Annotated in this window: 106 protein-coding genes and 2 riboswitches (1 of these 108 only partly in view); of the genes, 57 read left to right on the top strand and 49 right to left on the bottom strand. The window is 66.0% G+C overall.

The features are described 5' to 3' along the window. Positions 1-596, top strand: partial view of an acetyl-CoA C-acetyltransferase gene (locus ACFOHJ_RS07340; protein ID WP_378219834.1) — the final stretch only. 613 nt of this gene lie to the left of the window's left edge; the window shows 596 of its 1,209 coding nt (coding positions 614-1,209); its start codon lies beyond the left edge, outside the window; it ends in the stop codon at positions 594-596. A 196-nt stretch (positions 597-792) separates the two neighbouring features. After that, on the top strand, positions 793-3,012 hold the full coding sequence (locus tag ACFOHJ_RS07335) for a 3-hydroxyacyl-CoA dehydrogenase NAD-binding domain-containing protein (protein ID WP_378219833.1): 2,220 nt from the start codon (positions 793-795) through the stop codon (positions 3,010-3,012). A 169-nt stretch (positions 3,013-3,181) separates the two neighbouring features. Here ACFOHJ_RS07335 and ACFOHJ_RS07330 read toward each other — a convergent pair whose 3' ends face one another. From ACFOHJ_RS07330 to dnaK, 6 genes are all read right to left on the bottom strand, one after another. Beyond that, positions 3,182-3,469, bottom strand: coding sequence for a DUF1330 domain-containing protein (locus tag ACFOHJ_RS07330; RefSeq protein WP_378219832.1), 288 nt, complete (start codon positions 3,467-3,469; stop codon positions 3,182-3,184). 26 nt (positions 3,470-3,495) lie between these two features. Beyond that, the gene (gene pyrF, locus ACFOHJ_RS07325; RefSeq protein WP_378219831.1) at positions 3,496-4,197 is read right to left on the bottom strand and encodes an orotidine-5'-phosphate decarboxylase; all 702 of its coding nucleotides are present in this window, start codon (positions 4,195-4,197) and stop codon (positions 3,496-3,498) included. Beyond that, positions 4,194-4,781: an NADPH-dependent FMN reductase gene (locus ACFOHJ_RS07320; protein WP_378219830.1), complete on the bottom strand. Its 588-nt coding sequence runs from the start codon at positions 4,779-4,781 to the stop codon at positions 4,194-4,196. The genes pyrF and ACFOHJ_RS07320 overlap by 4 nt, the downstream gene beginning before the upstream one ends. A 55-nt stretch (positions 4,782-4,836) precedes the next feature. After that, entirely contained in the window at positions 4,837-5,442 is a 606-nt protein-coding gene (gene pmtA, locus ACFOHJ_RS07315) for a phospholipid N-methyltransferase PmtA (RefSeq protein WP_378219829.1), read from the bottom strand. Positions 5,443-5,544: 102 nt separating this feature from the next. After that, the gene (gene dnaJ, locus ACFOHJ_RS07310) at positions 5,545-6,675 is read right to left on the bottom strand and encodes a molecular chaperone DnaJ (protein ID WP_378219828.1); all 1,131 of its coding nucleotides are present in this window, start codon (positions 6,673-6,675) and stop codon (positions 5,545-5,547) included. A 193-nt stretch (positions 6,676-6,868) separates the two neighbouring features. Then, complete coding sequence (gene dnaK, locus ACFOHJ_RS07305; protein WP_378219827.1) at positions 6,869-8,785, bottom strand: molecular chaperone DnaK; 1,917 nt, start codon at positions 8,783-8,785, stop codon at positions 6,869-6,871. Positions 8,786-9,128: 343 nt separating this feature from the next. Here dnaK and ACFOHJ_RS07300 point away from each other — a divergent pair, with 343 nt between their 5' ends. The 5 genes from ACFOHJ_RS07300 to ACFOHJ_RS07280 all read left to right on the top strand — a co-directional run bounded on the left by ACFOHJ_RS07300 (position 9,129) and on the right by ACFOHJ_RS07280 (position 12,114). Further along, complete coding sequence (locus ACFOHJ_RS07300; RefSeq protein ID WP_378219826.1) at positions 9,129-10,469, top strand: hypothetical protein; 1,341 nt, start codon at positions 9,129-9,131, stop codon at positions 10,467-10,469. 17 nt (positions 10,470-10,486) lie between these two features. Beyond that, a complete protein-coding gene (locus ACFOHJ_RS07295) occupies positions 10,487-11,032 on the top strand; it encodes a DUF2249 domain-containing protein (protein WP_378219825.1) in 546 nt (181 codons plus the stop codon). Beyond that, complete coding sequence (locus ACFOHJ_RS07290; protein WP_378219934.1) at positions 11,032-11,355, top strand: metal-sulfur cluster assembly factor; 324 nt, start codon at positions 11,032-11,034, stop codon at positions 11,353-11,355. The genes ACFOHJ_RS07295 and ACFOHJ_RS07290 overlap by 1 nt, the downstream gene beginning before the upstream one ends. Positions 11,356-11,362: 7 nt before the next feature. Further along, entirely contained in the window at positions 11,363-11,824 is a 462-nt protein-coding gene (locus ACFOHJ_RS07285) for a group III truncated hemoglobin (protein ID WP_378219824.1), read from the top strand. A 125-nt stretch (positions 11,825-11,949) separates the two neighbouring features. After that, positions 11,950-12,114, top strand: coding sequence for a DUF3309 family protein (locus ACFOHJ_RS07280; protein WP_378219823.1), 165 nt, complete (start codon positions 11,950-11,952; stop codon positions 12,112-12,114). Positions 12,115-12,407: 293 nt separating this feature from the next. On the opposite strand, the gene ACFOHJ_RS07275 is transcribed toward ACFOHJ_RS07280, so the two are convergent. The 3 genes from ACFOHJ_RS07275 to ACFOHJ_RS07265 are packed head-to-tail and all read right to left on the bottom strand — an operon-like array spanning position 12,408 to position 14,896. Then, positions 12,408-13,811, bottom strand: coding sequence for a phospholipase D family protein (locus tag ACFOHJ_RS07275; protein WP_378219822.1), 1,404 nt, complete (start codon positions 13,809-13,811; stop codon positions 12,408-12,410). A gap of 58 nt (positions 13,812-13,869) precedes the next feature. Continuing rightward, positions 13,870-14,691, bottom strand: a complete 822-nt coding sequence (locus tag ACFOHJ_RS07270; protein WP_378219821.1) for an endonuclease/exonuclease/phosphatase family protein — start codon at positions 14,689-14,691, stop codon at positions 13,870-13,872. Positions 14,692-14,749: 58 nt separating this feature from the next. Further along, a complete protein-coding gene (locus ACFOHJ_RS07265; protein ID WP_378219820.1) occupies positions 14,750-14,896 on the bottom strand; it encodes a hypothetical protein in 147 nt (48 codons plus the stop codon). On the opposite strand from ACFOHJ_RS07265, the gene ACFOHJ_RS07260 reads away from it, so the two are divergent. After that, a complete protein-coding gene (locus ACFOHJ_RS07260; protein ID WP_378219819.1) occupies positions 14,895-17,231 on the top strand; it encodes a cation:proton antiporter domain-containing protein in 2,337 nt (778 codons plus the stop codon). The genes ACFOHJ_RS07265 and ACFOHJ_RS07260 overlap by 2 nt on opposite strands. Before the next feature lie 25 nt (positions 17,232-17,256). Here the strand turns inward: ACFOHJ_RS07260 and hemA are convergent, their stop codons facing one another. After that, entirely contained in the window at positions 17,257-18,534 is a 1,278-nt protein-coding gene (gene hemA / locus ACFOHJ_RS07255) for a 5-aminolevulinate synthase (protein WP_378219818.1), read from the bottom strand. A gap of 310 nt (positions 18,535-18,844) precedes the next feature. Here hemA and ACFOHJ_RS07250 point away from each other — a divergent pair, with 310 nt between their 5' ends. After that, positions 18,845-20,095, top strand: a complete 1,251-nt coding sequence (locus ACFOHJ_RS07250; protein ID WP_378219817.1) for a D-amino acid dehydrogenase — start codon at positions 18,845-18,847, stop codon at positions 20,093-20,095. A gap of 2 nt (positions 20,096-20,097) precedes the next feature. Here ACFOHJ_RS07250 and ACFOHJ_RS07245 read toward each other — a convergent pair whose 3' ends face one another. After that, on the bottom strand, positions 20,098-21,084 hold the full coding sequence (locus ACFOHJ_RS07245; protein WP_378219816.1) for a Gfo/Idh/MocA family protein: 987 nt from the start codon (positions 21,082-21,084) through the stop codon (positions 20,098-20,100). A gap of 122 nt (positions 21,085-21,206) precedes the next feature. Here ACFOHJ_RS07245 and ACFOHJ_RS07240 point away from each other — a divergent pair, with 122 nt between their 5' ends. After that, positions 21,207-22,208 carry an aldo/keto reductase gene (locus tag ACFOHJ_RS07240; protein ID WP_378219815.1) on the top strand — a complete coding sequence of 334 codons (1,002 nt, stop codon included), beginning with the start codon at positions 21,207-21,209 and terminating at the stop codon, positions 22,206-22,208. Positions 22,209-22,224: 16 nt separating this feature from the next. Here ACFOHJ_RS07240 and pheT read toward each other — a convergent pair whose 3' ends face one another. The 8 genes from pheT to infC all read right to left on the bottom strand — a co-directional run bounded on the left by pheT (position 22,225) and on the right by infC (position 28,523). Then, a complete protein-coding gene (gene pheT, locus ACFOHJ_RS07235) occupies positions 22,225-24,630 on the bottom strand; it encodes a phenylalanine--tRNA ligase subunit beta (RefSeq protein ID WP_378219814.1) in 2,406 nt (801 codons plus the stop codon). Positions 24,631-24,712: 82 nt separating this feature from the next. After that, the gene (locus ACFOHJ_RS07230; RefSeq protein ID WP_378219813.1) at positions 24,713-24,988 is read right to left on the bottom strand and encodes a DUF2442 domain-containing protein; all 276 of its coding nucleotides are present in this window, start codon (positions 24,986-24,988) and stop codon (positions 24,713-24,715) included. Continuing rightward, positions 24,969-25,205 (bottom strand): DUF4160 domain-containing protein, encoded by a 237-nt coding sequence (locus tag ACFOHJ_RS07225; RefSeq protein ID WP_378219812.1) that lies wholly within the window; start codon positions 25,203-25,205, stop codon positions 24,969-24,971. Before ACFOHJ_RS07225 ends, ACFOHJ_RS07230 begins: the two co-directional genes overlap by 20 nt. 1 nt (position 25,206) lies before the next feature. Continuing rightward, positions 25,207-26,304, bottom strand: a complete 1,098-nt coding sequence (gene pheS, locus ACFOHJ_RS07220) for a phenylalanine--tRNA ligase subunit alpha (RefSeq protein ID WP_378219811.1) — start codon at positions 26,302-26,304, stop codon at positions 25,207-25,209. Between the two features lie 125 nt (positions 26,305-26,429). Next, a complete protein-coding gene (rplT, locus tag ACFOHJ_RS07215) occupies positions 26,430-26,828 on the bottom strand; it encodes a 50S ribosomal protein L20 (RefSeq protein WP_378219810.1) in 399 nt (132 codons plus the stop codon). Positions 26,829-26,861: 33 nt separating this feature from the next. Next, complete coding sequence (gene rpmI, locus ACFOHJ_RS07210) at positions 26,862-27,071, bottom strand: 50S ribosomal protein L35 (RefSeq protein ID WP_378219809.1); 210 nt, start codon at positions 27,069-27,071, stop codon at positions 26,862-26,864. A gap of 180 nt (positions 27,072-27,251) precedes the next feature. Further along, positions 27,252-27,878 carry a methyltransferase family protein gene (locus tag ACFOHJ_RS07205; protein ID WP_378219808.1) on the bottom strand — a complete coding sequence of 209 codons (627 nt, stop codon included), beginning with the start codon at positions 27,876-27,878 and terminating at the stop codon, positions 27,252-27,254. Between the two features lie 108 nt (positions 27,879-27,986). Next, on the bottom strand, positions 27,987-28,523 hold the full coding sequence (infC, locus tag ACFOHJ_RS07200) for a translation initiation factor IF-3 (protein ID WP_378219933.1): 537 nt from the start codon (positions 28,521-28,523) through the stop codon (positions 27,987-27,989). A 208-nt stretch (positions 28,524-28,731) separates the two neighbouring features. Here infC and ACFOHJ_RS07195 point away from each other — a divergent pair, with 208 nt between their 5' ends. The 4 genes from ACFOHJ_RS07195 (at position 28,732) to ACFOHJ_RS07180 (ending at position 32,060) form a co-directional block, all read left to right on the top strand. After that, positions 28,732-29,502, top strand: a complete 771-nt coding sequence (locus ACFOHJ_RS07195; RefSeq protein ID WP_378219807.1) for an alpha/beta hydrolase — start codon at positions 28,732-28,734, stop codon at positions 29,500-29,502. After that, positions 29,503-30,645 carry a benzoate/H(+) symporter BenE family transporter gene (locus tag ACFOHJ_RS07190; protein WP_378219806.1) on the top strand — a complete coding sequence of 381 codons (1,143 nt, stop codon included), beginning with the start codon at positions 29,503-29,505 and terminating at the stop codon, positions 30,643-30,645. 116 nt (positions 30,646-30,761) lie between these two features. Next, positions 30,762-31,205, top strand: a complete 444-nt coding sequence (locus tag ACFOHJ_RS07185) for a DUF2852 domain-containing protein (protein WP_378219805.1) — start codon at positions 30,762-30,764, stop codon at positions 31,203-31,205. 96 nt (positions 31,206-31,301) lie between these two features. Continuing rightward, positions 31,302-32,060 carry a M48 family metallopeptidase gene (locus ACFOHJ_RS07180; RefSeq protein WP_378219804.1) on the top strand — a complete coding sequence of 253 codons (759 nt, stop codon included), beginning with the start codon at positions 31,302-31,304 and terminating at the stop codon, positions 32,058-32,060. Between the two features lie 71 nt (positions 32,061-32,131). Here ACFOHJ_RS07180 and ACFOHJ_RS07175 read toward each other — a convergent pair whose 3' ends face one another. Continuing rightward, positions 32,132-32,899, bottom strand: a complete 768-nt coding sequence (locus tag ACFOHJ_RS07175) for an ABC transporter substrate-binding protein (RefSeq protein ID WP_378219803.1) — start codon at positions 32,897-32,899, stop codon at positions 32,132-32,134. A 94-nt stretch (positions 32,900-32,993) separates the two neighbouring features. Continuing rightward, the gene (locus ACFOHJ_RS07170; RefSeq protein ID WP_378219802.1) at positions 32,994-34,088 is read right to left on the bottom strand and encodes a 2'-deoxycytidine 5'-triphosphate deaminase; all 1,095 of its coding nucleotides are present in this window, start codon (positions 34,086-34,088) and stop codon (positions 32,994-32,996) included. 75 nt (positions 34,089-34,163) lie between these two features. Then, a riboswitch (SAM riboswitch) is annotated at positions 34,164-34,241 on the top strand. 54 nt (positions 34,242-34,295) lie between these two features. On the opposite strand from ACFOHJ_RS07170, the gene ACFOHJ_RS07165 reads away from it, so the two are divergent. Both ACFOHJ_RS07165 and apaG read left to right on the top strand, forming a co-directional pair. Beyond that, positions 34,296-35,489, top strand: coding sequence for an O-succinylhomoserine sulfhydrylase (locus ACFOHJ_RS07165; RefSeq protein WP_378219801.1), 1,194 nt, complete (start codon positions 34,296-34,298; stop codon positions 35,487-35,489). A 19-nt stretch (positions 35,490-35,508) separates the two neighbouring features. Next, positions 35,509-35,916 carry a Co2+/Mg2+ efflux protein ApaG gene (apaG, locus tag ACFOHJ_RS07160; protein ID WP_378219800.1) on the top strand — a complete coding sequence of 136 codons (408 nt, stop codon included), beginning with the start codon at positions 35,509-35,511 and terminating at the stop codon, positions 35,914-35,916. A 91-nt stretch (positions 35,917-36,007) separates the two neighbouring features. Here apaG and ACFOHJ_RS07155 read toward each other — a convergent pair whose 3' ends face one another. The 3 genes from ACFOHJ_RS07155 to ACFOHJ_RS07145 form a co-directional block, all read right to left on the bottom strand. Then, positions 36,008-37,003, bottom strand: coding sequence for an Hsp33 family molecular chaperone (locus ACFOHJ_RS07155; protein WP_378219799.1), 996 nt, complete (start codon positions 37,001-37,003; stop codon positions 36,008-36,010). A gap of 105 nt (positions 37,004-37,108) precedes the next feature. After that, positions 37,109-38,020 carry an ornithine carbamoyltransferase gene (argF, locus tag ACFOHJ_RS07150; RefSeq protein ID WP_378219798.1) on the bottom strand — a complete coding sequence of 304 codons (912 nt, stop codon included), beginning with the start codon at positions 38,018-38,020 and terminating at the stop codon, positions 37,109-37,111. A gap of 20 nt (positions 38,021-38,040) precedes the next feature. After that, complete coding sequence (locus ACFOHJ_RS07145) at positions 38,041-39,237, bottom strand: aspartate aminotransferase family protein (RefSeq protein ID WP_378219797.1); 1,197 nt, start codon at positions 39,235-39,237, stop codon at positions 38,041-38,043. A gap of 349 nt (positions 39,238-39,586) precedes the next feature. On the opposite strand from ACFOHJ_RS07145, the gene ACFOHJ_RS07140 reads away from it, so the two are divergent. After that, on the top strand, positions 39,587-40,111 hold the full coding sequence (locus ACFOHJ_RS07140; RefSeq protein WP_378219796.1) for a GcrA family cell cycle regulator: 525 nt from the start codon (positions 39,587-39,589) through the stop codon (positions 40,109-40,111). A 15-nt stretch (positions 40,112-40,126) separates the two neighbouring features. Here the strand turns inward: ACFOHJ_RS07140 and phoU are convergent, their stop codons facing one another. Next, positions 40,127-40,852, bottom strand: a complete 726-nt coding sequence (phoU, locus tag ACFOHJ_RS07135; protein WP_378219795.1) for a phosphate signaling complex protein PhoU — start codon at positions 40,850-40,852, stop codon at positions 40,127-40,129. Positions 40,853-40,949: 97 nt separating this feature from the next. Then, positions 40,950-42,089: an ATP-binding protein gene (locus ACFOHJ_RS07130; RefSeq protein WP_378219794.1), complete on the bottom strand. Its 1,140-nt coding sequence runs from the start codon at positions 42,087-42,089 to the stop codon at positions 40,950-40,952. A 119-nt stretch (positions 42,090-42,208) separates the two neighbouring features. Here ACFOHJ_RS07130 and ppk2 point away from each other — a divergent pair, with 119 nt between their 5' ends. Continuing rightward, positions 42,209-43,105 (top strand): polyphosphate kinase 2, encoded by an 897-nt coding sequence (gene ppk2 / locus ACFOHJ_RS07125; RefSeq protein ID WP_378219793.1) that lies wholly within the window; start codon positions 42,209-42,211, stop codon positions 43,103-43,105. Here ppk2 and ACFOHJ_RS07120 read toward each other — a convergent pair. After that, the gene (locus ACFOHJ_RS07120; RefSeq protein WP_378219792.1) at positions 43,071-45,065 is read right to left on the bottom strand and encodes a glycosyltransferase; all 1,995 of its coding nucleotides are present in this window, start codon (positions 45,063-45,065) and stop codon (positions 43,071-43,073) included. The two genes, ppk2 and ACFOHJ_RS07120, sit on opposite strands and share 35 nt — an antisense overlap. Positions 45,066-45,361: 296 nt before the next feature. Here ACFOHJ_RS07120 and ACFOHJ_RS07115 point away from each other — a divergent pair, with 296 nt between their 5' ends. Together ACFOHJ_RS07115 and ACFOHJ_RS07110 are read left to right on the top strand one after the other, a co-directional pair. After that, the gene (locus ACFOHJ_RS07115) at positions 45,362-46,231 is read left to right on the top strand and encodes a transporter substrate-binding domain-containing protein (protein ID WP_378219791.1); all 870 of its coding nucleotides are present in this window, start codon (positions 45,362-45,364) and stop codon (positions 46,229-46,231) included. Between the two features lie 127 nt (positions 46,232-46,358). Further along, positions 46,359-48,011, top strand: a complete 1,653-nt coding sequence (locus ACFOHJ_RS07110) for a lysine--tRNA ligase (RefSeq protein WP_378219790.1) — start codon at positions 46,359-46,361, stop codon at positions 48,009-48,011. Here the strand turns inward: ACFOHJ_RS07110 and ACFOHJ_RS07105 are convergent. The 4 genes from ACFOHJ_RS07105 to pgi form a co-directional block, all read right to left on the bottom strand. Beyond that, positions 47,974-48,840 (bottom strand): thermonuclease family protein, encoded by an 867-nt coding sequence (locus tag ACFOHJ_RS07105; protein ID WP_378219789.1) that lies wholly within the window; start codon positions 48,838-48,840, stop codon positions 47,974-47,976. The two genes, ACFOHJ_RS07110 and ACFOHJ_RS07105, sit on opposite strands and share 38 nt — an antisense overlap. Before the next feature lie 9 nt (positions 48,841-48,849). Further along, positions 48,850-49,494, bottom strand: a complete 645-nt coding sequence (locus tag ACFOHJ_RS07100; RefSeq protein ID WP_378219788.1) for a S24 family peptidase — start codon at positions 49,492-49,494, stop codon at positions 48,850-48,852. A 97-nt stretch (positions 49,495-49,591) separates the two neighbouring features. Beyond that, positions 49,592-50,302: an HAD family hydrolase gene (locus ACFOHJ_RS07095; protein WP_378219787.1), complete on the bottom strand. Its 711-nt coding sequence runs from the start codon at positions 50,300-50,302 to the stop codon at positions 49,592-49,594. 6 nt (positions 50,303-50,308) lie between these two features. Further along, a complete protein-coding gene (gene pgi, locus ACFOHJ_RS07090) occupies positions 50,309-51,889 on the bottom strand; it encodes a glucose-6-phosphate isomerase (RefSeq protein WP_378219932.1) in 1,581 nt (526 codons plus the stop codon). A gap of 303 nt (positions 51,890-52,192) precedes the next feature. On the opposite strand from pgi, the gene pdxR reads away from it, so the two are divergent. Next, positions 52,193-53,686, top strand: coding sequence for a MocR-like pyridoxine biosynthesis transcription factor PdxR (gene pdxR, locus ACFOHJ_RS07085; protein WP_378219786.1), 1,494 nt, complete (start codon positions 52,193-52,195; stop codon positions 53,684-53,686). Positions 53,687-53,840: 154 nt separating this feature from the next. Then, positions 53,841-55,418 (top strand): trimethylamine methyltransferase family protein, encoded by a 1,578-nt coding sequence (locus ACFOHJ_RS07080; protein WP_378219785.1) that lies wholly within the window; start codon positions 53,841-53,843, stop codon positions 55,416-55,418. Between the two features lie 28 nt (positions 55,419-55,446). Here the strand turns inward: ACFOHJ_RS07080 and ACFOHJ_RS07075 are convergent, their stop codons facing one another. After that, positions 55,447-56,046 (bottom strand): acyloxyacyl hydrolase, encoded by a 600-nt coding sequence (locus ACFOHJ_RS07075; protein ID WP_378219784.1) that lies wholly within the window; start codon positions 56,044-56,046, stop codon positions 55,447-55,449. Between the two features lie 184 nt (positions 56,047-56,230). Here ACFOHJ_RS07075 and msrB point away from each other — a divergent pair, with 184 nt between their 5' ends. Further along, positions 56,231-56,737 (top strand): peptide-methionine (R)-S-oxide reductase MsrB, encoded by a 507-nt coding sequence (gene msrB, locus ACFOHJ_RS07070; RefSeq protein WP_378219783.1) that lies wholly within the window; start codon positions 56,231-56,233, stop codon positions 56,735-56,737. Positions 56,738-56,744: 7 nt separating this feature from the next. Here msrB and yihA read toward each other — a convergent pair whose 3' ends face one another. From yihA to rnpA, 3 genes are all read right to left on the bottom strand, one after another. Next, positions 56,745-57,395, bottom strand: coding sequence for a ribosome biogenesis GTP-binding protein YihA/YsxC (gene yihA / locus ACFOHJ_RS07065; RefSeq protein ID WP_378219782.1), 651 nt, complete (start codon positions 57,393-57,395; stop codon positions 56,745-56,747). Between the two features lie 66 nt (positions 57,396-57,461). Further along, positions 57,462-59,285, bottom strand: a complete 1,824-nt coding sequence (yidC, locus tag ACFOHJ_RS07060) for a membrane protein insertase YidC (RefSeq protein ID WP_378219781.1) — start codon at positions 59,283-59,285, stop codon at positions 57,462-57,464. Positions 59,286-59,298: 13 nt separating this feature from the next. After that, positions 59,299-59,589, bottom strand: coding sequence for a ribonuclease P protein component (gene rnpA / locus ACFOHJ_RS07055; RefSeq protein WP_378219931.1), 291 nt, complete (start codon positions 59,587-59,589; stop codon positions 59,299-59,301). Here rnpA and ACFOHJ_RS07050 point away from each other — a divergent pair. Beyond that, on the top strand, positions 59,512-59,676 hold the full coding sequence (locus tag ACFOHJ_RS07050; protein ID WP_378219939.1) for a hypothetical protein: 165 nt from the start codon (positions 59,512-59,514) through the stop codon (positions 59,674-59,676). The two genes, rnpA and ACFOHJ_RS07050, sit on opposite strands and share 78 nt — an antisense overlap. On the opposite strand, the gene rpmH is transcribed toward ACFOHJ_RS07050, so the two are convergent. After that, a complete protein-coding gene (rpmH, locus tag ACFOHJ_RS07045; RefSeq protein ID WP_083867726.1) occupies positions 59,666-59,800 on the bottom strand; it encodes a 50S ribosomal protein L34 in 135 nt (44 codons plus the stop codon). The two genes, ACFOHJ_RS07050 and rpmH, sit on opposite strands and share 11 nt — an antisense overlap. 274 nt (positions 59,801-60,074) lie before the next feature. On the opposite strand from rpmH, the gene ACFOHJ_RS07040 reads away from it, so the two are divergent. Then, entirely contained in the window at positions 60,075-61,559 is a 1,485-nt protein-coding gene (locus tag ACFOHJ_RS07040; protein ID WP_378219780.1) for an ATP-binding protein, read from the top strand. 27 nt (positions 61,560-61,586) lie between these two features. Here ACFOHJ_RS07040 and ACFOHJ_RS07035 read toward each other — a convergent pair whose 3' ends face one another. Next, positions 61,587-62,543, bottom strand: coding sequence for an arginase family protein (locus ACFOHJ_RS07035; protein WP_378219779.1), 957 nt, complete (start codon positions 62,541-62,543; stop codon positions 61,587-61,589). Positions 62,544-62,681: 138 nt separating this feature from the next. Between ACFOHJ_RS07035 and ACFOHJ_RS07030 the strand changes: the two genes are divergently transcribed. The 8 genes from ACFOHJ_RS07030 (at position 62,682) to ACFOHJ_RS06995 (ending at position 71,474) form a co-directional block, all read left to right on the top strand. Further along, on the top strand, positions 62,682-64,040 hold the full coding sequence (locus ACFOHJ_RS07030; protein WP_378219778.1) for a glutamine synthetase family protein: 1,359 nt from the start codon (positions 62,682-62,684) through the stop codon (positions 64,038-64,040). Further along, positions 64,041-65,345 carry an NAD(P)/FAD-dependent oxidoreductase gene (locus tag ACFOHJ_RS07025; protein WP_378219777.1) on the top strand — a complete coding sequence of 435 codons (1,305 nt, stop codon included), beginning with the start codon at positions 64,041-64,043 and terminating at the stop codon, positions 65,343-65,345. A 67-nt stretch (positions 65,346-65,412) separates the two neighbouring features. Then, positions 65,413-65,616, top strand: a riboswitch (cobalamin riboswitch). A 120-nt stretch (positions 65,617-65,736) separates the two neighbouring features. Then, positions 65,737-66,984 (top strand): aromatic ring-hydroxylating oxygenase subunit alpha, encoded by a 1,248-nt coding sequence (locus ACFOHJ_RS07020; RefSeq protein WP_378219776.1) that lies wholly within the window; start codon positions 65,737-65,739, stop codon positions 66,982-66,984. A 10-nt stretch (positions 66,985-66,994) separates the two neighbouring features. Continuing rightward, on the top strand, positions 66,995-68,089 hold the full coding sequence (locus tag ACFOHJ_RS07015) for a 2Fe-2S iron-sulfur cluster-binding protein (protein WP_378219774.1): 1,095 nt from the start codon (positions 66,995-66,997) through the stop codon (positions 68,087-68,089). Continuing rightward, entirely contained in the window at positions 68,086-68,361 is a 276-nt protein-coding gene (locus tag ACFOHJ_RS07010; RefSeq protein WP_378219773.1) for a hypothetical protein, read from the top strand. The genes ACFOHJ_RS07015 and ACFOHJ_RS07010 overlap by 4 nt, the downstream gene beginning before the upstream one ends. An 86-nt stretch (positions 68,362-68,447) precedes the next feature. Then, positions 68,448-69,140, top strand: coding sequence for a fumarylacetoacetate hydrolase family protein (locus ACFOHJ_RS07005; protein ID WP_378219772.1), 693 nt, complete (start codon positions 68,448-68,450; stop codon positions 69,138-69,140). Positions 69,141-69,165: 25 nt separating this feature from the next. Further along, on the top strand, positions 69,166-70,224 hold the full coding sequence (locus tag ACFOHJ_RS07000; RefSeq protein ID WP_378219771.1) for a tellurite resistance/C4-dicarboxylate transporter family protein: 1,059 nt from the start codon (positions 69,166-69,168) through the stop codon (positions 70,222-70,224). A 242-nt stretch (positions 70,225-70,466) separates the two neighbouring features. After that, positions 70,467-71,474, top strand: coding sequence for an acyltransferase family protein (locus ACFOHJ_RS06995; protein ID WP_378219770.1), 1,008 nt, complete (start codon positions 70,467-70,469; stop codon positions 71,472-71,474). 188 nt (positions 71,475-71,662) lie between these two features. Here the strand turns inward: ACFOHJ_RS06995 and ACFOHJ_RS06990 are convergent, their stop codons facing one another. Next, a complete protein-coding gene (locus ACFOHJ_RS06990; protein WP_378219769.1) occupies positions 71,663-72,574 on the bottom strand; it encodes a LysR substrate-binding domain-containing protein in 912 nt (303 codons plus the stop codon). 178 nt (positions 72,575-72,752) lie between these two features. Between ACFOHJ_RS06990 and ACFOHJ_RS06985 the strand changes: the two genes are divergently transcribed. The 9 genes from ACFOHJ_RS06985 to ACFOHJ_RS06945 all read left to right on the top strand — a co-directional run bounded on the left by ACFOHJ_RS06985 (position 72,753) and on the right by ACFOHJ_RS06945 (position 84,611). After that, positions 72,753-73,964 carry a mandelate racemase/muconate lactonizing enzyme family protein gene (locus tag ACFOHJ_RS06985; protein ID WP_378219768.1) on the top strand — a complete coding sequence of 404 codons (1,212 nt, stop codon included), beginning with the start codon at positions 72,753-72,755 and terminating at the stop codon, positions 73,962-73,964. A 166-nt stretch (positions 73,965-74,130) separates the two neighbouring features. Then, complete coding sequence (locus ACFOHJ_RS06980) at positions 74,131-75,768, top strand: GMC family oxidoreductase (RefSeq protein WP_378219767.1); 1,638 nt, start codon at positions 74,131-74,133, stop codon at positions 75,766-75,768. 15 nt (positions 75,769-75,783) lie between these two features. Continuing rightward, a complete protein-coding gene (locus tag ACFOHJ_RS06975) occupies positions 75,784-76,890 on the top strand; it encodes a mandelate racemase/muconate lactonizing enzyme family protein (protein WP_378219766.1) in 1,107 nt (368 codons plus the stop codon). After that, positions 76,887-78,377 (top strand): aldehyde dehydrogenase family protein, encoded by a 1,491-nt coding sequence (locus ACFOHJ_RS06970; protein ID WP_378219765.1) that lies wholly within the window; start codon positions 76,887-76,889, stop codon positions 78,375-78,377. Before ACFOHJ_RS06975 ends, ACFOHJ_RS06970 begins: the two co-directional genes overlap by 4 nt. Positions 78,378-78,448: 71 nt before the next feature. Continuing rightward, the gene (locus ACFOHJ_RS06965) at positions 78,449-80,035 is read left to right on the top strand and encodes an ABC transporter substrate-binding protein (RefSeq protein ID WP_378219764.1); all 1,587 of its coding nucleotides are present in this window, start codon (positions 78,449-78,451) and stop codon (positions 80,033-80,035) included. Between the two features lie 214 nt (positions 80,036-80,249). Continuing rightward, positions 80,250-81,206, top strand: coding sequence for an ABC transporter permease (locus ACFOHJ_RS06960; protein WP_378219763.1), 957 nt, complete (start codon positions 80,250-80,252; stop codon positions 81,204-81,206). A gap of 10 nt (positions 81,207-81,216) precedes the next feature. Further along, the gene (locus ACFOHJ_RS06955; RefSeq protein WP_378219762.1) at positions 81,217-82,035 is read left to right on the top strand and encodes an ABC transporter permease; all 819 of its coding nucleotides are present in this window, start codon (positions 81,217-81,219) and stop codon (positions 82,033-82,035) included. 10 nt (positions 82,036-82,045) lie between these two features. Next, positions 82,046-83,680 carry an ABC transporter ATP-binding protein gene (locus tag ACFOHJ_RS06950; protein ID WP_378219761.1) on the top strand — a complete coding sequence of 545 codons (1,635 nt, stop codon included), beginning with the start codon at positions 82,046-82,048 and terminating at the stop codon, positions 83,678-83,680. 16 nt (positions 83,681-83,696) lie between these two features. Continuing rightward, on the top strand, positions 83,697-84,611 hold the full coding sequence (locus tag ACFOHJ_RS06945) for an NAD(P)-dependent oxidoreductase (protein ID WP_378219760.1): 915 nt from the start codon (positions 83,697-83,699) through the stop codon (positions 84,609-84,611). Between the two features lie 110 nt (positions 84,612-84,721). Here the strand turns inward: ACFOHJ_RS06945 and ACFOHJ_RS06940 are convergent, their stop codons facing one another. Then, a complete protein-coding gene (locus tag ACFOHJ_RS06940; RefSeq protein WP_378219759.1) occupies positions 84,722-84,946 on the bottom strand; it encodes a hypothetical protein in 225 nt (74 codons plus the stop codon). 232 nt (positions 84,947-85,178) lie between these two features. On the opposite strand from ACFOHJ_RS06940, the gene ACFOHJ_RS06935 reads away from it, so the two are divergent. Next, complete coding sequence (locus tag ACFOHJ_RS06935) at positions 85,179-86,384, top strand: GGDEF domain-containing protein (protein ID WP_378219758.1); 1,206 nt, start codon at positions 85,179-85,181, stop codon at positions 86,382-86,384. A 26-nt stretch (positions 86,385-86,410) separates the two neighbouring features. Here ACFOHJ_RS06935 and ACFOHJ_RS06930 read toward each other — a convergent pair whose 3' ends face one another. Both ACFOHJ_RS06930 and ACFOHJ_RS06925 read right to left on the bottom strand, forming a co-directional pair. Then, a complete protein-coding gene (locus ACFOHJ_RS06930; protein ID WP_378219757.1) occupies positions 86,411-86,707 on the bottom strand; it encodes a hypothetical protein in 297 nt (98 codons plus the stop codon). 100 nt (positions 86,708-86,807) lie between these two features. Then, positions 86,808-88,319: an NAD-dependent succinate-semialdehyde dehydrogenase gene (locus tag ACFOHJ_RS06925; protein WP_378219756.1), complete on the bottom strand. Its 1,512-nt coding sequence runs from the start codon at positions 88,317-88,319 to the stop codon at positions 86,808-86,810. A gap of 205 nt (positions 88,320-88,524) precedes the next feature. Between ACFOHJ_RS06925 and ACFOHJ_RS06920 the strand changes: the two genes are divergently transcribed. Next, positions 88,525-90,084 carry a VOC family protein gene (locus ACFOHJ_RS06920; RefSeq protein WP_378219755.1) on the top strand — a complete coding sequence of 520 codons (1,560 nt, stop codon included), beginning with the start codon at positions 88,525-88,527 and terminating at the stop codon, positions 90,082-90,084. Next, positions 90,077-90,403 carry a GNAT family N-acetyltransferase gene (locus tag ACFOHJ_RS06915; protein WP_378219754.1) on the top strand — a complete coding sequence of 109 codons (327 nt, stop codon included), beginning with the start codon at positions 90,077-90,079 and terminating at the stop codon, positions 90,401-90,403. The genes ACFOHJ_RS06920 and ACFOHJ_RS06915 overlap by 8 nt, the downstream gene beginning before the upstream one ends. 20 nt (positions 90,404-90,423) lie before the next feature. On the opposite strand, the gene ACFOHJ_RS06910 is transcribed toward ACFOHJ_RS06915, so the two are convergent. Together ACFOHJ_RS06910 and ACFOHJ_RS06905 are read right to left on the bottom strand one after the other, a co-directional pair. Next, a complete protein-coding gene (locus ACFOHJ_RS06910; protein WP_378219753.1) occupies positions 90,424-91,140 on the bottom strand; it encodes an LrgB family protein in 717 nt (238 codons plus the stop codon). A gap of 4 nt (positions 91,141-91,144) precedes the next feature. Next, positions 91,145-91,504, bottom strand: coding sequence for a CidA/LrgA family protein (locus ACFOHJ_RS06905; protein ID WP_378219752.1), 360 nt, complete (start codon positions 91,502-91,504; stop codon positions 91,145-91,147). Between the two features lie 270 nt (positions 91,505-91,774). Between ACFOHJ_RS06905 and ACFOHJ_RS06900 the strand changes: the two genes are divergently transcribed. The 4 genes from ACFOHJ_RS06900 to ACFOHJ_RS06885 all read left to right on the top strand — a co-directional run bounded on the left by ACFOHJ_RS06900 (position 91,775) and on the right by ACFOHJ_RS06885 (position 96,602). Beyond that, a complete protein-coding gene (locus ACFOHJ_RS06900) occupies positions 91,775-92,428 on the top strand; it encodes an outer membrane protein (protein WP_378219751.1) in 654 nt (217 codons plus the stop codon). A gap of 481 nt (positions 92,429-92,909) precedes the next feature. Beyond that, the gene (gene tcuA / locus ACFOHJ_RS06895; protein WP_378219750.1) at positions 92,910-94,394 is read left to right on the top strand and encodes an FAD-dependent tricarballylate dehydrogenase TcuA; all 1,485 of its coding nucleotides are present in this window, start codon (positions 92,910-92,912) and stop codon (positions 94,392-94,394) included. Positions 94,395-94,659: 265 nt separating this feature from the next. Next, on the top strand, positions 94,660-95,661 hold the full coding sequence (locus ACFOHJ_RS06890) for a succinylglutamate desuccinylase/aspartoacylase family protein (protein ID WP_378219749.1): 1,002 nt from the start codon (positions 94,660-94,662) through the stop codon (positions 95,659-95,661). A gap of 2 nt (positions 95,662-95,663) precedes the next feature. Then, on the top strand, positions 95,664-96,602 hold the full coding sequence (locus ACFOHJ_RS06885; RefSeq protein ID WP_378219748.1) for a threonine ammonia-lyase: 939 nt from the start codon (positions 95,664-95,666) through the stop codon (positions 96,600-96,602). Positions 96,603-96,654: 52 nt separating this feature from the next. On the opposite strand, the gene ACFOHJ_RS06880 is transcribed toward ACFOHJ_RS06885, so the two are convergent. Next, a complete protein-coding gene (locus ACFOHJ_RS06880; RefSeq protein ID WP_378219747.1) occupies positions 96,655-98,256 on the bottom strand; it encodes a hypothetical protein in 1,602 nt (533 codons plus the stop codon). A 115-nt stretch (positions 98,257-98,371) separates the two neighbouring features. Between ACFOHJ_RS06880 and ACFOHJ_RS06875 the strand changes: the two genes are divergently transcribed. Together ACFOHJ_RS06875 and ACFOHJ_RS06870 are read left to right on the top strand one after the other, a co-directional pair. Continuing rightward, positions 98,372-99,472, top strand: coding sequence for a Gfo/Idh/MocA family protein (locus ACFOHJ_RS06875; protein WP_378219746.1), 1,101 nt, complete (start codon positions 98,372-98,374; stop codon positions 99,470-99,472). A 19-nt stretch (positions 99,473-99,491) separates the two neighbouring features. Continuing rightward, positions 99,492-99,833: an L-rhamnose mutarotase gene (locus tag ACFOHJ_RS06870; protein ID WP_378219745.1), complete on the top strand. Its 342-nt coding sequence runs from the start codon at positions 99,492-99,494 to the stop codon at positions 99,831-99,833. 11 nt (positions 99,834-99,844) lie between these two features. Here the strand turns inward: ACFOHJ_RS06870 and ACFOHJ_RS06865 are convergent, their stop codons facing one another. Then, the gene (locus tag ACFOHJ_RS06865) at positions 99,845-100,732 is read right to left on the bottom strand and encodes an IclR family transcriptional regulator (protein ID WP_378219744.1); all 888 of its coding nucleotides are present in this window, start codon (positions 100,730-100,732) and stop codon (positions 99,845-99,847) included. Between the two features lie 164 nt (positions 100,733-100,896). On the opposite strand from ACFOHJ_RS06865, the gene hxlB reads away from it, so the two are divergent. Continuing rightward, a complete protein-coding gene (gene hxlB / locus ACFOHJ_RS06860) occupies positions 100,897-101,451 on the top strand; it encodes a 6-phospho-3-hexuloisomerase (protein ID WP_378219743.1) in 555 nt (184 codons plus the stop codon). A gap of 3 nt (positions 101,452-101,454) precedes the next feature. Here hxlB and ACFOHJ_RS06855 read toward each other — a convergent pair whose 3' ends face one another. From ACFOHJ_RS06855 to ACFOHJ_RS06845, 3 genes are all read right to left on the bottom strand, one after another. After that, the gene (locus tag ACFOHJ_RS06855) at positions 101,455-102,369 is read right to left on the bottom strand and encodes a carbohydrate ABC transporter permease (RefSeq protein ID WP_378219742.1); all 915 of its coding nucleotides are present in this window, start codon (positions 102,367-102,369) and stop codon (positions 101,455-101,457) included. Continuing rightward, a complete protein-coding gene (locus ACFOHJ_RS06850) occupies positions 102,366-103,469 on the bottom strand; it encodes a carbohydrate ABC transporter permease (RefSeq protein WP_378219741.1) in 1,104 nt (367 codons plus the stop codon). The genes ACFOHJ_RS06855 and ACFOHJ_RS06850 overlap by 4 nt, the downstream gene beginning before the upstream one ends. Positions 103,470-103,587: 118 nt before the next feature. Continuing rightward, a complete protein-coding gene (locus tag ACFOHJ_RS06845; RefSeq protein ID WP_378219740.1) occupies positions 103,588-105,246 on the bottom strand; it encodes an extracellular solute-binding protein in 1,659 nt (552 codons plus the stop codon). 176 nt (positions 105,247-105,422) lie between these two features. Here ACFOHJ_RS06845 and ACFOHJ_RS06840 point away from each other — a divergent pair, with 176 nt between their 5' ends. From ACFOHJ_RS06840 to ACFOHJ_RS06825, 4 genes are read left to right on the top strand one after another with little or no spacing between them, the layout of a single operon-like run. Then, positions 105,423-106,475 carry an ABC transporter ATP-binding protein gene (locus ACFOHJ_RS06840; protein ID WP_378219739.1) on the top strand — a complete coding sequence of 351 codons (1,053 nt, stop codon included), beginning with the start codon at positions 105,423-105,425 and terminating at the stop codon, positions 106,473-106,475. A 24-nt stretch (positions 106,476-106,499) separates the two neighbouring features. Beyond that, the gene (locus ACFOHJ_RS06835; RefSeq protein ID WP_378219738.1) at positions 106,500-106,955 is read left to right on the top strand and encodes an RbsD/FucU family protein; all 456 of its coding nucleotides are present in this window, start codon (positions 106,500-106,502) and stop codon (positions 106,953-106,955) included. 4 nt (positions 106,956-106,959) lie between these two features. After that, positions 106,960-107,889, top strand: coding sequence for a ribokinase (gene rbsK / locus ACFOHJ_RS06830; protein WP_378219737.1), 930 nt, complete (start codon positions 106,960-106,962; stop codon positions 107,887-107,889). A gap of 5 nt (positions 107,890-107,894) precedes the next feature. Next, a complete protein-coding gene (locus tag ACFOHJ_RS06825) occupies positions 107,895-108,920 on the top strand; it encodes an aldo/keto reductase (RefSeq protein WP_378219736.1) in 1,026 nt (341 codons plus the stop codon). A gap of 78 nt (positions 108,921-108,998) precedes the next feature. Here the strand turns inward: ACFOHJ_RS06825 and ACFOHJ_RS06820 are convergent, their stop codons facing one another. Further along, complete coding sequence (locus ACFOHJ_RS06820; protein ID WP_378219735.1) at positions 108,999-109,835, bottom strand: amidohydrolase family protein; 837 nt, start codon at positions 109,833-109,835, stop codon at positions 108,999-109,001. A 437-nt stretch (positions 109,836-110,272) separates the two neighbouring features. Between ACFOHJ_RS06820 and ACFOHJ_RS06815 the strand changes: the two genes are divergently transcribed. Next, a complete protein-coding gene (locus tag ACFOHJ_RS06815; protein ID WP_378219734.1) occupies positions 110,273-111,007 on the top strand; it encodes an SDR family oxidoreductase in 735 nt (244 codons plus the stop codon). Positions 111,008-111,093 lie beyond the last annotated feature (86 nt).

The raw sequence follows: 111,093 nt of genomic DNA, 5'->3' as shown, positions 1-111,093 counted from the left end.
ACGAGCACATGCGCCCCGGCACCGACATGCAGGCGCTGGCGGCCCTCAACCCGTCCTTCGTCATGCCCGGCGAGATGGGCGGTTTCGACGCGGTGGCGGTGCAGAAGCACCCGGAGATCGAGGCGGTGAACCACGTTCATCACGCCGGCAATTCCTCCGGCATCGTCGATGGCGCGGCCGCCGTGCTGCTCGGCTCGAAGAAGGCCGGCAAGATGCTTGGCGTGAAGCCGCGCGCGCGCGTAAAGGCCTTCGCCAATATCGGCTCGGAGCCGGTGCTGATGCTGACCGGCCCGGTCGACGTGACGGAAAAGCTCCTGAAGCGCGCCAGGATGAAGCTGTCCGACATCGACCTGTTCGAGCTGAACGAGGCGTTCGCCGCCGTCGTGCTGCGTTATATGCAGGCGTTCGACATTTCGCATGACAGGATCAACGTCAATGGCGGCGCCATCGCCATGGGCCATCCGCTCGGCGCGACCGGGGCGATGATCTTCGGCACGGTGCTGGACGAACTGGAGCGGCGCGACCTCAACACCGCGCTGGTGACCTTGTGCATCGGCGCCGGCATGGGCACCGCGACGATCATCGAGCGGGTGTAGCGCCCTTCTTCCTTCTCCCCGTTCACGGGGAGAAGGTGGCCCGAAGGGCCGGATGAGGGGCAGAGCCGGCGTTCCAAGGTTCGCGCCGCCCCTCACCTGCCTGCCGGCATCCTCTCCCCGTTTACGGGGAGAGGAACGCAGTTTCCCCGTCGCGCCCACACGCTGACGTTACCGAATTTCAAGGAGGAGAACTCCAATGGCTGACTACAAGAACTTCACCCTGGAAACCGACGCCGACGGCATCGCGCTGGTCGTCTGGGACATGCCCGACCGGTCGATGAACGTGTTCACCGAGGAGGTGATGCGCGAGCTGGATGCCATCGTCGACCGCGTGGCGGCTGAGGCGGCGATCAAGGGAGCCGTCATCGCCTCCGGCAAGGACACCTTCTCCGGCGGCGCCGATATCGCGATGCTGCAGAAGATGCTGAAAACCTTTGCCGTCGAAAAGGCCGCCGGCGTCGAAAAGGCGACGCAGAAGCTGTTCGAGACGGCCGGTTTCATGAGCGGCCTGTTCCGCAAGCTGGAAACCTGCGGCAAGCCTTGGGTCTCGGCCATCAACGGCACCTGTTTGGGCGGGGCCTTCGAACTGTCGCTTGCCTGCCACGCCCGCGTCGCCGCCGACAGCGATGCCGTGAAGATGGCGCTGCCGGAAGTGAAGATCGGCATTTTCCCGGGCGCCGGCGGCACCCAGCGCGTGCCGCGCCTGACCGACCAGCAGCAGGCGCTGCAGATGCTGACTTCCGGCCAGACGCTGACGCCGAAGAAGGCCAAGGCGATGGGGCTGGTCACCGAGATCGCCGCGCCGGACGCCCTGGTCGAGGCGGCCAAGGCGCTGATAAGGGGGGGCCTCAAGCCGGTCCAGCCCTGGGACGAAAAGGGCTTCAAGCTGCCGGGCGGGCCGGTTTATTCGATGGCGGGCGCCAATCTGTGGCCGCCGGCCATCGCCATCCTGCGCCGCGAGACTTATGGCAACTATCCGGCAGCGGCCGCGATCCTGAAATGCGTCTATGAGGGGCTGCTGGTGCCGTTCGACACCGCGCTCCGGATCGAGCTGCGCTATTTCACCGAGATCATGCAGAGCCGCGAGGCGGCCGCCATGATCCGCTCGTTGTTCATTTCGCTGCAGGAACTGAACAAGGGCGCGCGCCGGCCGGAGGGCGTACCGGAAACGGAGTTCAGGAAGATCGGCGTGCTCGGCGCCGGCTTCATGGGGGCGGGCATCGCCTATGTCACGGCCAGGGCCGGCATCCCGGTCGTGCTGCTCGACCGCGACGTGCCATCGGCCGAGAAGGGCAAGGCGCATTCCGCCGAACTGATGGACGGCCAGATCAGGAAGGGCCGGGCCACCCCGCAGGACAAGGAAAGACTGCTGTCGCTGATCACGCCGACCGACGCCTATGCCGACCTCGACGGCTGCGATCTCGTCATCGAGGCCGTGTTCGAGGATTCGGCGGTCAAGAAGGCAGCGACCGAACAGGCGGAGGCCATTCTGAAAGCTTCCGCTGTCCTTGCCTCCAACACCTCGGCGATTCCCATCACGGCGCTGGCGAAGAATTCGGCGCGGCCGAAGAATTTCATCGGCATCCACTTCTTCTCGCCGGTCGACAAGATGATGCTGGTCGAGATCATCCTGGGCAGGAAGACCGGCGACAAGGCGCTGGCGACGGCCATCGACTATGCGCGCGCCATCCGCAAGACGCCGGTGGTCGTCAACGACACGCGCGGCTTCTACGTCAATCGCTGCGTGCTGCGCTACATGTCGGAAGCCTACAAGATGCTGATCGAGGGCGTGCCGGCGCCGATGATCGAGAACGCCGCGCGCGCCGCCGGCATGCCGGTCGGGCCGCTGGCGCTGACCGACGAGACGGCCGTCGATCTTGCGCAGAAGATCATGCACCAGACGGTGCGCGACCTGGGCGAAAAGGCGGTCGACCCGGAACAGATGGAACTGATCGACACGCTGGTCGACAAGTTCGACCGCAAGGGCCGCAAGAACGGCAAGGGTTTTTACGACTATCCGGCCAAGCCCGCGAAAAAATCGCTTTGGCCGGGGTTGAAGGAGCTTTATCCGCAAAAGAAGCCGGAAGACGTCGACTTCGAGGAACTGAAGCAGCGCCTTCTGGCGGTGATCGCGCTGGAGGCGGCGCGGGTGATGGAAGAAAAGATCGTCACCGATCCGCGCGAGGCGGATGTCGGCTCCATCCTCGCCTTCGGCTTCGCGCCCTATACCGGCGGCACGCTGTCCTACATCGACGGCATCGGCGCGAAGCCGTTCGTGGCCTTGGCCAGGCGGTTGCAGAAGAAATACGGCGCCGAGTTCAAGCCGCCGAAGCTGCTTCTCGACATGGCCGAAAAGGGCGAGACGTTCTACGAACGCTTCGATCCTTATAGGAAGATGGAGAAGAAGGCCGCGTAGGGAGCGAACGTCAGTACCCCCACCCCCTCCCCTCCCCACAAGGGGAGGGGAGGTCGAAGAGCACGCCGTCAAGTCTCCCTCCCCCTTGTGGGGAGGGGCGGGGGTGGGGGTAGGAAACCCACGGCGACAGCGGATATTTCTTGATTGACGGCCCGTAGAGGACGGTCGCTCAGGGCCCTTCGACCAGTACGATCTCGCCGTCGGCGACGCTTTGGCGGATTTTCTTGGCGGCCTGATATTCGGGGGAGTTGTAGCAGTCCCTGGCGGCGGCGAGCGACTCGAACTCGATGACCACGTTGCGGGCGCGGCCGGGGCCTTCGACGATGTCATGGGCGCCACCGCGCGCCAAAAATTTCGCGCCGAAACGCTCGAAGGCCGGCTTGGCGGTTGCGACATAATCCTTGTAACGCTCCGGATCGCGGATATCGACCCGGGCGATCCAGTATCCCTTGGGCATTCTTTCTTCCTCCGTGACGGCGCCCGTCAGGCGGCGCCCATCTCGGCCAGAATAGCCCTCGCCGCCCCCTGCCTGTCAACCGCGCCGACGATGGGGCGGCCGACGACGAGGTGGCTGGAGCCGTTGCGGATGGCGTCCGCGGGCGTGACCACTCGCTTCTGGTCCCCATGGTCGGCTCCGGCCGGGCGGATGCCGGGCGTGACCACCGCCATGTCCGGCCCGACGATCTCGCGCACCGCCTTCGCTTCCGCGGCCGAACAGACGATGCCGCCCATGCCGGCCTCCCGCGCCTGCCTGGCGCGCCTAGCGACCAGCGTTTGCGGGTCGTCCGCGTAGCCGGCTTCGGCGAGGTCGGCGGCGTCCATGGAGGTCAGCACGGTGACGCCGAGCAGGCAGAGCCCGCTGCCCCGCGCCGCTTCCACCGCCGCCCGCATCGCCTTCGGATAGGCATGCAGGGTCAGCATCGTCATGCCCATGCGCGCGACGTTCTCGACGCCCTTGGCGACGGTGTTGTCGATGTCGAGCAGCTTCATGTCGAGGAAGACTTTCTTGCCCTCCGCCGCCAGGTCGCGGGCGAACTCCAGGCCGCCGGCGAACACGAGCTGGTAGCCGACCTTGTAGAAGGAAACGCTGTCGCCGAGTTCCCGTACCGCCTTTTGCGCCTCCGCGACGGTGGGCACGTCGAGGCCGACGATCAGCCGGTCGCGCAGGGCGTCATGGGTGGTCATGGTTCGATCCTCGTGGACAGCAGCCGGGCGCGTTCGATCAGGGCGGCGGCGACGGTTTCCATCGACCGGCGCAGGCTCTCGTCCTTCAGTTCGCCCATCTCGGTGAACGCTTCCGAGCCGCTCGGCACCGAGCATTCCGGCGTAATGACGTCCATCCGGCAGCGCACCAGCACCGTGCGCAGATGGGCGATGCAACGGATGCCGGCGAAGCGGCCGGCGGAGGACGAACACAGCGCCACCGGCTTGCCGGTCATGGGCTGGAACGGGTGCCCACCGTCCTGCCGAACGCGGCTCACCCAGTCGATGGCGTTCTTGAGCAGCGGCGGGATGGAGCCGTTATATTCGGGCGTGGCGATGAGAAGCCCGTCATGCGCGGCGAACTGGCGCGCCAGCTTCAGGGCGTTTTCCGGAATGCCGCTTTCCTTTTCCAGGTCCTGGTCGAGGATCGGCATCGGGTAGTCGGCCAGCGAAAGGCGCGTCACTTCCGCGCCCTGCAGGGCCAGTTCCCGCTGCGCGGCGTCGGCGGTCCGGCCGCTATAGGCGCCGGTGCGGATCGAACCGGCAAAGACGAGTATGCGTGGCATGAGATCGGCTGTGCTCCCTTGTCGAGGCGCAGCTATAGGCCATGTACCCGGCAAATCAATGCGCGGGTCGCCGATAAATCCACAGATGCGCCGGCGGGATGTTGCGCATGATGAAATCGAAGTGCTTGACCGTGTAGTCGCCCTTGCCGGCCGGGATCGGCGAAAGCGGGCCGTAGGTGATCTGCATCACCGGGCGCCCGGCCGGAATGCGGCCCAGCAAATCCTCCAGATAGGCGACGCGGCGCTTGATCGGGAAATTGAGCAGCGGCACGGCCGAGACGACGCAGTCGAAGACCATGTCGCGCTTGTCGCCGAGCGTCTCGGTGAGGTTGAAGGCGTCGCCCTCGATCACGTTCACCTCCGGATAGAGCCGGTGCAGATGGCGCACGAAATTGGGCGAGTATTCGATGGAATAGAGGTTCTGCGGCGCGATGCCTCGGGCAAGGATCGCCTTGGTGATGACGCCGGTTCCAGGCCCCGTTTCCAGAACCGGCAGGCCGGACGACGGATCGACGATGGACGCCATGCGCCGCGAGGTGATGGAACTGGTGGGGGCGATGGCGCCGACGGCTTTCGGCTTGTCCATCCAGCCCTTGAAGAACTTCAGTTCCTCATCGAACTTCTGGGTAAGGGCCTTGCGCAGTTGCGAACCACGTATCATGCAGAGTCTCCCTGATCCCCCGCACGCTACGTATCAGCTACGCGTCGGACCGCAAGACAGAATCGCACGAAAATGTCGCTGGCAAAACAGTTTTTGCCGTTTTCAGTTTTCGCCGAAAGATTCGAAGAAGTCCTTCATCCGCGAGAAAAAGCCGCTCGATTGCGGTGAATTCTCCTTGGAGGAAAGCTGCTCGAACTCCTCCAGCAATTCGCGCTGGCGCCGCGACAGGTTCTGCGGCGTCTCGACGGCGGTCTGGATGTAAAGGTCGCCGACATTGGGCTGGCGCAGCACCGGCATGCCCTTGCCCTTGAGGCGGAACTGGCGGCCGTTCTGGGTGCCTTCGGGCACCTTTACGCGGGTTTGCGTGCCGTCCAGCGTCGTCACCTCGAACTGGCCGCCGAGCGCGGCCGTGGTCATGGAGATCGGTACCTTGCAATAGAGGTCGGCGCCGTCGCGCTGGAAGAACTCGTGCGGCTTCACCGCGAGGAAGATGTAGAGGTCGCCGGCCGGGCCGCCGCGCTGGCCGGCCTCGCCCTCGCCGGCAAGGCGGATGCGGGTGCCGTCCTCGATGCCGGCCGGGATGTTGACCGACAGCGACCGTTCCTCGACGACGCGGCCCTGGCCGGCGCATTTCGGACACGGGTCCTTGATGGTCTGGCCGCGGCCCTGGCACTGCGGGCAGGTACGCTCGATGGAGAAGAAGCCCTGGCTCGCGCGCACCTTGCCGTGGCCGTTGCACATCGAGCAGGTGACCGGCTGGGTGCCGGGCTTGGCGCCGCTGCCCGAGCATTCGGTGCAGGCGATGGAGGCGGGCACGCGGATTTGCGCCGTCTTGCCGGTAAAGGCTTCCTCCAGCGAGATTTCCATGTTGTAGCGCAGGTCGGCACCGCGCTCGCGCCCGCCCGAGGAGCGGCGCCTGCCGCCCATCATGTCGCCGAAGATGTCCTCGAAGATGTCGGCGAAGCCGCCGGCCCCGAAGCCGTGGCCGCCGCCACCGTTCATGCCGCCGTTTTCGAACGCGGCGTGGCCGAAGCGGTCATAGGCGGCGCGCTTCTGCGGGTCCTTGAGGCACTCATAGGCCTCGTTGATTTCCTTGAACTTGTGCTCGCAGGCCTGGTCGCCTGGGTTGCGATCCGGGTGGAACTGCATGGCCAGCTTGCGGAAAGCGCTCTTGAGCTGTTTTTCGTCGGCCGAGCGCTCAACGCCAAGGGTCTCGTAGAAATCCGCCTTCATCTTGTCCCAATGCCCGGTGTGACCAGGTCTTCAGTCCCCTCGGCTGCCTTCGTGACAACGACGGCAGCAATGAGAAGATTTAGGTGTTTCCCGAACCGGATACCAGTGCAGGCATCGGGTTCATTGCGATTTTTGCGTGGCCACCTGTAAAAAAGCCCGGCCGAGACCGGGCTTTTCAGGAGTGCCGTAAGGTTCAGGCCGACTTCTTCTTGTCGTCGTCATCGTCGATTTCTTCGAAATCGGCATCGACGACATCGCCATCCTTGGCCGCGTCCGCCTTGGCGTCGGCTTCGGCCGCTTCCTTCTGGCTGGCCTCGTACATGGCCTGGCCGAGCTTCATCGAGACTTCTGCCAGCGTCTGGCTCTTGGCCTCGATCGCAGCCACGTCGTCGCCTTCGGCAGCCGTCTTCAGGGCGGCAATCGCTTCCTCGATGGCCTTGCGGTCATCCTCGGAAACCTTCTCGCCATATTCCTTCAGCGACTTCTCGGACGAGTGCGCCAGCGCTTCTGCCTGGTTGCGGGCCTCGACCAGCGCCTTGCGCTGCTTGTCGGCCTCGGCATTGGCCTCGGCGTCCTTCACCATCTTCTCGATGTCGGCGTCGGAAAGGCCGCCGGAAGCCTGGATGCGGATCTGGTGCTCCTTGCCGGTGCCCTTGTCCTTGGCCGAGACGTTGACGATGCCGTTGGCGTCGATGTCGAAGGTGACCTCGATCTGAGGCACGCCGCGCGGGGCCGGCGGAATGCCGACGAGGTCGAACTGGCCGAGCGCCTTGTTGTCGGCGGCCATTTCGCGTTCGCCCTGGAAGACACGGATGGTCACGGCCGACTGGCTGTCTTCGGCGGTGGAGAACACCTGGCTCTTCTTGGTCGGGATCGTCGTGTTGCGCTCGATCAGGCGGGTGAACACGCCGCCCAGTGTCTCGATGCCGAGCGACAGCGGCGTCACGTCGAGGAGCAGCACGTCCTTGACGTCGCCCTGCAGCACGCCGGCCTGGATGGCGGCGCCCATGGCGACGACCTCATCCGGGTTGACGCCCTTGTGCGGGTCCTTGCCGAAGAACTGCTTCACCACTTCCTGGACCTTGGGCATGCGGGTCATGCCGCCGACCAAAACCACCTCGTCGATCTCGCCCGCCTTCAGGCCGGCATCCTTCAGCGCCGCCTTGCACGGCTCGATGGTGCGCTGGACGAGGTCTTCGACCAGGCTTTCGAACTTGGCGCGGGTAAGCTTCATCGTCAGGTGCTTCGGCCCGGTGGCGTCAGCGGTGATGAAGGGCAGGTTGATTTCGGTCTGCGCGGAGGACGACAGCTCGATCTTGGCCTTTTCGGCCGCCTCCTTGAGGCGCTGCAGGGCGAGCTTGTCGTTCTTGAGGTCGATGCCCTGTTCCTTCTTGAACTCGGCCGCCAGGTATTCGACCAGCCGCATGTCGAAGTCCTCGCCGCCGAGGAAGGTGTCGCCGTTGGTCGACTTCACCTCGAACACGCCGTCGCCGATCTCCAGGACCGAGATATCGAAGGTGCCGCCGCCGAGGTCATAGACGGCGATGGTCTTGCCGTCCTTCTTGTCGAGGCCGTAGGCGAGCGCGGCGGCCGTCGGCTCGTTGATGATGCGCAGCACCTCGAGACCGGCGATCTTGCCGGCGTCCTTGGTGGCCTGGCGCTGGGCGTCGTTGAAATAGGCCGGAACGGTGATGACCGCCTTCTCGACCGTCTCGCCGAGATAGGCTTCCGCCGTTTCCTTCATCTTCTGCAGGATCATCGCCGAAATCTGGGAGGGCGACTGCTTCTTGCCGCCGGCTTCCACCCAGGCGTCGCCATTGTCGCCCTTGACGATCTTGTAGGGGACCAGGTCCTTGTCCTTGGACGTCACCGGGTCGTCGAAGCGGCGGCCAATCAGGCGCTTGACCGCAAAAATGGTGTTTTCAGGATTGGTCACCGCCTGGCGCTTGGCAGGCTGGCCGACCAGACGCTCGCCGTCGCTGGTGATGGCGACGATCGAAGGGGTCGTGCGCGCGCCTTCCGCGTTCTCAATGACCTTGGGCTCCTTGCCGTCCATGATGGCGATGCAGGAGTTGGTCGTGCCGAGGTCGATGCCGATTACTTTTGCCATATCTGTTCTCTCCACTAAGCAGGCCTTCCGGACCCATAAGGCGTTCCGTGGAAGACCCCTGTTCACAAGAAAATTTCCGTTCCGGCAACCGGATCCGTTTCCGGTGCTGAACGGCTTGCGGCGTATATAAGAACAGGCTTCGCGGGGCGCAAGCATTCTGCGCGAGACATTCACCGCCGGCTGTTTTGCCGAAAGGACGCCGCCAGTTTGCGCTTTCGCAAACACGGCCCGGCCAACCATGGCTAGGGTCGGGTCCTGAAACGGACTTGAAGGGCATGATCGGCATGTGCGGCCCGCAGCAATCACCGGAAATCCAGCAGGGTCGGCAGCGGGGCCAGCGGCCATGATGGGGGCAGCGCTTTCCCGCTGGACGATGGCTTATTTCGCCGCAGCGCTCCTGTTCCTGGTTGCGGCGCAGGGGCTGATGGTCGCCGGCTACGGCTTCCCCGCCGATCCCGTCGAGGCGCCCGAAAGCCTGCTCCTCGTCCATATGGTCACCATCGGCTGGCTCAGCCTGCTGATGTGCGGGGCCTTGTTCCAGTTCGTGCCGGTGCTGGTGGCGCGCCCGCTCCTCGGCGCGCGGCTGGTGCTGCCGGCGCTGATCGTGCTGCTGGCGGGCCTTGTCTGCCTGCTGTGCGGCTTCCTGCAACTGGCCGGCGTCATCGATCCGCCCCTGTCGCCGCTCGGGCCTGCCGGCGTGCTGCTGCCGACGGGTTTCGCGCTGGTGGTCGGCGTCTTGGGGGCGACGCTGTGGGCCGGGCGGCCCCTGCCGCTGCCGGCGCGCTTCGTCACCGCCGGGCTCGCCTCGCTGGTGGTGGCGGCCCTGCTCGGCGCGCTGTTTGCCCTGCAACTCTCCGGTTTCGCCACCTTCGGCATCGATTGGCGCGGGGCGGCGCTGCCGACCCATGTGAGCGCCGGCTTCGGCGGCTGGCTGACGCTGACGGCGGTCGGCGTCAGCTACCGGCTGCTGCCGATGTTCATGCTTTCGCCGGACAAGGCGCGCCTTTCCGGCCATGCCGTGCTGTGGTGCGGCGTGGCGGCGATGGTGCTGATGGTGATCGTGGCGCCGTTCGAGGCCGCGTTCGGCGGGCCGGGCGTGGCAGCACCCCTGGCCGGGCTGGCGGTGGTCGCCGCTATTGTCTTTTACGGCGCCGACCTCGTTTTTTTCTACCGCAACCGCAAGCGGCGCAAGATCGAGCTCAACAGCCGCTCGGCCATCGGCGCGTTTGCCGGGCTCTATCTGTCGGCGCTGCTGATCGCGATCCTGGCGCTGACGGGCAGCCTGGCCGGGCAGGCGCCGGCGGCCCTCTACCTGGTGGCCTTCGGCTGGTTGAGCGGGCTCGGCCTGTCGCAGCTCTACAAGATCGTGCCTTTCCTGACCTGGCTGGAATGCTACGGTCCGGTCATGGGCAAGACGCCGACGCCGCGCGTTCAGGACCTCGTCAGCGAGCGGCGCGACGGCGTCTGGTTCCTGCTTTACTTCGCCGGCGTGCTGGCCGGCACCGGTGCCTTGCTGGCGGGCCAGACCGGCCTGTTCCGGCTGGCGGCGGCGGCGACCCTTGCCGCGACGCTGGCGCTGGTGGTCGAACTGGTGCTGGCGCGGCGCCTGTTCAATGTCCAGGGCAGCCTGCGCTTGCCCGCCGGCACGACGCAGCCGCGGCTGTTCCTGCCCGCGCCACGATAATCGACTGGGAGTTTCCGATGAGCGTTCCGCATTACGACCTCGATGTCCGGCCCATCCTGCGATCAGGCGGCGAGCCGTTCAGCGTCATCATGGAGGCGGTCGGCAAGCTGGCGCCGGGGCAGGGCCTGCGGCTTCTGGCGACCTTCAAGCCGGTACCGCTGTTTCATGCGCTGGGCGCGCGAGGCTTCGAATCCTCGGCCCGCGAGATCGGCGGGGGCGACTGGGAAGTGATCTTCGCGCCGACGGGCGCGGCGGCCCAGCCGCCCGTAAATTCAGCCGCCGGCCAGCAAGGGGGCGGCCGGCCGGGGACAGGGTCCGCGTGGCCCGAGCCGGTCAGCGAGATGGACAACCGCGACCTCGAACCGCCGGAGCCGATGGTGCGTACGCTGGAGGGCGTGGAGGCGCTGGCGCCCGGGCAGACGATCGCGGTGCTGTTGCCGCGCGAGCCGGTGTTCCTGTTCGAGGAGTTGCGTTCGCGCGGCCATGTCTGGCGCGGCGGCTTCGAGCCGGAGGGCCATTACCGCGCCGTCATCCGCCGCGGCGGCGGGGAGCCGGCCTCATGATCGAGGAAGAGCGGAAGGCGCTGTTCGTCGCCGGCATCCGCCAGGCGCTGCGACTGGTCATCGACCCGGAACTCGGCGAGAATATCGTCGATTTGGGGCTGGTCTATGCGATAGAGGTTGAAGACGGCGTCGTTCGTATCGAAATGACGACGACGACGCGCGGCTGTCCGGCCACCAGCTATCTCAAGGAAGCCGCGGAGCAGGCGGCGTGGGCGCTGCCGGGCATCCACTATGTCGAGGTCAAGCTGACCTACGAGCCGCCATGGACGCCCGAACTGATGAACGAGGAAGCCAAGGCCCATCTCGGGTTTGCAGGAGCATGAGGCGGCGATGAACGACACACCCCGGACCAGCACCATCGTCATCGACGGCGTGCCCCTGCCGGACAGGCTCGACGAGGACCTGGTCCATGCCGTGGTCCACGGCTTCTATGACAAGATCCGCGCCGACGAGCTGCTTGGCCCCATTTTCTACAGCGTCATTCCGCCCGAGGCGTGGCCGCGCCATCTGGCCAAGATGTGCGATTTCTGGTCGTCGCTGCTGCTCAGGACCGGGCGCTACGACGGCCGGCCGATGCCGGCGCACCTGGCCATACCGGGGATCGGCGAAGAGCATTTCCGCCGCTGGCTGACGCTGTTTCGCGCCACCGTCAACGACCTTTGCCCGCCCGAGATCGCCTCGCTGTTCATGGACCGGGCATTGCGCATCGCCCACAGCTTCCGCATGGCCATCGCCTTCAGCCGCGGCGAAAGCACGATGGATATCGAGCCGATCTACGAACATACCCTTTAGTCGCATCCGCCCGGGCGGATGCGGGCTTTCCGGGCTTGCGAGCGGCGCAGGGAACGGGATTGCCGATTGCGGCGTTTCCCTAGCCAATGGCGCCGAGCGTGGCGCGGCAATCGAAGGAGGCTCCGATGGGCTTAGGCACCATTCTCATCATCATTCTGATCCTGGCGCTGCTGGGCGGCTTCAGCGGCATCGGCGGCGGCCCGTTCTACGGCACCGGCTATTATGGCGGCGGCGGGCTCGGCCTCCTCCTCATCATCGTCCTTATCCTCGTCGTCCTCGGGAGGTTGTAACCAGTAGCACGTTTCCCGAAAATTGTTCCGGTTTCGGACATTCCCTATAGGAAGCGACTGGCCTTACTCGCTGGCGTCATTCCGGGCCGCGCAGCGGACCCGGAATCCAGTGCGCCGGCCTTATTTGTTTAGCCTCGGATCGGCAGCGTCTCTCTCTGGGTTCCGGGTTCCGCTGCGCGGCCCCGGAATGACGGACTGCGTGCGAACAGCGCCTGTCTCCTACCGTTACGCACCCGAAGCCGGGCATTTCCACTTATACCCCGCTCCAAACCCTGACGGTCCAGACGTCCTGGCTAGAGTTGGGATTCGATCGGCAGGTGGCGCACCAGCAGGGCAAGCGCACGGCGTGACAGGCTGGCTTCCGGCTCGCGCGTGTACTGCAGCATCTGCCCCTGGTCGATCCCCGTCCACACCAGCCTGCCGTCACGCAGGGTGACGGCATAGCTCGTCTGCGGCAGGATTTCATGGTCGAAGCGGCGGCGCAGTTCGGCCACCAGCGCCTCGTCGTGGAACAGCACGCCCATCTCGGCGTTCAGCGACACCGAGCGCGGATCGAAGTTGAACGAGCCGACGAAGCCGGTCTTGCCGTCCACGGTGAACGCCTTGGTGTGCAGGCTGGCGCCCTTGGAACCGAACACGGAAATCTTGGCCTGGTGACTGAACGGCTGCAACTCGAACAGCCGGATGCCGGCCTTGAGCAGGCGCTTGCGGTAATTCGCATAGGCGCCGTGAACGGTGGCGACGTCGGTGGCGGCCAGCGAATTGGTCAGCGCCGTCACCTCGGTGCCTCGTGCGACGAGGCCGGACAGGATCGCGGTGCCCTTCCGGCCCGGGATGAAGTAGGGCGAGGCGATTTCAAGTTCCTTGCGCGCCGTCTGGATCAAGGGAAGCAGTTCCCGCATCAGCCAGCTTCTGGTTTTCTCGCCGCGCACCTTTTCCGGCGGATCGGAAATGACGCGCGCCGTATCGGTCCAGTGGAAGCCGTCGCCGGTGGCGATGCAGCGCGCGATCGCATGCAGGTCGCCGATGCCGTGCAAAAGCTGCGCGTCGGCGGTGGTGTCGATGCGGGTGACGAAGCCCGCCTTGGCGGCCGGCCTCTTTTTCGAGTGCAGCGCATCGATGCTCCACGCCGCGCTCGACTGCCAGAACGACTCGAAGATGCGCGCGGTCTGTTCGACCGCCGGGCCGACCAGCAGCAGGTCGAGGTCGCGGAAATTGGTCTCGGCGGCGTCGAAATAGGCATCGCCGATGTTGCGGCCGCCGACGATGGCGAGCGTGCCGTCGGCGATCCAGGCCTTGTTGTGCATGCGCCGCGTCATGGCGAACAGCCGGAACACCATTTCGGCGGCCCGAAGCAGGCTGCCGTTTCGCATGCCGCTCGGGTTGAACAGTTTCAGCTCGATGTTGGGGTGGGCGTTGAGTGCCAGATAGGCGGCGTCGCTGCCGCGCGGGTTGATGTCGTCGAGCAGGATGCGCACGCGCACGCCGCGTTCGGCGGCCCGCACCACTTCCTGCATCAGCACGCGCCCGGTGTGGTCGTCGTGCCAAAGATAGTACATGAGGTCGAGGCTGCGAACCGCGCCCCGGGCCGCGAGCACGCGCGCGGCGAAGGCATCGTAATTGTCCGCGATCAGCAGCAGGCCGCTGTTGCCGGCCGCGATCTTGTCCTGGGCAAATTGCGAAACCGCTATGTCCATCCGCTTCCACTCGCCATGCGGTGCCGGGAGGCGGCACACCAGCGTCAAGCTGAACGTTTCAAACGGGATCCGGTTGCTTCGGCGCCTCGCCCAGGACTTCGAGGTTGAGGCGGGCCTTGATCGGCAGATGGTCGGACGCGACCCGGGCGAGCGGCGTCTGGTGCACCTCGATGCGGGTGATCAGGCTTGCCGGCCGCGCCATGATGCGGTCGAGCGCCAGCAGCGGATAGCGCGAGGGAAAGCTCGGCAGCACCGCGTGGATCGGCCCGAAATGCGGCAGCAGCGCCAGCAGCGACGAGCGGTTGCGCACTCGCCATTCGTTGAGGTCGCCGAGCAGGATCGTTGGCTTCGAGACGGAGCGCGTCGCCTCGACCAGCGCGCTAGCCTGTTGCGAGCGGGAACGCCGCAGCAGGCCGAAATGCGCGGCAACGACGCGCAGGCTTATTCCCTTGAGTTCGAGGTCGACGATGATCGCGCCGCGCGGCTCGAAGCCGGGCAGCCTGACCTGCCGGACATCCTGGACGATGCCGCGCCGGGCGAGGATGAGGTTGCCGTGCCAGCCATGGCTGCCGTGGTTTGCCGGCGTGTGGGTCGGAACCAGGTCGGTCTCGCGCTGCAACGCCTCGAGGTCGAGCAGGCCGAGTCGCGCGCCGGTGCGCTCGTCGGCTTCCTGCAGGGCGATGATGTCGGCATCGATCTCGCCGACCACGCGCGCCACGCGCCCGGGATCGAAGCGGCCGTCGGTGCCGACGCATTTATGCACGTTGTAGGAGGCGATGGTGGTGGAGGCGCCTTCGCCGGCGAAGTCGATGAAGCCCGGCGCCTTCTTGCGAAGGGCGGCCGCCAGCGAGGAAGGCAGGGTCTGTGCGTGATCGGGCATGCGCTTGGCGGAATGCTTTATTCGGAAGGGGAATCGCCTGTTGCCTAGTGCGTCTTCGTCAATGGGCATGTCGGTCAATGGTTCCCCGGAAGCGGTTCCACGGTTGACGCGGCGCGGCCGCATCGGAAAAAGAATAGGGTTCGATGCAACATAAATCCACTTCGGCTTGTTCATAGAAGGTAATTACGGGGTAGAACTGTTTCATGAATCGAAGTTCCGGCGTCCGGCGACTTTCCAGCACAGCCATCGGCACGGGCGCGGCGCTTCTGCTCGCCGGCCAGGCATGGGCTGCCGAAGGGGCCGCGGCCGGGGCGGCAATGGCCGGTTCGAGCGAAGCGGCTTTCGTCGCGGAAATCGTGCTGCTTCTCGTTCTCGGGCGCGGGCTTGGGGAAATCCTCCAGCGCATGGGCCAGCCTGCGGTGATGGGGCAGTTGATCGGCGGCATCGTGCTGGGGCCGTCGCTGCTCGGCTGGCTGTGGCCGTCGGCGCAGCATTTCGTCTTTTCCGGCGATCCGGTCCAGAAGAGCATGATCGATGCCGTCTCGCAGCTCGGCGTCCTCATGCTGCTTCTGCTGACCGGCATGGAAACGGACATGAAGCTGGTGCGCAGGGTCCGCAAGGCCTGCATCTCCATTTCCGCTACCGGCGTCGCCGTGCCGTTTGCCTGCGGTTTCGTGCTGGCGCAGTTCCTGCCGCCCGAACTGCTGCCCGAGCCGGACGAGCGCATCGTCGCCGGGCTTTTCCTCGGCACGGCGCTGTCGATCTCCTCGGTGAAGATTGTCGCCATGGTGGTGCGGGAGATGAATTTCATGCGCCGCGACCTCGGTCAGGTCATCGTTTCCTCGGCCATCGTGGAGGATACGGTCGGCTGGCTGATCATCGCCGTCACCTTCGGCATCGCCACCCATGGCAGGGTCGAGGTGCTGCCGCTGCTCGGCACGGTCACCGCCGTTGCGGTCTTCATGGTGTTCAGCTTCACCCTCGGGCGGCGCATCGTGTTCACCCTCATCCGCTGGACCAACGACGCCTTCCGCAGCGAATATGCGGTCATCACCATGATCCTCGTCATCATGGGGGTGATGTCGCTGATCACCGACATGATCGGCGTGCACTCGGTGTTGGGCGCTTTCGTCGCCGGCATCCTGATCGGCGAATCGCCGATCCTGTCGGACCATATCGAAGGCCAGTTGCGCGGCATCATCACGGCCCTGTTCATGCCCGTGTTCTTCGGCGTGGCCGGCCTTTCCGCCGACCTTACCGTGCTGGTCGACCCGAGCTTGGCGCTGCTCACGCTCGGCCTGGTCGTCATCGCCAGCATCGGCAAGTTCAGCGGCGCCTTCCTCGGCGGCAAGATGGCGGGCCTTTCGCGCAAGGAGGCGATTGCCGTCGGCTGCGGCATGAATGCGCGCGGCTCGACCGAGGTGATCGTCGCCAGCATCGGCCTGTCGATGGGGCTGCTGTCGGAAACCCTGTTCACCATGATCGTCACCATGGCGGTCATCACCACGCTGGCCATGCCGCCGATGCTGCGCTGGGCGCTGGGGCGCCTGCCGATGGGCGAATTGGAGAAGGAGCGGGTCGAGCGCGAGGAGCTCGACCAGCGCGGCTTCGTCTCAAAACTGCAACGCCTGCTTCTTGCCGCCGACGACAGCGCGGTCGGGCGCTTCAGCGCCTATCTCGCCGGCCTGATCGGCGGCGGGCGCGGCATGCCGACGACCTTCCTGCACCTGGCCACCAAGGAGCCGCCGGCCGGCGCCAAGGGATCGCCGAAACACGTGGAAACCATCCGCGAAGGCGCCAAGGCGAGCGCCATGGCGGTACGGGAAGGGGAAAATACCCCGGTCGACAAGGTTCACCTGAGTTCACGCACCGAAGTCGGCGCTACCGGCAAGACCATCGCCGAGGAAGCCCGCAAGGGCTACGACATGCTGATCGTCGGCCTCAACAACGCCCTGACCGCGAAGGGCAATTTCACCGCACGCCTGACCGACATCGCCGGCGGCTTCGACGGACCGCTGTGCCTGGTCATGAAAGGCACCGGCGGTGCGGCGGACATGCCGGCCCTGCGTTCGGACGAAACCATCCTGGTGCCGGTCAACGGCACCGAGGCCTCGCGCCGCGCCGCCGAACTGGCGTTGGCTCTGGCGCGCCCGAACCGAACGCGGGTGCGGGCGCTCTATGTTGCGCACGAGGACAAGAGCAGCCATCTGCTGTCCTCGATCTCGCACCGCCGCGAGGAGGCCGTGCTGAAGGACATCGCCCATCTCGGCGAGCGTTATGGCGTCACCGTCGTGACCGCGATGCGGGTGCAGGGTGCCGCCGGCGCCGCCATCCGCAAGGAAGCGGCCAAGGGCGTCGCGCTGATCGTGATGGGCGCCACCCAGCGGCCGGGCGACGAGCTGTTCTTTGGCGATACGGCCGCCATGGTGCTGGGGAAAAGCCGCGTGCCGGTCGTGCTGCTCACCACCGGCAGGGTCAGCCGCGACGACGCCGAGCAGGAAGCCCGGCGCTCCGCCGGGCCCGACCCCGCGTCGGAATGAAGGGAATTGTGAAGGGGCCGGCTGTTCAGCCGCCGGACTTCGGCACCAGAAGCGGGACGATGCGCTCGCTTTCCGTCACGGCCGGGCGGCCGGCGCCGCTATAGGGAATGCCGAGCGCATCCCACGTCTCGACCAGCGCGCCCTGCAATTCGAGGATCAGCTCGTCGGAGTGGTAGGGCGTGGGCGTGATCCGCAGCCGCTCGGTGCCGCGCGGCACCGTCGGGTAGTTGATCGGCTGGATGTAGATGCCGTGCACGCCGAGCAGGCGGTCCGTGGCCATCTTGCACAGTTCGGGGTCGCCGACCAGGATCGGCACGATATGGGTGGTCGAGGCCATCACCGGCAGGCCGGCGGCCGAAAGGATGTGCTTGGTGTGGGCGACCTGACGCTGCTGGGCGTCGCGCTCCGCCTGCGAGGCCTTCAGGTGGCGGATGGCGGCGGTGGCGCCCGCGGCGATCGCCGGCGGCAGCGCGGTGGTGAAGATGAAGCCCGGCGCATAGGAGCGCACGGCGTCGATCACCGCCCGCGTGCCGGTGATATAGCCGCCGAGCGTGCCGAACGCCTTGGCGAGCGTGCCTTCGATGATGTCGATGCGGTCGGCCAGCCCCTCGCGCTCGGTGATGCCGCCGCCGCGCCCGCCATACATGCCCACCGCATGGACCTCGTCGATATAGGTCATGGCGTTGTACTTGTCGGCGAGGTCGGCGATTTCCTTGATCGGCGCGACGTCCCCGTCCATCGAGTAGACGCTCTCGAACACGATCAGCTTGGCGCGCTCGCGGCCCGCCGCCTGCAGCAGGCTTTCCAGGTGGGCGACGTCGTTGTGGCGGAAAATCTTCTTTTCCACGCCCGAGCGGCGCACGCCCTCGATCATCGAGGCGTGGTTGAGCTCGTCCGAAAGGATCAGGCAGTTCGGCAACAGCCGGGCGATGGTCGAGATCGAGGCCTCGTTGGAGATGAAGCCGGAAGTGAAGGCAAGCCCCGCCTCCTTGCCGTGCAGGTCGGCGAGTTCATGCTCGAGTTCGACCAGCGGGTTGCTGGTGCCGGAAATGTTGCGGGTGCCGCCGGCGCCGGCGCCCATGCGGCCGGCAGCGGTCTGGAAGGCGGCGACGACATCGGGATGCTGGCCCATGCCGAGATAGTCGTTGGAGCACCAGACGGTGATCTCCTGCGCCCGGCCGTTGGCCCGCCAGATCGCGCGCGGGAATTTGCCGACGATGCGTTCGAGGTCGGCGAAGACCCGGTAGCGCCGCTCCGCGTGGAGCTGGTCGATGGCATCTTCAAAAAAGCGCTGGTAGTTCATGCGGGGGTCCCGAATTTTGCGTGGATCATACCCATTGCCTGTTTTGACGTCCACCGATGCGTTTGGTCAAAATGCCACGCCTTTGCGGGGAGCATTCTAGACGCGGTTCCATCGCGTTTTTCCTTGCGCCAGCGCAAGTTTCCGTCGATCCGGCCGCGTCCGGTGTGGAATGCGGGCGGGAGCGCTTCCATAGGACGGTTAACAGGTTTATCGCTGCCTTGCAGCCCTGCCGCCGTTTGAGGCAGTTTCAGGCGCGCAAGGGGTATTCGGCAACGGCCGGCCTTCGGGCCGGCAGGTCTTCGGGGAAGGCATGAAAGTTCTTGTTCTGGGCGCGGGCGTGGTCGGCACCGCCGCCGCCTATTATCTGGCGAGGGACGGACACGAGGTCACCGTCATCGAGCGGCACGCGACGGCGGCGCGCGGCACCAGCTATTCCAACGCCGGTCTGGTCTCGCCGGGCGACGCCACCGCATGGGCCTCGCCGGCTGCGCTGAAGACGTTCATCCGCGGCATTTTCAATCATGAACTGGGCATCCGGGTGCGGTGCCGGCTCGACCCCTACCTGTTCGCCTGGAGCCTGCGCTTCCTGCGCCAATGCACCCGCGCGCGCATGCGCGCCAACACCGACGTCAAGATCAGGATGGCGCTCTATTCGCGCGAATGCATCAACGCGCTGAGTGCCGACACCGGGATCGCCTATGACGGGCGCAGCAAGGGTATCCTTTACCTGTTCCGTTCGCAGCAGAGCCTGGATCAAGGCTCGCAGAACTATCTCTATCTCGGCAGGCATGGGCTCGACGTCGAGGTCGTGGACCGCACCCGCCTGCTTCAGCTGGAGCCGGGGCTGGCCAACAGCCGCGGCCCGCTTGCCGGCGCCGTCTATTCGCCGATGGACCAGACCGGCGATTCCCGCCTGTTCACCGAGGCGCTGGCCGCCTATGCCGCCGAAAAGCTCGGCGTGAAGTTTCTCTATGGCACGACCGTCGAGGCTCTCGATACCGAGGGTGACCGGGTGCGCGCGGTCGTGACATCCGCCGGGCGGATTGAAGCCGACGCGGTTGTACTGTCGATGGGGCCGGAAAGCGGTGTGTTCGGGCGCCGCTACGGCATCGACCTGCCGGTCTACCCGGTCAAGGGCTACACCGCGACCATGCCGCTCGAGGACCCGGCGCTCGGGCCGACCATGGGCGGGGCCGACGAGGACAGTTTCGTCGCCTATTCGCGGCTCGGCAACCGGTTGCGGCTGACCTCCACCGCCGAGTTCACGGGCTTCGATCGCAGTTTCGGGCCCCGGGATTTCCGGTCTCTTTTCAGGACCGGCCACGAGCTGTTCCCCGGCGCCTTCGACGAGAAGAAGGCCGAGCTCTGGGCCGGGCTTAGGCCGATGATGCCGAATTCCATCCCCGTGTTCGGGCCGGCGCGGTTCCGCAACTTCTATCTCGACACCGGCCACGGCCATCTTGGCTGGACCATGGCCTGTGGTTCCGGGAAATTCCTTGCCGACCTGGTCGCCAGCCGCAAGCCGGAGATCGACACGCAGGGGCTGATCTACAAGGGATAGGGCTATACCGCTTCCCAGCCGTCATGCGCGCCGGCGCGGAAGATCGCGTCGATCACCTTCTGGTTGAGCACCGATTCCTCGAGCGTGAACACCTTGTCGCCCCCGCCGAACGCGGCCCGCGCGAAGGCCTCGACCTGCAGCCGGTACTGCTGGGCGACGGGAAAGCGGAACACCTGCGTTTGCGTGTGGTGCTGGTCGTGCAGTTCGATGCGGTGGTGGTCGTAGCGCCCGGCGTTGAACGGCGAGGCGACCTCGATGAAACCCTTGTCGCCGTGGAAGACCATCGTTTGGCGCGCCGCCAACTGCGTCGACAGGTAGAAGGACAATTCGAAATCGCCGAAATCGGCGCGCACGGAGGAATAGATGTCGGTGCCGAAATCGCTGTCGCGTTCGATGCTCGCCTGGACGCGCAGCGGCTCGCGGCCCGTCGCGAAGCGGGTGGAAACGATGGGGTAGACACCGATATCGGGCAGCGCGCCGCCACCGAGGTCGAGCTGGTTTCGCATGTTGCCCGGATCGACGTTGTGGTAGGAGAACGCGCCCTGGACATGGCGCAGCCGGCCGATGGCGCCTTCCGCGATCAGGTCGCGCAGCTTGATCCACTGCGGATGGTAGGTGACCATGAAGGCCTCGCTGACCAGCACCTGCTTTTCATCGCGCAGCGCGATCAGCGGCAGGATGTCGCCGGCGGCAAGCGCCAGCGGCTTTTCCACAAGCACGTGCTTGCCGGCCTTTATCGCCCTGGCCGTCCATTCGACATGCTGCGACGTGGGCAGCGGGATATAGACGCCGTCGACGCCATCGCTGGCCAGCAGTTCCTCATAGGAACCGAAGGCATGGGCCGCGCCGAAACGGGTCGCCAACGCCCGCGCCCTGTCGATGTCGCGGCTGGCAACGGCCGTCAGGATGCCGTTGTCGGCCTCGGCGATGGCGGGCAGCACCTGCTCGCGTCCGATCCTGGCCGTCGAAAGAACACCCCAGCGAAACATCGTGCATCCTCTCCAGATCGTGACGACCCAAGCTTTGCCCGAAAAGGCCGGTTGTGCCAAGGTCGCGGGAACCCCATCATCGGCGTTTGCCAGCCGGCGCGCTACGACAAGGACATGGCCATATGAACGTACGCAAGCTTGGAACCGAACTCGCCGTCTTTCCAGTCGGCCTCGGCTGCATGTCGATGAGCCACGGCTATGGCTATGGCGGCCAGGACGAGAACGAGGCGATCAGGACGCTGCACCGGGCCGTCGAACTCGGGGTGAACTTCTTCGATACGGCGGAGGTCTACGGCCCTTTCAACAACGAAATCCTCGTCGGCAAGGGGCTGCGGCCGCTGCGGGACAAGGTCAACATCGCCACCAAGTTCGGCTTCAACGTGGTGGAGACGCCGGAAGGGCCGAAGCAGCTACCCGGCCTCAACAGCAGGCCCGGCCATGCGCGCGCGGTTGCGGAGGGGTCGTTGAAACGGCTCGGCATCGAGGTGATCGACCTCTTTTACCAGCACCGCGTCGATCCCGAGGTGCCGATCGAGGAAACGGTGGGCGAGATGGCCGAACTGGTTCGCGAGGGCAAGGTGCGGGCGATCGGCCTGTCGGAGGTCAGCGTCGCCACCCTGCGCAAGGCGCACGCCGTGCACCCCATCGCCGCCGTGCAGAGCGAATACTCGCTTTGGACCCGCGATCCCGAGGCGGGCATGCTGGCGGCATGCCGGGAACTCGGGGTCGGCTTCGTGCCGTTCAGCCCGCTCGGGCGGGGCTTTCTGGCGGGAGCGATCAAGTCGGCGGACCAGCTTGGCGAAGGCGATTTCCGCCGCGGCCTGCCGCGCTTCGAGGCGCAGAACATCGAACGGAATCTGGCGGCTGTGGCCCGGCTGGAGAAGCTTGCCGCCGCCAAGGGCGTCAGCGCGGCGCAACTGGCGCTGGCCTGGGTGCTCGCGCAAGGCGATTTCATCGTGCCGATCCCCGGCTCGCGCAAGGTCGGCAACCTGGAACAGAACGTCGCCGCCGCCGCCATCGCGCTGAGCCCGGCCGAACTCGCCGAGATCGGCAACCTGATCACGCCGGACCAGATTGCCGGGGCACGCTATGGCGATGCCGCCATGGCGCAGACCAATCGGTAAGGCAAGTCGCGCGGTTTTAGCCGCGCAGCACGCCTCCGGTCTGCTTGGCCACGTTGTCGACGATACGCTTGGCGAGCGCCTCGAAGTCTTCATCGGTCAGCGTCTTCTCGACCGGCTGGATCGCCACTTCGATGGCGATCGACTTCTTGTCGGCGCCAAGCGAAGCGCCTTCGAACACGTCGAACACGGAGACGCCGGTGATCAGCTTCTTGTCGGCGCCGAGCGCAGCCCTGGTCAGCGTGCCGGCCTCCACCTGCCGGTCGACGACGAAGGCGAAGTCGCGCTTCACCGCCTGGAAGGCGGAAAGCTCCAGCTTCGGCTTGGTGCGCGTCGGCTTCGCCTTGGGCTCGGGCAGGGCGTCGACGAAGACTTCGAAGCCGCAGAGCGGCCCGGCGACGTCCAGCCCTTCCAGCGTCTTGGGGTGGAACTCGCCGAAATGCCCGAGCACCAGCTTGGGACCGAGCTTGATCACGCCGGAACGGCCGGGATGATACCAGCCCGGCGCGCCGGTCTCGATCTGCAGCCGGTCCACCGGGGCGCCGCAGGCTTCGAGCGCCGCGATGGCGTCCGCCTTGGCGTCGAACACGCCGACCGGCGCGGCGTTGCCGGCCCAGTTGCGGCCCGATCCCTCCAGCCTGGCAGTGCCGCGCCGCACGCCGGCGGCGACACGGCGCTGGCGGTCGGGCGTGTCGCCCTCATAGGTGCCGGACACCTCGAACAGCGCCACGTCGCCGATGCCCTTGTCGGCGTTGCGCTGGGCCGCCGCGATCAGGCCGGGCAGCAGCGAGGGGCGCATGTCGGACATGTCGGCGGCGATCGGGTTGGCAAGCTTCAGCTCCGCCTTCCCGCCGCCGAAAAGCTCGGCATCGGCGGCCGGTATGAACGACCAGGTGACGGCTTCCATCATGCCGCGCACGGCCAGCGCCCGGCGCGCCGCGCGGGTACGGATCTGCAACGGGGTGAGGATCTTGCCGTTGACCGCATCGTGGCTGGCGAGCGGCGTGGGTGCGATGGCGTCGACGCCGTGGATGCGCATCACCTCTTCGACCAGGTCGGCCTTGCCGTCGACATCCGGCCGCCACGACGGCACCGCGACGTCGACCACCTCGCCCGAGCCCTTCGGTTCGAAGCCGAGGCGCGAAAGGATGTCGAGACTTGTCTCGGTCGGCACGTCGAGGCCGGTCAGCCGCTTCACTTCCGAGAGCGGGAAGGAGACGATTTTCGGGGCATGGCCGGCATAGCCGACGACTTCGCTCGTCGTGGGCTCGCCGCCGCACAGGTCGAGCACCAGCCGGGTCGCCAGTTCCAGCCCCGGCACCATGAATTCCGGATCGACGCCGCGCTCGAAGCGGTAGCGCGCGTCGGTGATGATGCCGAGCGAGCGGCCGGTGCGGGCGGTCGTGATCGGGTCCCAGAGGGCGGATTCGATCAGCACGTCGGTGGTGTTCTCGCCGCAGCCGGAGTGCTCGCCGCCCATGACGCCGGCGATGGATTCGACGCCCTTTTCGTCGGCGATCGCGCACATTTCAGGCGTCAGCGTGTATTCGCGCCCGTCCAGCGCCAGCACCTTCTCGCCGTCCCTGGCGCGGCGAACGACGAGGTTGCCGGCGACCTTCCTGGCGTCGAACACATGCAGCGGGCGGCCACGGTCGAAGGTGACGTAGTTGGTGATGTCGACCAGCGCGCTGATGGGGCGCAGGCCGATGGCGAGCAGCCGCTGCTGCATCCATTTCGGCGACGGGCCGTTCTTCACCCTGCGCACGAGGCGCAGCGCGAAGCCGGGGCAGAGCTCCGGCGCCCCGATGGTGACCTTCACCGGGCAGTCGCCCGTGCCGGCAACCGGCTCGACCGGCGCTGTCTTGAGCGTCCCAAGCCCCGAGGCGGCGAGGTCGCGGGCGATGCCGTAGACGCCGGTGGCGTCCGGGCGGTTCGGCGTCAGGTTGATGTCGATCATCGGATCGTCGAGATGCGCATAGGCAGCATAGCTGGTGCCGAGCGGCGCATCGGCCGGCAATTCGATGATGCCGTTGTGGTCTTCGGAAATCTCGAGCTCGCGCTCCGAGCACATCATGCCGCGGCTTTCGACGCCGCGGATGGTGCCGACGCCGAGCGTGATCCCGGTGCCGGGGATGTAGACGCCCGGCGCCGCGAAGGCGCCGACGAGGCCGGCGCGCGCATTCGGCGCGCCGCACACCACCTGCACGGGATCACCCGAACCGGTATCGACGGACAGCACGCGCAGCTTGTCGGCGTCGGGATGCTTCTCGGCCGTCAGCACCTTGGCGATGACGAAGGGTTTCAGCCGCGCCTTGTCGTCGACGGACTCGACTTCGAGGCCGATGGAGGTCAGCCGCTCGACGATCTCATCGAGCGAGGCGTCGGTATCAAGGTGATCCTTGAGCCAGGAGAGGGTGAATTTCATCAGTTGTTCCTTGCCGCCTTGGCTTCAGCGAGTGTGAGCCGTTTGGCGTTCAGATGTCAGGCTGTATATCGGTTTGGGATGGTCAGGCTGCGGCCCGTGGACGTTTGGCGCCGGGCGACTTCAGGCCAAGAAACATGCTCTTGACCGAAATTCCTTCATCGGCCGCCGGCCACCAGATTCCTTCGTACATGAGTTCGATCTCGTTCAGTTCCGTCTGGCTCAATCCGCCAAGAAAGGGATACCACCAAAGAGGCGTGGCGATGGAACGTCCGTCCGCCAGACCGACATGCACTTCGTCGGCGGTGCACCATGCCTTGACGGGTCGCATTTCATCGGTCTCAAAGGCCAAAGAAGTCATTCCATGCACCTATCCAAACATCACGTCGCTCGGCGACGAGCGCAAGCAACTGCGCTGTCTCGCGGTCATCATACCCCTTGTTGCGGGCAACCTCCAAACTTTGCAGCCATATCTTCAAGGATTTGCCGTCCTTGACGACGTGCACGTGCGGCGGCTCGTCACGGTCCAAAGCGTAGAACCTGAATTTGTGACCATGCCACACGAGCAGAGTCGGCATCTCAACTGCTCAATCCGCCAAACAGGGTCGGCATGTCGAGCGGGCGGAAGCCGTAGTGCGACAGCCAGCGGACGTCGGCGTCGAAGAAGGCGCGGAGGTCCGGCATGCCGTATTTCAGCATGGCGATGCGGTCGATGCCCATGCCCCAGGCGAAGCCCTGGTATTCGTCGGGATCGAGCCCGCCGGCCCTGAGCACGTTCGGGTGCACCATGCCGCAGCCCAGGATTTCCATCCAGTCGTTGCCTTCGCCGAAGCGCACCTCGCCCGGCCGCGAGCGGTCGCACTGGATGTCCACCTCGAGCGACGGTTCCGTGAACGGGAAATAGGACGGGCGGAAGCGCATCTTGACCGAAGGAACCTCGAAGAACGCCTTGCAGAACTCCTCCAGCACCCATTTCATGTTGGCGACGTTGGCCGTCTTGTCGACCACCAGCCCCTCGACCTGATGGAACATCGGCGAGTGGGTGGCGTCCGAATCCTGCCGGTAGGTCTTGCCCGGGATGACGATGCGGATCGGCGGCTTCTGCGCCTCCATGGTGCGGATCTGCACCGGCGAGGTGTGGGTGCGCAGCACCTTGCGCTCGCCCGCCTCATTCGGCTGGAAGAAGAAGGTGTCGTGCATCTCGCGCGCCGGGTGCCCGTCGGGGAAGTTGAGGGCGGTGAAATTGTAGTAGTCGGTCTCGATGTCCGGCCCCTCGGCGATGGCGAAGCCGAGGTCGCCGAAAATGGCGGCGATCTCGTCGATGACCTGGCTGATCGGGTGGATACGGCCGCGCTCGGCCGGCGAACTGCGCACCGGCAGCGTCACGTCGACCCGTTCGGCGGCGAGCCGCTGGGCGATCGCCACGTCCTTCAGCTCGGCCTTGCGCGCCGAAAGCGCCTCGCCGACACGGGTCTTCAGGCCATTGATCGCCGGCCCCTTGACCTGCCGCTCCTCGGGACTCATCGCGCCCAGCGTCTTCAGGAGCTCGGAAATCGACCCCTTCTTGCCGAGGGCCGCGACGCGCACGGCCTCGATGGCGGGTTCGTCGCCGGCCGCGGCGATCTCGGCAAGCAGGCTGCTTTCAAGCGTGTCCAGGTTTCCAGCGGTAGCGTTCACGGTTGAACTCTCTCGTTACGCGTCACCGTTGCGGTGACTTTGGCTGCAAAGAAAAACCCGCGCCAGCCGTGCCAGCGCGGGGTTCCCAAATCAAGTATCCGAAAAATGCTTGGGAAGGCGCTAGCTTAGGCTACAGCGCTTTCAAAAGCGTTCGGCGTGGTGTCCTTCAGGTATTCGAGCGCGACCTTGGCCTTGGCGACAAGGGCCGCGAAAGCCTGCGGCTCGTGGATGGCCATGTCGGACAGAACCTTGCGGTCGATCTCGATGCCGGCCTTGTTGAGGCCGTCGATGAAGCGGCCGTAGGTCAGGCCGTGCTCGCGGGTGGCGGCGTTGATGCGCTGTACCCACAGCGCGCGGAAGTTGCGCTTGCGTGCCTTGCGGTCGCGATACGCATACTGCAGCGACTTCTCGACCGCCTGCTTGGCGATGCGGATGGTGTTCTTGCGACGACCATAAAAGCCCTTGGCGGCCTTCATGACCTTCTTGTGTTTGGCGTGGCCGACTGTGCCTCTTTTTACGCGCATGTCATGATCTCCTTAAAATCGTGTCCGACCGGCTCAGATGCCGCCGCCGTTAGGCAGGAAGTTCTTGATGACCTTGCGGCCATCGGGTTCTGCGAGAACCATGGTGCCGCGCGCATCGCGAATGAACTTGTTGGAACGCTTGATCATGCCGTGGCGCTTGCCGGCGGCAGCCGACAGCACTTTTCCGGTCGCAGTGATCTTGAACCGCTTCTTGGCGGCCGATTTGGTCTTCATCTTGGGCATTTTGCTCGATCCTTGTTATGGCTGCGCGAGATTGCGCTTGTCTGTGCTTCAGGCCGACCAAAGCCTGAAAAGCAAATGAAACCGCCACGGCATGCCCTGCCGGGCGGTTCAGGAACGCCGGGTCTATACGGCAATCGGGCGCGGCGCGCAATATCCCTTGCGCCGCGCTGTTTTCTCCGCTTAGGGCAGCCGGAACAGGACCGGCAGGGCTCCCGTCACCTGCGCCGCGTCGACGACCTCGAACAGGGGCACGGCGACGAAGAAGACCATCCCGTCGAGCAGGGTGGTGAGCAACAGCCGGGGCCTGAAGCTGCCGGTATCGCCTTCGTGATAAAGCGAAAGTTTCGGAAAGAAGCGCGGCACCCGGGCGACGTAGGCTCTGTACGGGCTCCCGAGAGCTTCGGTGAGGTATTTTTCCTCGCGCAGGATGACGAAATGGAACGCTACCGCGCACAGAACGCCGAAGCCGGCGGCGATGACGAAGGATCCCATCTGCGCGCCGACGCCGATCGCGGCGATGGACGAGAAAAGGTAGAGCGGGTTGCGGGTGATGGAATAGGGTCCGCCCGTCACCACCTGGGCGGACTTGCGGCCGCCGATATAGAGCGTCGACCACAGGCGCCCGACAATGCCGAGGAAGATCAGGAGAATGCCGGCGGTCTCGACGAATTCATGGATCCGCGTATTCGGCGGGAACGCCGACTGGCAGAAGAACAGGACGGCGACCAGGATGGCCAGAAGGATGGCAAGCACCCGCCGTCGCCAACGCTGGTAGGGACCAAGCGACTTTATGGCTTTGTCGTTCATGACGGATATCCGTTGCTGGGGTGTCGGCGCCAACCCAGCGCGGCACCTGACGGTAGCAAACAGGCGCCTCACCGGGCGCCTGTCTCGTTTCCTGTGGGGATGCTACCGCTAGCGCGGTGCCAGCACCATCATCATCTGCCGGCCTTCGAGTTTCGGCTCCGCCTCGACCTTGGCGATGGCGGCCGTCTCCTCGCGTACCTTGTTCAGCAGCTGCATGCCCAGTTCCATATGCGCCATTTCGCGGCCACGGAAACGCAAGGTCAGCTTGACCTTGTCTCCCTCGTCGAAGAAGCGCCGGACGGCCTTCATCTTGGTCTCATAGTCGTGGTCGTCGATGTTCGGGCGCATCTTGATCTCCTTGATCTCGATGACCCGCTGGTTCTTGCGCGCCTCGGCCGCCTTCTTCTGGCTCGCATATTTCAGCTTGCCGAGATCGAGGATCTTGGTGACCGGCGGATTGGCGTTGGGAGAAATCTCGACGAGGTCGAGCCCGGCCTCTTCGGCGAGCAGCAATGCCTCGTTGATGGAAACCTCGCCGCGGTTCTGGCCGCTGGCGTCGATGAGCTGGACACGGGGAACCCGGATGTCGGTATTTGCGCGCGGCCCTTCCTTGGTGGGCGCGGCGGCTTTGAAAGGTCTGCGAATGGTCGTGGTCTCCTTAACCGTTTCGTTCGGGTGTGAATTCTGGAATGCGGACGTGCCAATGTGGGAGGCACGCAGCGAGTGTCAATAGCACAAGGCGAAGCAGAAATCACGTCTTCTCCCCGCTTTTCTGGGCCAGTCGGCGCAACCGGCTGGACACTTTTTTCGGCGCCGGCCCTGTGGCACAAGGTCTGCCACGGAGAAACAGGCCATGACCATGACTGAAGCTGCATCCATCGATGTCGGCTCCTGCCGGATCGCTGTCCGCCACCAGCCCGGGAAAAATCCCGGCGTGGTCTGGCTCGGCGGCTACAGATCCGACATGCTCGGCACCAAGGCCGAGGCGCTCGCCGCATGGGCGGCCGGGGCAGGGCGCGCCTTCGTGCGCCACGACTATTCCGGGCACGGCGAGTCGGGCGGGGCGTTTGCCGAGGGCACCATCTCGCGCTGGCTGGAGGAAAGCCTCGCGGTCTTCCGGCGTTTCACCGAAGGCCCGCAGGTGCTGGTCGGCTCCTCGATGGGCGGGTGGATCGCGCTGCGCATGGTGCAGGAACTGCGCAAGGCGGGCGACCATCGCGTGGCGGGCCTGGTGCTTTTGGCGCCGGCGCCCGATTTCACCGCCGAACTGGTCGAGCCGGCATTGAACGACGCGCAGAAGCGCGACCTCGCCGAAAAGGGCTATTTCGAGGAGCCGTCCGACTATTCGGACGAACCTTATCTCTACACCCGCGCGCTGATCGAGGACGGCCGCAAGAACCTCGTGATGACCGGGCCGATCGACACCCATTGTCCCGTCCATGTCCTGCAGGGGCTGGCCGACCCGGACGTGCCGCCGGCCCATGCGCTGAAGCTGGTCGGCCTGCTGCCCGCCGACGACGTCACCCTTTCGCTCGTTCCCGACGGCGACCATCGCCTGTCGCGGCCGCAGGATCTCGACATGCTGCTGCGGACCGTCGAGGCGATGGTGGAGAGGGCCGCGTAAGTGCGTATTTCCATTCCCGTTTCCGCTTTCGTCGCCGCGATCGTCGGCTTTGGCGGCACCCTTGCCATCATCATCGCCGCGGCGGATGCCGTGGGCGCGACCCAATTGCAGACGGCGAGCTGGGTGACGGCGATCTGCCTGGCCATGGCGGTGGAAACGCTGTGGCTATCCTGGCGCACGAAGATGCCGGTCATCACCGCCTGGTCGACGCCGGGGGCGGCGCTGATCGCCGCCAGCACTGGCTTCAGCATGGGCGAGGCGGTGGGCGCGTTCCTCGTCACCGGCGTGCTTCTGGTCGTCACCGGCCTGTTCCGGCCGCTGACCCGGCTGATCGCCAAGATACCGGGCTCGGTCGCCTCGGGCATGCTGGCCGGCATCGTCGTCACCTTCGCCATCGGGGCGGTCAAGACCATCCCCGCCGATCCGTGGCTGATCCTGCCGCTGATGGCGGCCTTCTTCCTCATCCGCCTGTTCAACCCTTCGCTGTCGGTGCTGGCGGTGCTGATCGGCGGCGGCGCGCTCGCCTTTTTCACCGGGCGCGTCGGCGGCCTGCCCGCGCCGGAGCTGTCGACGCTGACGCTGATTGCGCCGCAGTTCACCGTGCAGGCGGTCGTCGGCCTGGCGATCCCGCTCTACCTGGTCACCATGGCCTCGCAGAACCTGTCGGGACTGGCCGTGCTCAAGGCCGATGGCTACGATCCGGCGCCCGGGCCGCTGATCGGCGTGACCGGGCTGGGGTCGGTGCTGACCGCGCCGTTCGGCGCCTCGACCACCAACCTCGCCGCCATCTCGGCAGCGATCTGCACGGGGCCGGATGTGCACCCCGACCCCGCCCAGCGCTGGAAGACGGGTCCGTTCTATGCGCTTGCCTACCTGATCTTCGCCATCTTCGGGGCCTCGCTGGTGGCGATCTTCGCCGTGCTGCCGCAAAGCCTGATCGTGCTGGTGGCGGGGCTGGCGCTCGTCGCCTCGCTCGCCAACGCGCTGTCGATCGCGCTCAAGGATGCCGACGAGCGTATGGCCGCGACCATCACCTTCGCCGTCACGGCCTCGGGTCTCACCCTGTTCGGCATCGGCTCCGCCTTCTGGGGGCTTGTCGGCGGATTGCTGGTGCTGGCGCTCGATCGCCTGAAAAAGAAGTAGCCGCTTCAAACCCTTGTCTGGTTTTGCCGGCGATCGTCTTGAATCGCCGTTTTTGCGTTCCCATGTCGATTGCAAGCAGCCGCTCCGGCTGCCCTCAACAAAAGGAACGGGAGAACATGAACACGTCTGCATTGATCCGCCCGGCCTGGACGCCGGCGACCATTGCGCTGATGGTGCTGGGTTTTGTGGTGTTCTGGCCGCTCGGCCTGGCCATGCTGGCCTATATCATCTGGGGTGACCGGCTCGACGGTTTCAAGCGCGATGTCAACCGCGCCACCGACGGCATCTTCGCCGGTTGCCGGCGCGGTTCCGACAAGGCGGCGCGCTGGGGCCATGGCGGCTTTGCCCGCACCGGCAACGTCGCCTTCGACGACTGGCGCGAGAAGGAGCTGGCCCGTCTCGACGAAGAGCGCCGCAAGCTCGACGAGATGCGCGAGGAATTCGACGAATATGCGCGCGAGCTGCGCAGGGCCAAGGACCAGGAAGAGTTCGATCGCTTCATGGCCAACCGCAACAAGTCGACGGCCCCGACGACCACGCCGAAGCCGACCGAAGAGTGAGCCGACCGGCCACATCGATCTGAAACGGCGCCGCGCCCGCGGCGCCGTTTCTTTTTTGTTCTTCTGAAACCGCTCGAATCGCATATCGTCCGGCCCATGTCCTTCGGCTTCTTCCGTACCCTGACCAAACCTTCGCGCGCGCCGGTCGAGGCGCGCGAGCACACGGTCGCCGGCCGCACCCTGCCGCTGCGCATCGTGGAGAACGAGCGCGCGCGCCGCCTGACGCTGCGCATCGATGCCGGCGGGCAGGGCCTGCGCATCACGGTGCCGCCCGGCCTGCGCCAGGGCGAGGTGGAGAAATTCCTGCATCGGCATCAGGGCTGGCTGGAGCAGCGGCTGGCCAAGGTGCCGGACCGGCCGCAGGTCAGGCCGGGCATCAAGGTGCCGTTTCGCGGCGTGCCGCACCTCGTCGTCCACGAGCCGGGAAGGCGCGGCACGGTGTCGGTCGAAAAAGGCGAGGACGGCCCGCGCCTCGTCGTCCATGGCGAGCGGCTGCACCTGCCGCGCCGCGTCGCCGACTTCCTCAAGCGCGAGGCGAGGCGGGAGATCGAGGGGCTGGTGGCCCGCCATACCGCGACCGCCGGCAGGAAGGCCAAGGCGATCCGCTTCCGGGACACCACGAGCCGCTGGGGCTCCTGCACCTCGGATGGAACGCTGTCCTTCTCCTGGCGCATCATGATGGCGCCGCCGGCGGTGATCGACTACCTGGTCGCGCATGAGGTGGCGCATCTGAAGGAGATGAACCACGGCCCGAAGTTCTGGAAACTGTGCGGGGAACTCTGCCCGGACACCGAGCGCTGCAAGGCATGGCTGAAGCGCAATGGCGGCGCGCTGCAGGCAATCCGGTTCGAATAAGACAAGGATACTGCCCGACGAAAAAGGCCCCGCAGTCGCTGCAGGGCCTTCGATCGTCTATCGCGCTGTTCTCAATAGATGTCGAAGTCGAAATACTTCGCCTGGATCTTCTTGTAGGTGCCGTCGGCGACGATGGCGTCGATGGCGGCGTTGAGCTTTTCGCGCAGCGCGTCGTCACCCTGCCGCACGGCGATGCCGGCTTCGGTTTCGGTGCCCTTCACGTCGCCGATCAGCTTGCAGCAGCTTCCGTCGGACGAATTCTTCAGCCAGTCGGTCAGCACGAACTTGTCGGAGATGACGGCGTCGAGGCGCCCGTTCATCAGGTCCTGCACGGCCTCTTCCTGCGTGGGGTAGAGTTTCACGTCGGCGCCGGCCTTGGTGTAGAAATCCTGGGCGTAGATGGCCTGCGTGGTCGAGGCCTGCGCGCCCACCGTCTTGCCGGCCATGGCGTCGGGATCGGTGGCGGCCAGTTCGCTGTCCTTGAGCGCGGCGACCGCCAGCGGCGTGGTGTAGTATTTCTTGGTGAAGGCGACCTGCTTCTTGCGTTCCTCGGTGATGCTCATCGAGGCGATGATGGCGTCGAACTTGCCGGCCTGGAGGGCGGGAATGATGCCGTCCCAGTCCTGCACGACGAATTCGCAATCGGCCTTCATCTGGGCGCACAGCGCGTTGGCGATGTCGATGTCGAAGCCTTCCAGCTTGCCGTCGGCGGTCAGGCTGTTGAAGGGCGGATAGGCGCCTTCCGTGCCGATCTTGATCTTCTCGGCTGACGCCGTGCCGGCGATCAGGCCGATGCTGGCCGTTATGACGGCACAGGCCAGCCATCTGGATATTTTCATTCGCTTCTCCCTTGAATGGATGGCTTTTCAGCCTGATTCACCCAAGCACGCCGCTGCAGGCGAGACAAGCGTTTCGTATTGCAGGCAGCGCGGCTCAGCGGGCCGGGCGAAAATGCTTGGAGAGCTTGAGGCCCTGCGCCTGGTAGTTGGAGCCGAGGTCGGTGCCGTAGAGAGCCTTGGGCCGTTCCTTCATGTGTTCGTAGACCAGCCGGCCGACGATCTGGCCATGGTCGAGGATGAACGGCACTTCGTGGCTGCGCACCTCCAGCACGGCGCGGCTGCCGGCGCCGCCCGCCGCCGAATGGCCGAAGCCGGGATCGAAGAAGCCGGCATAGTGGACGCGGAATTCGCCGACCAGCGGGTCGAACGGCGTCATCTCGGCGGCGTAGAGCGGCGGCACATGCACCGCCTCGCGGCTGACCAGGATGTAGAACTCGTTGGGATCGAGCACCAGTTCGCCGGCGCGCCGCTTGTAGAGCGGCTCCCAGAAGTCGATCACGTCCTGCGCGGCGCGCTTGTCCACGTCGATCAGCCCGGTGTGGCGCTTGCCGCGATAGCCGATCAGTCCGTTCTCGTCGCCGGCCAGGTCGATCGACAGCGCGATGCCGCCGCCCGAGATGTTGGGCGGGTCGGTGGCGACCAGCGTCTGCGCCTGGTGCAGGGCGTGCAGCTCGGTTTCCGAAAGCAGCGAATGGCCGTGGCGAAACCGGATTTGCGACAGGCGCGAGCCGGCCCGCACCACGACGGGGAACGTCCGCGGGCTGACCTCGAGATAGAGCGGGCCACTGTAGCCGGCCGGAACCTTGTCGAATTCCGGGCCGTGGTCGGTCATGACGCGGGTGAAGATGTCGAGCCGGCCGGTGGAGCTCTTCGGGTTGGTCGAGGCCGAAACTTCCGCCGGCAGCGCCAGGCTTTCCATCAGCGGCACGATGTAGACGCAGCCCGTTTCCAGCACCGCGCCCTCGGCCAGGCTGAATTCGTGCAGCTTCAGCCGTTCGAGCTTGTCGGCGACCGTATGCTCCGGGCCGGGCAGGAAGGAGGCGCGCACCCGCCATGCCTTTTCGCCGAGCCTGAGGTCGAGGCTCGCCGGCTGGATCTGGTCGTGGTCCAGCGCGCGTTCGCTTTTCAGCGCCGCCGCCTGGAACAGCGCCGCGATGTCCTGGTCGGGAAGGATGCCTGTCTTGCGCAAGAGCTACTCCGCAGTTTGGCAGGAATTTCATAGTGCCGGTGGCGGTTGACGCAAGCAGGTGCGAGGAATAAAGGGGCGTTATCCCGTGGTGATTTGGCCGGTCGGCTTGCAGCCACGTTAAACAAGTCGCTAAAGGACCGCTGGCCGCGAGGCCGTTTGGACCGGTGGCGATTTCTCGCGACCGGTTTTTGTTTTTGAGGTCCATCGATGACAACCGACAAGAAGCGTAACTGGAAGCCGGCAACCCAACTCGTGCACTCCGGGACGCTTCGATCGCAGTTCGGCGAGATGTCCGAGGCGATCTTCCTGACCCAGGGCTATGTCTACCCGACGGCGGAGGCCGCCGAGGCCCGCTTCAAGGGCGAGGAGCCCGGCTTCATCTATTCGCGCTACGCCAACCCGACCGTTTCCATGTTCGAGCAGCGCATGTGCGCGCTGGAAGGGGCCGAGGACGCCCGCGCTACCGCTTCCGGCATGGCTGCGGTGGCCGCCGCCATCCTGTGCAGCCTGAAGGCCGGCGACCACATCGTCGCCGCGCGCGCCGTGTTCGGCTCCTGCCGCTGGATCGTCGAGACGCTGGCGCCGAACTACGGCATCGAGGCGACGCTGGTCGACGGGCGCGACATCGCCAACTGGGAAAAGGCGGTTCGGCCCAACACGAAGCTGTTCTTCCTCGAAAGCCCGGCCAACCCGACGCTGGAAGTGGTCGACATCGCCGCCGTGGCGAGCCTCGCCACCTCGATCGGCGCGCGGCTGGTGGTCGACAACGTCTTCGCCACCCCCTTGCAGCAGCGGCCGCTGGAACTCGGCGCGCATGTCGCCGTCTATTCCGCCACCAAGCACATCGACGGGCAGGGCCGCTGCCTGGGCGGCATCATCCTCTCCGACAAGGAATGGATCGACGAGAACCTGCACAACTATTTCCGCCATACCGGCCCCAGCCTGTCGCCGTTCAACGCCTGGAACCTGCTGAAAGGCCTGGAGACGCTGCCGATCCGCGTTGCCCAGCAGACGAGAAACGCCGCCCGCATCGCCGATTTCCTGGCCGGGCGGCCGGAGGTCGAGCAGGTCATCTATCCCGGCCGCGCCGACCATCCGCAGGCCGATATCGTCAGCAAGCAGATGAAGGGCGGCTCGACGCTGATCTGCATCCACCTGAAGGGCGGTAAGCAGGCGGCGTTCGCCTTCCAGAACGCGCTCGACATCGTTCTGATCTCCAACAATCTCGGCGACGCCAAGAGCCTGATCACCCATCCGGCGACGACCACCCACAAGAACGTCAGCGACGAGGCGCGGGCCGAACTCGGCATCGGCGCCGGCACGCTGCGTTTCTCGGCCGGGCTGGAAGACGTCGACGATTTGCTGGAAGATATCGACCGGGCGCTGGCCGCGACCCGGTGAACGGACAGGCGAGGACAGGATGACCGGCAAGAACCGCTACAGCGCGGTCACCGACGACATCGCGGTCGAGGTCGAGCCGTTCTACCTGGAAGAACGCTCCGACCCTACGCAGGGGCGCTATGTCTGGGGCTACCGGGTCACCATCGAGAACCGCTCCACCCGCGTCGTGCAGTTGTTGTCGCGCTATTGGCACATCACCGACGCCAACGGCCGGGTGGAGGAGGTGCGCGGCGCCGGCGTCGTCGGCGAGCAGCCCGAACTCAACCCCGGCGACAGCTACCAGTATACGTCCGGCTGCCCGCTGCCGACGTCCTCCGGCATCATGGTCGGCAGCTATACGATGCAGGACGGCAGGGGCAAGACGTTCGACATTGCCATCCCCGCTTTCTCGCTCGACCTGCCGGGCGAGAAAAGAACGGTGAACTGACGCCGTCATCCCGGAATCCTATTTGGCCGGGATGATGGTGTCGCGGTCAGCTTCCCGCATCGCGAGCGATGGAGGGGCGCGGTTACCGCGGTTACTTCGCCGGCGAGAATTCCGCCGGGTCGAAGTCGTAGGTGGTGGAGCAGAACTCGCAGGCGACGCTGATCTTGCCGTCCTCGGTGCTGTCGCGGATTTCCTCGGCGGTGAAGCCGTCGAGGATCGCCTTGATCTTCTGTCGCGAACACGAGCACTGGTCGGCCACGCGCACGCCGTCGAAGGCCCGTACGCCATGTTCGTGGAACAGGCGGTAGAGCAGCCGCTCGGCCCCGACCGTGGGGTCGATCAGTTCGGTAGGCTCGACGGTCGCGAGCAGCGCCTGCACTTCCTGCCAGGCATTGTCCACCGGCACACCGGCCGCAGTGTCGCCGTCGCCGCCGGGAAGGTCCGGCAGGCGCATGCGCTCCGGCGCTTCCGGCAGGAACTGCGCCAGCATGCCGCCCGCCCGCCATTGCTCGGCGGAGCCCGGCGTCACCAGCTTGGCGACCGACAGCTTCAGCTCGGTCGGGATCTGCTCCGACTGGCGAAAATAGCTGCGCGCGGCTTCCTCCAGCGAGACGCCGTCAAGCTGGACGATGCCCTGGTAGCGCTGCGTATGCTCGCCCTGGTCGATGGTCAGCGCCAGCACGCCGTTGCCGAGCAGCGTCTGCTGGTCGCCTTCGCCGGCCGCCAGCAGCGCTTCCAGCCGGTCGGCGTCGAAGCGCGCATAGCCGCGCAGCGCATGCGGGGTGGAGAAATCCGCCACCAGCATGTCCACCGGCCCGTCGGTACGGGTCTGCAGGATGAACTTGCCCTCGAATTTCAGCGAGGTGCCGAGCAGCACCGCGAGCACGCAGGCTTCGGCCAGGAGCCGCGCCACCGGTTCCGGATAGGCGTGGCGCGAAAGGATCGCGTCGAGCATCGGCCCGAGTTGCACGGCACGGCCGCGAACGTCGAGCGCGTCGACGGCGAAGGGAACGACGTGGTCGTCGCCGGCATGGCCGAATTCGCCAAGCTTCGAGGGGCGTTCAGTCACGTGAAGGGCTTCCAGCATGAAACGTCTCCGCCATCCATCCACGCCGTCGCGGCGTGACGGGGCGGATCGGACAGGTCAGGTGTTGCAGTGATCGCCCCCAAATAGGCATCACGGCAGCGCCGTTCAAGCGCCGAGGCACCAGGCCAGCACGGCCTTCTGGGCGTGGAGACGGTTTTCCGCTTCGTCGAAGACCACCGACTGCGGCCCGTCGATGACCTCGTCGGTCACTTCCTCGCCGCGGTGGGCCGGCAGGCAGTGCATGAACAGCGCTTCGGGCTTCGCCTTCGCCATCAGCTCGGCGTTGACCTGGTAGGGCAGGAAGACGTTGTTGCCGCGCGCCCGGTGTTCCTGGCCCATCGACACCCAAGCGTCGGTGACGATGCAGTCGGCTCCCGCCACCGCCTCTTCCGCCGAGCGGAAGAGCGAGACCTTGCCGCCGTTGGCGTTGGTCCAGTCGACATATTTCTGCATCGGCTCGCTGCCTTCGGGCACGGCGACGTTGACCTTGAAGCGCAGCCTGGCCGACGCCTCCATCAGCGAATGCAGCACGTTGTTGCCGTCGCCGGTCCAGGTGAAGGTCTTGCCGGCGATCGGGCCGCGGTGCTCCTCGAAGGTGAGCACGTCGGCCATGATCTGGCAGGGGTGGGTGTCGTCGGTCAGCGCGTTGATGACCGGCACGGTGGCGTGCTCGGTCAGTTCCAGCAGGCGCTGGTGCTCGGTGGTGCGGATCATGATCGCGTCGACATAGCGCGACAGCACCTTGGCGGTATCGGCGATGGTTTCGGAGCGGCCGAGCTGCATCTCGGTGCCCGTCAGCATGATCGCCTCGCCGCCGAGCTGGCGCATGCCGACGTCGAAGGAAACGCGGGTGCGCGTCGACGGCTTCTCGAAGATCATCGCCAGCACCTTGCCTGCCAGCGGCTTCGAGCGCTCGCCGGCCTTGAGGCGCTGCTTGCGGGCGGCCGCGTCGTCGAGAATGGCGCGCAGGTCGCTTTCCGATAGGGCGGAAAGGTCGGTGAAGTGACGAAGGCTCATCGGATGGTTCCGGGGATCTGTTACTGGGCGGCGACGGCGGCGGTGCCGGCAAGGCTGCCGGCCGCAGCGCGGAGGCGCGCCAGCGCGTCGTGGATTTCGCCGTCGGTGACGGTAAGCGGCGGCAACAGGCGGATGACGTTGTCGCCCGCCGTCACGGCCAGCATGTGCTGGTCGCGCAGCGCGTTGTTGAGGTCCTTGTTCGGCACCACGCATTTGAGGCCGAGCATCAGGCCGCTGCCGCGGATATCCGCGATCACGGTCGGAAATTCGTCGGCGACTGCCGCCAGCCCCTGCTTCAAGAGCAGTGCCTTGCGCTGCACGTCTTCCAGGAAACCCTCTGCCAGCACCACGTCGAGCACGGCGTTGCCGACCGCCATGGCCAGCGGATTGCCGCCGAAGGTGGTGCCGTGCACGCCGGCCGTCATGCCGCGCGCGGCTTCGTCGGTGGCAAGGCACGCGCCCATCGGGAAACCGCCGCCGATGCCCTTGGCGATGGCCATGAGGTCGGGGGCGATGCCGGCCCATTCATGCGCGAACAGCTTGCCGGTGCGGCCGACGCCGCACTGCACCTCGTCGAAGATGAGCAGGAGACCATGCTTGTCGGCGAGTTCCCGCAGCTTTTTCAGCGTTGCCGCCGGCACCGCGCGGATGCCGCCTTCGCCCTGTACCGGCTCGATCAGGATGGCGGCGGTCTCGGGCGTGATCGCCTTTTCGACCGCCTCGAGGTCGCCGAACGGAACCTGGTCGAAGCCCTCGACCTTGGGCCCGTAGCCCTCGAGGTACTTCTCCTGTCCGCCGGCGGCGATGGTGGCCAGCGTGCGGCCATGGAAGGCGCCTTCGAAGGTGATGGTGCGGAAGCGCTCGGGATGGCCGCTGACGTAGTGGTAGCGCCGCGCCGTCTTGATCGCGCATTCCAGCGCCTCGGCCCCCGAATTGGTGAAGAACACCTTGTCGGCGAAGGAGGCCTCGACCAGTCGTTCGGCCAACCGCGTCTGCGCCGGAATCTCGTAGAGGTTGGAGACATGCCAGAGCTTGCCCGCCTGCTCGGTCAGCGCCGCGACGAGGTGGGGATGGCTGTGGCCGAGCGCGTTCACCGCGATGCCCGCCGCGAAGTCGAGATATCGCTCGCCGTCCGTCGTGAACAGGAAGGCGCCTTCGCCGCGCTCGAATGCCAGGGGCACGCGGGCAAAGGTCTCGTAAATCGGCGAACCGCTCATTATATCCGTCTCCGGAACCGGAAAACCAAAAAGCCGCCCACGCGGCGGCCTCTGCGGCTTATCCCGTTTTCGCACCGTCAAGTCAATGAAAAGGTCGCATGACAAGTTGACGGCATCAGGGTGGTGAAGGCTCCAACAGCAGTCGGTCAAGTTGGGGAAAACCCAAAAAACCGATTCGTGTTGCTTCCGGGACTCTTGTCACAGAGTCAGCCCATAAGGTAGTTGTATTCAAGAAATAGCTAGATTTCGTGCGGCAGACCCCGTCATCCCGTATATGTGGTGTTTTTCCCGGCGTGAGCCGGGGCGTAGAGGGATTCTGCATTCGCACGCTGAACAGGAGTGCAGTCACATGAACTGGACTGACGAGCGTGTAGAACTTCTGAAGAAGTTGTGGGCCGAGGGCCTGAGCGCCAGCCAGATCGCCGCCCAGCTGGGCGGAGTGAGCCGCAACGCGGTGATCGGCAAGGTGCACCGGCTGAAGCTTTCGGGCCGTGGCCGCGCCACCGCCGCGCCCGCCCGCCAGAAGAAGGCCGCGTCCTCGGGCACCGGTACGGCCAAGCCGGCCGCGCGCGCCGCGAGCACGCCGCGCCACGTCACCAGTTCCGTCGGCGCGACCGCGCTGCAGGTGCAGTTCGACGCCGAGCCGGTGGCGCGTTCCTACGTCCGTCCCGAGGCGGACAACGTCGTCGTCCCGATTTCCCGCCACCTGCAGCTCGTCGAGCTTACCGAGCGCACCTGCAAGTGGCCGAACGGCGATCCGCTGTCGGAGGATTTCCATTTCTGCGGCAACGATGCCGGGGAAAGCGGCCCCTATTGCAGGTACCATGCCCGGCTGGCGTTCCAGCCGGCCTCGGAGCGCCGCCGCAGCCGCTAACGCAGCCCGGCTCCGTCAGGCGGTGGGCTTCGGCGGCAACACCATCATGCGCGCCGTCTTGTCGCCCTTGGGGCGGTCGGCCGGCATCTGCTCGCCGGTGACGATGTGGTGGATCGTCTCGGCGATGTTGGTGGCGTGGTCGCCGATCCGCTCGATGTTCTTGGCGCAGAACAGAAGATGCGTGCACGGCGTGATGTTGCGCGGATCTTCCATCATGTAGGTCAGGAGCTCGCGGAACAGGGACGTGTACATGGCGTCGATCTCGTCGTCGCGGTCGCGCATGTAGCCCAGTTTCTCGACCACGCGCGTGGCATAGACGTCGAGCACCTGCGTGAGCTGCGCCAGCGCCAGGTCGGCCAGCGCCTCGATGCCGCGGAAAAGCCGCGTCGGCTGGCCGCCGTCGGCGACCACGACCGCGCGCTTGGCGACGTTCTTGGCGAGGTCCCCGACCCGCTCGAGGTCGGCCGAGATGCGGATCGCGCCGATGACCTCGCGCAGGTCGCGCGCCATCGGCTGGCGCCGGGCGATGATGACGATGGCCTTGTCGTCGACCTCGCGCTGCGCTTCGTCGAGCACGCTGTCGTCGCGCACGACCTTCTGGGCAAGGCTGGGATCGCCGTGGACGAGCGCCGCGATCGCCTGCTCGACCATCCGCTCCGCATGGCCGCCCATCGCGGCGATGCGTTTGGTCAGATAGTCCAGCTCTCCGGAATAGGCGCTGGCGATGTGCGCGAACTGCATCGGCGAACCCCCGCTTTTCGGGCACAACGGCCCTCTCGATCCTCTGCTCATACGCCAGCCGCATGACAGAATAAAGAAGGCGGGCCGTTGCCGCCGCTCACGCGGCCGGCAGGTGCACGGTGAAGGCGGCGCCCTTGCCGGGTTCCGATGCGATCGTCAGCCGGGCGTTGTGGCGGGTGAGGATGTGCTTGACGATGGCGAGGCCGAGGCCGGTGCCTTTGCGCGGGGCGCCGCTGCCGGGGTCGACGCGGTAGAAGCGCTCCGTGATGCGCGGGATGTGCTCCTCGGCGATCCCCGGCCCGAAGTCGCGCACGGTGACGTCGATGGTTGGCGTCGGCCCCTCGTGCCCCCGGTCGATGGAGACGATGACGCGGTCGCCGTCCTGCCCGTATTTGCAGGCGTTCTCGAACAGGTTCTCGAACACCTGGAACAGCTCGTTGCGGTCGCCCGGAACCGACGCGGTTTCCTCGGTGAACCGCCGCTCGATGACGAGGCCGTTCTCGCTCGCCAGCGGCGCCAGTGAATCGAGGACGTCGTTCACCACCTTGACCACGTCGACCTCGGCGCCCGGCGCCAGGTAGGGCTTCATTTCCAGACGCGACAGCGACAGGAGGTCGTCGATCAGGCGCGCCATGCGCGTCGTCTGTTCCTGCATGATGGCGAGGAACTTGTCCCGCGCCGCCGCGTCGTTGCGGGCCGGGCCGCGCAGCGTTTCGATGAAGCCGGTGATCGAGGCGAGCGGCGTGCGCAATTCGTGGCTGGCATTGGCGATGAAGTCGGCGCGCATGCGGTCGATGCGGCGCGTCTCGCTCTGGTCCTTGAACAGGAGCACATAGAGCCCGGTGCCGCGCCCAACCGACGAGGCGCTTGCCCTGTAGCTGCGCTCTACCGGCAGCTTCTCCGTATAGTCGACCGTATGCGAGGCCTTCGCCCCGGTCAGGACGGCGTCGAACAGCGCCTGCATTTCCGGCGCGCGGAAGCGCAGCGGCAGCGCCATCCCCTCGACGATGCCGCCGAAGGCCGCGAGCGCGGCTGCGTTGGCGTGCACGAGGACGGCATTGCCGTCGAAGACCAGCAGCGGGTCGGTGACGGCGGCGGCGAGATACTCGCCGGAAAGCGACTGGAGCTGCGGGGCCTCGATGCCACGGCTGCCCCCGGACGCTGCGGGGCCTGGCTTGCCGCGAAGCCAGTCAAGCACGGCTGCGGCCCAGGGCCGGCGGTCGTTGCCCGCACTCATGGAAGCCGTGAACTCCCCGATTCCGTAAGATGCCTGCCCATCGCTCGCCCGCCAACTTCCCGCTTTACCGCCATCCGGCCTCTCAATAGCATGTCGCCCGAAGCCGGAAAGGATAGCCGATGAAAAATGCCGAACAGGACTCCACGCCCGCTGGCCCGATGAAGATCGTGGTGCGCGGCAAGGAAAGGGAATTCGACATCGACGATCCGAAGCTGCCCGACTGGGTCGAGAATCACAAGCTTACCACTGGCGGCTATCCCTATGACAAGAAGATGAAGCGCGAGCACTACGACGCGACGCTCGAGGCCTTGCAGGTGGAACTGGTCAAGGCCCAGGCCTGGATGCAGGCGGCGGGGCACCGGGTGCTGGCGCTGTTCGAGGGCCGGGACGCCGCCGGCAAGGGCGGCACCATCTTCGCCTTGCGCGAATACATGAACCCGCGCACCGCCCGCAACGTCGCCCTGCCGAAGCCCTCCGAGGTCGAAAGCGGGCAGTGGTATTTCCAGCGCTATGTCTCGCATTTCCCGACGCGCGGCGAATTCGTGACCTTCGACCGCTCCTGGTACAATCGCGCCGGCGTCGAGCCGGTGATGGGCTTTTGTACGCCGGCTCAGCATGAGGCGTTCCTCGAGGAGACGCCGCATTTCGAGCGCATGATCCACAACGAGGGCATCCATTTCTTCAAGTTCTGGCTCGACATCGGCCAGGAAACGCAGCTCGACCGCTTCCACGACCGCAGGCACAGCCCGTTGAAAAGCTGGAAGTTCTCGCCGATGGACATTGCCGGCATCGCCAAATGGGACGCATACACCGAGGCTCGCGACCAGATGGTGGAGCGCACGCATTCCAAGGCTGCGCCGTGGATCATCGTGCGCGCCAACGACAAGCGCCGCGCCCGCATCGCCGTCATGCGACGCATCCTGCGCTCGCTTCCCTATGACGGGCGCGACCTCGACGCCGTCGGCGAGGAAGACGGCAAGATCATCGGCGAAGGGCCGGCGTTCCTGAAAAAATAGGCTGTGGTGGCCGGCGGGAGCTGGCGCCGCGGACCGGTTCGTGCGGCGTCTTTTCCCAGTGATGGGGTTTGCGCCACAACTGCCAGACGGCCCGCCATCCGGCCAGCGAAAGCATCACCCAGTAGAGCGGCGTGAACAGCACGATCTTCCAGAAGCCCCGGCGTTCCCGCCGCGACAGCGTCTGCCAGCCGAGCAGCAGGAACGACAGGTAGCCGCTTACGATATTGACCACGTCCACCGCCAGGAGGGTCGTGCCGAAGGTACCTATCGTGCGGCTGAACAGAAGCGTGATGCTGAAATAGGCGAAGGTGGCCAGAAGCAATGGATGAAGCAGCGCCGAGGCGAGCATGCCGGCGAACAGGACCTGCGCGATCAGGAAGGACTTGAAGCCGAGTTCCCGGGCGAGCCGGGCCGGATTGCGCATGTGGACCAGCCACGTCTGCGTCCAGCCCTTGAACCAGCGCGTACGCTGCGGCAGCCAGACCTTGAAACGCGTCGGCGCGGGTTCGTTCGTCGGGCATGAGATGATCTCGGTTCGGTAGCCGAGGCGCTTCAATCGCATGCCGAGGTCCGCGTCCTCGGTGACGTTGAACGGGTCCCAGCCGCCGGCCGCCTCCAGCGCCTCGCGGCGGAAATGGTTCGAGGTGCCGCCGAGCGGCAGGATCAGGCCGCGCTTGGAGAGCCAGGGCAGCAGGCCGCGGAACAGGGCGGCGTATTCGAAGGCGAACATGCGCGCGATCAGGCCGCTCCCGCGGTTCGAGATTTCGAGCGGCGCCTGCACCGCCGCAAGGTCCGGGCCGGCATCGCGAAAGCGCCGCCATGCCTCGACCAGTTGCATCGGGTGCGGGTCGTCCTCGGCGTCGTAGAGGGCGACGAAATCGCCGCCGGCGATCTGCAGGGCATAGTCCAGCGCCTTCGGCTTGGTCTTCGGCCCGCCGGGCGGCACGACCACCACCTCGAAATGCGGCGGCAGGTCGAGGGCGCCGAGCACCGCCAGCGTGCCGGTGTCGCCGGCCTCGCAGACAAGCTTGATGTCGAGCCGGTCGCGCGGCCAGGCCAGCCGCTCCAGCGCGGCCACTAGATCGGGCACGACGGCGGCTTCCCGGTAAAGCGCCACCAGCACCGAATAGACCGGCTTCTCGCCTTCGGGCATCGCGACCCCGGCGTTCGGCTTCGGTGGCCGAATGGAAGCCACCGCGGCGAAGCGGAGGCTGACGCAGGAAAAGAAGAAGAGGGTGGCGAGGAAGTGCGCTGCGGAAAGCAGGTCGTCGCGGGCAAGCAGCAACCCCACCGGCAACAGCGCCAGTAGTGCCCCGACCAGCAGGCCCTGCCAGGCATTGGCGACGACGCGCGCCGAAAACTCGGGGAAACGCTCGAAAAGGCCAAGCCGCGCCCTTCGCGCCAGCAGCGGCCGGGCATGGGCGAGGACGGCGGCGCGCAGCACCTGGGCATCGACGAGCCGCAGGTGACGCGCCAGCGTGGGGCGGGCCGCGATGGTCGCGCGCATCGCGACGGGCCGCAAGCGCTCCGGCGTGATCAGGAAGACGACGTCGCCGTCCTTGCCGATCATCTTGATGGGAATCTGGCCATTGCGTCCGCGCAACAGCGTTATGGAATGCTCGCGGCGCACGATGATCTTGTCTGGATCGACGGTCTCGACCACGCCGAACCCGAGTTCGGCGGCTATCGCGTGCAGCAGGTCGCTGCGGGTCGTGGCGCCGAGGGTGAGCAGGGCGGACTGGAGGTCGCAGCCTTCGCGCCGGGCATGGAGGGTGGCCTCGATCGCTGCCTGCAAGGGAACCGCGAGACGGCGCAGCACCGGCAGCCACTCGGCCAGTTCGGGAAAGAAAATCTGGGCGAGAACGGCGTCGTGGCCCGGCTCCGCCCCTTCGGGCGGGGCCCGTGCCGCCTTGTCCGCCGCCGCTGCGTCGCCGCCACCGTCTACCCCGAACGGTCGCATCCCCCCATCCCCTTCAATGCCGAGCGGAATTCCAGTCCGCCTTTCTCCTCAGGCTTGTCGCTCTGGCGGGAGGCGATAAATGCCCTTGCCGCCACGGCTGCCGCGCAGCCATGGCCATCTCCCGCCGAAATGTTCAAACGAATCCCGTCCACCCCGTACTTAGCCGGCGTAATTGCCGCGCCGGCGCCCTGCCCATGGCAACCATATCGCCAAATCGGCGCATTGAAATCGAAAAGCGTTGTACCGGGGTCGTTTTCGTACCAAAAGCCAAGGCGATGAAGGATGGCGGACTCTCGATGACGACGTATCGTTCCAGCGCCTTTCGGCGGATGGCGTCCATATTGGCGGCACTGCTGGCGCTGATGGTGCTGCCGGGCCGGGCGCTGCATGCGGCCGCGCCGCAGGTGCCGGTGCTGTGGGATGCCAGGGAACGGCTGCCGAAGCCGGACCTTTCGGGCCTGCAGCGGCTGCGCTTCCTGACCACGACCGACTTCCCGCCATTCAATTTTCTCGATGGCGAAGGCCGCCTTTCCGGCTTCCATGTCGATCTGGCGCGTGCCATCTGCGCCCGCCTCCAGATAGCCGAAAAATGCCAGATCCAGGCCCTGCCATGGGCCGAGCTCGACGGCGCCCTGCAAAAGGATGAAGGCGAGGCGATCCTGGCCGGCATGGCGGTAACGGCGGAAGCACGTACCAAATACGCCTTTTCGCGGCCCTATCTCCTGTTTCCGGCGCGCTTCGTCATGCCCAAGGCCAGCGTCGTGATGGAGCCGCTGGCCGAGAAGCTGAAGGGCAAGAAGGTCGGCGTCGTGGCCGGCTCCGCCCATGAGCGGATGCTGCGGGCCTATTTCGACGGCTTCGATATCGTCACCTACCCAGCGCCGGAAGACCTTTTCGCCGCGTTGAAGAAGGGCGGCGTCGATGCCGCCTTTGGCGACGGCATGCGCTTCTCCTTCTGGCTGGCCGGGGCGGATGCCGGCGGCTGCTGCCGCTTCGCTGGCGGGCCGTATCTGGCGCCCGAATATCTCGGCACGGGCATGGCGATCGCCACGCGCGCCGACGACGCGGCCCTTGCGGCGGCGTTCGACTACGCGCTTCAGGAGATCTCGCGCGACGGCACCTTCGCCGAGCTTTACCTGCGCTATTTTCCCGTCAGCTTCTTTTGAAGCGGCCGCCCCGGGCGCGGCGAAAGCCCGCCCCGGTGTTGACGCTGCCATTCCCGACGCCTAGAGCATCCGGCACCGGGGCCTTTTTGGGCGCCCGGCTTTCAGCAACGATCCCAGGACTGCCGACATGGCTGGAACAGCGCCGCTCGATCTCAACCCGGAAATGCTCGCCGCCGCCGCGGAAAGCAAAGCCTGGCCGTTCGAGGAAGCGAAAAAGATCGTCAAACGCTACGAGAAGACCGGCTTCCCCGAGACGGTGCTGTTCGAGACCGGCTATGGCCCGTCCGGCCTGCCGCATATCGGCACCTTCGGCGAGGTGGCGCGCACCACCATGGTTCGCCATGCCTTTCGCGTGTTGACCGAAGACAAGGTCAAGACCCGCCTCCTGTGCTTTTCCGACGACATGGACGGCATGCGCAAGATCCCGGACAACGTGCCGGACCGCGCCGCGCTCGAGCCCTACCTGCACATGCCGCTGACGGCGGTGCCAAACCCGTTCGGCGGCAATTACGAGAGCTTCGGCCATCACAACAACGCGATGCTGCGCCGTTTCCTCGACACGTTCGGCTTCGACTACGAATTCGCCAGCGCGACGGACTATTACAAGTCCGGCCGTTTCGACGAGGTGCTTTTGCGCGCGGCCGAGAAGTACGATGCCATCATGGCCGTCATGCTGCCGACGCTGGGCGAGGAGCGGCAGGCGACCTACAGCCCGTTCCTGCCGATCTCGCCCAAGTCCGGCCGCGTGCTCTACGTGCCGATGAAGCATGTCGACGCCAAGGCGGGCACCATCACCTTCGACGACGAGGATGGCTCCGAAACCACGCTGCCGGTCACCGGCGGCAAGGTGAAGCTGCAATGGAAGCCGGATTTCGGCATGCGCTGGGCAGCGCTCGGCGTCGATTTCGAGATGTTCGGCAAGGACCACCAGACCAACGCGGCCATCTACGACAAGATCTGCGTCATCCTCGGCGGCCGCGCGCCGGAGCATTTCGTCTACGAACTGTTCCTCGACGAGCATGGCCAGAAGATCTCGAAGTCGAAGGGCAACGGCCTCACCATCGACGAGTGGCTGACATATGCGCCGACCGAGAGCCTCGGCCTCTACATGTACCAGAAGCCGCGCGTGGCGAAAAAACTCTACTTCGACGTCATCCCGCGCGCCGTGGACGAGTATTACACTTTCCTGTCCGCCTATGGGCGGCAGGACTGGAAGAACCGCCTCGGCAATCCGGTTTGGCACATGCACAGCGGCCATCCGCCGGCGATCGACCTCGCGGTGCCGTTCTCGCTGCTGCTCAACCTGGTCAGCGCTTCCAACGCGCAGGACCGTTCGGTGCTGTGGGGCTTCATTTCGCGCTATGCGCCGGGCGTCAGCCCCGAGAAGAACCCGGAGCTCGACCGTCTGGCCGGCTACGCCATCCGCTACTTCGACGATTTCGTGAAGCCGTCGAAGGTCTATCGCGCTCCCGACGACGTCGAGCGCGAGGCGCTGGCCGCGCTGGCGCAGGCGCTGGCAGCATTGCCGGCAGGCGCCGACGGCGAGACGATCCAGAACGCGGCCCTCAATGTCGCGCGCAGGATCGAGCGCTACCAGGATCACTCGAAACAGGCGCCGGAAGGCGGCCCGGGCGTCTCCGTCGCCTTCTTCCAGATGATCTACCAGGTGCTGATCGGCCAGGAGCGCGGTCCGCGCTTCGGTTCGTTCGCGGCCCTCTACGGCGTTGCCGAAACCCGCGCCCTCATTGAAAGGGCGCTGGCGGGTCAACTGGCGGCGTAGCAGGCGGCAGCGCCTCGCCCGAAAGGTCGAGGATCGAGCCGGACGGCGGCGGCGCCATCTCGGTGCTGCCCGTCACCGGCGGGACGCTGTCGGTGTCGGGAGCCCCGCCATAGATGCCCTTGCGGCCCTGGCGGGCCTGCTTGCCGGTGTCCTCGTACGGTCCACCGGCGGTGGCGCGCGCCCAGCCGTTTTCCACCAGCCACTCGCCGATGTCCTTCTTGCCCGAGCGGCAGCGCACGGTGAAGTCGCCGTGATCGGCTTCGGGCGGGATGGCGCAGACGATGGCCAGCCCGCGCAGGAAGGAGCGGAACGCGCCAAGCGCGCGCTGGCCGCAGTTCCAGGTTTCGCCATGGTCGTGGCATGTCTCGTCGCTGCCCACCACGTCGATGCCGGCGACCGTGACGGAAAAGCGCTGCGCGGCGACCACGCCGGCCGACGAGGCAAAGGGCCGAAACAGGGTCGTGCCCTTCCAGTCGCCGGAAAGCTTGGGCTTGGGCGGCGTCGCCAGGGCGAGGTCGCTGAGCGGCGGGCGCGGGGCGATGCGCTCGAGCGGTTCTTCCGCGGTCGCGGGCGGGGCGGCCCGTTCTGGGTCGATGGTGGGCAGGGACGGCTGGGCCTGCATATCGGTGTCCGCCCACTCGTCGGATTGGGGCGGTGCATCCTGCGCCTCGGCGAGGCCGGTGTCGCCGGCCGGCGGCAGGTCTTCCGGCGCGACGGGGTCCACCGTTATCTGCGGGCTGTCGGGCTCCACCACGCGGCCGCCGACGATGATCAGGGCAACCATTGCCAGCAGCAGGGCTGCGGCAAGACCGGAGTGGCGCGCCTGCATCCGCCGCCCCTACTGGCTTGCCCAGACGATGCGCGCCATCCACTCGACCTCGGCGGCGGGAATGTCGCGGTTGGGGTGCTGCGGGTTGAGCGACACGAGAAGGATGGACTGCGCCGTCTGGCGCTCCAGCACCTTGGCCATCACCTCGCCGCCGGTGGTCTTGACGACGACGCGATCGCCCTTGCGCACGCTCGCCCCCGGCTCGACGATCAGCACGTCGCCGTTTCGGTAGAGTGGCAGCATGGAATCGCCATGCACCTTGAGCGCGTAGGAGTTGGCGGTCGATTGCGCCGGCAGTTCGATCAGGTCCCAGCCATGGCCGAGCGGAAAGCCGGCGTCGTCGAAGAAGCCGCCCGCGCCGGCCTGCGCGAAGCCGACCAGCGGCACGGTGGGCCGTTGTTGCGGCAGGGCGTCGCCGTCCGGCCGGCCGCCGAGCAGGGCCATGAACTCGTCCAGCGACGCGCCGGTCGCCTCCATGATCTTGGCGAGCGACTCCGTCGAGGGCCAGCGCGGCCGCCCGTCGGCGGCCAGACGCTTCGACTTGTTGAAGGCGGTTGAATCCAGCCCGGCGCGCTTTGCCAGGCCGGAGGCCGACAGCGAATAGCGTTCGGCGAGCGCATCGATGGCAGCCCATACGCGGTCATGCGAGAGCATGGCGTGCCCTCCGTAGGACAGGAAAAAATACCTCGGAGGAATGTACTAGCCCGACAACTGCCCGCTGTCGAGCCGAAAGCGCCGGTGTGGCGCCGGCCTATCCGCGCTCGGCCAGATAGGCCGGCAGGTCGGCGATGGAATCGAGCACCACGTCGGCGATCCTGGCCAGCGATTGCCGCGTGCCGGTGCCCGAGAGCACGCCGATCGCCAGCCCGCAGGCGCCGGCGCGCGCCATTTCGAGATCATGGCGGTTGTCGCCGACCATGGCGATCTCGGCCGGCTTCAGCCGGGTCAGGTCGCAAAAGGCATGCACGGTGTCGGCCGCCGGCTTGGGATTGGCGACGGCGTCGTAGCCATAGGCGGCGTCGAACATCTGCGCCATGCCGAGCGAGACAAGCGTCTTTTCCGCGCCGCTGGTGGAATCGTTGGTGGCGACGCCGAGCCGGAACCCCGAAGCGTGCAGGCTGGCGATCGCCGCCTTGCTGCCGGGCAGGGGAACCGCCTGCAGCGCGCCCTGCTCGGCGGTGAAGCTGTCGAAATGGGCGATCATGCCCCGCTTCTGTTCCGCGTCGGCCTGCGGATACCACAGCGCCACGATGTCGGCGTTGGTGCCGGCGGCAAACACCGAATCGCTCTTGAAGCCGTGCGTCTCGTAATCGTAGCCGGCACGCTCCATCAGCGCGTCGGCCTTGGCGCGGTCGCCGCCGGCCGCCTCCAGAGCCATCAGGTCGCCGATGGCGAACCATGTCGCCTGGAAATCGACCAGTGTGCCGTCCTTGTCGAACAGAATCCCCTTGATGCCCGCCAAACCCGCTTACTCCGCTCCGCGTAGATGGTGAATATGCGCCACGAGACCGGCGGTGGACGCATCGCGCCTGCCGGCCTCTTCCTTGCCTTCCACGACGGGTAATAGCTGGGTCGCCAGTTCCTTGCCAAGCTCCACGCCCCACTGGTCGAAGGAATTGATGTCGTAAAGCACACCTTCGACGAAGACGCGGTGTTCGTAGAGCGCGATCAGCCGCCCGAGCGTGCGCGGATCGAGCTTGCGATAGAGGATCGTGAGCGACGGCCGGTTGCCGGAAAAGACCCGGTGCGGCGCGATCCTGTCGACGTCCTGCTCCGCCATGCCCTTGGCGAGCATCTGCGCGCGCGCTTCCTCCAGCGTGCGCCCCTTCATCAGCGCCTCCGACTGCGCCAGCACATTGGCGAGCAGGAGGTCATGGTGGTGTTTCAGCTGCGGTTCGTGGCCGACGGCCGCCGCCAGGAACTCGATGGGGATGACGTCGGTGCCCTGGTGCAGCAACTGGAAGAAGGCGTGCTGGCCGTTGGTGCCGGGCTCGCCCCATACCAGCGGGCCGGTCGGCGTCGTTACCTTGCCGCTTTCCAGCGTGACGCTCTTGCCGTTCGATTCCATGTCGAGTTGCTGGAGGTAGGCGGGAAGGCGCGACAGCCGCTGGTCGTAGGGGATGACCGCGCGCGCCGGATACTGGCATATCACCCGGTGCCACCAGCCGATCAGGCCGAGCAGAGCCGGCAGGTTCTTCTGCAGCGGGCGTTCACGGAAATGCTCGTCCATCTCGTGCGCGCCGGCGAGGAAGGCGCGGAAGTTGGAAGGCCCGACCGCGATCATCACCGGCAGGCCGATGGCGCCCCAGACCGAGTAGCGGCCGCCGACCCAGTCCCAGAAGCCGAAGACGCGGTCCTGGCTGATGCCGAATTTGGCGACGAGGTCGAGCGCGGTGGAAACGGCGGCGAAATGCTTGCCGACCGCCGCCGTGCCGAGCGCCTTTTCCACCCATTTGCGCGCCGTGGCGGCGTTGGTCATCGTCTCCACCGTGGTGAAGGTCTTGGAGGCGATGATGAACAGCGTCGTCTCCGCCGAAAGCCCCTTCAGCGTGTCGTGGATATGGGCGCCGTCGATGTTGGAGACGTAATGCGCGCGCGGCCCGTCGTGATAGGGCGCCAGCGCCAGCGTGGCCATCGCCGGGCCGAGGTCCGAGCCGCCGATGCCGATATTGACGACGTCGGTGATCTTCTTGCCGGTGGCGCCCGTCGCCTTGCCGGAGCGGACCGCCTCGGCGAACGCGCTCATCGCGTTGAGAACGGACAGCACGTCCGCCTGCACGTCCTGGCCATCGACGACAAGGCCCTTGCCGTCGAGGTTGCGCAGCGCCGTGTGCAGCACGGCGCGGTCCTCGGTCACGTTGATGTGCTGTCCCGAAAACATCGCGGCGCGGCGGCCTTCGACATCGGCGGCCGCCGCCAGTTCGCCCAGCAGTTCCATCGTTCGGGCGTCGACCGCGCATTTGGACCAATCGAGCAACAGGTCGCCGTCGCCGGCCGAAAACCGCGCGAACCGCCCGGGGTCGGCGGCGAAGGCCGCGCGCATGTCCATGACCGGGCGCTGATCGCGCAGCGCCTGCACTACGTTCTGAAAGGGCGACTGTGCCACTGTCCGACTCCTCGATCGATGAAGGGCTTACCTTAGCAGACCTGATCCGCGCACAAGAGGGCAATTGAAAGGCCGCCCCAACAATTTTCAATCGGTTTAATCGTCATTTCTGGCGGAATTGGTCCAGCAACGATCACTGGCATAAATCGCAGCGATCAGAAAAATTCATTGGCGCAACGGCTTGTGCCAGGGATACCTTCCACTGGTCCACAAAGGATAAAAGGTTGGCCACCGGGGAGTGCGACCATGTCACAGCGAAACGATACCGCGATCTGGTCCGGCCTGTTCCGGATCTCGGCGGAGTCCGGCCAGACCCTGCAGGCGCAAATCCGCCAAGCCATCGTCGCCGCCATCCTCGACCGCCAGATCGCCGCCTCGATGCCGCTGCCCTCGTGCCGCATCCTGGCCGAGAAGCTCGGCGTGGCGCGCGGCACGGTGGTGCTGGCCTTCCAGCAACTGGTCGACCAGGGGTTCCTGGTAGCGCGCGAGCGGCGCGGCCATTTCGTCAACCCGGAAGTGCTGGCGACCCCGGCTCGGCCGCACCAGAAGGCGCCCGACCAGGGCAACGAGATCGATTGGAAGGCGCGCCGCCAGGTGGCGGCCAGCGACATGCCGCCGCCCAAGAAGGACGAGAACTGGATCAAGGCGTCCTATCCGTTCGTCTACGGCCAGTTCGATCCGACGCTGTTTCCGACCGCCGAGTGGCGCGAATGCAACCGCATGGCGCTGGCGGTGCTGGAAATCCGCAACTGGGCTTCCGACATGGTCGACCGCGACGATCCGCTGCTGATCGAGCAGATCCAGGCACGGCTCCTGCCACGCCGCGGCATCTTCGCCAATCCCGACGAGATCATCGTGACGCTGGGTGCGCAGCATGCGCTCTACATGCTGGCGACGCTCCTGATGACCAGGGGCTCTAAGGTGGCGATGGAAGACCCGGGCTATCCCGATGCGCGCTCCATCTTCCGGCTGGCCGGCGCCGATATCCAGCCGGTGCCGGTGGACGAGGAGGGCATCGTCACCAGTGCGATCTCGACGGACCCCGGCTTCGTCTTCGTGACGCCGAGCCATCATTGCCCGACCATGGTGCCGCTTTCGCAGGAGCGGCGGCAGGACCTTCTGGCGCGGGCCAACCGCCACAACAAGATCATCATCGAGGACGGCTATGACAGCCAGCTTCTCGACGAAGCGCCGAGGCAGGCGCTGAAAAGCACGGACCGTTCCGGGCGCGTCATCTATGTCGGCTCCATGTCGAAGACGCTCGCGCCGGGCCTGCGGCTCGGCTACATCGTCGCCTCGGCCGACCTGATCGCCGAACTCAGGGCGCTGCGGCGCTTCATGCTGCGCCATCCGCCGGCCAACAACCAGCGCGCCGTGGCGCTGTTTCTGTCGCTCGGCCACCACGAGGCCCTGGTGCGGCGATTGTCGAGCGCGTTCGAGGAGCGGCGCAAGCGGCTGGTGCAGGCGATCGCCGCGTTCCTGCCGGAGTGGCAGTCCAGCACCAGCGCCGGCGGCACCTCGCTGTGGCTCGAAGGTCCGCGCGGCACCGATGCGCGCTCGCTCGCCGAAATCGCCGCCAGTCGTGGCGTGCTGATCGAACCGGGCGACCGCTTCTTCGACCAGGGCAATGCGCCGACGCGCTTCATGCGGCTCGGCATTTCCTCGATCGCCATCCAGCACATCGAGCCCGGCATCCGCGAACTGGCGACGGCGGCGGGCCGCCGTCCGGCCGCCGCCTGACCGCGGTCCGGTTTCCGATCCCGGGGACCGCTGGCCCATGCGGCGAATTTTGGCTGGGCCTTAGCCCCGGCCTGGTGGCGCGCCATAATCGGGGACGGAAAAACGGCGGGCCGGGCGGCAGGCTCCTGGCATCCGGCTTCGCCATGGAGTGCTCATGACGCTTGCGAAAATGGTGCCGGCCAGACGGCCCGCACCGATCGATCCGGAAGCTCAGCCGGGCTCCGGCGGCGCGCCGGGCGAGGGCGGATCGGGGAGCGCGGGTCATCGCCGGCCGGGCTACGGCCCCCTTGGCCAGGACGACCTCGAACGCATCCACCAGTCCGCGCTGACGGTCCTGGAAACAGTCGGTTTCGCCAACCCCATTCCGTCCTGCGTCGAGGTGCTGACGCGCGCCGGTGCGGTTCACGGGCAGGACCGGCGCATCCGCTTTCCCCGCGCGCTGGTCGCCGACACGCTCGCCAGGGCCGGCCGCCACTTCACCCTGCATGGCCAGGACCCGCGTCATGACATGATCGTGCAGGACGGCCATGTGCGTTACGGCACCGCCGGGCTTGCCGTCCATCTGGTCGACGCGGAGACGCGCAGCTACCGGGAATCGCAGCTACGCGACATCTACGATGCCGCCCGCATCGTCGAGGGCCTCGACAACATCCACTTCTTCCAACGCCCCATGGCGGCGCGCGACATCGCCGATCCGCTCGAACTGGACCTCAACACGCTCTATGCCTGCGTGATGGGGACGTCGAAGCATATCGGCACCTCCTTTACCGTGCGCGAGAACGTGCGGCCGGCGCTCGAAATGCTTTATGCGCTGGCCGGCGGCGAGGCGAAATTCCGCGCCCGCCCCTTCGTTTCGAGCTCGACGCCTTTCGTGGTGTCGCCGATGAAGTTCGCCGAGGATGCCTGCGGCGTGCTGGAGGAATGCGTCAAGGGCGGCATCCCGATCCTCCTTTTGTCCACGGCGCAGACCGGCACCACTGCGCCCGCCTCGCTGGTCGGAGCCGTGGTGCAGGCGGTGGCCGAGGTGCTGGCGGGGCTGGTCTATGTCAACGCATTGAAGCCCGGCCATCCGGCCATGCTGGGCACCTGGCCGTTCGCGTCCCATCCGGGCAGCGGCATCATGGCGGGCGGCTCCGCCGAGCAGGCCCTGCTGACGGCCGCCTGCGCGCAGATGGCGCGCTTTTACGACCTGCCCGGCGCTTCGGCGGCCGGCATGACCGGTTCGAAGCAGCCGGATTTCCAGTCGGGCTACGAAAAGGGCATCACCAATGTGCTGGCCGGCCTTTCCGGGCTCGATCTCGTCTATGAGGCGGCCGGCATGCATGCCTCCCTGCTCGGCTTCTGCCTGGAAAGCCTGATCATCGACGATGCCGTGCTCGGCCACTGCCTGCGCTGCCAGCGCGGCCTCGACGCAAGCGAGGCGGCCCGCTCGGTCGATGCCATCGCCGCCACCTGCATGAATGGGCCGGGCCATTATCTCGACAACGGGCCGGGCTCGCCGGCACCCGCCGCCGCCTATTTCGATGCCGGCGCCATCGAGCGGCTTTCGCCGAAGCAATGGTGCGAGGCGGGCAAGCCGGACATGCTGCATCAGGCCATCGACGCGAGGAAGAAGATCCTCGCCGAGCGCTTCCCCCGCCATGTCGCCAAGGCCGTGGACGACCGGCTGCGCGCCCGCTTCGGCGATCTCATCCGGCTGCCGCGCAGCGCCATGGGGTATTCGGAGCGGTAGAGGCGACGGCCCGGCCCGGGCTCGTCGTTCAGAAGCGATAGCCGACCCGGACGCCGGTCGCTTCCGCGCCGTTGTTCACCCGGCACAGATTGGCATCCGAGAAATGGTCGGCATAGGCCTGGATCGTCAGGTTCGGCGTGATGTCGAAGCCGATGCCGGCGCCGAGATGGAACAGCACACGGCAGCCCAGCGCCTTGTAGGTGGTCGGGTCGATCAGGTTCCTGGCGGTGTTGATCGAGCCGCCGAGGCTGGCCGACAGGTAAAGCCGGTCGGTGAGGCTCATGTCCCAGTTGAGGCCGGCATAGAAGAAATGCACCGGATCGTGCGCGATGGCCGCGTCGAAGCCGATATAGGGGCGGGGCGAGCCGATGGCTTCCAGGAATTCCGGCGAGCGGAAAAGCAGCTCGCCGTTGATGACGGTGCCGCTGAAGACGTCGGTGGAAAAGAAGCCGCGGTCATAGGCCATGACGCCGAGGCGCGCTTCCATCTTGTCGGAGTAGCGGCCGAGTTCGCCGAAGCGGGCCGGCAGGATGTCGGCGGACAGGGAAGCGGCATGGGACGGGGTTGCGGCGGCAGCGATCAGCAATGAAACCAGGCTGGCAAATGCCGCGATCTTTTGGCGAATCACCGAGGTCTCCCCACTCGTATCGCTAAGCGATAGAGCGCGTATTCGCCGAGGGCAACAGAAATGACGCGGTGTCGGACTCGGGTCGCGGGGAGGGGATTCACCGGCGCCCGCCGGACCGCCTCACCCCCATTTGATTTCCCTAAAACGGTCCAGTCTGGCAAAACGGCCCGGGAGGTAAAAGACAATGGATCGTCGTAATTTCCTTTTGGGCAGCGCCGTCACCGTCGCATTCGCGGGCGGGGCTTCGGCGCTGGTGCGCATGGGCAAGCCGCAGCCGGCGCGCGCCGCCGAAGAAACCTTCGCCGTGACCAAGACGGATGCGCAGTGGCGCGCGAGCCTGTCGCAGGCCGCCTACGACGTGCTGCGCAAGGAAGGCACGGAATATCCGGGCTCGAGCCCGCTGCTCGAGGAGCACCGCAAGGGCATCTTCGCCTGCGCCGGCTGCGAGCTGCCGGTCTATTCGTCCGAGACGAAATTCGAATCCGGGACCGGCTGGCCGAGCTTCTGGCAGGCGCTGCCGAACGGCATCGCCACGCGCGAGGACACGACGCTGGGCATGGTCCGGGTCGAGTGCCATTGCAGCCGTTGCGGCGGCCATCTCGGCCATGTCTTCGACGACGGGCCGAAGCCGACCGGCAAGCGCCATTGCATCAACGGCGTGGCGCTGAGCTTCAAGCCGGCGACGGCCTGAGAGCCAGTCAGCCACCGTTGGCGGCAAGCACGATCGCCGCCCGCAACTCGTCGAACCCCTCGGCTTTCTCCGAGGAAGTGGCGAGCACGAAGGGGAAGGCGGCCGGCCGGCGCTTGATTTTCGACAGCGTCTCCTCGATCAGCCGCGGCACGCCCGCGGCCTTGATCTTGTCGGTCTTGGTCAGCACGATCTGGTAGGACACCGCGGCCTTGTCGAGCAGCGACAGCACGTCCTCGTCATTGGCCTTGATGCCATGGCGGGCATCGATCAGCACATAGACGCGCTTCAGCGTGACGCGGCCCTTGAGATAGTCGAAGACGAGCTTCGTCCACTGGTCGACCTTCTCCTTGGGCGCGGAAGCGTAGCCGTAGCCCGGCATGTCGACCAGCGCCATCGGCGGCAGGTCGGCGCCTTCGCCGGAAAAGCCGCCCGGCACGAAATAGTTCAGCTCCTGCGTGCGCCCCGGCGTGTTGGAGGTTCGCGCCAGGCCCTTCTGGCCGACGAGCGCGTTGATCAGCGAGGATTTGCCGACGTTCGAGCGTCCGGCAAAGGCGATCTCTGCCGGTCCCTCCGGCGGCAGGAACTTCATGGCCGGCACGCCGCGGATGAACACCCAGGGTCGGTTGAACAGTTCGGAGTCTATGACCGGCTTATCCACGGTATCTACCCTCGGCAAGGACTGTCCGAGGGCCGCAACCGCATCGGAGACGCCGCCGGCGCGCGGCTATTTCGCCTGCGCCGGCTTCTTGCGGAACATACCGGCGAGGTTGTCCCATAGTTCGATCTTCACACCCTGCCGCTTCATGATGATGCCCTGCTGCAGGATCGACAGGAAGTTGTTCCACGCCCAGTAGATGACCAGGCCGGCCGGGAAGCCCGCCATCATGAAGGTGAACACGATCGGCATCCAGGTGAAAATCATCGCCTGGGTGGGGTCGGGCGGCGTCGGGTTCATGCGCATCTGCAGGAACATGGTGACGCCCATGATCAGCGGCCAGACGCCGATCATCAGGAAGGCCGGCACGGCGAAGGGCAGCAGGCCGAACAGGTTGAACAGCGAGGTCGGGTCCGGCGCGGCCAGGTCCTGGATCCATCCGAAGAACGGCGCATGCCGCATCTCGATGGTGATGTAGAGCACCTTGTAGAGCGCGAAGAACACCGGCACCTGGATCAGCATCGGCCAGCAGCCGGCGACCGGGTTGATCTTCTCCGTCTTGTAGAGCTCCATCATGGCCTTCTGCTGGGCCATCTTGTCGTCCGCGTATTTCTCGCGGATCTCCGTCATCTTCGGCTGCACCTTCTTCATGTTCGCCATCGAGGCATAGGACTTGTTGGCGAGCGGGAAGAACACCGCCTTGACCAGCACCGTGGTCGCGATGATGGCGAGGCCGAAATTGCCGAAGAACTTGTAGAGCGTGTCGATCAGCCAGAACATCGGCTTGGTGATGAAATAGAACCAGCCCCAGTCGATCAAAAGGTCGAACTGGCGGATGTTGTAGGTCTTCTCGTAGGCGTTGATCGTGCCGACCTCCTTCGCGCCGGCGAAGATCCGGGTCTCCAGCGTCGCCGACTGGCTGGGCGCCACCGTGATCTGGTCGGTCAGGTAGTCGGACTGGTAGCGCGTCCTGCCGTCGCCGAAGAAGCCGAAGCGCGGCTGGAAGGGCTGCTTGGCGGAGGGCACGAGCGCGACCGCCCAGTATTTGTCGGTAATGCCGAGCCAGCCGTCGTCGGACTTGCCGGGCGTGACCTGCTTTTCTTCCTCGATCTTGGAATATTTGATTTCCTGCAGGCCTTCCTTGCCGATGACGCCGATCAGGCCCTCGTGCAGCACGTAGGTGCTGCGGTCGTCGGGCTTCTCGAAGCGGGTGACGCGGCCGTAATTGGCGAGCGATACCGGCGCGCTGCCGGTGTTGGTCACCGTGTCGTCGACGGTGAACATGTAGTTGTCGTCGACCGAGATGACGCGCTTGAAGGTCAGGCCCTTGTCGTTGGTATAGGTCAGCGTGACGGGCGTGCTCGCCGTCAGCGTGTTGTTGCCCTCGACCGTCCACTGCGTGTCGGGGCCGGGTAGCGTGCCCGCCTCGGGCGAGCCGGAGAAGCCGATTTCGGCGAAATAGCCGTCGTTCAGCGTCGAGGGATTGAGCAGGACGATCTTCGGCGAATTCTTGTCGACGGTCTCGGTGTAGTGCCTGAGGCTGAGGTCGTCGAGGCGCGCGCCGGTCAGGTTGATCGAGCCCGAAAGGCTCGGCGTGTCGATGACGACGCGCATGTTCGCCGACAGCGCCTGGTCGCGGCTGCCGCCGACGGCCGCCTGGTCGCTTGCCGGGGCGTTGGGAATGGTCGCCTGCGAGGGCGCCTGGCCGTTCTGGGCGGCGCCGGAATTCGCCGCTTCGGTTGCCGGCTTCTGGCTGGCGGGGTTCTGCTCGGCTTCGATGCGCGCGGCCTCGCGCTGCGCCTCGATGCGCGGATTCATGTAGAACACCTGCCACAGGGTCAGGATCAGCACCGACAGGATGATGGTGATGAAGAAGTTCCGGTTGTTTTGCATCGCGGTCCGTGGCCTATCGTTGTGCGCGGAGTCGGCGTGAAAGTTCGGCTTTGAGCAGGCCGAACGGAGCGGAAAGCACTTCTTCGCGCCCGACGATGACATAGTCACTGCCCTGCGCCATGTCATCGGCTGCGTGGGTGCGCACGGCTTCTTTCAACCGCCGCCTGACGCGATTGCGCACCACGGCGTTGCCGACCTTCTTGGTCACCGTATAGCCGACGCGCGCTTGCCTGTCGTCGCCCCGGTCGAGGACTTCAACGAGAAAAAGCCGCCCGCGCCGCTTCTCGCCGCGCCGGACAGCCAGGAATTCAGTGCGCTTCAGAAGCCGGCCGGGCCGTTCCCCGACTGGCTTTCCGGCAACCGGCAACGGTCTTTCCCGTTCAGGCGCTGAGCCGCTTGCGGCCACGGTTGCGGCGGGCGGCAACGACGGCGCGACCGCCCTTGGTGGCCATGCGGGCGCGGAAGCCGTGCCGGCGCTTGCGGACGAGTTTGGATGGCTGATAGGTACGCTTCATTTGTTTTAATACCGCGGAGTGCGGCCCTTCTTGAATCTGTCACTTATGTGCCAGGAGCTAGGCTGGGCATTTCACCGCGCGACCGAAACCGCGCCGGGTAAGGCTGCCCGAGCGTGAGCGGGCTTATAGAAAGAAGGTTTTTGGAAGTCAATCCGCCCGCTCGCCACCGTTCGGCCGAGGCGCGGAAAAGCAGCCTCACCCAAGGTGAAAATTGGCAGAACGGCTGCGATGGCCTAATGATGCGCAATCCATCGGACAATGGTATCGACCGCGCATGAGCGAGAATAACCCAGAGGACGAAGCACGGGTCACGTCGACGCCCGAACGGCGGGTGCCGTTGGCGCGGGGCCTGTCGGCCAAGCTTCTTTTGCTCACCGTGGTCTTCGGGCTTCTGGCCGAAATCCTGATTTTCCTGCCGACCGTCGCCAGCTACCGCGTCACCTGGCTGAAGGAGCGGCTGAGCACGGCCGCCGCCGTATCCATCGCCCTGGTGCAGGGCGATACGCAAAGCCTGTCGCAGACGGCGCAGAACGACGTCCTGATGGCCATCGGCGCCAAGGCGATCGCGGTGCGCGACGGCGGCGTCGCGCGCCTGCTGGCGGTCGCCGAAATGCCACCGCAGGTGGACGAGCATATCGACGTCGACCATCTGGGGCTGGTCGAGGAGATGACCGGCGCGCTCGATACGCTGCTCTTCGGCGGAAATCGCATGCTGCGCATCTTCGGCCCGGTGGGAGCGAGCCCGGAGGAGTTCGAGCTGATCATGCCGGACTACCAGTTGCGCGCGGCCATGCTCGGCTATTCTCGCACGGTCGCGCTTCTGTCGCTGCTGATCGCCGTGTTCACCGCGGCCCTCGTCTATGTCGCGCTCGACCGCGTCATGGTTCGGCCGATGCGCACGATGACGCGCTCTATGCTGGCCTTTTCCGAGGCTCCGGACGACCAGTCGCGCATCATCCGCCCCTCGATGCGCGCCGACGAAATCGGCATCGCCGAGCGCGAGCTGGCGCAGATGCAGGAGCGGCTGCAAAAGATGCTCGCCGAGCAGAAGCACCTCGCCGACCTCGGTCTGGCGGTATCGAAGATCAATCACGACATGCGCAACATCCTGGCCTCCGCGCAGCTGATGTCGGATCGCCTGCAACAGGTGAAGGACCCGACGGTGCAGGCCTATGCGCCGAGGCTCGTGCGCACGCTCGACCGCGCCGTTTCCTATTCGGAGGGCGTGCTTGCCTACGGCCGGACGCAGGAAGCGCCGCCGTCCAGGCGCCGGGTGCGGCTGCGCCAACTGGTCGAGGACGTGCACAGCCTGCTCGATCTTGAAAGCGGGATCGAGTTCGAGGATGCCGTCCCGCCCGGCTTCGAGGTGGACGCGGACGCCGAGCAACTGTTCCGGGTGCTGACCAACCTCACCCGCAACGCCGTGCAGGCGATGGCGGGCGATACCGAAAGCGCGGTGGTGCGGCGGCTGACCGTGGCGGCCGAGCGGCAGGGCAGCGTCGGCCGTATTCTCGTCACCGATACCGGCCCCGGCCTGCCCGCGAAGGCGCGCGAAAACCTGTTCACCGCCTTTCGCGGCGCCGCGCGCAGCGGCGGCACCGGGCTCGGGCTGGCCATCGCCCATGAACTCGTGCGCGCCCATGGCGGGGCGCTGGAACTGGTGGAAAGCCGGGGCGGGCGCACGACCTTTGCCATCTCCATCCCCGACCAGCCGGCCCGCCTCGAGCCGGCGCCGCGCGGCCTTCGACGCCCGGCTTAGGCGCGCGACCCTGAACGGACGGAAGGATCAGCCCCGGCGCGCCAGATGGCCGAGCACGTGGCTGACCAGGCGGCCGACGATGGTGGCCGACATGTCGTTGACGTCGGCGGCCGGCTGGAACTCGACGATCGAGAAGCCGGCAAGTTTGCGGCCGCGCATGGCGGCAGCGATCAGCGTGGTCATTTCGTCGAAGGCGAAGCCGCCCGGCGACAGCGCGTTTATGCCCGGGCAGATGCCGGGATCCATCGAATCGCAATCGATGTGGATGAGCAGCGATCCGTCGCGCGGCAGGGCGGCGGCGACCGCTTCGACGCCGATGCGCCGGGCCTCCGCAACGGTGACGAGACGCGAGCCCCACGCCCTTGCCGTCTCGACCTCGGCGCGGCGGGCGCTGCCGACCGCGCGGATGCCGACCTGCGTCATGGAGGCGACGGAGGCAAGTTCGGAAGCCCGCCGCATGGTGCTGGAATAGCCCAGCCTTTCGCCGGCGATGTCGTCGCGCCAGTCGATATGGGCGTCGATCTGCAGGATGTTGAGTTTCTCGCCGCCGTCCAGCCCGCGCATGAAGGGAATGGCGACGGAATCGTCGCCGCCGATCAGGATCGGCACCGCGCCCGCATCGTGGGCGGCGCGCGTCACCGCTTCGATATTTTCCCGGTTGCCGGCCGCGTCGTCCGGGCGGGTCGAAACGTCGCCGAGGTCGAAGGCCTGCAACGCGCCGTCGTTCAGCAGCGGGCCGTCGAAATCGAAATCCCAGTGGTCGATGTGGACCGAGGCCTCGGTGATCGCCCGCCGCACCGCATCCGGCCCGCTTTCGACATCCTCGCGGACGGTCGGCGTCGCATAGGCGGTGCCGTGGACGGCGCCGAAGATGGCAGCGGACCCGTTAACGGCGGCGGTTGCCGCCGGCAGGCCGAGAAAGGTGCGGGGCCTGGGAACGAGCAGGCCGGAGGGGAAAGGGCGATTGTCGGAAGCGGTGTTCATAGGTGCAGGTAAGGAGCGTGGCGCCGGCCTGTCAATGCGGCGGCGGGGCATCGAACTGGCTAATTTCGCCGCCTTGCTTTATCGATTGTCCGACAGTTCGGCTAACGCGGAGCCTTTTTCCGCGAAATTCGGTGGACCATGATTGATGAACAAGTTGCCCGCAAATTCCTGAACGACAATCCCGATATCGAGGTACTGGAGGCGTTCGTCGTCGACGTCAACGGCGTTCCCCGAGGCAAATGGATTCCGCGCGAACGCTCGATCGACGTGCTGGTCAACGGCATGGCGATGCCGCGCTCGGTCTATGCGCTGGACGTGTGGGGCCGCGACGTGAATGCGGCCGGGCTGGCCGAAGGCACGGGCGATCCGGACGGCATCTGCGTGCCGGTGCCGGGAACGCTCGCCCGCATAAGCTGGCTGAAGCGGCCCACCGCGCAGGTGATGCTTTCCATGAACGGCCCCGACCGCGGGCATTTCTTCGCCGACCCGCGCCAGGTCCTGGCCAAGGTGCTGGAGCGCTTTCGCCAGATGAAGCTGACCCCGGTCGTCGCGACCGAGCTCGAATTCTACCTGATCGACCCCGTGCGCTCGGCGCTCGATCCGGTGCGCCCGCCGAACACGCGGGAAGGGCGCTGGCATACCGGCCAGACGCAGGTTCTTTCCGTGGCCGAATTGCAGGATTTCGAGGACGTTTTCTATGAGATCGACTCGACCTGCCGCGAGCAGGGCGTTCCGGCCGACACTACGTTGCGCGAGAACGGGCCGGGGCAGTACGAGATCAACCTGAACCATGTCCCGGATGCGCTGAGGGCTGCCGACTACGCCGTGTTCCTGAAGCGCATCGTCAAGGGCGTGGCGCGCAAGAACGACCTCGATGCCACCTTCATGGCCAAGCCCTACGGTATGCAGGCGGGCAACGGCATGCATGTGCATTTCTCCATCCTGGATGAGAAGGGGCGCAACATCTTCGTCGGCGAGGACGGTCCCTCCGAACTGCTGATGCAGTCGGTCGGCGGCCTGCTGCGCTACATGGGCGAAAGTACCGCCATCTTTGCCCCGCACGCCAACTCCTACCGCCGGCTGAAGCCGTCCGAGCATGCGCCCACCTTCGCGTCCTGGGGCTTCGACAACCGCTCGGCCGCCGTGCGCGTCATCACCGCCAGCAAGCCTGCGACCCGCATCGAGCACCGCGTCGCCGGCGCCGACAGCAACCCCTATCTGGTGCTCGCGATGATCCTGCAGGCGGCCTATATGGGCATGAAGGAAAGGCTCGATCCGGGCGGGCCGATCACCGGCGACGACCACGCGCTCGACAACGAGCCGCTCCAGTCGAGCTGGGACGCCGCCGTGCAGCGCTTCGCCACCTCGGGCTTCGCCTATGGCGCGGTCGGGCCCGAATTCCGTTCCCTCTATACGGCCTGCAAATACCAGGAGCTGGACGAGTTCTCGCTGCGCGTCACCGACGTCGAATACGACGCCTATATCAGGACCGTGTAGATGGCAGCCCATGTCTCAGCCGTGCCGAATCCCGGCCATATCGGTTCCTGGTATGCGGCCTCGGCCAACGACCGCCATGTGCGCCCAGCGCTCGAAGGGTCGCTGACCGCCGATGTCTGCATCATCGGCGCCGGCTTCACCGGCATCTCGGCGGCGCTTGAGCTTTCGGAGCGCGGCTATCGCGTCGCGGTGCTGGAAGCCGAGCGGGTCGGCTTCGGCGCTTCCGGCCGCAATGGCGGCCAGATCGTCAACGGCTACAGCCGCGACCTTGCCACCATCGAGCGCCGCTATGGCCGCGACAAGGCCGACGCGCTGGCCGCGATGGCGGGCGAGGGCGGCGACATCATCCGCGCTCGCATCGAAAAATACGGCATCGACTGCGACCTGCGCCATGGCGGCTTCTTCGCCGCCTTCACGCAGAAGCAGATGCAATATTTCGAAGGCTTCAAGCGCGACTACGAGGCGCACGGCCATGCGGGGCTGGAGATGGTGGCGCGCGCCGATGTCGGCCGCTATGTGCGCAGCGACCGCTATGTCGGCGGCATGATCGACCAGCGCGGCGGCCATATCCATCCGCTCAACCTCGTGCTCGGCGAAGCCGCGGCCGCGGAGAGCCTCGGCGCGAAGATCTTCGAGGACTCGCGGGCGGTGCGCATCGACATGGCGGGAAAGCCGACCGTCCATACCGACAAGGGCAGCGTGACGGCGACCTATCTGCTGGTTTGCGGCAACGCCTATCTGGGCACGCTGCTGCCGGTCGTCACCGACCGCATGATGCCGGTGTCGAGCCAGGTGATGGCGACGGAACCGCTGGACCCTGCCCTGATCGAGAGCCTGCTTCCGGCCGACTATTGCGTCGAGGACGCCAATTACGTGCTCGACTACTATCGCCGTACCAGCGACAACCGGCTGCTTTACGGCGGCGGCATCGGCTATGGCGGGCAGGACCCGGCAGACCTGACCGCTGTCATCCGCCCCAACATGATCCGTACCTTTCCCGAACTGGCGAACGTGAAGATCGATTTCGCCTGGAGCGGCAATTTCGCGCTGACCCTGACGCGCATCCCGCATGTCGGGCGGCTGTCGCCGCATGTCTATTTCTCGCACGGCGATTCCGGCCATGGCGTCACCACCACGCATCTTTTGGGCAAATTGCTCGGAGAGGCGGTGGCCGGCCATGCCGAGCGGTTCGACGTGTGGGCGTCGCTGCCGAGCCTGCCGTTTCCCGGCGGCAAGACCTTCCGGGTTCCGCTCACCGTGCTGGGCGCGTGGTGGTACGGCCTGCGCGACCGTCTCGGACTCTAAATTCCGCGCTGTCGCCTTTGTGCGGGGCGGTGTCGCTTTCGCGGACTCGCTTGCGGGCCGCCGCTGTTTAGATGGGGACGCTTCAGGTGCCCGTTCGTGATGAGCTGACGGGATAATTGGGAAGCCGGTTTGATGCCGGCGCTGCCCCCGCAACGGTGGCGGAGCGATAGTCTCGACGAAAACCACTGGGCTATGTGCCCGGGAAGGTGTCGCGACAGTCCTAAAAGGACAGCTCCGAAGCCCGGAAACCAGCCTTGAGCATCGTAAACTCGACTGATCGCGGTGGGCGATCAAGAGGCGAATCCTTGCGTCGTCGGCGTTCTGCCGGGCTGCAATCGTTCACCCCTTCAAGCACCACCAAGTTCAGTCCTTGCAATGCTGAGGACAGGACATGGAAACGAAACTCGACATGCTGGGCCGGCTGCAGCGTCGCCGCCCGGGCTTCTCGCTGGAACAACCCTTCTACACCGACCCGGACTACTTCAAGGTCGATATGGATCTGATCTGGTATCGCGACTGGCTGTTCGTCGGCCATGATTGCGAGATCGCCAGGCCCGGCAGCTATTTCACCGTACAGATCGGCATCTATTCCGTGGTCGTCGTGCGCGGGCAGGACGGCGTCATCCGCGCGCTCCACAACACCTGCCGCCATCGCGGCAGCCGCGTCTGCACGGCGCACAAGGGCACGGCCGCCAAGCTGGTCTGTCCCTATCACCAGTGGACCTACAACCTCGACGGCAGCCTCGCCTTCGCGCGCCAGATGGGCGAGGATTTCTGCAAGGACGATTTCGGCATGAAGCCGGTCGCCTGCGAAAGCGTCGCCGGCTACGTCTTCGTCTGCCTGGCCGACGAGCCGGCCGACTTCGCGCCGTTCCGCACGCTGATGGAGCCCTATTTCGCACCGCACGACCTCGCCAACGCCAAGGTCGCCCACGAGACGACGATCATCGAGAAGGGCAATTGGAAGCTGGTGTGGGAGAACAACCGCGAGTGCTACCACTGCGCGGCCAACCATCCCGAACTGTGCAAGACCTTTCCCGAGGCCCCGACCGTCACCGGCGTGCCGAGCGTCGACAGCGACCCTGAGATGCTGGAGCACTGGGCGCATTGCGAGGCGAACGGCCTGCCCAGCAAATTCCGCATCGACGAGGCGGGCCAGTTCCGCGCCACCCGCGCCCCGCTGCTGCGCGACGCGGTGAGCTACACCATGTCCGGCAAGTCTGCGGTGAAGCGCAACCTGTGCGATGGCGTGAGCGCCGACCGCATCGGCACGCTCATGCTCTATCACTATCCGACGACGTGGAACCACGTGCTGATCGATCATGCGACCACCTTTCGCGTGATCCCGATCAGCGCGACCGAGACGGCGGTGACCACCAAGTGGCTGGTGCACAAGGACGCCGTCGAGGGCGTCGACTACACTGTCGACGAACTTATCCACGTCTGGGCCATGACCAACGACGAGGACAGACGGATCGTTGAAGAGAACGCCTTCGGCATCCAGTCGCCGGCCTACGAGCCGGGGCCGTATTCGCCGGTGCACGAGGGCGGCGTCATCCAGTTCGTCGACTGGTATGCCGATTTCATGGTGCCGCGGCTCGCCGAGGGCGGCAAGCCCGCCCTGAAGAACGTCGCGTAGGGAGGCCATCATGAACGCGACCATCAACCTCTACAAGCATCTCGACGAGATGCTGCCGTGGAACGACCGCCTCCAGGTGCTGGAGGTGGTTGGCGTCATAGACGAGGCGCCGGACGTGAAGACCTTCACGTTCCGCTCCGATAACCAGACCTGGTTCCGCTACAAGCCGGGCCAGTTCGTGACCCTGGAACTGCCGACGGCCGACGGGCCGCTGATGCGCACCTATACGCTGTCGTCGTCGCCGTCGCGCCCGTTCTCGATCGCCGTCACCGTCAAGGCGCAGGCGGGCAGCGTCGGCACGCGCTGGATGTTCGAGAACCTGAAGCCCGGCGGCCACGTCAAGGCGTTCGGCCCGGCGGGCGAGTTTTCGCTGCACGACCACCCGTCGGCGAAATATCTGTTCGTCTCCGCCGGTTCCGGCATCACGCCGATGATGTCGATGCTGCGCTGGCTGAACGACTTCTCGCCGCAGACAGACATTTCCTTCGTCAACTGCGCGCGCCGGCCGGAAGAAATCATCTTCCGCAAGGAACTGGAACTGCTCGGCATGCGCATGCCGGGTCTCTCGCTCGGTTTCATGATCGAGGAGCGGTCGAGCCGCGAAAGCTGGTTCGGCCATATGGGCCGGATCGATGCGGTGCGCCTGCCGATGCTGTCGCCGGATTTCCGCGAGCGCGAAGTGTTCTGCTGCGGGCCGGAACCGTTCATGCGCGCGGTGCGCCAGATGCTGGAAAGCGCCGGTTTCGACATGGAGCACTACCACGAGGAAAGTTTTGGCCGCCCGGCGGTGATGCCGGTGGAGGCTCCGTTCGCCGATGTCCCCGCCAGTGCGCCCGCCGAGCAAGCGGTGGCGATCCGTTTCGCTACCTCCGGCGTCGAGGCCGAGTGCCTTCCCGGTCAGACGGTGTTGCAGGCGGCGCGCGCTGCCGGCGTGCGTATTTCGGCCGCCTGCGAGTTCGGCCTGTGCGGCACCTGCAAGGTCATGAAGAGCGCCGGCGAGGTCGAGATGAGCCACAATGGCGGCATCCTCGAGAGCGAGATCGCCGAAGGCTACATTCTCTGCTGCTGCTCCAGACCGCTGACCCCCATCGAGATCGAGGCATGAGCATGGACGACAATGACGACGTTCTGGAAGTCCGCCGGCCGCTCAGCCGCGAGGCGCTGGCCCGCCTGTCGCCGCTGCCGCCGCCCGAGGAGGTGTTCTTCGACTGGCTGATGTCGGTGCCGCACGGTGCCTGCCTGGAGGAGGCGGCCCGCCGCGAGATCGCGCGCATCGATCGGCGCGGTCTCAGCCATCCCGGCGTGCGCCGCTTGCGGGTTCTGCTGGTTTCCGTCGCCGGCACGGCGGGCTGGCACAGGCCCGTCGGCAATATTTAGAAAAGTCGGCGTTTTCCGTTGATCGATCCGCGCCGCCGGGTAGGGTAGCGCCGGATCGACTCTCTTGGAAAACGGCGGGACGTGGCATGCGCGGCACAGATTATGTTTTCGAGCCGGGCCTGCCGGCCGGCATCCCGGTTGCCGGAACGCGGAAACTGTTTCCGGTGCATCGGGTCTACTGCGTCGGGCGCAATTACGCCGCCCACGCGGTGGAAATGGGCCACGACCCGGACAAGGAGCCGCCCTTCTTCTTCCAGAAGAACCCCGACAATCTGGTGGCCGACGGCCGCTTCCCCTATCCACCAGCCTCCAGCGACGTGCACCACGAGATCGAGATGCTGGTGGCGCTGAAAAGCGGGGGCAGGGACATCCCCGCCGAAAAGGCGCTCGACTGCGTCTATGGCTACGGGGTCGCGCTCGACATGACGCGCCGCGACCTGCAGGCCAAGGCCAAGGAACAGGGACGCCCGTGGGAGGTAGCCAAGGCGTTCGAGGCCTCCGCGCCCTGCTCGCCGTTGGTTGCGGCGACCGCAATCGGCCATCCGGCGGCCGGCGCGATTTGGCTCGACGTCAACGGAAAGCGCCGGCAGTCGGGCGACCTCAACCAGATGATCTGGAAGGTGCCGGAGATGATTTCCTACCTGTCTGGCCTGTTCACCCTGATGCCGGGCGACGTGATCCTTTCCGGAACGCCCGCCGGCGTCGGCGCGGTGGAGCGGGGCGACCGGCTCAGGGGCCATATCGACGGGATCGGCGACATCGAGGTGGACGTGGTCTGAAGTCGCGCATGAGGGAGCCGTGAGGATGGCCGATACGCAGGCAGCGCATTCGGCAGTAAGGCGGCGGGGCCTTGCCGCCATGTCTCCCGCTTATTTCGGGCTGGTCATGGCCACCGGCATCGTCTCCCTGGCCGCTTTCCTGATGGAGCATCGCGGCATTGCCCTTGGCCTGTTTTACCTCAACGTCGCGCAATATGCGGTCCTGTGCGCGCTCTACGCGCTGCGGGCCTGCCGCCATCCGCGGCGGTTCTTCGGCGATATGGTCGCGCACCCGACCGGGCCGGGCTACTTCACCGCGGTGGCGGGCACCGGCGTCCTCGCCAGCCAGTTCATCGTCATCCGCGAAAACCTTGCCGTCGGCGAAGCCTTGTGGGCGGTGACGGCGCTTTTGTGGGTTGGGCTGACCTACACGATCTTCACCGCCCTTACCGTCCGGCGTGAGAAGCCCACCCTCGACAAGGGCATCAACGGCGGCTGGCTGCTGGCGGTCGTGGCCACGCAGGCGCTGTCGGTGTCGAGCGCTCTCCTGGCCACGCGCATCGGCCAGCCGCACCGGCTCGAGTTCAATTTCATCGCCCTGTCGACATGGCTGTGGGGCGGCATGCTCTATATCTGGCTGATGGCGATGATCTTCTATCGCTACACCTTCTTCCGCCTGGCGCCGGGCGACCTGGAGCCGCCTTACTGGATCAACATGGGCGCCATGGCCATTTCCACCTTGGCCGGATCGTTGCTCATCCTGAACGCGCCGCAGGCACCCTACCTGACCTCGCTGCTGCCCTTTCTCAAGGGATTCACCATCCTGTACTGGGCGACGGGGACGTGGTGGATCCCGATGCTGCTCCTGCTCGGCGTCTGGCGCTACGGCTACCAGCGCTTTCCTTTCCGCTACGACCCGCTCTACTGGGGCGCGGTGTTCCCGCTCGGCATGTATGCCGCCTGCACCTGGCAGATGAGCCGCGCCATGGATTTGGGATTCCTCGCTCCCCTGCCGCAGGCTTTCCTCTATATCGCGATGGCGGCGTGGCTGGTCACCTTCCTCGGCATGCTGCACGCGCTGGTGCAGCGCGCGGACCGCGCGTAGGCCCTGCTCGGCGCGCGGCGGCTGCATGAACAAAGTTTCGGCAATTACGGGCCGAATCTCACGGTAAACGCCTCCCTTTCATGCTTTTTGATCGGCCTTCGGCCACGCACTGTACCCCTTGCAGGGGCAGGCTTTGCGGCGCCCGGCGAGGTGCCCGGGCGGTCGCGAACGCTCGCCAGCCGGTTGGAACGGCGTCCCATCGGCCTAAGTCTTGGGAGGAAAGGCAATAGTGCGGCGACGGTATGAATACAGCCCGGAGTGGCCGCTTTGGCCATATCGATGCGTTGAAGGGGGCAGGGATCCTGCTCGTCGTTTTCGGCCATCTGATCGAAAAACCTTCCGCGCAGTCGGTCCTGCTCCAGACGCTCTACATCGACATCTACAGCTTTCACATGCCGCTGTTCGTTTTCCTGTCCGGCATCTTCGCGCGGGCTACGCTGAACAGCGGCGACTACCGCAAGATCGTGTGGACGCTGTTCTTTCCGCTTGTCGCCTTCCAGGTGCTCTATCTCGGCGCCGCACGGCTCACCGACTGGTACAGCTACTCGCCGTTTACGCCCTATTGGCTGCTCTGGTTCATCGCCAGCCTGATCGGCTGGCGCCTGCTGCTGCCCCTGTTCGCCTCGCCCGCCGGGCTGGCCGTGGCGGTGCTGGGGGCCGTCTTCGTCGGCTATGACGGCGCAGTCGGCTATGCGCTGAGCGCCGCCCGCACCATCTACTTCCTGCCGTTCTTCGTGCTCGGCCATCTCTACGGCCTGCAACTGGTGAAACTGGCGCAGCGCCACCGCCCCGTCTTCGCCGGCCTGTTCGTGGCGGTGATGTTCGTGGTGACGCTGTGGTGGGCGAACGGCCTCGACGGCTCGGCGCTGACCGGAAGCCGCGACTATGGCGCAGCGTCGCCGTCGCTGACCTATCCGGGGCTCGGCAGGTTGCTCGTGCTGTCGCTGAGCCTGGGAGGCGTGCTGGGCTTCTGCGCGCTGATCCCGTCGCGCTCGCCGGGGCTCGCATGGCTCGGCGAGCGCTCGCTGTCGATCTACCTGCTGCATGGGCTCGCGGTCATGACGCTGGTCGGCGGAGGGGCGGCCGGCCTCATCCCGCAGCCCCTGCTGCTTCCCGTCCTCGCCGGCGCTACGGTGCTGATGGCGGCAGCCGCCGCCCTGTTCGACGGGGCGCTGCGGCGCCTGTTCCGGCCGCCGGACGGCGATGGCGACCTCGTCGATTTCATCGTCGACTGGCGTCGGTCGCGCTGAGGATTTCAGTCGGAGCGGCTTTTCGGCTTGCCGAGCAAAAAGGTGACGGCCAGGAGCAGCCCTACGACGAAGCAGGCGCCGGCGAGCGTGGCGAAAAGGATGGAGGCGATCTCGGAACCGGGCATGCTAAAAGCCTGAACCGATACCCCGGCGGTGTCAATTGTCCGTCCTCTGCCCGGTGCGGAGCGTCATGCCGATCGCGCAAGGGCGCTGTCGGCCCTGGCTTCGTCCAGCAGCCATTTTCGAAACAGCATGGCTGCGGGGTTCTTCCTCTGCCCGGACCGGGGGGTAAGCACATATTGCGCTTCCTCGATCTCCAGCCCCTCGTGGAGAGGGGTCACCAGTTCGCCGCTTTCGAGCGCCGGTTGCGCATAATAGTTCTGCACCAGGCAGGGCCCGAACCCGGAGCGGGTCAGTTCGATGGCGGAAACCGAATTGTCGGTGGTGACGTTCACCCTTATGTCGGCCTCGGGCAGGCCGTATTTCCGCGCCAGGTTGATCCAGCGGTTTTCGCATCCCATGATGTGCACGACGCCGTTGCGGACGAGGGCCGCAACGCAGGCCTTGTCGTCGGCAAAACGTGCGACGGCATCGCGGCGCGCCACCACCACCGACGGCGCTTTCAGCAGCAGGGTGGATTCGAAGCCCGGCCAGTTGCCATTGCCGAACTGGATGTCGACCTCGGTGGATTCGCCCGGACCGGTCCAGCTTCCGGCGAGGATGCGAACCCGGATGCCGGGATATTCCGCATAGAAGCGCCCGAGCCGCGGCGCCAGCCAGGAGCCGGTGAGCGTAACCGGAGCGCGTACCGTGATCTGCGCCTCATGTTCGGCTCCGAACAGGCCGACCGTCGAGACGAGCAGGTCGTCTAGCGCCTTGCTCACGCTCGGCAGGTAGGCATGGCCGATTTCGGTCAGTTCCACCCGGCGCGCCAGCCGCTCGAAAAGCTTGAAGCCCAGTTCACCTTCGAGCGATCGTATCTGGTGGCTGACGGCGGCGGGGGTCAGCCCCAGCTCGGTCGCCGCCGCCGAGAAATTGCGATGGCGGGCCGCCGTCTCATAAGCCCGCAGCCATTGCAACGGCAGGAGAGAGCGCATCATGGGAGCTCTGCCTTCAAATGAAAATCGGTCTTGACCGGTTAATGCTTTGTTTGACTTCACGCAAGCGCGACCGGAATATCACACCCGCCCCATGTCGGCCCCAGCCCACTGCGGCTATAAGCGGCGGCATGGACGGGAAACGACGCCAGACGTCCTGTGATCAGGGAGACAGCCTGCGATGAAAATCACCGATGTAAAGACCTTCGTCGTCGGCAATCCGCCCCCTGGCATCGGCGGCAAGTATTTCATCTTCGTCAAGCTCACCACCGACGGCGGCGTGGTCGGCTATGGCGAGGCCTACAACGCCACCTTCTCCGCCCACGTCACCGCCCGCATGATCGAGGACTTGGCGGAGCGCTACCTGGTCGGTCGCGATCCGCACGACATCGAGAACCTGTTCCGCCGCTGCTATTCCTCCGGCTTCAGCCAGCGTCCCGACGTTTCGGTCATGGGCTGCTTTTCGGCCCTAGAAATCGCCTGCTGGGACATCATCGGCAAGGAGGCAGGCAAGCCGGTCTACAAGCTGCTGGGCGGGCAGGTGCATGAGACGCTGCGCTCCTACACCTATCTCTATCCGCACAGCGGCAGCGTCCACACCGAGGACGTTCACGGCAGGAACGTCTACAACGATCCCGACCTCGCGGCCGAATGCGCGGCGCTTTACGTCGAGCAGGGCTTCAATGCCGTGAAGCTGGACCCGGCCGGTCCCTACACCGCCTTCGACGGCCACCAGCCGCGGCTGGTCGACATCGACCTGTCGGCGCGGATGCTGAAGGCGATCCGCGAGGCAGTCGGCACCCGGGCCGACATCCTGTTCGGCACCCATGGCCAGTTCACCGCCTCGGGCGCGCTGCGGATGGCGGGGGCGATCGAGCCCTACGATCCGCTGTGGTTCGAGGAGCCGGTGCCGCCGGACATGCCGGAGGTGATGGCCGAGGTCGCGCGCGGCACGCGGATTCCGATCGCCACCGGCGAGCGGCTGACGACGAAGTTCGAATTCGCGCGGGTCATCGAAAACCGCGCCGCGACCATCCTGCAGCCTGATCTCGGCCGTTCCGGCGGTATCCTGGAGACCAAGAAGATCGCCGCCATGGCCGAAGCCTACCATATCCAGGTCGCGCCGCATTGCTATTGCGGCCCGATCGTCGGCGCCGCCAACATCCAGCTTGCGGCGACCCTGCCCAACTTCCTCATCCTGGAATCGTTGAAGCAGTGGGACGGCTTCCACGCCACGCTTCTGAAAAAGAAGATCGAATGGCAGGACGGCAACGTCATTCCCTCGAAGGAACCCGGCCTCGGCGTCGAACTGGACGAAGCCGTCTGCGAGGCGCACCCCTATGAAGGCAAGGCGCTGCACCTTGAAATGAGGCCAACGCCGCTCATGCCCTAAGAGCCGGCGTCGCCGGCTGACCTTCAAATATATTGTGGCCTTAGCGCGATAAAGCTTTGTTTGACTGGTAGATGCGCGCCAACCCATACTTCTGGCGGGCGATCGACGCTTCTGTCCGGTCCGGCAGGGTGGCGTGCGTAAAGCCCCTGCAGGAAAGGAACGACGTTTGGTCGAGTTCGACTATATCGTCATCGGAGCGGGCTCGGCCGGATGCGTCCTGGCCGACCAGTTGTCGAAGGACGCGGCCAGCACGGTGCTGGTGCTGGAGGCGGGCGGGTCTGACCGCAGCTTCTGGATACGCACGCCTATCGGCTATGGTCGGACCTTCTTCGACCCCCGCATCAACTGGATGTATGAGACGGAAGTCGATCCCAACACCGGGTCGCGCAAGAGCTACTGGCCGCGCGGCAAGGTGATAGGCGGTTCCAGTTCCATCAATGCGCTGATCTATTGCCGCGGCATGCCGGGAGACTTCGAGGACTGGGAAGCGCTCGGCGCGGCCGGCTGGGGGTGGGACACGGTTCGTTCGCATTACGAGGCGCTCGAGACTCGTGTCGGCGAAGACGGGAGCTCAAGCGGCAGCGGGCCGCTCTACGTCACCAATGTCCGGCGGGAGATCCACCCCTGCAACCGGCACTACTTTGCCATGGCCCGGGAGATGGGGTTGCCGGTCACCGACGACTGCAACGGGCCGGAGCCCGAGGGCGTCACCCATTACCGCATCACCACACGGGCCGGACGCCGCTGGTCCAGCGCCGACGCCTTCCTGAAGCCAGCGCTGAAACGGCGCAACGTCAAGCTCGTGACGAATGCCATGGTCGAGCGCGTCGACATTAGCGGGCGGCGCGCCACCGGCGTCTCCGTCCTGCTGGCGGGCGGCAGGCAGCAATTTCGCGCACGCAGGGAAGTGATCGTCGCCGCGGGCGCCGTCAACTCGCCCAAGCTGCTCCAGATGTCGGGTATCGGCCCGGGTGAGCTGCTGAACGGAATGGGCATCGACATCGTGCACGACAACGCCAATGTCGGCGGCAATCTGCAGGACCATCTCGGCATCAACTACTACTACAAGGCAAGCGAGCCGACGCTGAATTCCATGCTTTCGCCGTGGTGGGGAAAGCTGCTGCAAGGTATGCGCTATGTGTTGTTCAAGCGTGGGCCGCTCGGGCTCAGCGTCAACCAGTGTGGCGGCTTCGTACGCTCCCGTGCCGAGCTCGACAGGCCGGACCAGCAGCTTTACCTGAACCCCGTCACCTACACGACCTCACCCAGCAACAAGCGCCCGATCATCAATCCGGACCCGTTCGCGGGCTTCATCCTGTCGTTCCAGCCATCGCGGCCGTCGAGCCGCGGGCGCATCGACATCCGCTCGGCCGACCCGGCGGCGGCTCCCCGCATCGTGCCCAACTATCTTTCCACGCAAAAGGACCTCGACGACGTGGTTGCCGGTGGTCGCCTGGTGCAGCGCATGGCGCGCACTCCCGCGATTCGTGCCTTCGCCACACAAGCGATGGCGCCCGACATCGAGCGTTTCGACGACGACGCCATCCTCGAGGACTTCCGCCAGCGCTGCGGCAGCGTGTTCCATCCGGTGTCCACCTGCCGGATGGGCAACAGCGAGGCGACCGCCGTGGTCGATCACAACCTGAAGGTTTTCGGCGTCGAAGGCCTGAGGGTCGCCGATGCCTCGGCGTTCCCCAACATCACTTCGGGTAACACCAATGCGCCCACCATCATGCTCGCGCACCGCGCCGCGAGCCTCATCCTGCAGGACCGGCCGCGCGGGCCGGTCCCGATCCAGACCTGACAGGCAGTCCCGCTCGTGAAAATCCGCAAGCTAGAGACCTTCACCAACGAGTTCGTCGGCTTCGTCCGTGTCACCGCCGAGGACGGTTCGACCGGCTGGGGACAGTTGTCGACCTATAATGCCGACATCACCGCCGCCGTCTTCCATCGCCAGGTCGTGCCGTGGGCGCTGGGACGCGGCATCCTGGAAATCGACGACATGGTCGGCGAAATCGCGCGGCGCGAGCACAAGTTCAACTGCTCCTATCTCTATCGGGCGATGTCGGGCCTTGATACTGCCCTGTGGGACCTGCGCGGCCGGTTGGAGGAAAAGCCGGTGGTCAGCCTGATCGGCGGCGAGCCCGGCCGGCTGCGTGCCTATGCGTCCTCGATGCGCCGCGACATCACGCCGGAAGACGAGGCACTCCGATTCCGGCGGCTGCGAGACACGTACGGCTTCGACGCCTTCAAGTTCCGCGTCGGTTCCGAGTGCGGGCTCGACCGCGACGAGTGGGAAGGCCGCACCGAAGCCATCGTGCCGGCCATCCGCAAGGCGCTGGGTCCGGATGTCGCCTTGATGGTCGATGCGAACTCCTGCTACTCGCCGGGCCGGGCCGTGGAAGTAGGCCGCATGCTCGAGCAGAACGGCGTCGAGCATTACGAGGAGCCCTGTCCTTACTGGGAGATGGAGCAGACCCGCGAGGTGACTGCGACCTTGTCGGTCGACGTGACCGGCGGAGAGCAGGATTTCGACATGCAGCACTGGAAGCGTATGATCGCCATGCGCGCCGTGGACATCATCCAGCCCGACATCCTCTACCTCGGCGGCATCGCGCGTACGCTGGAAGTAGCGCGCATGGGCGCTGCGGCCGGCCTGCCCTGCACGCCGCACGCGGCGAACCTGGCGATGGTGACACTGTTCACCATGCACCTTTTGCGGGCGATCCCCAACGCCGGAAAATACCTCGAATTCTCCATCGAAGGTCCGGACTACTATCCGTGGCAGGAGGGCCTGTTCGTCGAATACCCCTACGAGGTTTCAGACGGCATGGTGACCGTGACCGACCGTCCGGGCTGGGGCGTGGAAATCGACCCGGACTGGCTGGCGCGTTCCAGCTACCGGCAGAGCGAGGTCGCGGCATGACCCTGGACGCCCGGTCGCTGATCAAGGCCTATTTTGCCGAAGGCACCCTTCCGGGCCTGCCGGACGGCCATTTCATCGGCGGCAGGATCGTCGCCAACAGCGACGGTGACCGGCTGGAGAGCTACGACCCCGGCAACGGCCAGGCCTTCGCCCGCTTCGGCGCCGGCAAGGGCGAGGATGTGTCGCGTGCCGTCGAGGCGGCGCAACAGGGGCTGGCCGCCTGGCGCGACACGCCGCCGGCGACGCGCTGCCAGGTGCTCAACCGGGCTGCGGCGCTGATCCGCGAGCGCAGCGATTATTTTGCGGTGGTCGAGGCCGTCGATTCGGGCAAGACGCTGGCCGAGGCGCGCGGCGACGCGCGGTCCTGCATCCGGCTGTTCGAATATTACGCCGGCATCGCCGACAAGCTGGAAGGCCGCTCCATTCCGCTCGGCTCCGGCCTGACAAGCTGGACCGAGCGCGAGCCGGTCGGCATCACTGCGCAGATCATCCCGTGGAATTATCCGAGTTCGACCTTCGTGCGCGGCGTCGCGCCCGCGCTGGCCGCCGGCTGCGCCGTGGTCGCCAAGCCGGCCGAGACGACGCCGTTCACGGCGCTGTTGCTCGCCCAATGGCTGCATGAGGCGGGAGTGCCGGCCGGCGCCGTCAACGTCGTCACCGGCCTTGGCTCCGATGCCGGCGCGCCGCTGGTGCGCCACCCGTCGATCGCGCATGTCACCTTCACCGGTTCGGTCGCCACGGGTGTGGGCGTCATGCAGGCCGTCGCGCCCAACGTGACGCAACTCACGCTGGAACTGGGCGGCAAGTCGCCGCTGGTGGCGCTGGCCGACTGCGACGTGGACAAGGCCGTCGAGGGAGCGCTGTGGGCGATCTTTTCCAACGCTGGACAGATTTGCTCGGCCGGTTCGCGCCTGGTGGTGGAGCGGTCCATCCATGCCGAGATGATGGAAAAGCTGGTTGCCAGGACACGCACGCTGAAGCTTGGCCACGGGCTGAAGGACCCGGATGTCGGCGCCATCAATTCCAGGCAGCACCTGGATCGCATCGCGCGCCATGTCGAGGCGGCACGCGGGCGCGGCTGCTCGATCCTCACCGGCGGCAGCGCCACGCATGATCCGGCCTCCAATTCCGGATGGTTCTTCGAGCCGACGATCATCGACAATCTCGCCCCGTCCGACCCAGCGATCCAGCAGGAGATATTCGGGCCGGTCCTGTCTGTCCAGGTCGTCGACGGGGAAGAGGAAGCGCTGGCCATGGCCAACGCCACGGAATTCGCGCTGGTCGCCGGCATTTATACGGGCGACATCGGCAAGGCCCTGCGCCTCGCCCGCAGCATCGACGCCGGGCAGGTCACCATCAACGACTACTGGGCTGGCGGCATCGAGGTGCCGTTCGGCGGCAACAGGAAATCCGGCTTCGGGCGCGAAAAGGGCATCGAGGGCATCGATGCCTATGTCCGCACCAAGGCGATCACGATCCGGCACTAGGACGGCGGCATGCCGCCGTATCCGGGCGTCGGCCAGAGACAGCAACGTAGAACAAAAAAGGGAGTGGTTTGATGAACGAAGAGATGAAACGATCGCTGGCGCTGGGCCGCATGGACCGGCGCAGCTTCATGGCGGCGGCGCTGGGCGCAGGCTTCACCCTGTCGGCGGCCTCGCTGATGGCGAGCGAGGCGCTCGCCTCGGAGCCCAAGCAGGGCGGCACGCTGCGCGTCGGCTTCCAGCAGGGCGCGACGTCCGATTCGATGGACCCCGCGACCTTCAACAACGACTTCATGTTCGCGCTCGGCTATGCCGTGTTCAACTCGCTGATCGAACTCGGCCCGGACGGGTCCGCAAAGCCCGACCTGGTCGAGCATTTCGAGGCTACCCCAGACGCGAAGGTGTGGACCTTCCGGCTCTTCGACGGCGTGAAGTTTTCCGACGGCAAGCCGCTGACTTCGCACGACGTCATTGCCACGCTCAATCACCATATGGGCGAAAACAGCAAGTCGGGCGTCAAGCCGCTGCTCACGCAGATCGCCGAGATGAAGGCCGACGGCGACACCACGATCGTCTTCACGCTCAGCGAAGGCAATGCCGACTTCCCCTACATCTTCAACGACTATCACCTGGGCATCCGCCCGGCGCAGGCCGATGGCACCATCGACCCGATGACCATGATCGGCTCCGGCGGCTACACCGTGGAATCGTTCGAGCCCGGCGTGCGCGCCGTCCTCAAGCGGCGCGGCGACTACTGGAAGCCCAACCGAGCCTTCATCGACACGGTGGAAATCATCGCCATCGCCGACGCCACGGCGCGGATGAACGCGCTGATCACCGGCGAAGTCGACCTGATCGACCGCCCGGACCTGAAGACCATCCACCTCCTGAAGCGCAACAAGGACATCAAGATCCACACGCAGGACGGCACCATGCACTACGTGCTGCCGATGTTCTCGGATGTCGCGCCCTTCACCGACAACAATGTGCGCATGGCGCTGAAATACGCCATCGACCGCGAGGAAATAGTCAGCAAGGTGCTGAAGGGGTACGGTTCGGTCGGCAACGACCAGCCGATTGCGCCGTCGATGCCGTTCTACAAGGCCGACCTGCCGCAGCGCGCCTATGATGCGGACAAGGCGAAATACTACTTGAAGCAGTCGGGCCTGACCTCGCTGGACGTGGACCTGCATACCGCCGACGCTTCCTTCAACGGCGCCGTCGATGCCAGCGTCCTGTTCTCGGAATCCGCCAAGGCCGCCGGCGTCAACATCAAGGTGGTGCGCGAGCCCGATGACGGCTATTGGTCCAACGTGTGGCTGAAGAAGCCTTTCTGTACCTCCTACTGGGGCGGTCGCCCGACGCCGGACCTGATGTTCTCCTCCGCCTATACGCCGGGTGCTGACTGGAACGAGTCGCACTTCGACAACCCCCGGTTCAACGAACTGCTGGCTAAGGCCCGGTCGGAACTGGATCAGGCCCGCCGCGCGGAGATGTATGGCGAGATGCAGGCCATTGTCTCGGATGAAGGCTCCACCATCATCCCGGCGTTCGGCCAGTATGTGTCGGCCATGAACAAGCGCGTCCAGATCCCTGACGGCGTCACCCAGATGTGGAACTTGGACGGCCAGCGCTTCATCGAACGCTGGTGGGTGGCATAGGCTCCGGCCTTGCATCCCGATCGTTGAAGGCCGGCGCGTGCCCCCGGGTGGCGCGCCGGTCCCGTACCGGAACCTTGTGGCATCTCCGCCCCGGTAGTCCCGTCCCGAAATAGCCGCCGGCCGGGCGCGACGCGGTGCCGTCATCCTGATAGACAAGCCCCGACAGACGAATCCCCAAGAACAACCTTGATAGACAACCCCTGATAGACCAGCGATGTCCAAACTGCCGAAACTGATACTGGGCCGGATAGGGCTCGGCGCCGTCACCCTGGTGGTTGTTTCGATGCTGATCTTCGTCGGCGTGGAACTTTTGCCGGGCGATATCGCGCAGCAGATCCTCGGCCAGTCCGCCACGGCCGAGACGGTGGCGGCGTTCCGGCTGGAACTCGGCCTCGACCAGCCTGCCTATGTTCGGTATTTCAACTGGGTCGCGGGCGTGCTGCGCGGCGATTTCGGACACTCTCTCGCCAACGGCCGCGACGTCGCCGCTTTGCTTGCGCCGCGCCTGGCCAAGACGCTGTTCCTGGCCGGCTATGCCGCCGTGATCGCCGTTCCCGTAGCCTTGACGCTGGGTGTTCTGGTGGCGCTGTTTCGCGGCAGCCTGTTCGACCGGGCGACCAATGTGGCGGCGCTTTCGGCGGTTTCCCTGCCGGAATTCTTCGTGGCCTATCTCCTGATCCTGTTTCTCGCCGTCAAAATATCGCTGTTTCCCTCGCTCGCCCGCCTCGACGATACGGCGACCTGGGGCGAGGCGCTCTACAATACCTTCCTGCCGGCGCTGACGCTGATCCTGGTGGTCATCGCGCACATGATGCGCATGACGCGTGCCGCCATCATCAACGTGCTCGCTTCGCCCTATATCGAGATGGCCCGGCTGAAGGGCATGCCGCCGATGAAGATCATTCTTCGCCACGCCCTGCCCAACGCGCTCGCGCCGATCATCAATGTCGTGGCCCTGAACCTTGCCTACCTGGTCGTCGGCGTCGTGGTGGTGGAAGTCGTCTTCGCCTATCCGGGGCTCGGCCAGTTGCTGGTCGACGCGGTGGTCAAGCGCGACTTCCCGGTGGTCCAGGCCGTCGGGCTGTTTTTCGCGGCGACCTACATCGTGCTCAACCTGGTCGCCGACGTGCTTTCGATCCTGGCGAATCCCCGCCTGCGCAACGGGCGTTGAGGACAAGGCCATGTGGAATTTCCTCAAGCAGACGCCGCCGACCGCCATCTTCGGGATGCTGGTCATCCTGGTGACCGCCATCCTTGCCGTCTTCGCTCCGCTGATCGCACCCTACGGCGAAACCCAGATCGTCGGCGCCGAGTACCTGCCCTGGGGCGACGGCTATGTGCTGGGCACCGACAATCTCGGACGCGACATGCTCTCGCGCATGATCTTCGGCGCGCGCAACACGGTCGGGCTGGCGATCCTGACCACGGCGATCGCCTTCTTCATCGGGTCGTTCCTCGGCATCTTCGTCGCGCTCAAGGGCGGCTGGATCGACCAGACGGTCGGCCGCATCGTCGACGTGCTGATGGCGGTGCCGCCGCTGATCCTCGCCCTGATCCTGCTGGCGATCCTCGGCTCGTCCATCCCCAACATGGTCGCCGTCATCGCTGTGATCTATATCGCCCCCGTCTTTCGCCTCGCGCGCGCGGCCGCCATGGATATTGCGGAACTGGATTTCATCCAGGCCGCCAGGCTGCGCGGCGAGGGCACCTTGTGGCTCATCCGGCGCGAGATACTGCCCAACATCACCTCGACCTTGCTGGCCGAGTTCGGACTGCGCTTCTGCTTCGTCTTCCTGTTCATCGCCGCGCTCTCCTTCCTCGGGCTCGGCATCCAGCCGCCGACCGCCGACTGGGGGTCGATGGTCAAGGAAAACGCCAGCCTGATCGCGTTCGGCGACATCACGCCGCTGATCCCGGCCGCGGCGATCGGCCTGGTCACGGTGGCGATCAATTTCGTGGTCGACTGGATGCTTCACCGCGCCAGCGGCCTGAAGGACTGAGGGGGCGGCCATGAGCGAACTCCTGACCATTCGAGGCCTCAAGATCGCGGGCCGCACCGGGACCGGTTGGAACGAGATCGTCAAGGGCGTCGACCTCGACCTGAAGCGGGGCGAGGTGCTGGGCCTGGTGGGCGAATCCGGCGCCGGCAAGTCGACGCTGGGCCTGGCGGCTATGGGCTATTGCCGCGACGGGTGCCGCATCACCGACGGTTCCACCCTGTTGAACGGCGAGGATCTGCGCCTTGCCTCGCCGCGTCGCCTGCGCAGCCTGCGCGGCCGCTCCGTCGCCTATGTGGCGCAGTCGGCGGCCGCCTCCTTCAATCCCGCGCACCGGCTGATCGACCAGTTCGTCGAAGGCCCGCTGCAACACGGGACCAGCGACCGGCATACCGCTGCCGCCGATGCCGTCGACCTCTACCGGCAGATGCAGTTGCCTCATCCCGAAGAGATCGGTTTCCGCTACCCGCACGAAGTGTCGGGCGGCCAGTTGCAGCGCGCCATGACCTGCATGGCCATGGCCTGCCGCCCGGACCTGATCGTCTTCGACGAGCCGACCACGGCGCTCGACGTCACCACCCAGATCGACGTTCTGGCGGCCATCCGCAAGATCGTGGCCGATTACGATACCGCAGCCATCTACATCACCCACGACCTTGCCGTGGTGTCGCAGATGGCCGACCGCATCATGGTGCTGCGCCACGGCAAGGTGGTCGAGGTCGCCGATACCGCGACGACGTTATCCGCCCCGCAACAGGCCTACACGAAATCGCTGTGGGCGGTGCGCAGCCTGCATCGTCCGTCGCGGCCGCTGCCGGCCGGCGCGCCTTTGATCGCCATCGACGGCGTCACCGCGCATTACGGCAAGGCCAGGGCGCTCGACGATGTCAGCTTCAGCATCCAGAAGGGGCGCACGCTTGCCGTCGTCGGCGAAAGCGGCTCGGGCAAGTCCACCGTCGCCAAGGTCGTCACCGGCCTGCTGCCCGCCACCGGCGGCGCGGTGCGCTGGAAGGACAAGGTACTGCCTCCCCGGCTGGAAGCACGCGAGCGTGGCCTGCTGCGCCACATCCAGATGATCTACCAGATGCCGGATACGGCGCTGAACCCCAAGCAGACGATCCGCGAGATCGTCGGGCGCCCGCTCACCTTCTATCTCGGCCTGCGCGGCCGCGAAAAGGAGGCGCGGCTGCGCAGCCTCATGGAACAGATCGAGCTTGACCCGGACACCTATCTCGACCGGCCGGTGACCGCTCTTTCCGGCGGTCAGAAGCAGCGTATCGGCATCGCCCGCGCGCTGGCGGCGGAGCCGGAATTCATCATCTGCGACGAGGTCACCTCTTCGCTGGATCAGTTGGTGGCCGAAGGCATCCTCAAGCTGCTGATGAAGCTCCAGGCGGACCTCGGTCTCACCTACATGTTCATCACCCACGATCTCGCCACCGTCAAAGCCATCGCCGACGACGTGGTGGTGATGCAGCATGGCAAGGTCGTCGAGAAGGGTACACGCGACGAGGTTTTCAACCCGCCGCACCCGCCCTACACGGAATTGCTGCTGTCGTCCGTTCCTGAAATGGACGCGGGCTGGCTCACGCGCGTGCTCGAAGCGCGCGCTTCCGGACAGGTACCGGGTCAGGCGCTGCAGCGTTGATCCCTGCCGACAGATAATGGAAGGCACCGCCATGCATTACGGTTTCATCGGCCTCGGCAATCTTGGCGGGCACCTGGCGGGCAGCCTGCTTGGCTCGGGTTTCAAGGTGACGGTCCACGACAAGGAGCGCGCGGCGGCTGACCGCCTGGTCGGGCTGGGGGCGACCTGGGCCTACAGCCCGGCAGCCCTGGCTGGGCAGTGCGATGCCGTGCTCACCTGCCTGCCGTCGCCCAAAATCTCGGAACTGGTTCTCGGCCAGATGCTGGAGACGATGAAGCCCGGCTCGACCTGGATCGAAATGTCGACGCTTGGCCGCGACGAAATCCTGCGTCTGGCGGCGATCGCGGCCGGCAAGGGGGTACGGACGATGGAACTGCCGGTGACGGGCGGCGTCCATCTCGCCGCCCAGGGCAGGATCACCATGCTGGCCGGCGGCGACGACGACCTGTTCGAGCAGCATCGCCCGGCGCTGGAGGCCATGGGCGACAAGATCTTCCACATGGGGCCGCTGGGCAGCGCCTCGGTGATCAAGGTCATCACCAACATGCTGGCCTTCATCCATCTGGTCGCCGACGGCGAGGCGCTGATGCTGGCGAAGCGCGGCGGCCTCGACCTCGGCCAGGCCTGGGCGGCGATCAAGGCGAGTTCCGGCAGCAGCTTCGTCCACGAGACGGAAGGCCAGCTCATCCTGAACGGAAGCTACGACGTGGCCTTCACCATGGATCTTGCGCTCAAGGACCTCGGTTTCGCCATGAATTTCGGCCGCGAGTTCGGCGTTCCGCTCGACCTCGCGGGATTGACCAACCAGACCTTCGTCAGGGGCCGGGCTGCCTATGGCGGCGACGCGCAATCGACGCAGATCGTCAAGCTGCTGGAAGACGCGCTCGGCACGGACCTGCGGGCGCCGGGCTTTCCCGCCCGCCTGGGATAGGCTTCCGGCGCCCGAACTCGCCGGCTTTCCAAAAGGATGCGCAAAAAAAGTCCGCCGTGGCGATCGGGCGGCGGCGGACTTCCGGTCGCGGAACGCGATCCCGGGTCAGATCATTTGCATGCGGCCATCTGTTTCATGGCGGCCTGCGCTTTCGACTGGCTGGTATACATCTTGTTGCCGGCATTCATCATCTTGGTGCCATCGGGTTTCTTGCTGACCACCTCGCATTTGTGGCTGACAGCATCCTTGGCGACCCAATATTCTGTCGCCGCGAACGAGGGCATGCTGAATGCGGAGATCAACGCTGTAGCAATCACGACTTTGTAGATCATCATGGCCTCCTGAGGTGCCTGTCGTCGAATGCCTCCCGCTGTGCCTGGATCCTTCGACCGGAGGGTGGCTACAGCGAGGCTGCTCCTTTCAAACTTTGGTGATCCTTCAGCCCGGCTGTCGCCCGTTCTTTTCGGGGGGCGACCTTGGCCGGAAGCTGCGTTGCAATTGATCGTCCGGGTAAAGAACTTCTTAGCCTGACTGCCCTATCGCGGTGGCTGAAGAGGCAGGCGGCCTTTGCCTTTGTATTCGCTGGAGCGCGACGGGTCTGACATGAAGCTCGACTTCACCACGCTTTACGTTGTGATCCTGCTCAACTCGGTCGGCTTCGCGGTCATCTGGGCGATGGTGTCGTGCTCGTACCGGACGGTGGTCGCCGCCCGCTACTGGTTTGCGGCGCTGCTGATGACCTGTCTCAGCGGACCGTTCCTGGTGCTCGGCGAGGAATCGAGGCTGCTCACCTGCATCGGCATTCTCCTGACGGTAGCGAGTTTCGCCGTGACCTGGCAGGGGGTCCGGGTCTTCGGCGGCAAGCCGCCGCAATGGGGTTGGGTGGGTGCTCTCCTGCTTGCCAGCGCCGGTGCCATGGCGATGTTCGGCTCGGGCGGCCGCGAGACCGACAATGTCGTCTTTTCCGTAAGCCAGCTGGTGCCCATCGTTTTGACTGTGGCCGCGCTGCTGGCGTTCGAGCGGCGGTCGGTCGGCGTCTGGGTGGCGGCGGCGGCCGGCGGCGTGTTCATCGCCGGGCAGGGGGCCGAGGCCGTCACCAACGCCTTGCGCCTGGCGGGCCTGATGAGCACGGACGCCTATTATTCGGTCGCGGCCTGGTTTCTCGTTTGCGCGATCATCGGCGCCAGCGTCCTCAACCTCGGGCTCCTCCTCATCGTTACGGATCGTCTCCGTGCCGAACTCTATGCGCTCGCCACGCGCGACGACCTGACGGGGCTGCCCAACCGGCGCGCGCTGCGGGAGCGGATCGCCCTCATCGAAAAATCCGCGAGGCGCAAGGGCGAGAGCGCGGTTGTGGTGATGATCGACCTCGACCTGTTCAAGGCGATCAACGATCGCTACGGCCACGACGCCGGCGACGCCGCCCTGGTCCACGTAGCGGGCGTATTGAAATCCCTTCTTCGGGAGCGCGATTTCCTGGCGCGCGTGGGCGGCGACGAGTTCTGCATTCTCCTGCCCGACACCGATTCCGAACTGGCCGCCACGATCGTTCGCCGCCTCGGCGAGGCGGTCCAGCGGCGGCGGATGCATTGGCGTGGCAACAGGATTGCGGTGCCGGCCAGCATCGGGTTCACGCAGTGGCGGCCGGACTCCGGCATCGGACTTAGCGACAGCCTCTCGCTCGCCGACGACGAGATGTTTGACAGGAAGCGGAAGAGCGCAAGTGCTTCGAAGCGCTACGATCAGGCCCTCCCCGCCCGCAGGATCGCCTGAATGTCCCGTTAAGCGGCGCGGGCCGGTCAGCGTCCGCGCCGGGTCGGTATCGGCGCCGGGTCAGGGCCGGGATCGGGAAGCGGGCCCGGAGGCGTCGGCGGCACCGGGTCGGGCACCGGCCTTGGCGGCGTTCCCCCGCCGGTGCGGATCGGCGGGTCGCGTGTCTCGTCGGGGTTCGGGTTCGGCTCCTCGTCCGGCAACCGGTCAGGCTCGGGCTCCTGGACCGGCGGCGGTTCCCGGCCGGGTACCGGTACGACATCGTCTGGATTGGGTTCGCGCGGGTCGGGCATGGCTCGATCTCCCTTCAGGGTATCAAATGCCATCCGGACGGGTTGGTTCCTGACAGGGCTGAAATCACCGGCAGCGCTCCGCGAGGCGGCCGGGTTCCCTTTTCAGGGCAGGCAACGGGCGTGGCCAGGCGGCTCAGATGCCGCCCATGCACAGATATTTCATTTCCAGATAATCCTCGAGCCCGTGGCGCGACCCTTCCCGCCCGATGCCGGACTGCTTCACGCCGCCGAAGGGCGCCGCCTCAGAGGACATGCGACCGGTATTGATGCCGACCATGCCGTATTCGAGCGCCTCGGCCACGCGCCAGACGCGTTGCAGGTTGGAAGCATAGAAATAGGCGGCCAGCCCGTAGATCGTGTCGTTGGCCGCGAGCACCACCTGATCCGGGTCCTCGAAACGGATGATCGGCGCCAGCGGCCCGAACGTCTCCTCCCGCGCCACCTTCATGTCGCTGGAGATGCCGGTCAGCACCGTCGGCTGGAAGAACGTGCCGTCGGAGCCGATTCGCTGCCCGCCGCAGCGAATGGCGCTGCCTTTCGCCACGGCATCGGCGACATGCGCCTCGATCTTGGCGAGCGCCTGCCGGTCGATCAGCGGCCCGATGGCGACGCCTTCCCCGAAGCCGTCGCCGACCGAAAGCTCTCGAACCCGTTCCACGAACTTGGCGACGAACTCGTCATGCACGCCCGACTGGACATAGAGGCGGTTGGCGGAAACGCAGGTCTGGCCGGCGTTGCGGAATTTCGCCTGGATCGCGCCGTCCACGGCGGCATCGACATCGGCGTCGTCGAAGACGATGAAAGGCGCATTGCCGCCGAGTTCGAGGCTGACCTTCTTGATCTGGTCCGAGCATTGGCGCATCAGCAGCCGTCCGACCTCGGTCGAGCCGGTGAAGCTGATCTTGCGTACTTTCGGGTTGCCGCACAGTTCGCGCCCCACCGCATCCCCTTCGGAGGCGTAGACGAGGTTCACGACACCGTCAGGGAAGCCGGCCTTCGCGGCCAGCGCGAACATCGCCCCGGCGACGAGCGGCGTCTGCTCGGCCGGCTTCAGCACGATCGTGCAGCCCGCGGCGAGAGCCGGCGAAATCTTGCGCGCCACCATCGAGGCCGGAAAGTTCCACGGCGTTATCGTGCCGACGACGCCGATCGGCTGCTTGATCACCAGCATGCGGCGGTCAGTCGACGGCGCGGAGATCGTCTCGCCGTAAATCCGGTTTGCCTCCTCCGCATACCATTGCAGGTAGGCGGCGGCGTGCAGGACTTCGGATCTGGATTCCGCAAGTGGCTTGCCCATCTCGGCGGTGAGGATGGCGGCGAGGTCGTCGGTATGGGTGACGATCAGTTCATGCCAGCGCCACAGCGTGTCGCTGCGCTCGCGCGCCGTCAGCGCAGCCCATTTTTCCTGCGCGACATAGGCCTTGTCGATGGCCGCGCGGGTCTCTTGGACGCCCATGTCGGGCAGTTCCGCCAGCAGTTCCCCGGTCGACGGATTGAAGACCTGGAACGTTCGTTTGCCGGCCGGCGCGCCGAGTGCCGGCACGCGGTCGAGGGCGCCGAACAGGTCCGCGGATTTGAGGTGCTGGGTGAGCGAAGGATAAAGCGGCAAGAAAGGAGACTCTTCTGAATGGCATTTCCGGCTCATGGCCGGCCTGACGAGGCATCGGACCGGTAGCCGACATCAGGGCCCGCGCATAGGGCCTCTGGGAAAAGCCTGTAGAACCACTTGCGTGCCTGCCGTCAGCGTCATCGCGGCACTGGAAAGCTATGCCGCGACGTGGCACCCTGCGCGGCGTCGATCCTGTAGCCGTGAGTTTTCCGATGATGCGTACCATTCCGGGAGCAGCCGCTTGAGCGAGCGAGCCGCCAGCGGCATCCACCATGTCACGCTGATCACGCGCCATGTGCAGGCCAATGTCGATTTCTATGTCGGCTTCCTCGGCCTGCGCCTGGTCAAGCGCACCGGCGGCTATGAGGACGGCCTGCAACTCCACCTGTTCTACGGCGATCGCCTCGGTTCGCCCGGCTCGCTGGTGACGTTCCTGGTCTGGGAGGACGGCGCGCCGGGGCGTGTCGGTACCGGCCAGGTTTCGGAAATCGCCCTTGCCGTGCCGCCCGACAGCCTTGGCGAATGGATGACGCGGGCCTTGCGCGCCGGCGTGCCGTTCGAGGGACCGTCGCGCGAATTCGGTGAGCCGGTATTGCGGATGAAGGACCCCGACGGGATCATCGTCAAGCTGGTGGGCGCCGACCTTGCCGCCGCGCAGCCCTGGGGCGATGAGGCGGTGGCCCCGCGCCGGTTGCGCGCGGTGACGATCCTGACCGAGACGCCGGAGGAGACGGCAGGTTTCGTCGGCCGCTTCGGCTACCGGCCCGGCCCGCGTGTCGAGAACACGATGCGGATGGTTTCCGACACCGATGCCGTCGATATCCGCGATGTTTCCGGCTATGTGCCGGGCATACCGGGCACCGGCACGGCCGATCATGTCGCGTTCCGCGCGCCGGACGTGGCGGCCGTCCGCGCCGAGGAGAAGGCGCTGGCGCGGCTCAACTCGTCCGCGACCAATGTGCATGACCGCAAATATTTCACCTCGCTCTATGTGCGCGAGCCGGGCGGCACGCTGATCGAACTTGCCACCGACGGGCCGGGCTTTACGGTCGACGAGAAAGCCGAGCGCCTCGGCGAGACGCTGCTGGTGCCGCCGCACGACAAGGAGAGGGCGCAGGATATCGCGGTCATGCTGCCGCAGTTCTCCCTGCCGGGCGAGCCGCGCATGGTGCCGCGCGACCTGCCCTTCGTGCACCGCTTCCATGTGCCGGACGACCCCGACGGCAGCACGATCGTGCTGCTGCATGGCAGCGGCGGCAACGAGGCCGACCTGATGCCGCTGGCCCGGCGCATTTCGCCGCGCGCCACACTGCTTGGCGTACGCGGGCGCAGCCATGAAGAAGGAAACGCCCGCTGGTTTCGCCGGCTGACGGCGATCAGCTTCGACCAGCCCGACATTCGCGCCGAAGCCGAGGCGTTCGCGGCCTTTGTCGAGGGCGCGCTTTCCGCCTACGGGCTAGATAGCTCGCGCCTCACCTTCCTCGGCCATTCCAATGGGGCGAATTTCGCCGCCGCCGTCATGGCGCTTTACCCGCAGGCCGTCCGCCGGGCGGTGCTGCTGCGTGCCATCCCGGTGCTGGAGACGTTGCCGCCCACGGATCTGGAAGGCACGAGCGTGCTGATGGTGGCTGGCGCGCGCGACCCCTTCGGCAAGGGCGCGCCGGCGCTGGCGGAGTGGTTCAGGGCAAACGGCGCTGAATTGGACCTGCGCAGCGTCGACGCCGGCCACGACCTGGTGGCGGACGACGAGGCGCTGGCGAGGCAGTGGTTGCTGCGCGAGAACGGAGAAGAGCATGGCTGAGATCGAACTTTCCCGGGAAGACGGCGACGGGCGCCGGGGGCGCTACGTGGCCCGCATCGACGGCGTCGAGGGCGAAGCGGAGATCACCTTCACCAAGCGGGGCCCGGGCCTCATCAGCGCCGACCACACCGGCGCGCCGGAAACGATGCGCGGCACCGGTGCTGCGGCCGCCCTGGTGTCGTTCATGGTGGAAGATGCCCGCAAGAATGGGCTCCGGATCATGCCGGTCTGCCCCTATGTGCGGGCACAGTACCGCAAGCATCCGGACTGGCAGGACGTGATGACGGTCAAGCCGGGAGAGGATCCGGCCGGCGCCTGACCGGCCGGGGGCCCGGGGATCTACAGGAACAGCCGCACGATGAGCGGCACGACCAGCGAGGTCGCGATGGCGTTGAGCGCCATGGCGATGCCGGCGAAAAGCCCGGCGGTCTGGTCGACGTCGAAGGCACGCGCGGTTCCGATCCCGTGCGAGGTCAGTCCGACCGCAAAGCCGCGCGCGGCATAGTCCCTGATGCGCATGGCGTTCATGAGCGGCGTGACCACGAGCGCGCCGACGATGCCGGTGAGCACGACCAGAACGGCGGTGAGCGACGGATTGCCGCCCAGCGATTCCGAGATCGCCATCGCCACGCCGGCAGTCGCCGACTTGGGCAGGAAGGCGATCAGCACGTCGCGCGAAAGCCCGCCCCATGCCCCCATCAGCATGATCGACAGCGCGGCGGTAAAGGAGCCGACGACGAGGGCGGCGACCATCGGCAGGAGTGCGCGCTTCACCTGCCGCCATTGGCGAAACAGCGGCACCGCGATCGCCACCGTCGCCGGGCCGAGCAGGAAGTGGATGTACTGGGCGCCGGCGAAGAATTTTTCGTAGGGCTCGCCGGACAGCCGCAGGGCGCCGGCCAGGAGCACGATGGAAATCAGCACCGGATTGGCCAGGGGGTGGCGTTTCAGCCGCGTGGAGATGGCGACGGCAAAGAGCCACGCGAACAGGGTAAGGGTCAGCCACAGCAGCGGCGAGGTGGACAGGTAGACCCAAAGTTCCGCCGGGCGCTTCATGGGCCTATTCCCGTCCCACCAGCCGCTGCACGGCGATGAAGGTCCATACGGTGGCCGCCAGCGTCAGGATCGCGGAAGCCACGAGAATGGCGAGCAGGATGCCGGCCTGGCTCTGCAATTCGCCCCAGAGCGCCACAATGCCGACCCCGGCCGGCACGAACAGCAGGCCGAGATTGGCGAGGAAGCCGTCGGCCGCCGTTTCGGCTTCGGAAAACAGGCCGAGGCCCATCGCCTTGCATAGTTGCATCGCCACGAACAGCAGCACCAGCCCCACGACCGGGCCCGGCAGCGGCATGCCGGAGCTGAACACGATGCTTTCCCCGATCAACTGAAACAGCAGCAGGAGGGCGATCCCCTTGATCATCGACGGGTCCTTTCCGGATGAACGCGTGAGCGGCCAACCTACGGCGTGCCGAAGCGGCGGTCCATCCTGTCCGGCACGGCCCGTATAGACTGGCCGTTTCGCCGAATGGCAGGTGCCGCCGGACGACAAGATGCCCTGCTCGGCTGGAACCTGACGGTGTTGGTGCGGGGAGAGAAACGAGGGAAATGCGGGTAATGTGATATTTATGTGACAGACTCTTGCAACCATTCCGCGTATTTATTCGCTATCAGTTCGGAAGGGCTTGGACTCATGACTGCAAAGTATCTTTTTGGCGCGTCTGCTGCCGTTGTTCTCTCGCTCGGCGTTTCGACGGCTTTTGCCGCGGATGCGGTCGTGAGCCAGGACTACGCCCCCGTAGCGCCGGCTGCCGTTTACGACTGGTCGGGCCCGTATCTCGGCGTTCAGCTTGGCTATGGCGCAGGTGAAGCTTCCAGCGATTTCGGGCCCGGGCGCGTAAGCATCGATGCCGATGGTTTTGTCGCGGGCGGTTATGCGGGATGGAATTTCCAGCACGGCAATTTCGTCTACGGCCTGGAGACCGATTTCAATTACTCGGACGTAAAAAAGAAGGGCAACATCCTCGGCGTCGATGGCGAGTTCGGCTTCGACTGGTACGGATCGACCCGGGCGCGCGTCGGTCTGGCTGTCGATCGTTTCCTGCCTTTCGCTACCGCTGGCGTGGCCTATGCGAAGGCTTACGCCAAGGAGGCGGGTGATCCCAAGGAGACCGAGACCTATGTGGGTTGGACTGCCGGCGCGGGTCTGGAATATGCGTTCACCGACAATTTGGTCGGCCGGGCCGAGTATCGCTATTACGACTTCGGTTCCAAGGATTGGGGCGGTGGTTCTGACGTCAAGACCAAGCTCCACACCGGCACTGTCGGCGTCGCCTACAAGTTCTGATCGGCCACAGCTTGATATGTCAGACCCCGGCATCGTCCGGGGTCTTTTCGTTTCAACGAATACGCCCTCCCGGTAGCGTTGCGCCTCCTCGGGCGGGTTGCTTTTGGTCATTCGCACTCTTGGCGCCTCGGCGTCGTTACGGCCAAAGCAGCTGATCGGATAGATTCAATCCCTTGCAGACTGGTCGGCAGGCCGGCCGTCCCCTGACCCTGCCATTGCGCTCGACCTCGGATTGGCCAGTGCCACGAGGCACTTCGGCCTGCGCCCTACGCTCCGCTGACCGTTGCTTCCTTCCGCGAGAAATAAATCCCTGCACCCAATCACGGGGCTGGCCTAGACGGGCCCGCATCGAACGGCCGCTCGATTTCGGTCGGGCGTTGCCATCGGCCTGTTACCGCCTTTTCAAAACCTCGTTCAAAAAGCCGCTTGCCTCGGTCCTCATAATTGCATACGAATGTATACATTATAAGGAGAGACGAGCATGGATACCTGCGATGTGGTTGTGGTGGGCGCTGGCAACGCGGCGTTCAGTGCCGCGCTGGCGGCGGAGGAGAGGGGGGCCAAGGTGATCGTGCTCGAGCGCGCGCCCGAGGCCGAGAACGGCGGCAACAGCCGGTTCACGGCGGGCGCGATCCGCTTCGCCTATCGTGGCGTGGAGGACCTTCTGGAGGTCATGCCTGATCTTACCCAGGAAGAGATCGACCGCACGGATTTCGGCTCCTATACCGAGGACCAGTTCTTCGACGACATGTTCCGTGTCACCCGCTACCGTTCCGATCCGGTGCTGTGCGAAATCCTCGTGCGCCGCTCCTTCGACACGATCAAATGGCTGCGCTCGAAGGGCGTGCGCTTCCAGCCGATCTATGGCCGCCAGGCGTTCAAGGTGGACGGCAGGTTCAAGTTCTGGGGCGGGCTGACCGTCGAGGCGTGGGGCGGCGGCCCCGGCCTGGTCGACAGCGAGACGCAGATCGCGCGCTCGAAGGGCATCGACATCCGCTATGGCTGCCGGGTGACCGGCCTGCTGACCGAGAAGGGCCGCATCAGCGGCGTTACCGTCAAGCGCGGCAACGAGACCTATCAGATCGCGGCGAAATCCGTGGTGCTCGCCAGCGGCGGCTTTCAGGCCGACCCGCAGATGCGCACCCAGTATCTCGGCCCGAACTGGGAACTGGCCAAGGTCCGCGGCTCGCGGTTCAACACCGGCGACGGCATCAAGATGGCGCAGGCCATCGGCGCGGCCGTCTATGGCAACTGGTCTGGCTGCCACGCCGTGGGCTGGGATTTCAACGCGCCGGAGTTCGGGGACCTCGATGTCGGCGACGGCTTCCAGAAGCACTCCTATCCGTTCGGGATCATGGTGAATGCCGAGGGTCGCCGTTTCGTCGACGAGGGCGCGGACTTCCGCAACTACACCTACGCCAAATACGGCCGCGTCATCCTCGAGCAGCCCGGTAATTTCGCCTGGCAGATTTTCGACTCGAAGGTCGCCCACCTTTTGCGCGACGAGTACCGGATCAAGCAGGTGACGACCGTGAAGGCCGATACGCTCGAAGAGCTCGTCGGCAAGCTGGAAGGGGTCGACGCGGCCGCCGCGCTGGAGGAAATTCGCGCCTACAACGCCGCGATCAAAAAGGAGATCGCCTTCAATCCGAACGTCAAGGACGGGCGCGGCACCACGGGGCTACAGATCAACAAGACCAACTGGGCCAACACGATCGAGGATGGCCCGTTCCAGGCGTTCCAGGTCGGCTGCGGGGTTACCTTCACCTTCGGCGGCCTGCGGGTCAACGACAGCGCCCAGGTCCTGGACGTGGACCTGGTTCCGATCGAGGGGCTGTTCGCCGCCGGCGAACTCGTCGGCGGGCTGTTCTACTTCAACTACCCGGGCGGCACCGGCCTGATGGCGGGCACGGTGTTCGGTCGCCTGGCCGGCGGATCGGCCGCCGCTTCCGCGAAGGCCGCTTAGGCCGGGAACGCGCTTGGACGGCCATTATCGCTGGCGGAGCCTGATGCGCCAGCGTCGGTCGCCGCCCCCATCCTCGTCTGCCGGAACCCCCATTCGTGCAGGATCGTTCACGGCTCGATCGCCGCCCCATCGGACGAGTACTGGCGACGGCGCCAAGCTTGACAGCAAGTCGGTGAGGATATCTTATGTCAAATCGATATTTCATATATAGAAGGACCGGCGAGGTCGGCCGCGACCGGCCCTTGGCCGGGCAGGCAGGTCAGGCGTGACGCGCTCCATCGGCTTTACCGATATCGATCTCGACAGGGACGGCAAGCAGGTAGGCTTCGTCAATTTTCCCTCGTCCGTCCACGACGATGCCTGGGGCGTGATCCGGGTCCCGCTGACGGTGATCCGCAACGGCTCGGGCCCGACCGTGATCCTGCAGGGCGGCAACCACGGCGACGAGTATGAGGGGCCGATCGTTCTCGGCGAGATCATCCGCGACCTCGATCCCGCGACTGTCAACGGCCGTCTGGTCATCGTGCCCGCCATCAACCTGCCGGCGGTCGAGGCCAGCCGCCGCGTCTCGCCGCTCGACGACCTCAACTTCAACCGCACCTTTCCGGGCGATCCGCTGGGCTCGACCACGCAGCAGATTTCGCACTATGTCAGCAGCGTGCTCTATCCGCTGGCCGATGCCTTCGTCGACCTTCATTCGGGCGGCTCGTCGCTGTCGATCATCCCGAGCGCGGTGCTCGAACCCTGCGACGATCCGCAGCTCGACGCCCGCAACCGGGCGGCGGTCGAGGCGTTCCAGGCCCCCTTCAAGGTGCAGATTTCCAACTTCGGCGATCCGCGTACCTCCACTTCCACCGCCGTGCGCGCAGGCCTGGTCACCGTCGGGACGGAAATGGCGGGCACCGGCACGGTCACGCCCGACGCGGTGCGCATCTGCCGGCGCGGCGTGCACAACGTGCTGCGCCATCTGGGCGTGCTGGAGGGCGCGCAGGAAAAGGGGCCGGACGCGGCCGGCTTCCATACCATCGGCGGCACCTCGTCCTATGTGATGGCGTCCGAAGCCGGCATTTTCGAGCCCTTTCACGAACTTGGCGCGACGGTGCGGGAAGGCGAGCCGGCCGGCCGCATCCATTTCCTGGAAAATCCGGGCCGCGAACCGGTCGAGTTGCGCTTCGGCGCGAGCGGGGTAGTTTACGGCAAACGCCACCCGGGGCGCGTGCGTCCCGGCAATTGCTGCCTGGTGGTGGCTTCCCCACTCGAGGACTGACGATGATCACACTGGACGACATCCGTCAGGCGCGCCAACGGATCGCGCCGCATGTGCGCCGCACGCCGCTGGTCCAGGTGGATGCGTTGAGCGCGCCGGTTACCGAGGCCGAGCTTTGGCTGAAGCTCGAATGCCTGCAGGTGACGGGTTCCTTCAAGGCGCGCGGTGCCACCAACAAGCTGCTGGCGACGCCGCCTCAGGACATGGCGCGCGGGGTAACCACTGCCTCGGGCGGCAATCACGGCCTCGCCGTCGCGCGGGCGGCGAAACTGGCCGGCGTGCCGGCGACCATCTTCGTGCCGACCAACGTCACGCAGGCCAAGATCGAGAAGCTGCGCAAATGGGGCGCGACGGTCGAAGTCGTCGGCTCGGTCTGGAACGAAACCAACCTCAGCGCGCTGGCCTTCGCCCATGACAAGGGCTGCGCCTATTTCCACCCCTTCGCCGATCCCTACGTGGTGGCGGGGCAGGGCACGCTGGCGCTGGAACTGCTGGAGCAGCAGCCGGACCTCGATGCCGTCCTGATCGCCATCGGCGGCGGCGGGTTGATCACCGGCATGGCGGTGGCACTGAAGGCGCTGAAGCCCTCGATCCGCATCATCGGCATCGAGCCGACCGGCGCGCCGACCTTCCATGCCTCTCTGGCCGCCGGCCATGTCGTGAAGCTCGACAAGGTGACCACGCGCGTCGCCACCATGGCCTGCGCCGAGACTGATCGCGATGTCTTCGCGACCTCGCGGGAGCTGATCGACGAGGTAGTGCTGATCGACGACGACGACATGCTGGAGGCGGCGCGCTGGCTGTGGTTCGAGATGGGGCTGGCGGCGGATTTGAGCGGGGCTGCGGCAGCGGCGGCGCTGCGCAAGGGCGTGCTGCGGTTTTCCGCCGGCCAGAAGATTTGCGCGCTGGTATGCGGCGCCGGGCCGGAAGGTCTCGCCTGACGGTGCGGCGCGCCATGGCGGCCGGTCATCGTCGCTTCGCTTTCCCCGGCCGCTAATGCCCCATATGCTGGCGGCGGCCGATGCGGTCGGCGAGCGACAGCCAGCGCCGGCGCGGCTCCGGTTCCGATTTCGCCAGGGCGGAGACGACTTCGCCCATCAGTTCTTCGAGCCGTTGCGGTGGAAGTCGCGCCTCTGCGTCGATCTCCTCGGTGATGGCGATGAAGCGCTGCGCGGCTTGCGCCCCGCCGAACAGCGGCGCGACGTCGCGGGCGATGAAGTCGTCCCAGGTCAGGTCCGGATTCCAGCCGAAGCGGGCGAAAGCCAGGTAGCTGATTTCGGTCGCTCCGTTGTAGTCGGATGGCTCGCCCCAGACGGTGAGCCCCTTCATGCCCATCCGGTAGCCTTGCCGGTTCATGTCGGCGAAGTCGCGGGCGTTGAGCGTGTAGCGCTCGGTGCGGGCGTCGCCGTTCCATTGGCAGGCGAACTGGCAGCGCAGGACGTTCGGCTGCGTCGGCAGCGTCTCCACATAGCCGGCTGGCAGCGCCTCGCGCAGCCGCTTCCAGTAGCTGCGGTTGACGGTGTGCTGGTAGATGCCGCCTGTGGGCAGGGCGGCCTGCGCGCTCGCCGCCACCGGCTCCAGCAGATTGTCCCACTGCATCTCGCAATAGATCCACAGGTCCGGCTTCACCGCCTTGGCCGCGCGGTAGAGCCGGGGAAAATTCGCCGCCATGTCGGAATGGGACCAGCTGTCGCCATATTCCCTGGCGCGGCGGGCGGCTTCGGCGTCGTTGGCGCGGCGCGCCTTGCAGCGCGGGCAATCGCAGACGCCGTAGTCGCCGCTTTCGATGTTGATGCCGCCGATGTCGAAGGTCTCGGCCAGCCACGTGACCGCTTCCTCCATCCAGTCCATCACCTCGGGTGAACTCGGGCAGGCGGTCACGGTGTAGTCGGAATGGGGAAAGTTCAGCGGGAAATCGAGGTCGGCGAGCTGGAAGCCGATGTCCTTGCTGAACTGCGCCTTGTGCTGCGGGTTTTCCTTCAGCCAGGTCGACAGGTTGTAGCGATGGTTGCCTTCCCAGTAGACGCCGCCATAGGCGCCGATGGCGATGCCGGGAATGATGCGCACGCCGTGTTCGCGGCCATAGCGGCAAAGCTCCTGCGCCGCCTCGATGCCGCCATGGCTGTTGCGCAGGAAACCGTAGAGCACGATGGCGCCGATGCGGTTGGCCGAGCAATAGTCCACCAGCCGCTTGTAGTCGGCAAGAAAGCCGGACGGCGGCTTCTGGTAGGGGTTGAAGACGCCGATTTCCTGCTGGCCGATCTGCGACAGTTCCCAGTTGGTGGAATGGTCCCAGGTCCAGAAGGTGCGGTAGGCAAGGCCGGGCGCGTCCGAGATCGGGCCGGCGGCGAGGACCGAGATATCGAGGCTGCGGCCGAGCCGCGCGACGAGTTCCTGCGCGCCGTAGATGACGCCCGAGAACGGCCCGCCGCGCACTTCGATGGTCTCACCAGCGGCCGAGATGGAGAACGCGCCTTCCGCCATGGTTTCGTCGGTCAGAAGCCGTGTCGTGCGGCTGGCCAGGGTGGCCGGGTCGATGCCTTCGCGCATAAGGCGCGCCGCGTGCGGGTGAAGTTCCTCGGCCTCGATCGGCATGCCTGCGAAGTCCTCCGTTGATTGACACACTACACAGGAAAAACTACCAGATATCAATGTCGGTTTTTGCTAATGATATAAGGGGTGAATTCCTCATGCGGCCGGATCGACGATCATGAACGGGATATCCGACACCCTGGCCGGGTTGCGGCAGGCGTGGCCGATGCCTTCGCGCCCGCGCCCGATCACCATCGTCGGCTGCGGCGGGATCGTCCGCGAGGCGCATCTGCCGGCCTACCGGAAGGCGGGCCTGCCGGTCGCCGGCGTGTTCGACCTCAACGGCGAAGCCGCCCGGCTCCTGGCGCGCGATTTCGATGTGCCTGTCGTGCATGCCTCGCTGGAGGAAGCGATCGCCGCCTGCGGCAGCGAGGGCGTGTTCGACCTGGCGCTGCCGCCCGAGGCGGTGCTGGAGACGGTGCGGCAACTGCCGCACGGCGCCACCGTGCTCATCCAGAAGCCGCTCGGGCCGGACGGCGCCACGGCCCGCCGCATCGTTGCCGAACTCGACGCGCGCGCCATCGTCGCGGCGACCAATTTCCAGTTGCGGTTCACGCCGTCGATGCTGGCGATCGGCGACGCCGTCGACAAGGGCCTGTTCGGCGACATCGTCGATGTCGACGTGCATCTGGCGGTCTACATGCCGTGGGAACTCTGGTCGTTCATCCCCAGGCTGGAGGCCGTCGAGATACCGCTGCATTCGATCCACTATCTCGACTGGATCCGCGGCCTCATCGGTGAGCCGCGCAGCATCTACGCCAGGTCGGTGAAGCACCCGCGCTACGGCAACCAGGCAGATGCCCGTTCCAGCATCATCCTCGACTATGGCGACCGCGTTCGCTGCTGCCTGTCGCTCAACCACACCTATGGCCATGGCCCGCGTCACACCGATGCCACCATCCGGGTCGAGGGCATGAAGGGCGCGGCGCACGTGACCGTTGGCTATCTGCTGGACTATCTGCGGCCGCAGCCGGAGCGTCTCGAAATCTGCCATGAAAGGCAGCCCTGGACGGCCTTGCCGCTGACGGGCGAGCGCGCTCCGGATTCCTTCGCCTATGTCATGGCCAATCTGCAGCGCTTCGCGGCGGGCGAGGACGCGCGGCTGGTCACGGACGTGCACGATGCGCTGAAGACCATGCTTCTGGTCGATGCCGGGCTGAAATCGAGCCGGCTCGGCGGCGTCGTGCCGGAAGCGGCGGACGAGGGAGAGGGGCGATGACGGCTCCGGTCGAACGGCGATGACGGCTCCGGTCGAACGGCGCGAGGAGCCGCTGGTTTTTCTTTATCGGCTGAAGCCGGGCATGGGCCCCGAATACGACCGGGCGCACCGGGCGGTCTGGCCCGAAATCATCGCGCTGCTCGACGAGGCAGGTTTCTGCGACTACCGCATCTGGCGGCGCGGCGACCTGGTCGTCAGCAGCCTGCGTACGAAATGGGGCTACGACCACGCCGCGCGCGTCAGCGCGGCGAGCGCGATCCAGGCCAAATGGACGGCATCCATGTCGCATATATTCGACGAGATCGTCGACGCGAACGGCGAGCCTCTATGGCTCGATTTGGTTTTCGAACACCGGACTTGAGGGGCGGGGAATCAGCCGGGCCTGCTGGGCGGCCGTCTGGCGGCGATCCGTGCCAGCGGGAAACTGATTTTCGGCGGCTCGCCGCCCAGCATGCGGGTGATCGTCTCGGCGGCGCGGAACACGATCTCGCAGGCCTCGTCGAAGCCGACCGTCTGTCTGGTCGCCGCCAGGTACGGCATCGTCAGCGCCGCCTGCGCGACTCCGCTGCCGTCGATCAGCGGAAAGCTGACATCGGTGATGCCCTGCAGGCTTTCGCCGGTTACCATCTCGTAGCCCCTGGAGCGGATCAGCCGGGCCCGGCGGGCCAGCGCCTCGGCCTCTTGCGGCGCCCAGTTGCGGCGCATGTCCTCCATCACCCAGTCCTGCACCACCGGCGTCTGCAGCGCCACGAGCAACCGCCCCGAGGCGGTCGCCATCGCCGGGTTCTTGGTGCCGACGCGCAAGCGAAACCCGAACGGTGCCGGGCTGTCGACCTGTGCCACGATGCGGATCGACGTGGAGTCGAGGATCGCCATGTGCAGCGCCTGGGTCGCCGACCGTGCGGCTTCGTGCATCAGCGGCGTCGCCAGGTTGATGAGGCGCGACAGGGGCGGGTGTCGGTTGGCGAGGTCGAACATGCGGTTGGACAGGAAATAGCCGTCCTCGCCCAGCCGGCGCTGGATGAAGCCGCGCCGTTCCAGCACCATGACCACGCGGTACACTTCCTGCAGGGAGCGCCCGAGCAGTTGCGCGATCTCGCTCTGGGTCACGCCCTGCGAAAGACCGGCGAGCAGTTCGAGCACGTCGAGGCCCTTTTCGAGCGCCGGCGCGCCGTAGCGCTCCTTGTCGCCTCGCGACGCTTTCGGCGCGGTGGAGCGCTTCCTTTCGGTGGAAGGACGAGGGGTCAGGGTCTTGGCCATGGGGTCGAGCACGTGGTCAAAGGATGATGTGCGACGTTTATTGGTGAAAGCCGGCGCTCGCAAGTGGCGAGCCGGGGCGGATTGGCAAACCTGCCGCATGGCACCATTGCCAATGCCGCAGGGCTCGACCAAGGTGGCGCATCGCATCGGATGGCGGAGCCAGGATGAGCACGTTGACGGACGCCCTGCTGAATGAATTGCGCCTGACGGTCGCGCGCGTCGACGAGCGCGCCGTCGACGACGCCTGCGCCATGCTTGCCGAGGCCGGCCGCATCGTGGTGTGCGGCTGCGGGCGCGAGGCCCTGCAGATGCAGGGCTTTGCCATGCGGCTGTTCCATCTCGGCCTGCCGGTCTCGGTCGCGGGCGACATGACGGCGCCGCCGCTCGGCGCAGGCGACCTGTTGTTCGCCAGTTCCGGGCCCGGCGAAACCGCCACAATCCTGTCCTTGATGCGCACCGCGCGCGATGCCGGCGCCGGTGTCCTGCTGATCACCGCCCAGCCAGCGGGGAGCGCTGCGCGGCTGGCGGATCGCCTGCTCGTCGTCCCCGCGCAGACGATGGCGGACGACCGCGGCGAGAAGCGAAGCTCGGCCTTTCCGATGGGCTCGCTGTTCGAGGGCGCGATGTTCGTGCTCTTCGAGGCGATGGTGCTGAAGCTGAAGCATCGCCTCGGTGTTACCGACGAGGTGATGCGGGCGCGCCACACCAACCTGGAGTGAGGACTACTTCACCGCGCCGGCGGTCATGCCCTTGATGAGGTAGCGCTCGAGCACGACGCCGATGACGATCAGCGGCAGGATCGCGGCAAAGGACAGCGCCGCCATCGACCACCAGGATATGCCCTGGCTGCCCGTCTGCGAGGCGACCATGACCGGCAGGGTGTTGGCATGGGTCGAGGTCAGCAGCGCGGCGAAGAAATATTCGTTCCAGGTCAGCACCAGGCTGAGGATGAAGGAGGCGACCATGCCGGGGAGCGCAATCGGCAGGATGACGCGGAAGAAGGCTCCCCAGATGGACAGTCCGTCGACCAGGGCTGCCTCCTCCAGTTCGGTCGGGATCGACGAGAACTGGTCGCGCATGATCCAGATGACGATCGGCAGCACCATCAGCGTATAGAGCAGGATCAGCCCGATCTGCGTGTCCAGCAGGGCCAGTTCCTTGTAGAGGACGAGGAACGGCAGGGCGAGCACCACCGGCGGCAGGATCAGCTGCGACAGGAAGAAGAACGAGATATCGGCGTTCTTCATGAAGCCGAAGCGATAGGAAAAGCGCGACAGGCCGTAGGCCGCGAGCGAGCCGAGCATCACCGCCAGGGCCGACGAGGTGATCGAGACGACGGTGGAGTTCATGAAGCGCTTCATGAATTCGTCGCGCACCGTGCTGGAAGCGCCGATCGTCTCCGGCGACAGGCCGAGCGAGCGCCAGCCGAGCCAGGCCGGCTGGTAGTCGAGCCACGGGATCAGCGCGCCCTTCATCACGTTGGGCGCCGTCTTGAAGCTGGTCGTGATGGTCCAGTAGATGGGGAACAGGCAGATCACCGCCCACAGGATGAGCAGGAGGTAGATGCCGGCCTTGCCGCCCAGGCGCAGCACAAGCGGCGTTCCGGTTTCGTCGTCATGTCTGGCTTGGCTGGTCATGTGCGCGGCGCCGCGAAACGTTCAGCGAGTTTCATCAGGATCGTCATGAATAGGATGATGATGACGAGATAGACCATCGCCAGCAGCGTGCCGTAGCCGACATTAGAGCGGTCGCGATATTCCCGGAAGATGAACGAGGTCACCGTATCGGTCGCGCCGCCCGGTCCGCCGGCGGTGAGGTTGATGACGATGTCGGCCAGCTTGAGCTTGAAGATGATGCGGATCAGGATGGCGGTCACCGATACCGGCAGCATCAGCGGGAACACGATCTCCCAAAAAGCCTTCCACGGCCCGGCGCCGTCGACGCGCGCCGCCTCCGTCAGGTCCTTGGGGATCGCCTGCAGCCCGGCCAGGATCATGATCATCATGAACGGGATGAAGGTCCACGCGTCGAGGACCATGATCGTAAAGCGGGCGACTTCGGGCGAGCCGAAGAAGGACGGGTTTTCCCAGCCGAGCCAGCGTGCCAGCTTGGCGATGGGGCCGAATCGGATTTCCAGCATGGACTTGCCGACCATCCAGCTTACCGCGACCGGCGACAGCATCAGCGGCAGCAGGAAGGCGACCCGGAAGAACTTGCGCGCCTTGATTTCGGCGTTGAGAAGCAGGGCGAGCCCGAAGGCGATCACATATTCGATGAGGATCGCCAGCGTGTACCACACCATGTTGCGCAGGGCGTTCCAGTAGAAGGGGTCGGCCCACATCTGGCGCACATTGTCGAGGCCGTTGAACTGCCGGCCGAGCGGCGAGGCGAGATTCCAGTTGGAAAACGCGATGATGATGCCGAACAACAGCGGAAAGACGGTGAGCGAGACGACGAACAGCGCCGCCGGCAGCACGAACAGGGTTCGCTTGCCGTGCTCGCCATGGATGAGCACCTTGCTCCAGCACAGGCAGACTGCCCACAAGATATAGGCGTAGAGGGTCGGCCGCCATGTCTGGAAGCCGAAGTCCCGGGCGCCGCTCATCTGCATGTATTGGGCGATCGCCACCACCGCCAGCAGGACGGCCGAGGCCCAGACGATGCCGTGACCGAACCGGCGCCGGGCGTCGGATATGTCGTCCTCGGTGACGACATGAAGGAGATCGCCTTGGCTCATCTGCGGGTCTGGCTTCCCTGGCTCTCGATCGGTGCTGGCAGGATGCGTGGCCGCCTTTGCAGGCGGCAGGTACGGGCGCGCCTGTCACGCGCCCGCACCGTCGGCCCCGGGAATGGCGTCACATGCCGAGCGACGCCTTGTAGAGCTTGATCTGGCTTTCACGCCCGATCTGGTCGGTGATCTTCTCCCATGCGGCGGCGATCGCATCGGCCGTTTCCTGCGCCGACTTGTACTGGCCGGCATAGCCCTTCGCCAGTTCGTCCTCGGCGACGGAGTAGTACTGGAAGATACCGGGGATACGCGGCTCGATCGCGGCGTTGGGATGGTTGTAGCTGTCGAGGTTCGAGCCGAGATAGTTCTCGATATAGGCCCGGTCGTAGCCGGCCTTCTCCCATTCGTCGTAGTTGAAATGCGACTGGCGATAGGGCTGGAAGCCGGACGGATAGGCGACCGTCCACAGGCTCAGGTCCTTGCCGCCGAGATGGGCTGCCGCCGACCAGGCCGCCTTGCGCTTCTTCTCGTCCTTCGACACGCGGTTGGTGACGTAGATGCCCCAGCCGAGATAGGCCAGGTTGGGCGCGAAATTGCCGCCCTCCGGCGTCTCCCATTCGCCGGACTTGGAATTGTAGACCTTGTCGGAGCCGGGATTGGCGGAGAAGGCGACGACATCGCCGACCACCGAGGTGTCGGAGGTGCGCGCCATCGAGCCGACGTCGCCCCACCAGCACAGGCCCGCGCCGGTGCCGGCGAGGAACTGCTGGAACGCCGTGGTGCCGGGGTCGGCGTTGATCTGGTCGCCCGGATAGGCGCCGGCGGCGATCAGGTCCATGACGTCCTGGATCGCCTGGACGAAGGCCGGATTGTTCACCCGCGGCTTCATCGTGTCCGGGTCGAACAGCCATGCCGGATCGCTCGGATGCTTGGCATAGGCCGTGGCGCGGTCCTCGAGGAAATAGAAGCCGAAGCCGCCCCAGCCCTTCAGCGGATCGAGGAAGCCGAAGGCGTCCTGCCCGGTGAGCGGGTCCTTCTGGCCCTTGATCTTCTTCGACCATTCGTCGACCTGCTGCCAGGTCTTCGGCATTTCGGTCATGCCCGTCGCGCCCGAGATAGCCGCGTCAGACAGGTAGTCCTTGCGGTAGGAGAAGGTGTGGCAATCGCCGTCGATGCTGACGCGATAGGTCTTGCCGTCCCACGTGCCGACCGGCGGCTTGAGGTAGGCGACGAGGTCGTCGATCTCGATCTGTTTCTTCACCCAGTCGGGCATCTCGTCGAGCAGGCCCTTGCCGGCGGTATCGCCCTCGAACGGCGCGCCCATTTCGAGGATGTCGAAGTCGACGGTCCCGGTGGCGATCGACTGCTGCAGGCGGGCGTTGTAGTCGGCCTGCGCCAGGTCGATCCAGTTGATCTTCGCGCCGGTATAGGCTTCCCACGGCTTCAGGAAGCCGCGGAACAGGAAGTTGTGCAGGTTCTGGTTGTTGAGGCCCATGAAGGTCAGTTCGACGCCGGCGAACTCGCCTTCCTTGACGCTCGCCTTGGTCGCGCCGAGGCACAGTTCGCCGACTTTCTGCCAGTCGGCATCCGTCGGCGAGCCCTTGCCGACGCCGGGTATCTGCAGGATCTCGGCGCGCAGCGCTTCATCCGCGGACGCCGATCCGGTCAGGGCTCCCAACCCCGTCGCCGAGGCGGCTGACAGAGCCGCGAGGCTCGCGGCTCCCTTCAGGACGTCGCGCCGCGTCGCGCCACGCCGTACCAATTGCTCGTAGATTCCGACTTTCATTTATTTTCCTCCCAGGGCGGCCGCATTTTCGCGGTCTCACGAAAATTCACTACTGAAACAAGAGTTTCAATAATGTTCGTTTCAATAGTGTCACAACCCGTTGCGGAGTCAACGCCGCGATGCGATAGATTAGAGCCCGCCGCATGAACGGGCTTGGCGAACATCAGGACGGGTGAATGGCCGAAGTAGCGATCCGTGACGTCACCAAATCATATGGCGCGACGCAGGTGCTGCATGGCGTCAGCATCGATATCCGGGATGGCCAGTTCGTCGTGCTCGTCGGCCCGTCCGGCTGCGGCAAGTCCACGCTGCTGCGCATGATCGCCGGGCTCGAAAGCGTGACCGGCGGCGACATCGCCATCGGCGGCCGGACGGTCAACAACCTGTCGCCGGCACGGCGCGACATCGCCATGGTGTTCCAGAGCTACGCGCTCTATCCGCACAAGACGGTCGAGCAGAACATGGGCTTTGCCCTGAAGCTCAAGAAGATCGACCCCAAGGTGGTGGCCGAGAAGGTGCGCTCGGCGGCCGACATCCTCGAGCTCACCCCGCTCCTGAAGCGCTATCCGCGCCAGCTTTCGGGCGGCCAGCGCCAGCGCGTGGCGATGGGGCGCGCCATCGTGCGCGACCCGCGGGTCTTTCTCTTCGACGAGCCGCTGTCGAACCTCGACGCCCAGTTGCGCGTGCAGATGCGCACCGAGATCAAGGAACTGCACCAGCGGCTGAAGACGACGACCATCTACGTCACCCACGACCAGATCGAGGCCATGACCATGGCCGACAAGATCGTGGTGATGAACGCCGGCCGCATCGAGCAGATCGGCGCGCCGCTGGAACTGTTCGACCGCCCCGCCAACCTGTTCGTCGCGGGCTTCATCGGTTCGCCGTCGATGAACCGCCTCAAGGGCACTGTCGCCGACGGCGGGCGCCGTGTCGAGGTCGCGGGCGCCAGCTTTCCCGCGCCGGACCAGCGCCTGGAGGACGGGCAGAAGGTGGTCTACGGCGTGAGGCCGGAGCATTTCGAACTGTCCGACGAGGGCGCCGAGGTCCGCATCGCGGTCGTCGAGCCGACCGGGTCGGAAACGCTGGTCTATGCGCGGGCTGGCGAAATCGATCTCGTCGCGCTGTTTCGCGACCGCCATGATTTCAGGCCCGGCGACCATATCCGCATCAGGCCGAAGCCGGGCCATGTCCACGTCTTCGATGCCGCGAGCGGCATGCGCCTTTGACCGAACCGGCTTGCAGGAGGAACCATGCTCAAGGGAATTAGCCCGCTGCTCAACGCGGATGTCTTGTACGCGCTTCGCGCCATGGGCCATGGCGATGACCTGATCATCGCCGACACCAATTTTCCTTCCGATTCGATTGCCCGGCAGACGCGGCTCGGCCGCCTGCTGCGCATCGACAACGTCACGGCGGCGCAGGCCGTGGAGGCCATCCTGTCGCTCTATCCGCTCGATACGTTCGTCGAGGATTCCGCCGGCCGCATGGAGATTGTCGGCAACCCGGACGAGGTGCCGCCGGTGCAGCAGGAGGTGCAGCGCGCCATCGACCGCGCCGAAGGGAAGTCATGGCCGATGCTCGGCGTCGAGCGCTATGCGTTCTACGAGCGCGCCAAGCAGGCCTATTGCGTGATCCAGACCGGCGAGCGCCGCTTCTACGGCTGCTTCGCCTTCCGCAAGGGCGTCATCCCCCCGGAAGGGAAATAACGGCATGGCCGGTTCCGTCGTCGTCCTCGGCGTCTTCGTCGCCGACACCGCCTACCGTGCCGACCGCCAGCCTGCGATGGGCGAGACCATTCTGGGGCTCGGCTTCAAGCTCGGCCCCGGAGGCAAGGGGTCGAACCAGGCTGTGGCTTCTGCCAAGCTCGGCGTGGAAACGCATTTCATCACCCGCCTCGGCGTCGATACCTTCGCCGACATGGCCAACGATACCTGGCGGCAGGTGGGAGTGAAGTCCGCCGCCATCGCCACGCCGGAAAGCTACACGGGCGCCGCCTATATCTTCGTCGACGACAAGACGGGCGACAACGCCATCATCGTCGCTCCCGGCGCGGCGGCGCTGATTTCTCCGGGCGACATCGACGCTAATGCCGGCCTGATCCGCGCGGCGAGCGTATTCGTCACCCAGCTCGAGCAGCCGATCGATGCTGCCATCCGAGCTCTGCGGATAGCGCGCGACGCCGGCGTGACGACGGTCTTCAACCCGGCGCCGGCCGCCGAATTGCCGGCCGAGATCTACGCGCTTTGCGATTATGTCACGCCCAACGAAACCGAAGCCGAGGCGCTGACCGGAATGCCGGTGGAAAGCCTCGATGATGCCAGGGCGGCCGCCGCGGCGCTGCTGGCGAAGGGCGCGCGGGCGGCGATCATCACGCTCGGGAAACGCGGCGCGCTGCTGCAAACGCAGGACCAGTCGATCCATGTTCCGGCGGTTTCGGCCGGGCCGGTCGTGGAGACGACGGGGGCAGGGGATGCCTTCAACGGTGGCTTTGCGGCGGCGCTGGCCAAGGGCTATTCTCCGCTTGAGGCGGTGAAGTTCGGCTGCGCGGTGGCCGGTGTCTCGGTCACCCGCGCGGGCACGGCTCCGTCCATGCCGTCGTTCGAGGAAGCCATGGCGCTCTACCAGGCGCAGCAGGACTAGCGGTCATGCATCGGAAAATCTTCACGGCGCCCTCGGGCGCGCAAATTCCCTTCACGCAGCTCGGCCTCGGCACCGCCGCCATCGGCAATCTCTACCGAGCGCGCACCGACGAGGAAACCGACGGCGCCTTCGCCGTAGCGTGGGAAGCCGGCATCCGCTATTTCGACACCGCGCCGCTCTATGGGCTTGGGCTGGCGGAGACCCGGCTGAACCGGTTCCTGCGCGACAAGCCGCGTGACGACTACGTGCTTTCGACCAAGGTGGGCCGGCTGCTGGAGCCCTGTGCCCCGGACGAGCGAACCGGCCTCGACCGTTTCTTCGACACGCCGTCGCGGCGCGAGGTTTTCGACTACAGCTATGACGGGGTGATGCGCTCCATCGCCTTTTCGCTGGAGCGGCTGGGGCTCGACCGCATCGACATTCTCTATGTCCACGACATCGATCTTTCCAATCACGGCAGTGTCGAGCGGCGCGACGCGCATATCGACACGCTGATGGCCGGCGGTTATCGCGCGCTCAGCGAACTGCGCGACCAGAAGGTCATCAAGGCCTTCGGCGCCGGGGTCAACGACTGGCAGACGTGCGAGGTGCTGGCCGCGCGCGGCGATTTCGACCTCTTCCTGCTCGCCGGCCAGTATTCGCTGCTCCGGCAGGAGTCGCTCAAGACGTTCCTGCCGATGTGCGAGGCGCGCGGCATCGGCATCGTGCTTGGCGGCGTGTTCAATTCCGGCATCCTCGCCACCGGCGCGGTCGAAGGCGCGATGTTCGACTACTATCCGGCGCCGCCGGAAATCCTTGAACGCGTGCGGCGCATCGAGGCGGTGGTCAAGCGGCACGGGCTGAAGCTGGCCGACGCCGCCCTGCGCTTCCCGATAGGCCATCCCGCGGTGGCCTGCGTGATGACGGGCGGCGCCGCAAGGCGCGAGGTCGAGCAGGCGGTGGCCAGCCTGCAGACGGACATCCCCGACGCCCTGTGGCGCGAGCTTGCCGCCGAGAAACTGATCGCCCCCGAAGCGCGTCTCGGCCTTTAAGGCCTGATTTTGGGCGACTGTCCCGGCCGGCTACCGGCTTCGTTCCACGCGGCCGCATGGCTGCCGGCCGGCATTCCCCTACAGCCGCCAGAGCCGTTTCGCGTTGCCGGACAGAAGTTTGGTGCGCTCCTCGTCGCTGGCGCCGGCAAGCAGGGCGTGCGTCGCCGCGACCCAGTCGAGCAGGCCCCCGCCCAGGGTGCAGACCGGCCAGTCGCTGCCCCACACGACGCGATCCCAGCCGAAGCTGCCGATGGTGTGGCCGACATAAGGCTGTAGCGTCTCGACGGTCCATGTCGCCGGATCGGCATAGGCGACGACGCCAGAAATCTTGCCCGCCACGTTCGGCCGCTTCGCCATCTCGGCGATCTGCTCCTTCCATGGATGCTCGGCATTGCCCTTGATGTCGGGCACGCCGCAATGGTCGAGCACGAATTGCACATCCGGCGCGGAGTCGACCAGGGCGAAGGCCTGGCGCATCTGCCCTGGCAGCACGCACAGGTCGAAGGTCAGTCCGGTCCCGGCGATGCGGCGGATGTTTTCGCGAAACAGCGGACGCTCCGAAACATCGTCGGGCACCACGTGCAGCACGCGGCGGAATCCCTTGGCGAAGGGGTTTGCCTGCACCTTCTCCAGCCATGCGGCGAAGCCGGGTTCCTCCGGCCGGCACGCCACGATGGCGCCGCGCAGCAGGCTTCCCGGGGCCTTCGCCAGTCCTTTGACATAGGCCAGTTCCGCCTCGATGTCGGCGGCGTCGACATCGACCTCCATGAACAGCGCCGCCTCGATGCCGGCTCGCCGCGCCTGTGCCGCATATTCCTCCTGCGAAAAGTCGTGGTCGAGCGCCGGCACGCCGGCAAGCCACGGATAGCGCAGCGCCGTCTTGTCGATCAGGTGAAGATGGGTGTCGACGATCATGGGCTTCTCCTGTGCGCAACCGGAACCATCTCACGAGAAAATGCACCGTTCAAACAGGAATCATGCGGGCGGCTTCACGTCCGATCCGGCGAGCTGCGATTGCCCGCCGGCAGTGGGAGGATATCCGGCCCTTGCCGGCGCGGGCGCGACAACGGCCCCGTTTTCCCGCTCGCATCGATCTCCCCTGGTGAGACCTGCATTTCATATACGCAAGACCGGCAAGTCGGGAAGAAGAATTGCCTTGACTGTTCGTGAATGAATTGGGCGATATTGCGAGGGTCATTTTTGCCGACCCGAAGACGCGGGAAGGTGGGGCGCGATGCGTCTCGAGCGTATCGAGGTCGTCAACCAGCGCAGCGAAGTCGTGCTGGCGGCGGATCGCATCTATATCGTCGAGCGGCGGACAAAGCCGGCTTGAGAGACGGAGGAGACAGGACGTGACAGAGAAGCTGAAGGGCAAGACCGTCGTCATCACCGCCGCGGCGCAAGGGATAGGGCGCGCGTCGGCGCTGGCCTTCGCGGCCGCCGGCGCCAAGGTGGTCGCCACCGACATCAACGAGAAGGTGATGGCCGAACTGGAGGGAACGCCCGGTCTGGTGACCCGCAGGCTCGATGTCCTCGATGATGCCGCCGTCAAGGCCGCCTTCGCCGAGATCGGGCGGGTGGACGTGCTGTTCAACTGCGCCGGCTTCGTCCATGGCGGCACCATCCTGGAAATGAAGGACGAGGAGTTCGACTTCGCCGTCGACCTCAACGTGCGCGCCATGGTGCGCACCATCCGCGCCGTGCTGCCCGGCATGCTGGAGTGCGGCGACGGTGCCATCATCAACATGTCGTCGGTGGCGAGTTCGCAGAAGGGCGTGCCCAACCGCTTCGTCTACGGCCTTACCAAGGCGGCCGTGATCGGGCTCACCAAGGCGGTCGCTGCCGACTATGTCGCCAGGGGCATCCGCTGCAACGCCATCTGCCCCGGCACGGTGGAAAGCCCGTCGCTGGAAGGGCGCATGCGCGCGCAGGGCGACTATGAAAAAGCCCGCGCCGCCTTCATCGCCCGCCAGCCGATGGGCCGGCTGGGAACGGCGGAGGAAATCGCCGATCTCGCCGTCCATCTGGCGGGCGCGACCTACACGACCGGACAAGCCTACAACATCGACGGCGGCTGGTCCGTCTGACCGGGCCGCAACCAGGAGAGATTTGATGAAACTGTTGCGTTTTGGCGAGCCGGGGTCGGAGAAGCCCGGCCTTCTCGATGCGGACG

This window comes from Aquamicrobium soli (genome assembly GCF_042646345.1).
In the GTDB taxonomy this organism is placed as follows: Bacteria; Pseudomonadota; Alphaproteobacteria; order Rhizobiales; family Rhizobiaceae; genus Mesorhizobium; species Mesorhizobium soli_A.
Note: the sequence above shows the minus strand (reverse complement) of the source record. Positions and strands in the feature narration are given on the sequence as shown.

What these genes read in the sequence shown, in the direction of transcription:
- ACFOHJ_RS07335 (WP_378219833.1), top strand. Translation starts at nt 793, where the DNA reads ATGGCTGACTACAAGAACTTCACCCTGGAAACCGACGCCGACGGCATC.
- ACFOHJ_RS07330 (WP_378219832.1), bottom strand. Translation starts at nt 3,469, where the DNA reads ATGCCCAAGGGATACTGGATCGCCCGGGTCGATATCCGCGATCCGGAG.
- pyrF (WP_378219831.1), bottom strand. Translation starts at nt 4,197, where the DNA reads ATGACCACCCATGACGCCCTGCGCGACCGGCTGATCGTCGGCCTCGAC.
- ACFOHJ_RS07320 (WP_378219830.1), bottom strand. Translation starts at nt 4,781, where the DNA reads ATGCCACGCATACTCGTCTTTGCCGGTTCGATCCGCACCGGCGCCTAT.
- pmtA (WP_378219829.1), bottom strand. Translation starts at nt 5,442, where the DNA reads ATGATACGTGGTTCGCAACTGCGCAAGGCCCTTACCCAGAAGTTCGAT.
- dnaJ (WP_378219828.1), bottom strand. Translation starts at nt 6,675, where the DNA reads ATGAAGGCGGATTTCTACGAGACCCTTGGCGTTGAGCGCTCGGCCGAC.
- dnaK (WP_378219827.1), bottom strand. Translation starts at nt 8,785, where the DNA reads ATGGCAAAAGTAATCGGCATCGACCTCGGCACGACCAACTCCTGCATC.
- ACFOHJ_RS07300 (WP_378219826.1), top strand. Translation starts at nt 9,129, where the DNA reads ATGATGGGGGCAGCGCTTTCCCGCTGGACGATGGCTTATTTCGCCGCA.
- ACFOHJ_RS07295 (WP_378219825.1), top strand. Translation starts at nt 10,487, where the DNA reads ATGAGCGTTCCGCATTACGACCTCGATGTCCGGCCCATCCTGCGATCA.
- ACFOHJ_RS07285 (WP_378219824.1), top strand. Translation starts at nt 11,363, where the DNA reads ATGAACGACACACCCCGGACCAGCACCATCGTCATCGACGGCGTGCCC.
- ACFOHJ_RS07280 (WP_378219823.1), top strand. Translation starts at nt 11,950, where the DNA reads ATGGGCTTAGGCACCATTCTCATCATCATTCTGATCCTGGCGCTGCTG.
- ACFOHJ_RS07275 (WP_378219822.1), bottom strand. Translation starts at nt 13,811, where the DNA reads ATGGACATAGCGGTTTCGCAATTTGCCCAGGACAAGATCGCGGCCGGC.
- ACFOHJ_RS07270 (WP_378219821.1), bottom strand. Translation starts at nt 14,691, where the DNA reads ATGCCCGATCACGCACAGACCCTGCCTTCCTCGCTGGCGGCCGCCCTT.
- ACFOHJ_RS07260 (WP_378219819.1), top strand. Translation starts at nt 14,895, where the DNA reads ATGAATCGAAGTTCCGGCGTCCGGCGACTTTCCAGCACAGCCATCGGC.
- ACFOHJ_RS07265 (WP_378219820.1), bottom strand. Translation starts at nt 14,896, where the DNA reads ATGAAACAGTTCTACCCCGTAATTACCTTCTATGAACAAGCCGAAGTG.
- hemA (WP_378219818.1), bottom strand. Translation starts at nt 18,534, where the DNA reads ATGAACTACCAGCGCTTTTTTGAAGATGCCATCGACCAGCTCCACGCG.
- ACFOHJ_RS07250 (WP_378219817.1), top strand. Translation starts at nt 18,845, where the DNA reads ATGAAAGTTCTTGTTCTGGGCGCGGGCGTGGTCGGCACCGCCGCCGCC.
- ACFOHJ_RS07245 (WP_378219816.1), bottom strand. Translation starts at nt 21,084, where the DNA reads ATGTTTCGCTGGGGTGTTCTTTCGACGGCCAGGATCGGACGCGAGCAG.
- ACFOHJ_RS07240 (WP_378219815.1), top strand. Translation starts at nt 21,207, where the DNA reads ATGAACGTACGCAAGCTTGGAACCGAACTCGCCGTCTTTCCAGTCGGC.
- pheT (WP_378219814.1), bottom strand. Translation starts at nt 24,630, where the DNA reads ATGAAATTCACCCTCTCCTGGCTCAAGGATCACCTTGATACCGACGCC.
- ACFOHJ_RS07230 (WP_378219813.1), bottom strand. Translation starts at nt 24,988, where the DNA reads ATGACTTCTTTGGCCTTTGAGACCGATGAAATGCGACCCGTCAAGGCA.
- ACFOHJ_RS07225 (WP_378219812.1), bottom strand. Translation starts at nt 25,205, where the DNA reads ATGCCGACTCTGCTCGTGTGGCATGGTCACAAATTCAGGTTCTACGCT.
- rplT (WP_378219810.1), bottom strand. Translation starts at nt 26,828, where the DNA reads ATGCGCGTAAAAAGAGGCACAGTCGGCCACGCCAAACACAAGAAGGTC.
- rpmI (WP_378219809.1), bottom strand. Translation starts at nt 27,071, where the DNA reads ATGCCCAAGATGAAGACCAAATCGGCCGCCAAGAAGCGGTTCAAGATC.
- ACFOHJ_RS07205 (WP_378219808.1), bottom strand. Translation starts at nt 27,878, where the DNA reads ATGAACGACAAAGCCATAAAGTCGCTTGGTCCCTACCAGCGTTGGCGA.
- ACFOHJ_RS07195 (WP_378219807.1), top strand. Translation starts at nt 28,732, where the DNA reads ATGACCATGACTGAAGCTGCATCCATCGATGTCGGCTCCTGCCGGATC.
- ACFOHJ_RS07185 (WP_378219805.1), top strand. Translation starts at nt 30,762, where the DNA reads ATGAACACGTCTGCATTGATCCGCCCGGCCTGGACGCCGGCGACCATT.
- ACFOHJ_RS07180 (WP_378219804.1), top strand. Translation starts at nt 31,302, where the DNA reads ATGTCCTTCGGCTTCTTCCGTACCCTGACCAAACCTTCGCGCGCGCCG.
- ACFOHJ_RS07175 (WP_378219803.1), bottom strand. Translation starts at nt 32,899, where the DNA reads ATGAAAATATCCAGATGGCTGGCCTGTGCCGTCATAACGGCCAGCATC.
- ACFOHJ_RS07165 (WP_378219801.1), top strand. Translation starts at nt 34,296, where the DNA reads ATGACAACCGACAAGAAGCGTAACTGGAAGCCGGCAACCCAACTCGTG.
- apaG (WP_378219800.1), top strand. Translation starts at nt 35,509, where the DNA reads ATGACCGGCAAGAACCGCTACAGCGCGGTCACCGACGACATCGCGGTC.
- ACFOHJ_RS07155 (WP_378219799.1), bottom strand. Translation starts at nt 37,003, where the DNA reads ATGCTGGAAGCCCTTCACGTGACTGAACGCCCCTCGAAGCTTGGCGAA.
- argF (WP_378219798.1), bottom strand. Translation starts at nt 38,020, where the DNA reads ATGAGCCTTCGTCACTTCACCGACCTTTCCGCCCTATCGGAAAGCGAC.
- ACFOHJ_RS07145 (WP_378219797.1), bottom strand. Translation starts at nt 39,237, where the DNA reads ATGAGCGGTTCGCCGATTTACGAGACCTTTGCCCGCGTGCCCCTGGCA.
- ACFOHJ_RS07140 (WP_378219796.1), top strand. Translation starts at nt 39,587, where the DNA reads ATGAACTGGACTGACGAGCGTGTAGAACTTCTGAAGAAGTTGTGGGCC.
- phoU (WP_378219795.1), bottom strand. Translation starts at nt 40,852, where the DNA reads ATGCAGTTCGCGCACATCGCCAGCGCCTATTCCGGAGAGCTGGACTAT.
- ACFOHJ_RS07130 (WP_378219794.1), bottom strand. Translation starts at nt 42,089, where the DNA reads ATGAGTGCGGGCAACGACCGCCGGCCCTGGGCCGCAGCCGTGCTTGAC.
- ppk2 (WP_378219793.1), top strand. Translation starts at nt 42,209, where the DNA reads ATGAAAAATGCCGAACAGGACTCCACGCCCGCTGGCCCGATGAAGATC.
- ACFOHJ_RS07120 (WP_378219792.1), bottom strand. Translation starts at nt 45,065, where the DNA reads ATGCGACCGTTCGGGGTAGACGGTGGCGGCGACGCAGCGGCGGCGGAC.
- ACFOHJ_RS07115 (WP_378219791.1), top strand. Translation starts at nt 45,362, where the DNA reads ATGACGACGTATCGTTCCAGCGCCTTTCGGCGGATGGCGTCCATATTG.
- ACFOHJ_RS07110 (WP_378219790.1), top strand. Translation starts at nt 46,359, where the DNA reads ATGGCTGGAACAGCGCCGCTCGATCTCAACCCGGAAATGCTCGCCGCC.
- ACFOHJ_RS07105 (WP_378219789.1), bottom strand. Translation starts at nt 48,840, where the DNA reads ATGCAGGCGCGCCACTCCGGTCTTGCCGCAGCCCTGCTGCTGGCAATG.
- ACFOHJ_RS07100 (WP_378219788.1), bottom strand. Translation starts at nt 49,494, where the DNA reads ATGCTCTCGCATGACCGCGTATGGGCTGCCATCGATGCGCTCGCCGAA.
- pgi (WP_378219932.1), bottom strand. Translation starts at nt 51,889, where the DNA reads ATGGACATGCGCGCGGCCTTCGCCGCCGACCCCGGGCGGTTCGCGCGG.
- pdxR (WP_378219786.1), top strand. Translation starts at nt 52,193, where the DNA reads ATGTCACAGCGAAACGATACCGCGATCTGGTCCGGCCTGTTCCGGATC.
- ACFOHJ_RS07080 (WP_378219785.1), top strand. Translation starts at nt 53,841, where the DNA reads ATGACGCTTGCGAAAATGGTGCCGGCCAGACGGCCCGCACCGATCGAT.
- msrB (WP_378219783.1), top strand. Translation starts at nt 56,231, where the DNA reads ATGGATCGTCGTAATTTCCTTTTGGGCAGCGCCGTCACCGTCGCATTC.
- yidC (WP_378219781.1), bottom strand. Translation starts at nt 59,285, where the DNA reads ATGCAAAACAACCGGAACTTCTTCATCACCATCATCCTGTCGGTGCTG.
- rpmH (WP_083867726.1), bottom strand. Translation starts at nt 59,800, where the DNA reads ATGAAGCGTACCTATCAGCCATCCAAACTCGTCCGCAAGCGCCGGCAC.
- ACFOHJ_RS07040 (WP_378219780.1), top strand. Translation starts at nt 60,075, where the DNA reads ATGAGCGAGAATAACCCAGAGGACGAAGCACGGGTCACGTCGACGCCC.
- ACFOHJ_RS07035 (WP_378219779.1), bottom strand. Translation starts at nt 62,543, where the DNA reads ATGAACACCGCTTCCGACAATCGCCCTTTCCCCTCCGGCCTGCTCGTT.
- ACFOHJ_RS07030 (WP_378219778.1), top strand. Translation starts at nt 62,682, where the DNA reads ATGATTGATGAACAAGTTGCCCGCAAATTCCTGAACGACAATCCCGAT.
- ACFOHJ_RS07025 (WP_378219777.1), top strand. Translation starts at nt 64,041, where the DNA reads ATGGCAGCCCATGTCTCAGCCGTGCCGAATCCCGGCCATATCGGTTCC.
- ACFOHJ_RS07020 (WP_378219776.1), top strand. Translation starts at nt 65,737, where the DNA reads ATGGAAACGAAACTCGACATGCTGGGCCGGCTGCAGCGTCGCCGCCCG.
- ACFOHJ_RS07015 (WP_378219774.1), top strand. Translation starts at nt 66,995, where the DNA reads ATGAACGCGACCATCAACCTCTACAAGCATCTCGACGAGATGCTGCCG.
- ACFOHJ_RS07010 (WP_378219773.1), top strand. Translation starts at nt 68,086, where the DNA reads ATGAGCATGGACGACAATGACGACGTTCTGGAAGTCCGCCGGCCGCTC.
- ACFOHJ_RS07005 (WP_378219772.1), top strand. Translation starts at nt 68,448, where the DNA reads ATGCGCGGCACAGATTATGTTTTCGAGCCGGGCCTGCCGGCCGGCATC.
- ACFOHJ_RS07000 (WP_378219771.1), top strand. Translation starts at nt 69,166, where the DNA reads ATGGCCGATACGCAGGCAGCGCATTCGGCAGTAAGGCGGCGGGGCCTT.
- ACFOHJ_RS06995 (WP_378219770.1), top strand. Translation starts at nt 70,467, where the DNA reads ATGAATACAGCCCGGAGTGGCCGCTTTGGCCATATCGATGCGTTGAAG.
- ACFOHJ_RS06990 (WP_378219769.1), bottom strand. Translation starts at nt 72,574, where the DNA reads ATGATGCGCTCTCTCCTGCCGTTGCAATGGCTGCGGGCTTATGAGACG.
- ACFOHJ_RS06985 (WP_378219768.1), top strand. Translation starts at nt 72,753, where the DNA reads ATGAAAATCACCGATGTAAAGACCTTCGTCGTCGGCAATCCGCCCCCT.
- ACFOHJ_RS06970 (WP_378219765.1), top strand. Translation starts at nt 76,887, where the DNA reads ATGACCCTGGACGCCCGGTCGCTGATCAAGGCCTATTTTGCCGAAGGC.
- ACFOHJ_RS06965 (WP_378219764.1), top strand. Translation starts at nt 78,449, where the DNA reads ATGAACGAAGAGATGAAACGATCGCTGGCGCTGGGCCGCATGGACCGG.
- ACFOHJ_RS06960 (WP_378219763.1), top strand. Translation starts at nt 80,250, where the DNA reads ATGTCCAAACTGCCGAAACTGATACTGGGCCGGATAGGGCTCGGCGCC.
- ACFOHJ_RS06955 (WP_378219762.1), top strand. Translation starts at nt 81,217, where the DNA reads ATGTGGAATTTCCTCAAGCAGACGCCGCCGACCGCCATCTTCGGGATG.
- ACFOHJ_RS06950 (WP_378219761.1), top strand. Translation starts at nt 82,046, where the DNA reads ATGAGCGAACTCCTGACCATTCGAGGCCTCAAGATCGCGGGCCGCACC.
- ACFOHJ_RS06945 (WP_378219760.1), top strand. Translation starts at nt 83,697, where the DNA reads ATGGAAGGCACCGCCATGCATTACGGTTTCATCGGCCTCGGCAATCTT.
- ACFOHJ_RS06940 (WP_378219759.1), bottom strand. Translation starts at nt 84,946, where the DNA reads ATGATGATCTACAAAGTCGTGATTGCTACAGCGTTGATCTCCGCATTC.
- ACFOHJ_RS06930 (WP_378219757.1), bottom strand. Translation starts at nt 86,707, where the DNA reads ATGGCATTTGATACCCTGAAGGGAGATCGAGCCATGCCCGACCCGCGC.
- ACFOHJ_RS06925 (WP_378219756.1), bottom strand. Translation starts at nt 88,319, where the DNA reads ATGAGCCGGAAATGCCATTCAGAAGAGTCTCCTTTCTTGCCGCTTTAT.
- ACFOHJ_RS06915 (WP_378219754.1), top strand. Translation starts at nt 90,077, where the DNA reads ATGGCTGAGATCGAACTTTCCCGGGAAGACGGCGACGGGCGCCGGGGG.
- ACFOHJ_RS06910 (WP_378219753.1), bottom strand. Translation starts at nt 91,140, where the DNA reads ATGAAGCGCCCGGCGGAACTTTGGGTCTACCTGTCCACCTCGCCGCTG.
- ACFOHJ_RS06905 (WP_378219752.1), bottom strand. Translation starts at nt 91,504, where the DNA reads ATGATCAAGGGGATCGCCCTCCTGCTGCTGTTTCAGTTGATCGGGGAA.
- ACFOHJ_RS06900 (WP_378219751.1), top strand. Translation starts at nt 91,775, where the DNA reads ATGACTGCAAAGTATCTTTTTGGCGCGTCTGCTGCCGTTGTTCTCTCG.
- tcuA (WP_378219750.1), top strand. Translation starts at nt 92,910, where the DNA reads ATGGATACCTGCGATGTGGTTGTGGTGGGCGCTGGCAACGCGGCGTTC.
- ACFOHJ_RS06885 (WP_378219748.1), top strand. Translation starts at nt 95,664, where the DNA reads ATGATCACACTGGACGACATCCGTCAGGCGCGCCAACGGATCGCGCCG.
- ACFOHJ_RS06880 (WP_378219747.1), bottom strand. Translation starts at nt 98,256, where the DNA reads ATGCCGATCGAGGCCGAGGAACTTCACCCGCACGCGGCGCGCCTTATG.
- ACFOHJ_RS06875 (WP_378219746.1), top strand. Translation starts at nt 98,372, where the DNA reads ATGAACGGGATATCCGACACCCTGGCCGGGTTGCGGCAGGCGTGGCCG.
- ACFOHJ_RS06870 (WP_378219745.1), top strand. Translation starts at nt 99,492, where the DNA reads ATGACGGCTCCGGTCGAACGGCGCGAGGAGCCGCTGGTTTTTCTTTAT.
- ACFOHJ_RS06865 (WP_378219744.1), bottom strand. Translation starts at nt 100,732, where the DNA reads ATGGCCAAGACCCTGACCCCTCGTCCTTCCACCGAAAGGAAGCGCTCC.
- hxlB (WP_378219743.1), top strand. Translation starts at nt 100,897, where the DNA reads ATGAGCACGTTGACGGACGCCCTGCTGAATGAATTGCGCCTGACGGTC.
- ACFOHJ_RS06855 (WP_378219742.1), bottom strand. Translation starts at nt 102,369, where the DNA reads ATGACCAGCCAAGCCAGACATGACGACGAAACCGGAACGCCGCTTGTG.
- ACFOHJ_RS06850 (WP_378219741.1), bottom strand. Translation starts at nt 103,469, where the DNA reads ATGAGCCAAGGCGATCTCCTTCATGTCGTCACCGAGGACGACATATCC.
- ACFOHJ_RS06845 (WP_378219740.1), bottom strand. Translation starts at nt 105,246, where the DNA reads ATGAAAGTCGGAATCTACGAGCAATTGGTACGGCGTGGCGCGACGCGG.
- ACFOHJ_RS06840 (WP_378219739.1), top strand. Translation starts at nt 105,423, where the DNA reads ATGGCCGAAGTAGCGATCCGTGACGTCACCAAATCATATGGCGCGACG.
- ACFOHJ_RS06835 (WP_378219738.1), top strand. Translation starts at nt 106,500, where the DNA reads ATGCTCAAGGGAATTAGCCCGCTGCTCAACGCGGATGTCTTGTACGCG.
- rbsK (WP_378219737.1), top strand. Translation starts at nt 106,960, where the DNA reads ATGGCCGGTTCCGTCGTCGTCCTCGGCGTCTTCGTCGCCGACACCGCC.
- ACFOHJ_RS06825 (WP_378219736.1), top strand. Translation starts at nt 107,895, where the DNA reads ATGCATCGGAAAATCTTCACGGCGCCCTCGGGCGCGCAAATTCCCTTC.
- ACFOHJ_RS06820 (WP_378219735.1), bottom strand. Translation starts at nt 109,835, where the DNA reads ATGATCGTCGACACCCATCTTCACCTGATCGACAAGACGGCGCTGCGC.